This is a genomic window from Streptomyces cyaneofuscatus (assembly GCF_042718795.1).
Taxonomy (GTDB): domain Bacteria; phylum Actinomycetota; class Actinomycetes; order Streptomycetales; family Streptomycetaceae; genus Streptomyces; species Streptomyces cyaneofuscatus_A.
The window spans coordinates 1-113,090 of record NZ_JBHXOX010000026.1; the positions used below are offsets into that span (position 1 = coordinate 1).

The 113,090-nt window shown below is 70.3% G+C and carries 106 protein-coding genes and 3 pseudogenes (1 of these 109 running past the window's edge); 45 read left to right on the forward strand and 64 right to left on the reverse strand.

Going from position 1 to position 113,090, the window contains the following annotated elements; translation table 11 throughout:
* Positions 1-476 precede the first annotated feature (476 nt).
* Positions 477-872 (reverse strand): GNAT family N-acetyltransferase, encoded by a 396-nt coding sequence (locus tag ACFWRT_RS27150; protein WP_380952848.1) that lies wholly within the window; start codon positions 870-872, stop codon positions 477-479.
* 238 nt (positions 873-1,110) lie between these two features.
* Here ACFWRT_RS27150 and ACFWRT_RS27155 point away from each other — a divergent pair, with 238 nt between their 5' ends.
* Entirely contained in the window at positions 1,111-1,308 is a 198-nt protein-coding gene (locus ACFWRT_RS27155; protein ID WP_380952850.1) for a hypothetical protein, read from the forward strand.
* 343 nt (positions 1,309-1,651) lie between these two features.
* Here ACFWRT_RS27155 and ACFWRT_RS27160 read toward each other — a convergent pair whose 3' ends face one another.
* The 3 genes from ACFWRT_RS27160 to ACFWRT_RS27170 form a co-directional block, all read right to left on the reverse strand.
* Positions 1,652-2,248, reverse strand: coding sequence for a 4'-phosphopantetheinyl transferase family protein (locus tag ACFWRT_RS27160; RefSeq protein WP_380952852.1), 597 nt, complete (start codon positions 2,246-2,248; stop codon positions 1,652-1,654).
* Positions 2,249-2,321: 73 nt separating this feature from the next.
* Positions 2,322-2,573 carry an acyl carrier protein gene (locus ACFWRT_RS27165; RefSeq protein ID WP_380952854.1) on the reverse strand — a complete coding sequence of 84 codons (252 nt, stop codon included), beginning with the start codon at positions 2,571-2,573 and terminating at the stop codon, positions 2,322-2,324.
* 47 nt (positions 2,574-2,620) lie between these two features.
* Complete coding sequence (locus ACFWRT_RS27170; protein ID WP_380942499.1) at positions 2,621-3,478, reverse strand: class-II aminoacyl-tRNA synthetase family protein; 858 nt, start codon at positions 3,476-3,478, stop codon at positions 2,621-2,623.
* 416 nt (positions 3,479-3,894) lie between these two features.
* Between ACFWRT_RS27170 and ACFWRT_RS27175 the strand changes: the two genes are divergently transcribed.
* The 6 genes from ACFWRT_RS27175 (at position 3,895) to ACFWRT_RS27200 (ending at position 10,614) form a co-directional block, all read left to right on the forward strand.
* Complete coding sequence (locus ACFWRT_RS27175; protein ID WP_380952855.1) at positions 3,895-5,031, forward strand: phytanoyl-CoA dioxygenase family protein; 1,137 nt, start codon at positions 3,895-3,897, stop codon at positions 5,029-5,031.
* Positions 5,013-6,323, forward strand: coding sequence for a DUF6271 family protein (locus ACFWRT_RS27180; RefSeq protein WP_380952857.1), 1,311 nt, complete (start codon positions 5,013-5,015; stop codon positions 6,321-6,323). The genes ACFWRT_RS27175 and ACFWRT_RS27180 overlap by 19 nt, the downstream gene beginning before the upstream one ends.
* Positions 6,320-8,095 carry a condensation domain-containing protein gene (locus tag ACFWRT_RS27185; RefSeq protein ID WP_380952859.1) on the forward strand — a complete coding sequence of 592 codons (1,776 nt, stop codon included), beginning with the start codon at positions 6,320-6,322 and terminating at the stop codon, positions 8,093-8,095. The genes ACFWRT_RS27180 and ACFWRT_RS27185 overlap by 4 nt, the downstream gene beginning before the upstream one ends.
* The gene (locus ACFWRT_RS27190; protein ID WP_380952861.1) at positions 8,085-9,371 is read left to right on the forward strand and encodes an MFS transporter; all 1,287 of its coding nucleotides are present in this window, start codon (positions 8,085-8,087) and stop codon (positions 9,369-9,371) included. Before ACFWRT_RS27185 ends, ACFWRT_RS27190 begins: the two co-directional genes overlap by 11 nt.
* A 197-nt stretch (positions 9,372-9,568) precedes the next feature.
* Positions 9,569-10,144 (forward strand): P-loop nucleotide/nucleoside kinase family protein, encoded by a 576-nt coding sequence (locus ACFWRT_RS27195; protein ID WP_380952862.1) that lies wholly within the window; start codon positions 9,569-9,571, stop codon positions 10,142-10,144.
* A gap of 233 nt (positions 10,145-10,377) precedes the next feature.
* Positions 10,378-10,614, forward strand: a complete 237-nt coding sequence (locus ACFWRT_RS27200; protein WP_380952863.1) for an IS3 family transposase — start codon at positions 10,378-10,380, stop codon at positions 10,612-10,614.
* Here the strand turns inward: ACFWRT_RS27200 and ACFWRT_RS27205 are convergent.
* From ACFWRT_RS27205 to ACFWRT_RS27245, 9 genes and pseudogenes are all read right to left on the reverse strand, one after another.
* Complete coding sequence (locus ACFWRT_RS27205; RefSeq protein ID WP_380952941.1) at positions 10,598-10,816, reverse strand: hypothetical protein; 219 nt, start codon at positions 10,814-10,816, stop codon at positions 10,598-10,600. The genes ACFWRT_RS27200 and ACFWRT_RS27205 overlap by 17 nt on opposite strands.
* A 175-nt stretch (positions 10,817-10,991) precedes the next feature.
* Positions 10,992-11,117: pseudogene (locus ACFWRT_RS27210) on the reverse strand (ImmA/IrrE family metallo-endopeptidase); the annotation flags it as partial.
* A gap of 647 nt (positions 11,118-11,764) precedes the next feature.
* A complete protein-coding gene (locus tag ACFWRT_RS27215) occupies positions 11,765-12,631 on the reverse strand; it encodes an amino acid ABC transporter permease (protein ID WP_380952864.1) in 867 nt (288 codons plus the stop codon).
* Positions 12,628-13,272, reverse strand: a complete 645-nt coding sequence (locus tag ACFWRT_RS27220; RefSeq protein ID WP_380952865.1) for an amino acid ABC transporter permease — start codon at positions 13,270-13,272, stop codon at positions 12,628-12,630. The genes ACFWRT_RS27215 and ACFWRT_RS27220 overlap by 4 nt, the downstream gene beginning before the upstream one ends.
* Before the next feature lie 16 nt (positions 13,273-13,288).
* Entirely contained in the window at positions 13,289-14,218 is a 930-nt protein-coding gene (locus tag ACFWRT_RS27225) for a glutamate ABC transporter substrate-binding protein (protein WP_380952866.1), read from the reverse strand.
* A gap of 31 nt (positions 14,219-14,249) precedes the next feature.
* A complete protein-coding gene (locus tag ACFWRT_RS27230; RefSeq protein WP_380952867.1) occupies positions 14,250-14,993 on the reverse strand; it encodes an amino acid ABC transporter ATP-binding protein in 744 nt (247 codons plus the stop codon).
* Between the two features lie 151 nt (positions 14,994-15,144).
* Entirely contained in the window at positions 15,145-15,585 is a 441-nt protein-coding gene (locus ACFWRT_RS27235) for a DUF6278 family protein (protein WP_380952868.1), read from the reverse strand.
* Positions 15,586-15,733: 148 nt separating this feature from the next.
* Positions 15,734-16,489 (reverse strand): hypothetical protein, encoded by a 756-nt coding sequence (locus ACFWRT_RS27240; RefSeq protein WP_380952869.1) that lies wholly within the window; start codon positions 16,487-16,489, stop codon positions 15,734-15,736.
* Positions 16,490-16,841: 352 nt separating this feature from the next.
* Complete coding sequence (locus ACFWRT_RS27245) at positions 16,842-17,177, reverse strand: hypothetical protein (RefSeq protein WP_380952870.1); 336 nt, start codon at positions 17,175-17,177, stop codon at positions 16,842-16,844.
* A 43-nt stretch (positions 17,178-17,220) separates the two neighbouring features.
* Here ACFWRT_RS27245 and ACFWRT_RS27250 point away from each other — a divergent pair, with 43 nt between their 5' ends.
* Positions 17,221-18,000, forward strand: coding sequence for an SDR family NAD(P)-dependent oxidoreductase (locus ACFWRT_RS27250; protein ID WP_380952871.1), 780 nt, complete (start codon positions 17,221-17,223; stop codon positions 17,998-18,000).
* Between the two features lie 38 nt (positions 18,001-18,038).
* Here ACFWRT_RS27250 and ACFWRT_RS27255 read toward each other — a convergent pair whose 3' ends face one another.
* The 15 genes from ACFWRT_RS27255 to hxlB form a co-directional block, all read right to left on the reverse strand.
* Entirely contained in the window at positions 18,039-18,782 is a 744-nt protein-coding gene (locus ACFWRT_RS27255) for a Clp protease N-terminal domain-containing protein (RefSeq protein WP_380952872.1), read from the reverse strand.
* 89 nt (positions 18,783-18,871) lie between these two features.
* A complete protein-coding gene (locus ACFWRT_RS27260) occupies positions 18,872-19,651 on the reverse strand; it encodes an exodeoxyribonuclease III (protein ID WP_380952873.1) in 780 nt (259 codons plus the stop codon).
* 42 nt (positions 19,652-19,693) lie between these two features.
* A complete protein-coding gene (locus ACFWRT_RS27265) occupies positions 19,694-20,347 on the reverse strand; it encodes an MBL fold metallo-hydrolase (protein WP_380952874.1) in 654 nt (217 codons plus the stop codon).
* 12 nt (positions 20,348-20,359) lie between these two features.
* A complete protein-coding gene (pcaDC, locus tag ACFWRT_RS27270; RefSeq protein WP_380952938.1) occupies positions 20,360-21,622 on the reverse strand; it encodes a bifunctional 3-oxoadipate enol-lactonase/4-carboxymuconolactone decarboxylase PcaDC in 1,263 nt (420 codons plus the stop codon).
* Between the two features lie 196 nt (positions 21,623-21,818).
* Complete coding sequence (gene tal, locus ACFWRT_RS27275; protein ID WP_380952875.1) at positions 21,819-22,946, reverse strand: transaldolase; 1,128 nt, start codon at positions 22,944-22,946, stop codon at positions 21,819-21,821.
* A 188-nt stretch (positions 22,947-23,134) separates the two neighbouring features.
* Positions 23,135-23,872 carry a beta/alpha barrel domain-containing protein gene (locus ACFWRT_RS27280; RefSeq protein WP_380952876.1) on the reverse strand — a complete coding sequence of 246 codons (738 nt, stop codon included), beginning with the start codon at positions 23,870-23,872 and terminating at the stop codon, positions 23,135-23,137.
* A gap of 1 nt (position 23,873) precedes the next feature.
* The gene (locus ACFWRT_RS27285) at positions 23,874-24,434 is read right to left on the reverse strand and encodes a YciI family protein (RefSeq protein WP_380952877.1); all 561 of its coding nucleotides are present in this window, start codon (positions 24,432-24,434) and stop codon (positions 23,874-23,876) included.
* A gap of 70 nt (positions 24,435-24,504) precedes the next feature.
* Positions 24,505-25,497: a zinc-dependent alcohol dehydrogenase family protein gene (locus tag ACFWRT_RS27290; protein ID WP_380952878.1), complete on the reverse strand. Its 993-nt coding sequence runs from the start codon at positions 25,495-25,497 to the stop codon at positions 24,505-24,507.
* Positions 25,498-25,565: 68 nt separating this feature from the next.
* Positions 25,566-26,342 (reverse strand): triose-phosphate isomerase, encoded by a 777-nt coding sequence (locus ACFWRT_RS27295; protein ID WP_380952879.1) that lies wholly within the window; start codon positions 26,340-26,342, stop codon positions 25,566-25,568.
* 37 nt (positions 26,343-26,379) lie between these two features.
* Entirely contained in the window at positions 26,380-27,156 is a 777-nt protein-coding gene (locus ACFWRT_RS27300) for an HAD family hydrolase (RefSeq protein ID WP_380952880.1), read from the reverse strand.
* A 23-nt stretch (positions 27,157-27,179) separates the two neighbouring features.
* Positions 27,180-29,417, reverse strand: coding sequence for a glycoside hydrolase family 65 protein (locus tag ACFWRT_RS27305; protein WP_380952881.1), 2,238 nt, complete (start codon positions 29,415-29,417; stop codon positions 27,180-27,182).
* Positions 29,401-30,213, reverse strand: coding sequence for a triose-phosphate isomerase (locus ACFWRT_RS27310; protein WP_380952882.1), 813 nt, complete (start codon positions 30,211-30,213; stop codon positions 29,401-29,403). The genes ACFWRT_RS27305 and ACFWRT_RS27310 overlap by 17 nt, the downstream gene beginning before the upstream one ends.
* Positions 30,210-30,839, reverse strand: a complete 630-nt coding sequence (locus tag ACFWRT_RS27315; RefSeq protein ID WP_380952883.1) for an HAD-IA family hydrolase — start codon at positions 30,837-30,839, stop codon at positions 30,210-30,212. The genes ACFWRT_RS27310 and ACFWRT_RS27315 overlap by 4 nt, the downstream gene beginning before the upstream one ends.
* A 74-nt stretch (positions 30,840-30,913) precedes the next feature.
* Complete coding sequence (locus ACFWRT_RS27320) at positions 30,914-31,921, reverse strand: sugar phosphate isomerase/epimerase family protein (RefSeq protein ID WP_380952884.1); 1,008 nt, start codon at positions 31,919-31,921, stop codon at positions 30,914-30,916.
* 5 nt (positions 31,922-31,926) lie between these two features.
* Positions 31,927-32,550, reverse strand: coding sequence for a 6-phospho-3-hexuloisomerase (gene hxlB / locus ACFWRT_RS27325; protein ID WP_381121363.1), 624 nt, complete (start codon positions 32,548-32,550; stop codon positions 31,927-31,929).
* A 772-nt stretch (positions 32,551-33,322) separates the two neighbouring features.
* Between hxlB and ACFWRT_RS27330 the strand changes: the two genes are divergently transcribed.
* The 3 genes from ACFWRT_RS27330 to ACFWRT_RS27340 are packed head-to-tail and all read left to right on the forward strand — an operon-like array spanning position 33,323 to position 37,755.
* Positions 33,323-35,023 (forward strand): glycoside hydrolase family 13 protein, encoded by a 1,701-nt coding sequence (locus tag ACFWRT_RS27330; RefSeq protein WP_380952886.1) that lies wholly within the window; start codon positions 33,323-33,325, stop codon positions 35,021-35,023.
* 42 nt (positions 35,024-35,065) lie between these two features.
* Complete coding sequence (locus ACFWRT_RS27335) at positions 35,066-36,064, forward strand: TIGR03885 family FMN-dependent LLM class oxidoreductase (protein ID WP_380952887.1); 999 nt, start codon at positions 35,066-35,068, stop codon at positions 36,062-36,064.
* Positions 36,061-37,755 (forward strand): alpha-amylase family protein, encoded by a 1,695-nt coding sequence (locus tag ACFWRT_RS27340; RefSeq protein ID WP_380952888.1) that lies wholly within the window; start codon positions 36,061-36,063, stop codon positions 37,753-37,755. The genes ACFWRT_RS27335 and ACFWRT_RS27340 overlap by 4 nt, the downstream gene beginning before the upstream one ends.
* Positions 37,756-37,804: 49 nt before the next feature.
* On the opposite strand, the gene ACFWRT_RS27345 is transcribed toward ACFWRT_RS27340, so the two are convergent.
* The 7 genes from ACFWRT_RS27345 to ACFWRT_RS27375 form a co-directional block, all read right to left on the reverse strand.
* Complete coding sequence (locus tag ACFWRT_RS27345) at positions 37,805-38,581, reverse strand: uracil-DNA glycosylase (RefSeq protein WP_380952889.1); 777 nt, start codon at positions 38,579-38,581, stop codon at positions 37,805-37,807.
* 75 nt (positions 38,582-38,656) lie between these two features.
* A complete protein-coding gene (locus ACFWRT_RS27350) occupies positions 38,657-39,253 on the reverse strand; it encodes a hypothetical protein (protein WP_380952890.1) in 597 nt (198 codons plus the stop codon).
* Positions 39,254-39,411: 158 nt separating this feature from the next.
* A complete protein-coding gene (locus ACFWRT_RS27355) occupies positions 39,412-40,578 on the reverse strand; it encodes an ROK family glucokinase (RefSeq protein ID WP_018514736.1) in 1,167 nt (388 codons plus the stop codon).
* 133 nt (positions 40,579-40,711) lie between these two features.
* Positions 40,712-41,557 carry an ATP-binding cassette domain-containing protein gene (locus ACFWRT_RS27360; protein WP_380952891.1) on the reverse strand — a complete coding sequence of 282 codons (846 nt, stop codon included), beginning with the start codon at positions 41,555-41,557 and terminating at the stop codon, positions 40,712-40,714.
* Complete coding sequence (locus ACFWRT_RS27365) at positions 41,554-42,600, reverse strand: ABC transporter permease (RefSeq protein ID WP_380952893.1); 1,047 nt, start codon at positions 42,598-42,600, stop codon at positions 41,554-41,556. Before ACFWRT_RS27365 ends, ACFWRT_RS27360 begins: the two co-directional genes overlap by 4 nt.
* Positions 42,597-43,601, reverse strand: a complete 1,005-nt coding sequence (locus ACFWRT_RS27370; RefSeq protein ID WP_463288384.1) for a sugar ABC transporter substrate-binding protein — start codon at positions 43,599-43,601, stop codon at positions 42,597-42,599. The genes ACFWRT_RS27365 and ACFWRT_RS27370 overlap by 4 nt, the downstream gene beginning before the upstream one ends.
* Before the next feature lie 319 nt (positions 43,602-43,920).
* A complete protein-coding gene (locus tag ACFWRT_RS27375; RefSeq protein WP_380952895.1) occupies positions 43,921-44,682 on the reverse strand; it encodes a GntR family transcriptional regulator in 762 nt (253 codons plus the stop codon).
* A 98-nt stretch (positions 44,683-44,780) separates the two neighbouring features.
* Here ACFWRT_RS27375 and ACFWRT_RS27380 point away from each other — a divergent pair, with 98 nt between their 5' ends.
* Complete coding sequence (locus ACFWRT_RS27380) at positions 44,781-45,794, forward strand: Gfo/Idh/MocA family protein (RefSeq protein WP_380952896.1); 1,014 nt, start codon at positions 44,781-44,783, stop codon at positions 45,792-45,794.
* 56 nt (positions 45,795-45,850) lie between these two features.
* Here ACFWRT_RS27380 and ACFWRT_RS27385 read toward each other — a convergent pair whose 3' ends face one another.
* The 3 genes from ACFWRT_RS27385 to ACFWRT_RS27395 all read right to left on the reverse strand — a co-directional run bounded on the left by ACFWRT_RS27385 (position 45,851) and on the right by ACFWRT_RS27395 (position 49,168).
* Entirely contained in the window at positions 45,851-47,023 is a 1,173-nt protein-coding gene (locus ACFWRT_RS27385) for a cytochrome P450 family protein (RefSeq protein ID WP_380952897.1), read from the reverse strand.
* 128 nt (positions 47,024-47,151) lie between these two features.
* On the reverse strand, positions 47,152-47,883 hold the full coding sequence (locus tag ACFWRT_RS27390; RefSeq protein ID WP_380952898.1) for a response regulator transcription factor: 732 nt from the start codon (positions 47,881-47,883) through the stop codon (positions 47,152-47,154).
* A 46-nt stretch (positions 47,884-47,929) separates the two neighbouring features.
* A complete protein-coding gene (locus ACFWRT_RS27395) occupies positions 47,930-49,168 on the reverse strand; it encodes a sensor histidine kinase (RefSeq protein ID WP_380952899.1) in 1,239 nt (412 codons plus the stop codon).
* A 145-nt stretch (positions 49,169-49,313) separates the two neighbouring features.
* Between ACFWRT_RS27395 and ACFWRT_RS27400 the strand changes: the two genes are divergently transcribed.
* The gene (locus ACFWRT_RS27400; RefSeq protein ID WP_380952901.1) at positions 49,314-49,520 is read left to right on the forward strand and encodes a hypothetical protein; all 207 of its coding nucleotides are present in this window, start codon (positions 49,314-49,316) and stop codon (positions 49,518-49,520) included.
* On the opposite strand, the gene ACFWRT_RS27405 is transcribed toward ACFWRT_RS27400, so the two are convergent.
* Positions 49,486-50,457, reverse strand: a complete 972-nt coding sequence (locus ACFWRT_RS27405) for a DMT family transporter (protein ID WP_380952903.1) — start codon at positions 50,455-50,457, stop codon at positions 49,486-49,488. The two genes, ACFWRT_RS27400 and ACFWRT_RS27405, sit on opposite strands and share 35 nt — an antisense overlap.
* A 267-nt stretch (positions 50,458-50,724) precedes the next feature.
* Here ACFWRT_RS27405 and ACFWRT_RS27410 point away from each other — a divergent pair, with 267 nt between their 5' ends.
* Entirely contained in the window at positions 50,725-51,366 is a 642-nt protein-coding gene (locus ACFWRT_RS27410) for a TetR/AcrR family transcriptional regulator (protein WP_380952904.1), read from the forward strand.
* 141 nt (positions 51,367-51,507) lie between these two features.
* On the opposite strand, the gene ACFWRT_RS27415 is transcribed toward ACFWRT_RS27410, so the two are convergent.
* Positions 51,508-52,065: a flavoprotein gene (locus tag ACFWRT_RS27415; protein ID WP_380952905.1), complete on the reverse strand. Its 558-nt coding sequence runs from the start codon at positions 52,063-52,065 to the stop codon at positions 51,508-51,510.
* Positions 52,062-53,327, reverse strand: a complete 1,266-nt coding sequence (locus ACFWRT_RS27420; RefSeq protein WP_380952906.1) for a helix-turn-helix domain-containing protein — start codon at positions 53,325-53,327, stop codon at positions 52,062-52,064. Before ACFWRT_RS27420 ends, ACFWRT_RS27415 begins: the two co-directional genes overlap by 4 nt.
* A gap of 178 nt (positions 53,328-53,505) precedes the next feature.
* Between ACFWRT_RS27420 and ACFWRT_RS27425 the strand changes: the two genes are divergently transcribed.
* From ACFWRT_RS27425 to ACFWRT_RS27455, 7 genes are all read left to right on the forward strand, one after another.
* Positions 53,506-53,946, forward strand: a complete 441-nt coding sequence (locus ACFWRT_RS27425; protein WP_380952907.1) for an ATP-binding protein — start codon at positions 53,506-53,508, stop codon at positions 53,944-53,946.
* Positions 53,947-53,948: 2 nt separating this feature from the next.
* Positions 53,949-55,274 (forward strand): UDP-N-acetylglucosamine 1-carboxyvinyltransferase, encoded by a 1,326-nt coding sequence (locus ACFWRT_RS27430; protein ID WP_380952908.1) that lies wholly within the window; start codon positions 53,949-53,951, stop codon positions 55,272-55,274.
* Complete coding sequence (locus ACFWRT_RS27435) at positions 55,271-56,476, forward strand: metallophosphoesterase (protein ID WP_380952909.1); 1,206 nt, start codon at positions 55,271-55,273, stop codon at positions 56,474-56,476. The genes ACFWRT_RS27430 and ACFWRT_RS27435 overlap by 4 nt, the downstream gene beginning before the upstream one ends.
* A complete protein-coding gene (gene dcd / locus ACFWRT_RS27440; RefSeq protein WP_380952910.1) occupies positions 56,473-57,012 on the forward strand; it encodes a dCTP deaminase in 540 nt (179 codons plus the stop codon). Before ACFWRT_RS27435 ends, dcd begins: the two co-directional genes overlap by 4 nt.
* Complete coding sequence (locus ACFWRT_RS27445; RefSeq protein ID WP_380952911.1) at positions 57,009-57,545, forward strand: dCTP deaminase; 537 nt, start codon at positions 57,009-57,011, stop codon at positions 57,543-57,545. Before dcd ends, ACFWRT_RS27445 begins: the two co-directional genes overlap by 4 nt.
* A 5-nt stretch (positions 57,546-57,550) precedes the next feature.
* Positions 57,551-58,642, forward strand: a complete 1,092-nt coding sequence (locus ACFWRT_RS27450; protein WP_380952912.1) for a glycosyltransferase family 4 protein — start codon at positions 57,551-57,553, stop codon at positions 58,640-58,642.
* A 75-nt stretch (positions 58,643-58,717) separates the two neighbouring features.
* The gene (locus ACFWRT_RS27455) at positions 58,718-59,797 is read left to right on the forward strand and encodes a serine hydrolase domain-containing protein (RefSeq protein ID WP_380952913.1); all 1,080 of its coding nucleotides are present in this window, start codon (positions 58,718-58,720) and stop codon (positions 59,795-59,797) included.
* On the opposite strand, the pseudogene ACFWRT_RS27460 reads toward ACFWRT_RS27455, so the two are convergent.
* A pseudogene (locus tag ACFWRT_RS27460) lies at positions 59,754-59,921 on the reverse strand (IS481 family transposase); the annotation flags it as partial. The gene ACFWRT_RS27455 and the pseudogene ACFWRT_RS27460 sit on opposite strands and share 44 nt — an antisense overlap.
* Before the next feature lie 105 nt (positions 59,922-60,026).
* Positions 60,027-60,743, reverse strand: a complete 717-nt coding sequence (locus ACFWRT_RS27465; protein ID WP_380952914.1) for a hypothetical protein — start codon at positions 60,741-60,743, stop codon at positions 60,027-60,029.
* 866 nt (positions 60,744-61,609) lie between these two features.
* Between ACFWRT_RS27465 and ACFWRT_RS27470 the strand changes: the two genes are divergently transcribed.
* Positions 61,610-62,377 (forward strand): SDR family NAD(P)-dependent oxidoreductase, encoded by a 768-nt coding sequence (locus ACFWRT_RS27470; RefSeq protein ID WP_380952915.1) that lies wholly within the window; start codon positions 61,610-61,612, stop codon positions 62,375-62,377.
* A 141-nt stretch (positions 62,378-62,518) separates the two neighbouring features.
* Positions 62,519-63,349 (forward strand): aldo/keto reductase, encoded by an 831-nt coding sequence (locus tag ACFWRT_RS27475; RefSeq protein ID WP_380952916.1) that lies wholly within the window; start codon positions 62,519-62,521, stop codon positions 63,347-63,349.
* A 135-nt stretch (positions 63,350-63,484) separates the two neighbouring features.
* Here ACFWRT_RS27475 and alc read toward each other — a convergent pair whose 3' ends face one another.
* Both alc and allB read right to left on the reverse strand, forming a co-directional pair.
* Positions 63,485-64,606: an allantoicase gene (gene alc, locus ACFWRT_RS27480; RefSeq protein WP_380952917.1), complete on the reverse strand. Its 1,122-nt coding sequence runs from the start codon at positions 64,604-64,606 to the stop codon at positions 63,485-63,487.
* Between the two features lie 153 nt (positions 64,607-64,759).
* Complete coding sequence (allB, locus tag ACFWRT_RS27485) at positions 64,760-66,103, reverse strand: allantoinase AllB (RefSeq protein ID WP_380952918.1); 1,344 nt, start codon at positions 66,101-66,103, stop codon at positions 64,760-64,762.
* A gap of 393 nt (positions 66,104-66,496) precedes the next feature.
* On the opposite strand from allB, the gene ACFWRT_RS27490 reads away from it, so the two are divergent.
* The gene (locus ACFWRT_RS27490; RefSeq protein ID WP_317816619.1) at positions 66,497-67,297 is read left to right on the forward strand and encodes an IclR family transcriptional regulator; all 801 of its coding nucleotides are present in this window, start codon (positions 66,497-66,499) and stop codon (positions 67,295-67,297) included.
* Positions 67,298-67,362: 65 nt separating this feature from the next.
* On the opposite strand, the gene ACFWRT_RS27495 is transcribed toward ACFWRT_RS27490, so the two are convergent.
* Entirely contained in the window at positions 67,363-68,043 is a 681-nt protein-coding gene (locus ACFWRT_RS27495) for an ABC transporter ATP-binding protein (protein WP_380952919.1), read from the reverse strand.
* Positions 68,040-69,131 carry an ABC transporter permease gene (locus ACFWRT_RS27500; RefSeq protein WP_380952920.1) on the reverse strand — a complete coding sequence of 364 codons (1,092 nt, stop codon included), beginning with the start codon at positions 69,129-69,131 and terminating at the stop codon, positions 68,040-68,042. Before ACFWRT_RS27500 ends, ACFWRT_RS27495 begins: the two co-directional genes overlap by 4 nt.
* 110 nt (positions 69,132-69,241) lie before the next feature.
* Between ACFWRT_RS27500 and ACFWRT_RS27505 the strand changes: the two genes are divergently transcribed.
* Entirely contained in the window at positions 69,242-70,627 is a 1,386-nt protein-coding gene (locus tag ACFWRT_RS27505; RefSeq protein ID WP_380952921.1) for a sensor histidine kinase, read from the forward strand.
* Entirely contained in the window at positions 70,624-71,262 is a 639-nt protein-coding gene (locus tag ACFWRT_RS27510) for a response regulator (protein WP_380952922.1), read from the forward strand. Before ACFWRT_RS27505 ends, ACFWRT_RS27510 begins: the two co-directional genes overlap by 4 nt.
* Positions 71,263-71,284: 22 nt before the next feature.
* Here ACFWRT_RS27510 and ACFWRT_RS27515 read toward each other — a convergent pair whose 3' ends face one another.
* On the reverse strand, positions 71,285-71,587 hold the full coding sequence (locus ACFWRT_RS27515) for a DUF5955 family protein (protein WP_380952940.1): 303 nt from the start codon (positions 71,585-71,587) through the stop codon (positions 71,285-71,287).
* A 201-nt stretch (positions 71,588-71,788) separates the two neighbouring features.
* Here ACFWRT_RS27515 and ACFWRT_RS27520 point away from each other — a divergent pair, with 201 nt between their 5' ends.
* Together ACFWRT_RS27520 and aceB are read left to right on the forward strand one after the other, a co-directional pair.
* Positions 71,789-72,394, forward strand: a complete 606-nt coding sequence (locus ACFWRT_RS27520) for a nucleotidyltransferase family protein (protein WP_380952923.1) — start codon at positions 71,789-71,791, stop codon at positions 72,392-72,394.
* Between the two features lie 313 nt (positions 72,395-72,707).
* A complete protein-coding gene (aceB, locus tag ACFWRT_RS27525) occupies positions 72,708-74,327 on the forward strand; it encodes a malate synthase A (RefSeq protein ID WP_380952924.1) in 1,620 nt (539 codons plus the stop codon).
* Between the two features lie 238 nt (positions 74,328-74,565).
* On the opposite strand, the gene ACFWRT_RS27530 is transcribed toward aceB, so the two are convergent.
* A complete protein-coding gene (locus ACFWRT_RS27530) occupies positions 74,566-74,796 on the reverse strand; it encodes an SMI1/KNR4 family protein (RefSeq protein WP_380952925.1) in 231 nt (76 codons plus the stop codon).
* 160 nt (positions 74,797-74,956) lie between these two features.
* On the opposite strand from ACFWRT_RS27530, the gene ACFWRT_RS27535 reads away from it, so the two are divergent.
* Positions 74,957-79,870: a CHAT domain-containing protein gene (locus ACFWRT_RS27535; protein ID WP_380952926.1), complete on the forward strand. Its 4,914-nt coding sequence runs from the start codon at positions 74,957-74,959 to the stop codon at positions 79,868-79,870.
* A gap of 18 nt (positions 79,871-79,888) precedes the next feature.
* On the opposite strand, the gene ACFWRT_RS27540 is transcribed toward ACFWRT_RS27535, so the two are convergent.
* Positions 79,889-80,119, reverse strand: a complete 231-nt coding sequence (locus tag ACFWRT_RS27540) for a hypothetical protein (RefSeq protein WP_380952927.1) — start codon at positions 80,117-80,119, stop codon at positions 79,889-79,891.
* Positions 80,116-80,766, reverse strand: coding sequence for a DUF6338 family protein (locus tag ACFWRT_RS27545; protein ID WP_380952928.1), 651 nt, complete (start codon positions 80,764-80,766; stop codon positions 80,116-80,118). Before ACFWRT_RS27545 ends, ACFWRT_RS27540 begins: the two co-directional genes overlap by 4 nt.
* Before the next feature lie 388 nt (positions 80,767-81,154).
* Here ACFWRT_RS27545 and ACFWRT_RS27550 point away from each other — a divergent pair, with 388 nt between their 5' ends.
* From ACFWRT_RS27550 to ACFWRT_RS27560, 3 genes are all read left to right on the forward strand, one after another.
* Positions 81,155-81,283: a DUF6408 family protein gene (locus ACFWRT_RS27550; RefSeq protein ID WP_380952929.1), complete on the forward strand. Its 129-nt coding sequence runs from the start codon at positions 81,155-81,157 to the stop codon at positions 81,281-81,283.
* 251 nt (positions 81,284-81,534) lie between these two features.
* Positions 81,535-83,550 carry a DNA/RNA helicase domain-containing protein gene (locus ACFWRT_RS27555; protein ID WP_380952930.1) on the forward strand — a complete coding sequence of 672 codons (2,016 nt, stop codon included), beginning with the start codon at positions 81,535-81,537 and terminating at the stop codon, positions 83,548-83,550.
* 100 nt (positions 83,551-83,650) lie between these two features.
* The gene (locus ACFWRT_RS27560) at positions 83,651-85,534 is read left to right on the forward strand and encodes a DNA/RNA helicase domain-containing protein (protein WP_380952931.1); all 1,884 of its coding nucleotides are present in this window, start codon (positions 83,651-83,653) and stop codon (positions 85,532-85,534) included.
* Between the two features lie 75 nt (positions 85,535-85,609).
* Here ACFWRT_RS27560 and ACFWRT_RS27565 read toward each other — a convergent pair whose 3' ends face one another.
* Both ACFWRT_RS27565 and ACFWRT_RS27570 read right to left on the reverse strand, forming a co-directional pair.
* The gene (locus ACFWRT_RS27565) at positions 85,610-87,151 is read right to left on the reverse strand and encodes a YfcC family protein (protein ID WP_380952932.1); all 1,542 of its coding nucleotides are present in this window, start codon (positions 87,149-87,151) and stop codon (positions 85,610-85,612) included.
* Between the two features lie 106 nt (positions 87,152-87,257).
* On the reverse strand, positions 87,258-88,250 hold the full coding sequence (locus tag ACFWRT_RS27570) for a fibronectin type III domain-containing protein (RefSeq protein ID WP_380952933.1): 993 nt from the start codon (positions 88,248-88,250) through the stop codon (positions 87,258-87,260).
* Positions 88,251-88,414: 164 nt separating this feature from the next.
* Here ACFWRT_RS27570 and ACFWRT_RS27575 point away from each other — a divergent pair, with 164 nt between their 5' ends.
* Entirely contained in the window at positions 88,415-89,029 is a 615-nt protein-coding gene (locus ACFWRT_RS27575; protein WP_380952934.1) for a TIGR03086 family metal-binding protein, read from the forward strand.
* 134 nt (positions 89,030-89,163) lie between these two features.
* Positions 89,164-89,393, forward strand: a pseudogene (locus ACFWRT_RS27580) (VOC family protein); the annotation flags it as partial.
* 26 nt (positions 89,394-89,419) lie between these two features.
* Here the strand turns inward: ACFWRT_RS27580 and ACFWRT_RS27585 are convergent.
* The 11 genes from ACFWRT_RS27585 to ACFWRT_RS27635 form a co-directional block, all read right to left on the reverse strand.
* Positions 89,420-90,103 carry an alpha/beta fold hydrolase gene (locus ACFWRT_RS27585; protein WP_380952935.1) on the reverse strand — a complete coding sequence of 228 codons (684 nt, stop codon included), beginning with the start codon at positions 90,101-90,103 and terminating at the stop codon, positions 89,420-89,422.
* Positions 90,104-90,238: 135 nt separating this feature from the next.
* A complete protein-coding gene (locus tag ACFWRT_RS27590; RefSeq protein ID WP_380952936.1) occupies positions 90,239-91,711 on the reverse strand; it encodes a nucleobase:cation symporter-2 family protein in 1,473 nt (490 codons plus the stop codon).
* Between the two features lie 313 nt (positions 91,712-92,024).
* The gene (locus ACFWRT_RS27595; protein WP_380952414.1) at positions 92,025-93,413 is read right to left on the reverse strand and encodes an 8-oxoguanine deaminase; all 1,389 of its coding nucleotides are present in this window, start codon (positions 93,411-93,413) and stop codon (positions 92,025-92,027) included.
* 45 nt (positions 93,414-93,458) lie between these two features.
* On the reverse strand, positions 93,459-94,847 hold the full coding sequence (locus ACFWRT_RS27600) for a nucleobase:cation symporter-2 family protein (protein WP_380952413.1): 1,389 nt from the start codon (positions 94,845-94,847) through the stop codon (positions 93,459-93,461).
* Positions 94,848-94,915: 68 nt separating this feature from the next.
* Positions 94,916-95,839, reverse strand: coding sequence for a factor-independent urate hydroxylase (gene pucL, locus ACFWRT_RS27605; protein WP_161265174.1), 924 nt, complete (start codon positions 95,837-95,839; stop codon positions 94,916-94,918).
* A gap of 7 nt (positions 95,840-95,846) precedes the next feature.
* Positions 95,847-96,236: a hydroxyisourate hydrolase gene (gene uraH, locus ACFWRT_RS27610; RefSeq protein WP_109980177.1), complete on the reverse strand. Its 390-nt coding sequence runs from the start codon at positions 96,234-96,236 to the stop codon at positions 95,847-95,849.
* A gap of 20 nt (positions 96,237-96,256) precedes the next feature.
* Positions 96,257-96,793, reverse strand: a complete 537-nt coding sequence (uraD, locus tag ACFWRT_RS27615) for a 2-oxo-4-hydroxy-4-carboxy-5-ureidoimidazoline decarboxylase (protein ID WP_380952412.1) — start codon at positions 96,791-96,793, stop codon at positions 96,257-96,259.
* 164 nt (positions 96,794-96,957) lie between these two features.
* Positions 96,958-97,356 (reverse strand): helix-turn-helix domain-containing protein, encoded by a 399-nt coding sequence (locus tag ACFWRT_RS27620; RefSeq protein ID WP_356749416.1) that lies wholly within the window; start codon positions 97,354-97,356, stop codon positions 96,958-96,960.
* Positions 97,353-97,604: a YkoF family thiamine-binding protein gene (locus ACFWRT_RS27625; RefSeq protein ID WP_355870731.1), complete on the reverse strand. Its 252-nt coding sequence runs from the start codon at positions 97,602-97,604 to the stop codon at positions 97,353-97,355. The genes ACFWRT_RS27620 and ACFWRT_RS27625 overlap by 4 nt, the downstream gene beginning before the upstream one ends.
* Positions 97,605-97,733: 129 nt before the next feature.
* Positions 97,734-98,879 carry a lactonase family protein gene (locus ACFWRT_RS27630; RefSeq protein ID WP_380952411.1) on the reverse strand — a complete coding sequence of 382 codons (1,146 nt, stop codon included), beginning with the start codon at positions 98,877-98,879 and terminating at the stop codon, positions 97,734-97,736.
* Positions 98,880-99,003: 124 nt separating this feature from the next.
* Complete coding sequence (locus tag ACFWRT_RS27635) at positions 99,004-99,843, reverse strand: GntR family transcriptional regulator (RefSeq protein WP_380952410.1); 840 nt, start codon at positions 99,841-99,843, stop codon at positions 99,004-99,006.
* Positions 99,844-100,132: 289 nt separating this feature from the next.
* Here ACFWRT_RS27635 and ACFWRT_RS27640 point away from each other — a divergent pair, with 289 nt between their 5' ends.
* The 11 genes from ACFWRT_RS27640 to dapF form a co-directional block, all read left to right on the forward strand.
* Positions 100,133-101,395, forward strand: coding sequence for an extracellular solute-binding protein (locus ACFWRT_RS27640; RefSeq protein ID WP_380952409.1), 1,263 nt, complete (start codon positions 100,133-100,135; stop codon positions 101,393-101,395).
* A 43-nt stretch (positions 101,396-101,438) separates the two neighbouring features.
* On the forward strand, positions 101,439-102,419 hold the full coding sequence (locus ACFWRT_RS27645) for a carbohydrate ABC transporter permease (RefSeq protein ID WP_380952408.1): 981 nt from the start codon (positions 101,439-101,441) through the stop codon (positions 102,417-102,419).
* Positions 102,416-103,261, forward strand: a complete 846-nt coding sequence (locus ACFWRT_RS27650; protein ID WP_380952407.1) for a carbohydrate ABC transporter permease — start codon at positions 102,416-102,418, stop codon at positions 103,259-103,261. Before ACFWRT_RS27645 ends, ACFWRT_RS27650 begins: the two co-directional genes overlap by 4 nt.
* 139 nt (positions 103,262-103,400) lie before the next feature.
* Positions 103,401-105,011, forward strand: coding sequence for a beta-N-acetylhexosaminidase (locus ACFWRT_RS27655; protein ID WP_380952406.1), 1,611 nt, complete (start codon positions 103,401-103,403; stop codon positions 105,009-105,011).
* 37 nt (positions 105,012-105,048) lie between these two features.
* Positions 105,049-106,503: a cellulose binding domain-containing protein gene (locus ACFWRT_RS27660; protein ID WP_380952405.1), complete on the forward strand. Its 1,455-nt coding sequence runs from the start codon at positions 105,049-105,051 to the stop codon at positions 106,501-106,503.
* A 265-nt stretch (positions 106,504-106,768) separates the two neighbouring features.
* Positions 106,769-107,608, forward strand: a complete 840-nt coding sequence (locus ACFWRT_RS27665; protein WP_380952404.1) for a TIM barrel protein — start codon at positions 106,769-106,771, stop codon at positions 107,606-107,608.
* 68 nt (positions 107,609-107,676) lie between these two features.
* Complete coding sequence (locus ACFWRT_RS27670) at positions 107,677-108,570, forward strand: 2-hydroxy-3-oxopropionate reductase (protein WP_380952403.1); 894 nt, start codon at positions 107,677-107,679, stop codon at positions 108,568-108,570.
* A 231-nt stretch (positions 108,571-108,801) separates the two neighbouring features.
* Positions 108,802-110,259: a catalase gene (locus ACFWRT_RS27675; RefSeq protein WP_380952402.1), complete on the forward strand. Its 1,458-nt coding sequence runs from the start codon at positions 108,802-108,804 to the stop codon at positions 110,257-110,259.
* Between the two features lie 550 nt (positions 110,260-110,809).
* Entirely contained in the window at positions 110,810-111,856 is a 1,047-nt protein-coding gene (locus ACFWRT_RS27680; protein WP_380952401.1) for an iron-containing redox enzyme family protein, read from the forward strand.
* A 34-nt stretch (positions 111,857-111,890) separates the two neighbouring features.
* A complete protein-coding gene (locus tag ACFWRT_RS27685; protein WP_380952400.1) occupies positions 111,891-112,583 on the forward strand; it encodes a 2OG-Fe dioxygenase family protein in 693 nt (230 codons plus the stop codon).
* Between the two features lie 73 nt (positions 112,584-112,656).
* Positions 112,657-113,090 carry the beginning of a diaminopimelate epimerase gene (dapF, locus tag ACFWRT_RS27690; protein ID WP_380952399.1) on the forward strand. 469 nt of this gene lie beyond the right edge of the window, so 434 of the gene's 903 nt are visible here — the first part of the coding sequence; the start codon lies at positions 112,657-112,659; the stop codon falls past the right edge of the window.

Consider the following 113,090-nt stretch of genomic DNA (forward strand, 5'->3'; position numbering starts at 1 on the left):
CCCGGGGCGCACGGCTTGCCCGTTCGGACACGATCAACCGCATCGTCCGCACCGTGGTGGCCACCCACGATGACCTGGCTGCGTACGCCGACGTGCTGAGCGCCGACTTCGTGGCCGCGACCCCTCCCTCCGGACAGCGCCTCAAGGACATCAGCGAGAACGCACCGTAGACGGCACCAGCGGCTCAGGCCCGTAACAGTGAACGAGTTCCGCAAGGACGACAAGATCCGCGCCCCCGGACTTCGTCGATGCCGTCAAGGGGGCGGCAGCGCAGTTGGGGCGGAAAACGCCGACGTGTCCCGCCCCGAGCTCACCCCGGGGCCCCTTCATCGTCCGCGGACCGGAGGCCGGCGACCGGGAGACCGGACCCATGCCCCCGCACCGGCTGCCCCCACAACATCATGCTTCCCGCCGCCGGGCACGAGGACGAACCGACATGGGGTCAGACCCTCGCCTGGCTCTCCGTTCAGCTCAGCTCAGCGGCGCCGGATACTGCGGTGGTAGGCACGTCGGGCCAGGAAATTCGGTAGTACTTGAGCCGGTCGTCCTGCGCGACCAGGCGCATTGCCCACGGCATTCATCACGCGCTGGGACGCGGCGTTCTGGTGATCCGTATCGCCCTCCACACCTGTCACACCGTTGTCGCGGGCGAACCCCAGCAGTGCCCGGAGCGCTTCGGTGGCGTATCCCCCGCCCTGCGCCGAGGGGACCAGGCTGTAGCCGATCGTGACGATTCCCCTGTCGTCGGCAAGGCCGTGGAAGGCCACACCGCCAACGGCGAGCCCGTCCTGCCGGCGCCGGATCTCGCACGGGCCGAAGGGCTGTGGGTCACCCGTGCTCGCACAAGTACGCAGGAACCGCCTGGCGCCCACAACATCACCTTCGTCCAGGTATCCGGGTGCCCACGACTCACCGTGGGTCCCTTCGCTCGCCGCGCCCACCACCAGTTGTCGCGCTTCGGCGACGGTCAGGGGACACCGTCGTGCCCGGGCGCTCACCGGGAGGCGCCGAGGCCTACCAACTCGCAGCTCATTATCTGCCATTGGTTGGTGCTCCGACCATCGAAGACATCGGCGCCAAGGTCGATGATGACCTGTCATTCGGCCTGTCTTGGCCGCATCGATCCCCGACCCGAGTTCGGCTTCTGGAGGTCTCGGGGCGATAGCGAACTACCTCACCGACGCCTTCCAGCACGCCACCGCCCACGTGGTGGAGTTCCCCAACCCGCTGCGCGGCGGCACCTCGACCAACACCATCTACGTGGCCATAGCGGGTAACGCAGGCAGCACACCGGAACTGAAAGTCTGACCACTCTGCCTGGATGCGGAGGTCGACGCACACCGCAACGCTCCAGACTGCACTCTCCCGCCCCCTGCCCCGGTGCGCGCCTCGCCGGCGGAGACCCCACGGGATCTGCGGAATAGGGGCCGCGATTCGGTCTACGGCAGACACACGGGGCCTGGCTCCCTGCGCCGGTCACGTCCGGCGCCGCGCGCTGTCGTCCCGGCCGGTCTCCGGTGGAACCGACCGTCAGTCGCGATGACGGTGCCCGGTGTCGGCAGTGACCCGCACACGCAAATGGTGTCGTCTCCTATGAGCGCGGCCGGTCAGGCATTTACGTAGGTCTCGGCCGCATTGTGGGGATGAGGCTTCACAACCCAGGCGCCGTCCGCGTTCGCCACGCAGGGCCGCCCGCCAGGGCCACCACGGCTGCACGGCGGTGGTCCGTCCACCCGACCAGCCGGGCGTCGTCCCGCCCGGCCTTGAACAGCGCCTCCCGTCGCACCCACAACCGCAGCAGCGCGGGGCCGGGTTCCGGTTCGGCACCAGCGGCGTCCACCTCGGCCTCAGGCAGCAGCCGACGCAGTACGGTCAAGGGTCCCGGCTGACGTTCGAGGGGCTCCACGTCGATGCCGACCGGGCCCGGCCCTACCGCCGCGGCGGCAAGGCCGTCGGCGTGACTGAAGCTGACGCCCAGCCTTGGATGACCTGGCAGATACGGGCGGCCGTGCCCGTCCCGCCCGCATCCAGGGCAGCGCTGGGCCGGATACACCTCCCGCGGCGGCCGGCCGATGACCCGGGCGGCGCACAGCCGCAATAGAAGCCGGGCCGCCACCACGTCGTCGCGCCGGCCCGGCACCCGGATGCGCGCGAGCCGCCGCCGCTCCCACGGGGCGAGCATGCCCTCGTCCAGGTCCGGGTGCGCCAGCACCTCGGCGGTGGTGGCGACCAGCACGGAGGCGGCCACGCCCTTCTCGTGAGACGGCGGGAGACCGGGCTGCGAAAGATACGGCGGCGGGTGACGGGTCACCGGCCCGTGCTCAGCCGCCCGGCGCGTTCGCGAGATCGGCGGAGCCGAGGAAGCGCTCCTTGACGCGGGCGAGGGTGCGGAAGTCGTCGATGGTGACTTCCTGCAGATCGATGCCGTCACCCGAGACTTCCTCCAGAAGATCGATGAACTCCAGGAAGTCCATCGAGTCGATGAGGCGGGCCTCGATGAGATCCTCCTCGACGCCGATCGGGCCGTCGAGGCCGGGATTCTTCTCGTTGAGCCACGCTACGACACGTTGCATGGGGAAAACGCTCCTCTAACTTTTCCGATGACTGCCAGGAGTCGAGGTCAGGAACCGGCGGCGCGGAGCCGCTCCAGGGCCTGCTCGGCGGTGCCGTGGGCCAGGATCATCGCGTGCACCCAGCGCTCCATGCCGAAGGCGACGCAGGAGCTGTACGCGGGCCCGTGAGAGCCCGCCCGGATGCCGAGCCGCTCGCCGAAGAAGTTGCGGTGCCGGTTGACGGAGGCGATGGCCGTGCCGTCGGGGGCGCTGTACTCGAACTTCACCGGGTCCAGCGCCATGAGACGGGCCCGCGATCCCCCGTTGTCGTAGAACGGGTCGTCGGCCGCCGCCCGAGTCAGGGTGAGACCGAGCCGCCCGGCCACCTCTTGGACGAACTCCCCCCCACGTTCCTGGTGTTCGCTCGCTCCATCCTTGGTGCCGAGGTAGATCACCTCCCGCATGTGGAACCCCCACAGACGGCGAAGACCTTCGTAGTGGGTCTCGTTGCGGAAGCAGCGGCCGACCGCCGAGAGCCTGAGCCCTCTTTCGCCTACGTCCTCGCCCTCCAGGGAGAGCAGCAGCCCGTAACAGGTCGCGGACGGCAGCACATGGCCGGTCGGCTGCAGCGGGAGCTTCTGGGGCGAGCCGCCGGAGGCCAGGCCGTCGAGCGCCTCGGAGCCGAACCGCCCGACGGATACGCCGAGATGAGGAAAGTTGCGGAAGAAGTCGAGCCGCGCGAGTCCTTCGACGGACAGCAGGGGCGGCCCCACGACCTCCGGGGCGGCGAGCCGCGTGGCCAGGCCGGTCAGCAGCTCGTCCAGGCCCCGCAGCAGGGCGGTGCGGACCGGGTCCAGCGTGATCAGCCCGGCACCGGGACTCTTCAGCTCGATACCCGGCAGGGCCGTGATGCTGGATGTGTTCATGAAACCGCGTCTTTCTCGGTGTGGGCCGGCAATCGGGACACCCACCGGGTGTACGGACCACATCGCCGTGGCGGCGGTCCTGAACAGGGCCGTCAGCGGCCGGAACGCAGGCAGGAAGCCGGGTTGACAGCCCGTCACGAATTCCGACCGCGCTCTTGGACAGTAGGCCCGTTGCTCAGGTGTTGTCTAGACCAGAGAAACCGAACGGCAGGTATCAGTTCCGTGGCCGCCTGGCACAGGTAGGTATGCCATATCCCCATATGAGTAGCGCACTTGACAGCCCAGGCGGTCTGGACCAATCCTGCTGACCGACGTGGTCACGGCTCTTCCCACCACGGCACTGCCATCCGTCCCGCCGTGCGGCGACCCCGCTCCCCCGGGGTCGCCGCACGGCCGGCCGAGGAGAAGGACCTGCCATGAACCTCATGACGACACCCACCCCTCGCCGTCGGTCCCGCCTGCACCGCGCGGCGTCGGACCTCCCGTACTTCAGCGCGGACGGCGAGGCCTATCTCGCGCAGACCGCCCTGCGGGAGCTCGACAAGTCGCGCCCGCTGCGGGTGCTGTCCGAGGAGGACTTCGCCCACTGGCAGACCTACGGCTACGTCATCGTCCGGGAAGCGGTCCCGGCCCCGGTGGCGCGCCAGCTGCTCGACTTCACCTGGGACTTCCAGGGTCTCGACCCCGAACGGCCGGAAAGCTGGTACGAGGACCGACCGCTGCGCTCCGAGCTGGACCAGCAACTGCACATCTACGGTTTCGTGGAGGCATACCACCACCAACTCCTCTGGGACAACAGGCAGTCGCAGCGGGTCTACGACGCGTTCGTCGACGTCTGGGACTGCGAGGAGCTGTGGGTCACCCTGGACCGGCTCAACCTCAACCCGCCCAACCGGGGCAACCGTGACCGCGCCCTGATCGAGCCGACGGACCGGGGCTTCGACATCGAGCTCCACTGGGACATCGACACCACGCTCGCCGTCCCGCCGCAGCGGGTGCAGGGCATCATCGCGCTCAACGACACCCGGCCGGAGACGGGCGGTTTCCAGTGCTGCCCGGAGCTCTTCCGGCAGTTCGACGCCTGGAAGGTCGGCCAGCCCGGGGACCGGGATCCCCTGCGCCCCACCATCGACCGGGACGAGCTCCCGGTCGTACGACCGGATCTGCGCCCCGGCGACCTGCTCATCTGGAACGGTCTGCTGGCCCACGGCGTGGCGCGCAACCTTTCCCAGAGTGGAGTGCGGGCCGTGCAGTACCTGTCGATGATGCCCGCGCTGGAGGAGCACGAGCGGCTGCGCAAGTCCCGGGTGGAGTCCTGGCGTCATCTGCGCACCCCGCGCTGGAACCGCACCCTGGTCGGCGACCCGGTGCTGCCCGAGTCCAAGCGCTACCCCACGGCCGAACTGAACCCGCTGGGCGCCCGGCTGCTGGGGCTCGCCTCGTGGCAGGACCCGGTTGAGGACACCGCACCCGCCGCACAGGGCACCGGGGACACCGGGGTCACCGCACCCGCCGCACAGAGCGGGGAGCTTTCGTGCGACGCGTCTGTCTGACCCTGCCCACCCATCGGGCCTGCGTCGGCACCATCGCGGCGGTCGGCGAGGAAGCCGCTTACGGGGCAGAGAAGTTCGGCGTCGAGGTGCATCTGCTGGTGCTGGACTCCTCCCCCGCGCCGGTCCTCGCCGAGCACCGGGAGGCGGTGGCCGCGCTGCCCCCGTCCCCCGGTGTGACCGTCCACCATTTCGACGAGGACGCGCAGCGCGCCTTCCTGCGCGAGGTGATCGGTCGGTCCGGGGCGGCCCGGCCCGACCGGCTGCTGGACCTCATGCTGCCGAGCCGCGTCTCCTACGGGGCGTGCACCAACCGGGCCTTTCTCATCGCCCAGGCCCTCGGCTGCACGTCCGTCCACCGCCGGGACTCCGACAGCCGCTACCAGCAATTCGACGGCGAACCGGTCTTCCCTCTCCATCAGGAGCTCACCTACCTGGGTCAACAGGCATACGAGGTGCGGGAATCGGCGAACCGGAGCAAGCTTCCGCCGGGGTCCGAGGGCCGCCGGGTGGCGTTGGCGGGCGGCTCCTTCGTGGGCGAGATGTCGGTGGACGTCGCCGAGATCAGCGAGCTCGACCCGGACACGTACCGCGAACTGGTCGGCCTGTCGATACCGGAGGGAATGCCGGAGATCTGGCGGGAACATCTGATCAACGCGTCCTTCCGGGGCGCCGGGAAGACGTCGTTCGACGGCGACCGGACCATGCTGGCCCCCATCAGCCCGATGCGCGTGGACATGTGCAACATCGGTATCGACCACGAGGTCTACCGCAGGGTTCCGCTGCCGCCCGCCACGGACACCATCGGCAGCGACTACTTCCTGCTCCATCTCGCCCACAACGCACAACTGCCCGGCCTCCAGCACAACCGGCACATCGTCAACTTCCATACGGAGGAGCGGCGTACGGAGGCCGGTTTCCTCGCCTACCAGCTGCGGTTCGCGAAGTTCCTGCTGGCGATGGCGTATCTCAACGCCGTGCACGCGAGGACGTCGGCGGCCGCAGACGCGCTGCTCGACGCCGAGGGCCATGTCCGGGCATCCGTGGTCGCCGGTTTCGTCCGGGACAGCGTCGGTCTCGACCGTGCGGAGGTCGTCCACCGCCTCGACAGCGTCGAACGCGCCTACCGTCGGCTCGGCGGACGCCACACCACGGTCGCGGACGCACTCACGGAGAACCGCTCCCGCCTTCTGGACGAGGCCCGGGGCGACATGGCCGACTTCGCTCTCCTGATGGACCACTGGGAGGCGCTGGCCCGCGCGAGCGCCGAAGCGGGCCTGGTCGTGAACCGATGAACACCTCTGTCGGCAAGGACACCATGCATCTGAACCCCCCGCCTACCCCACACGCTCCGCGTACCGTCTCCGTCACCTACGCGGGTGGAGACGAGCGCCGCGGCCCCCTCACCATGGGCCAGGCCAATATGATCCGCTGCATTCTGCGGGACGACCCCGAGCACATCAACAACCACGATGTGTGGGCGATCCCCGCGGGCACCGCAGTGGACGCCGCGATCGACGCCCTGCGCATCCTGGCCCTGCGCCACGAAGGGCTGCGCACCACGTTCCCGCACGGCCCGGGAACCGCGCCCGTGGAGCAGGTGGTGGCGGCCGAGGGCACGTTCACGGTGACCGTCGTCGACCACACGGAGTTCCCCGAGGAGCCCGCCCGGTACGCCGAGTCGGTGGCGCGGGCGGCCCGCGCCGGCCGCTTCGCGCTGGACCGGGAATTCCCCCTGCGGATCTCGCTGCTCACCCTCGGGGGCGTACCCGTGCACGCCGCCCTGGCATCCAGTCACGCGGTAACGGACGCCAGCGCGCTGGCCGTGCTGCGGGAGGAGTTCCTCGCTCTGCTGGCAGGGGAGGAACTCCCCTCCCCTGCCTCCTTCGCCCCGCTCGACCTGGCCGCCCAGGAAGCCTCCCCCACCGGGAAGCAAAAGTCGGAGGCATCGCTGCGGTACTGGGAGAGGATCATCCGCACCGAGCCGCAGGAGATGTTCGCCGAGCCGCGGGCCGCGGGCGCAGACGGCCGGGCCCGGCAGCTCACGCTCCGGTCCGAGCGCGGCGCGCGGGCGCTCGCCGCAGCGGCGCAACGCATCGGGAACCCCGAATCCACGGTGCTGCTGGCGGCCTGGTGCGCATTGGTGGCCCACCGGTCGGGCCAGGACTCCTGCGTCACCGCCGTCCCGACCTCCAACCGGTTCCACCCCACAATCGCCCGCTCCGTGAACACCCTGTCCCAGGACGCCCTGCTCTGCCTGGACATCCGGGTTCCGTCCTTCGACACCCTGGTCCGCAAGACCTGGGGCGCCGCGCTCAACGCTTACCGGCACAGTCAGTTCGACTCCGTAAGACTGTGGGAGATGATCGACCGGGTCACCGGGGAACGGGGCAGCCACTTCGCGCGGGACGTGGTGTTCAACGACGTCAGCGTGCTTCCTGCCACCCTCCTGTCGACCTCACCGCAGGAGGACCGAGCGGCCGAACCCAGCCTGACCTGGGGGTCGTTCCAAGCGCTGCCAACACGCATGCTGGCTTTCACCTACGAAACGGCGCCCCAGCTCCACATCTCCCTGTGGGCCGATCCCGCGCTGTTCACCCCGGACGAGGCGGAGGGCTTCCTGACCGGCCTGGTACGGCTGCTGGAGGCTGCCGCCACCCGGGACGTACCGCTGGACTCGCTCACCGGGGTGACGGGCGTCCGGCCGGCCGTGCGCGGTCCCGACTGGACGCGCGTGAAGGGCTGTTGGGTCTCACCGTCCGCCGTACGGGACGCGCTGGGAGCGGCGGTGGGGGGCCTGCCGGTGCACATCGCAACGGACGCGGAGGGCTCCGACCTGGTCGCATACATCGCGCGCGGCAGTGACACGGCTCCGACCCCGACCGGGGTCCACAAGGCGCTGATGGCCGAGCTCCCCGCCCATGGCGGTACGGGGGTCATAGCCCCGGCCCGCTACGTGCTCGTCGAAAGCCCGCCTGCCGAGCGGGACCGGAGCGACGCCTGGCGTCGGCTGCACATCATCGAGGAAGGGACCGGCAGGAGCCGGCAGGTACGACATGAGCATTGACGAAACGAACCTCCCGCAGAAGCAGCACGAGGGGCCGCTGCCCAGCCCTTGGCGGTCGAACCGGTTCCGGCTCTTCTTCACAGCCCGCAGCGCCTCACTGCTGGCCGACGGCATGCTGATGGTGTCCCTCACCACGGCCGTGCTGGGCGCGGGCCACGGTGCGAGCGGCGTCGGTTACGCGCTGGCCGCGTGGATGACCCCGATCGTCCTGCTGGTGCTCTTCGGCGGAGTGCTGGCCGACCGGTTCACCCCCCAGTTGATGATGATCTGCGCCGACCTGGTGCGGATGCTGGCCATGATCACGCTCGGCGCGCTGCTCTTCTTCTCGGACAGCGTCCCGCTGTGGCAGATCATGGGGCTGATGGCACTCAGCGGTGCCGCGACGGCGATGTTCCAGCCCGGTATGGCGAGCATGGTCCCCCGGGTCGCCGAGGACATCCAGAAAGCCAACGCGCTGCTGCGGATCTCCGAGGCTCTGAGCACCCTGCTGGGCCCCGGTCTGGCGGGCATCCTGGTCGCCTACTGGCAGGTATCGGGCTCGTACCTGGTTATCGCGGCGGCGTACGCGCTGAGCGCCCTGGTGCTGCTGCCGCTACGGAAGCTGCACACGGAACGCGACGAGGGCGACGACCCGCTGTGGCGCAGGCTGGCGACCGGTTGGCAGGAGTTCCGGTCCCGCCAGTGGCTGTGGGGCGTGATCGCGGTCTGGTCGGTCTACGGCCTGTTCGTGTTCGGCCCCGCGCTGCCGCTGGGCGCGGCGCTGATGATCGAGCAGCACGGGGCGAGCGGCTACGGCTGGATCGCCTCGGCGGACGGCGCCGGCACGATCATCGGCGGCCTGATCGGCATGCGGGTCCGCCCGCGCCGCCCCCTGGTGGCCGGCGCCCTGGCGATGCTCTGCTTCGCGCTCAACCCCCTGGCCCCGGCCCTGGAATGGTCGTTCGCGGCGACGGCCGTGGCCCACGTCGTCGCAGGCTACGGCTTCGCGTTCTGGGGCGTGATGTGGGCGACGAGCGTCCAGTCTCACATCCCGCTGACGGTCCTGAGCCGCGTCTCCGCGTACGACGTCGCGGGCTCCATCATGGTCATCCCACTGGGTCGCGCGCTGGCGGGCCCGGCGGCGGACGCGTTCGGCGCGAACGAGGTGCTGATCTTCTCGTCGGTCATGTCGTTCGTGCTGCTGGCCGCGATGCTCGCCATCCCGGCGATCCGCGCGCTGCGGCGGGCGCCGGAGGGGATCACGCTGAAGTCCAGGGGCGAACAGCCCGCCGTGTGACCCCTCCGGTGCTCGAGCGCGTTCGGGGCGGAGGAAGAAGGGCGGGAGCGGAGGCGGCGGGACGCTGGTGGCGCGCACCCAGTAGCCGGTAAGCGCCCCGGCGGCGAAGCTTCCGGCCCGGGTCTCGCGCCTGGATCCGTTCGTCGAAGAACTTATCGGTGGATCCTCCATCGAGCAGACGGAGTAAGGTTGGGCCGATGTCGCACAATGGCGGATTCGTGAAACTGCCCACGCTGGCCGTTGTCAGCGGGCCGCCCGGTACCGGCAAGACAACGCTGGCCCAGAAGATCGCACAAGAGCTGGGATGCCCCGCGATCATTCGCGACGAGATCAAGCAGGGCATGGTTCTGACCACACCTCACTACCGCAGTGGTGGTGTCGACCCCCTCAATTATCGGACACTCGACGTCTTCTTCGAAGTGATGGCGACCCTCCTGAGAGCAAGGGTGACGGTGGTGGCCGAGGCGGCGTTCCAAGACGACTTGTGGAGGAGTGGTCTCGAACCTCTTTCCGAGATCGCCCGGATTCGCATCGTGCGCTGCACTACGTCATCAACCCTTGCCCAGGAGAGGATCGTTGAGCGCGCCAAGAACTCTGCTCATCGGTCCGCCCACGCGGACCAGGAGTTCCTTGATGCCATTTCCGATGGAAAGTTCTCCTATGACCGGTTCAAGCCCATCTCCCTTAGTGTGCCGACGCTGACGGTGGACACCTCGAACGGTTACCGGCCGAGCGTGCAGCACATCGGGGATTTCCTCAAGTACTCTGATTAGCTCTTGGTCGAATGCTCATCATCCGTTCTCGGTACATGCGAATGTGTGGACGAGGCACTTGTCTCCGTAGCGGCGTGACGGCAGAGGCATCACCACGGTGGCAATCGCAGCAGCCGCAGGGCAATTGGATGAGTTCGGTGGAGCGCGGTTGCATCATGCACACGGATCGCGGCAGCGAGTAGACCAGTGACGAATTGCGCGCCAGAACAGGCAAGTTGCACATGAGGCAGTCCATGGGACGGGTCGGCTCTTGTTACGATAATGCCGCCGCGGAAAGCTGGTTCGCCCTCCTGAAAGCGGAAGTCGGGACGACCTTCTGGGAGACCCGTGAGGCTGCCCGGGCCGACGTTTTCCGGTATGTCGAGGTCGAATACAACCGCAGCCGACTCCGCCGGCACCCCGACTACGGATACGTCACCCCGCTCGAAACGAGATCCCTGCTCAGGCAGAACCTCACCCCGGCAGCGTAAACAACCGCTGTCCAGTCCACGGCAGGAACTTCAGGACCCGCGTGAGAGTGGGTGCGGTTTTCTGTCCACCGCCGACGACGGTTGTGAGCGTGAGGCCGAACAGAAGCCTGTTCATCTCCTCGCTCGTCAGCCCCAGTTCCGCGGCTACGACAGAAGGCTTCACACCCTTTGTGCGCAGCGCCGCGAAAACCTTGGTCAGCACTTTCGATGTTTCCCGCTCCCGCATGCCCTCGGGTTCGGCGGAACGGCATCCCAACCGGCCCAATTCCGCGCAAGTCGACCTGCATTGCCAGTCCGTGAGCAAGCCCCAAATCGCGCAGGCGGTACGTCAGGGCCATGGCGGAGACCTTCCAGATTCGCTTGCCGCGGATGATCTGGTCGACGTGCGTACCCGACGGGATGCGGCCCAGGACGCTTGCCTTGGGCATGAGGAACGCGGACGCGAAGGCATTCGCTCGGCGCTCAGCTTCGGGACCCGAGCAGGCGTGCTCGCTGCCATGCATGACCAGGTTCCCGAGTTCGTGAGCGGCGTCGACGCGGCCTCATACGGCCGATTTCAGGGTGTTGAGGAGCACGAAGGGGGCGCCGTCACGCCAGACGGCGAACGCGTCGACCTCGGCGTGAGCGAGGTCAAGGGAGAACACTTCCGCGAACCTGTGCCCTCCCCCGCCGCGGCGGCACAGCGATTCACATGTGCCGAGATGCATCACGCGGCGTGAGAATGCTCATGAGCTGAGACGCCATCACACCCGGAGAATGTGTGGCCGGGGCTCATGGGACCCGGGACAGGGGAAGCGAGAGTACCCGCCAGCCGAGGAGGCGCCGCTCACCTGCCGCAGGCCGGGCACCCGGGGACAACCCGCCAAGCCCTCTCCGCCGCGCAGGCACGTAGGTCGATCGGCCGGCTGCGGACCGGCGGGGACGTCTCCGACCCCGCCGGTCCGCCCCTTGCCGCCATGGGAGACGGATGGGAAAAAAATGGGAAAACGATCTTGCCCACCGAGGCTAACGAGAGCTAAGTCAGGCCAACTCAGGCCAACCCGACCGGCGCGCAGCTGACCTTCTCCTCGCCCTCCACGGACCCGAGTCATCTCTCGGTCCCGCTGCGCGAGAAGTGATCACCGACTGCTGCCGGGCAGGTGGGACCCGGCTACTGCCCTCCCGGCAGCAGCTTCCCCGGCTCGGCCGGGGCCACCCCCACCGCCTCCGTCCTCGGATTGCGCCGCTGCCGTCGCGCCACCCAGGTGGCGAACCACGACAACAACATGCACAGACCGATGTAGATCGGAGAGATCACCATCACGACAGGGATGAAGGGAAGATCGTAGTCGAGATTCGACGCGATCAGCTTTCCGGCGTGGAGGAATTCCTCGTAGGTGATCAGGTAACCCAGTGAGGTGTCCTTGAGGGCGACCACCAGTTGACTGATGATGGTCGGCAGCATCGCGCGCACGGCCTGGGGGGCCAGGACGAACGTCGTGACCTGGGTCTTGCGCATCCCGAGGGCGTACGCGGCCTCCCGCTGGCCCCGGTCCACGGAGTTGATCCCGGTGCGGAAGACCTCCGCGAGGACCGAGCCGTTGTAGAGGGTCAGCCCGGCGACCAGGGCGGGCAGGGGCTGGACCTTCAGCGCCACGAAGATGAAGAAGATCATCACCAGCACCGGCATGGCCCGGAAGAACTCGACCAGCAGGGTGGCGATCCAGCGCACCGGGCGGTGCACGGAGAGCCGGCCGACCGCGAGGACCGCGCCGAGGGCGAGGGAGAGCACGGCGGCGTACGCGAACGCCTTGAGCGTGTTGCCGAGGCCCCGCAGGAGCAGTTCCTGGATGCCCTTGTACGCGAAGGGGCGCCACTTCTCGGCGGTGAACTGGTCGGTGTCGAAGAGTAGATAGACGATCCAGCCGACGAGGGCGAGGATCACGGCCGTCGAGGCGATTCCGTACAGGAGATGCCGTTTACGGGCCTGCGGCCCCGGGATGTCGTAGAGCGCGGTGGCCGAGGGGACATGGGTCATCGGGCGACTCCCCAGCGCTTCTCCATGACGGTGAAGAGCGCACTGATGGTGAGGGTGATGATCAGGTAGCCGACGGCGATCCAGATGAACGTCCAGATGATGCTGTAGCCCAGCTCGTTGAGCGTCCGGTAGGTGCCGAGGAGTTCGGTGACGCTGAACGCGCCGGCGATTGCGGAGTTCTTGGCCAGCGCGATCAGGGTGGAGCCGACGGGCGGGATCACCGAGCGGAAGGCCTGCGGCAGGACGATGGTGTTCAGGGTCTGGCCGAAGGTCATGCCGAGGCTGCGGGCGGCCTCGCCCTGGCCGGTGGGCACGGTGTTGATGCCGGAGCGCAGCACCTCGCAGATGAACGCGGAGGTGTAGCAGCCGAGCGCCAGGACGGCGAAGAGCTGGAAGGGCAGCACGAGGCCGAAGCGCGGCAGGCCGAGGAGGACCGCGAAGAACAGCAGCGTCAGCGGGGTGTTGCGCAGCACGGTCACCCAGACCGTGCCCAGCACGCGCAGCGAGCCGACGGGGGCGACGCGGAAGGAGGCCATGACGAAGCCGAGGGCGAGGGCGAGGGCCGAGGAGTAGACCGTCAGCTCGACGGTGCCGAGGAAGCCCTTGCCGTAGAGGGAGAAGTTGTCTGTCAGTACGTCCATGGGTGGCGCCGTCCCCTCAGTTCGCCGGGTAGCGGTCGATGGGCGGCGGGGTCGGCGCGGGCACTCCGGAGAGCCCCAGCGTCGCTTCGAACGCCTTCTTCCAGTTGCCGTTCTTCTCGTTCGCCTCCAGCGCGTCGTCGAGGGCGAACCGCAGCGCGTTGTCGGAGCGCTGCACCCCGATGCCGTACGGCTCCTCGGAGAAGGACTTGCCGACGACCTTCATCTCGTCGGGCGCCTTGGCGGCGAAGCCCAGCAGGATGGCGTCGTCGGTGGTGACGGCGTCGACCTGGTAGGTGAGCAGGTTGTCGACGCAGACCGAGTAGGTGTCGTAGGCGACGAGGACGGCCTTCGGGTAGTCCTCGGCGATGCGCTGGTAGGGGGTGGTGCCGGCCGCCGAGCAGACGGTCTTGCCGGCCAGGTCCTGGGGGCCCTTGATGTCGTTCTCGTCGGTGCGCACCAGGAGTCCCTGGCCCGCCATGTAGTAGGGACCGGCGAACCCGACGAGCTTCTTGCGCATGTCGTTGATCGTGTAGGTGCCGACGTAGTAGTCGATCTGGCCGTTCTGGAGGGCGGTCTCGCGGTTGGCGGAGGCGATCGTCCGGAAGCGGATCGTCTTCGGTTCGAAGCCGAGCGAGGCCGCCATCATCCGGGCGATCTCGATGTCGAAGCCGGAGTAGACACCGCTGGCCGGGTCCTTCTCCCCCAGATAGGGCTGGTCCTCCTTGGCGCCGACGATCAGATAGCCACGCCGCTCGGCCTTCCGCCAGGTGGCCGACTCGGGCAGTTCGAAGCCCTGGTCCACCTGGTAGACGGGCAGCGCCTCGGCCTTCGGGCCCTTGACGGGCGGGCTGCCGTCCTTGCCGCAGGCAGCGGCGAGGACGGTGAGCAGGAGACCGAGGGCGAGGGCGGCGGGACGGCGGCGACGGCGGTCACTGCTGGTGGGCAAGCTGTTGGTACGCAACACGATCGGCCCCCCGTCAGTGCTTGAGGATCTTGGACAGGAAGTCCTTGGCACGGTCGCTCTCCGGGGCGGTGAAGAAGTCCTCCGGAGTGCGGTCCTCGACCACGCGGCCGTCGGCCATGAAGACGACGCGGTTGGCGGCGGACCGGGCGAAGCCCATCTCGTGGGTGACCACGACCATGGTCATACCGTCCCGGGCGAGCTGCTGCATGACCTCCAGCACCTCGTTGATCATCTCCGGGTCGAGAGCCGAGGTGGGCTCGTCGAAGAGCAGCGCCTTGGGGTCCATGGCCAGGGCGCGGGCGATCGCCACGCGCTGCTGCTGGCCGCCGGAGAGCTGGGCGGGGAACTTGTCGGCCTGGGAGGCGAGGCCGACGCGCTCCAGCAACTCCCGGGAGCGCCGGTCGGCCTCCTCCTTCTTGCGCTTGCGGACCTTGAGCTGGGCCAAGGACACATTGGCCAGCACGGTCTTGTGGGCGAAGAGGTTGAACGACTGGAAGACCATGCCGACTTCGGCGCGGAGCTGGGCCAGGCCCTTGCCCTCCGCGGGGAGGGGCTTGCCGTCGATCAGGATGGAACCGGACTCGATCGTCTCCAGCCGGTTGACCGCCCGGCAGAGGGTCGATTTCCCGGAGCCGGAGGGGCCGATGACCACCACCACCTCCCCGCGGCCGACGGTGAGATTGATGTCCTGAAGTACGTGCAACTCTCCGAAGTGTTTGTTGACGTCCCTCAGTTCGATCAACGGATCGACGGCCATGCGCTGCCCTACCCACTTGTCGCTGTGTCGAGGTCAGCGCAAACTATGCAGTCCGGAAAGGGACTTCGCACCCGACACGCCCACATGGTACATAAGGCTGCTTATCTCTCTTGGTGATGAGTTCCTGGTGGTGAGCTCTCGGCCATGACGATCAGTTCTCGGCCGACTCCGCGTACACCTGCGAGAGCTCGGGGCTGCCGGTCATGGCCCAGTCCAGCCCGGCGGCGACGACGTCGATCTCCCGCCCGGACTCCAGCCGCACCACGGGCTGCCCGCTCGGCCAGATGTCCCACGCCGACCCCGGGACGGTGCGCACGATGACGGTGCCCAGGTAGAGACCGGCGTCGTTGCCCAGCCAGGGCAGCTCCTCCTGGTCGTCGCGCCAGCGCGGCGGGAGCTGGTCGAGTGCGGACAACGAGGCCGGGGTGTCGTCGAGTTCGAGTCCTTGCTGCCCCGCCCGGGCACGCAGCAGTTCGCATTCGGCGAGCAGCTCGGCCACGCCGTCGGGATCAGCTTCGACGGCGGCCGCGAGCGCGTGCCCCTGCGTACTGCCCTGACGCTTACGCCAGTTGTCCAAGAAAGGGATGTTCATACCACTAGGGTCCCACCCTTGCCAGGTTCCGCACCACAGGGCGCGCGGACCCCCGGCGGAAGCGGGTGCGGGCGCCCGGCCGTCAGCGCCTGCGTCCGGGCCTATCACCGAAGGCACGGTAGCGGCGAGCGGTCCCGAAGCGCGTCGATCAGCCGTGGTCCTCCCCTTGCTCCTGGCAGAACCGGGCCTCACTCACCAGGACGTCCCCGGCTCGGCCGGCCCGTACGAACATGTTGAGACCGTCGACCCCCAGATCGCCGCCACAGCCGATCACCAGGCCCAGGTCTTGCTCTTCGACGTGCTGGGTCAGGGCTGTATCAACGGCCGAAACGGCCCTGCCGATCAGCTGGATGCCCGCGAACTCGATCTGAGGGCCGGTCCGCCCGTGAACGGTGACGGCGCCGAGAGCGGGTGGCCGGCTGAAACCGCCGGCGTAGTGGGCGCTCACGCCCACGTGGTCGAAGCGGTCCTCTTCCAGCGTCCACTGCCCCAGGCCTTCCCACGGCGCTCCGAAGGGAACCGGCCGTGTCGGGTTGTCGGTTGCTCGCTCAAAGCGGCAGCGACCTAAGGTCTCGCGGCCGGGCGCGTCGAAGATTTGGACCTGGTCGGCGTCCTCGTACCGGCGGGCGCGGGAGGCTGCGACGACGAACCCGCCGTCGGGCAGGCGGTCCAGGTGCGGCCAGCGGGCCCGCAGGGCGCTCAGCTCGGTGAGCTCGACGTCGCCGCCCGGATGAACGGAGACGACCAGTGCGTCGAAGGGCAGGACGTCGACGCCGGGCTGCGGAGCGCGGTCGGCAAGCAGCCAGTGGGCGACGCCGAAGACGTCGACGGTACTGGTCAAAACGTGGCGGTCATGGTGCGTTCGGGGGAGGTGGGCGTAGGAAACGAGGGCGGTCTTCTGCACTGGCGGGGCTCTCCTGGGTGTGCGGTCACTGCGTGCGGGCGCTGGGATGAGCGGCGGCCGGCGGTGCGCGTGCGGTGGAGAGCGAAGCGGGGCGCCTAGAAGGCATGACCCTTTCTGGTCGTCATGAGGTGATCATCGTCGACGTCTCCCCGCCGTGACAAACCCTTTCCGGTCCAGCGCTCATGCGGTGTGACGCCAGCCGCTCGGGCTCGACGAGGGCCCTGAGGCAGTGGGGGCGTGTGCGGGGGAACATGTGCGGCAACCGCCACGAGCCCTGCCGGACCGACCCGCCCGGAAGACCGGCGATGTCTGTCAGGCAGGCGGGGCAATACCGGCTGAAGGCCGTGAAGACTCAACCGTCGTTGGCCATGTCGGATCTGGCTTTGGTGTCGTCCCGGGTGAACGGGGTGTGGAGGGGGATGGACGGCGGCCATGTGCGTCTCCGCCTGTTTGTCTCGATGACGGTGACAGCTTGCCGGATCCAGGCGGGCGCATACTGGTTGAGCCGCCGGTTCTGCCAGGCCTTGACGATCCATGTGGCCAGCAGGTGCTCCGTCTCCGACGGAGTCCGGGTCGCGTCGCCCTCCGGGTCGGCGCCGCGGTCGGCGACGTCGATGCCGTGGTAAGCCGCCTGCGCATCCGGCGGCGACGTCCGCGCGTCCTCACCGGATTGCTCGCGGAAGGTCAACGAGCCCGGAACCCGGACCCGGTCCGATCAATAGGGTTGGGGCATGAGTACGCAGACGTATGTTTCGGACCTGTTCTCACTGGCCGGCCGGGTCGCTGTCGTGACCGGGGGCAGTTCCGGGATCGGGCGGGCCGTCACCGGGGCGCTCGCGCGGGCCGGGGCACGGGTGGTCGTGGTGGCGCGTCGGGAGAGTGAACTGAAGGCGGTCGTCGACGAGTTGGAGGCCATCGGGTGCGAGGCCGCCTGGGTGAGCGCCGATCTGGGGACCGGTGAGGGGGTGCGGGCGGCCGCCGATGGGATGGTGGCCGCCTTTGGGGAGCCGGATATTCTTGTCAACTGCGCCGGCGTCAACTTGCGGCCGCCCATGGACGACCTCGGCGAGGACGTCTGGGACACCACCATGGCCGTGAACCTCAAGGCGCCGTTCCTGCTGGGGCAGCGGTTCGGGCCCGGGATGGCCGAGCGGGGGTACGGGCGGATCATCCATGTCAGCTCGCAGCAGGCCCACCGCGCCTTTGTGAGCAGCGGGGCGTACGGGGTGTCCAAGGGCGGCCTGGAGTCGCTCGCCCGGTCCCAGGCCGAGGCGTGGTCCCCGTACGGCGTCACCGTGAACACCCTGGTCCCGGGGTTCGTGCTGACCCCGCTGAACGCGCGCCTCCAGTCGGACCCGGAGAAGGTGGCGTCGCTGGCCGCCCGGACGATGGTCGGCCGCAACGGGCTCGCGGAGGACTTCGCCGGGGCCGCGGTGTTCCTGGCGGGGCGCTCGTCGGCGTACGTCACCGGGCAGTCGTTGTGCGTGGACGGCGGGTTCTCGGTGCACTGAGGCCGCCGTCCACGTGGTGCGGGGGCCGCTCGGGAGCCTCAGGGCTGCTGCCCGAGCGCCCCTGCCACCTCGCCCACCGCCCGCTCCACCGCTGCGGACACGGCCTCCTTGTCCAGGCCGAGGCCGGTCAGCACGCCGGAGCCGTCCTCGAACTCCAGCAGGGCCAGCAGGATGTGCTCGGTGCCCACGTAGTTGTGGCCGAGGCGCAGGGCCTCGCGGAAGGTCAGCGCCAGGACCTTCTTGGCGTCCGCGTCGTACGGGATCAGCTCCGGCGCCTCGTCCACCGGTGCGGGCAGCGCCGCGGTCGCCGCCGCCCGCACCGCGTCCGGCTCCACGCCCTGCCCCGCGAGGACGCGGGCGGCGATGGCCTCGGGCTCGGCCAGCAGGCCGAGGATCAGGTGGGCAGGGACGATCTCGGCGTGCCCGGCGGCCTGGGCCTCGTTGTGGGAGGCGACCACCACATTGCGGGCGCGCGGGGTGAAGCGGTTGAAGCCCTCGTTCGGGTCCAGGTCGGAGGAGCTCTCGCCCTTCTTCGGCACGAAGCGCTTCTGGGCGGCCTGGCGGGTGACCCCCATGCTGCGGCCGATGTCGGTCCAGGAGGCGCCGGAGCGGCGGGCCTGGTCGACGAAGTGGCCGATCAGGTGGTCGGCCACGTCGCCGAGGTGGTCGGCGGCGAGGACGGCGCCGGAGAGCTGTTCCAGGGCGTCGTCGTTGGTCTTCTTGATGGCCTCGATCAGATCGTCGAGGCGCACGGAAGGGGTGACAGGGAGAGGCTGCGTCATGTGACAACCGTAGGTTGACACCGTGAGAGTGTCAACCTTGGGTTGTCAGAGGGTTCGCGGCCTCTCCGCCCGCCCCGGCTCGTATCCGCTCAGAGGTCGAGGTCCACCACCACCGGCGCGTGGTCGGACGCTCCCTTGCCCTTGCGCTCCTCGCGGTCCACATAGCTGTCCTTGACCGCGGCGGTGAACGCGGGGTTGCCGAAGGTCAGGTCGATCCGCATGCCCTTGTTCTTGGGGAAGCGCAGCTCCCGGTAGTCCCAGAAGGTGTACGCGCGGTCGTACTTGAGCGGGCGGGGCAGCACCTCGCCCAGCCCCTCCCCCTCCAGGGCCGCGAGAGCCGCGCGCTCGGCGGGCGTCACATGCGTGGCACCCGCGAAGAGCGCCGGGTCCCAGACGTCCTCGTCGGTCGGGGCCACATTGAAGTCGCCCAGGACCGCGAACGGCACAGACCCCGCCGCGTCGGCCGCCACGGCCTTCCGCAAGGCCTCCAGCCAGGCCAGCTTGTACGTGTAGTGCTCGTGCTCGACCTCTCGGCCGTTGGGAACGTAGACCGACCAGAGGCGCAGCGGGCCGCAGGTCGCGGAGATCGCGCGGGGCTCCTGCACCCCCTCGTACTCCGGGCCGCCCGGCAGCCCGGAGACGACGTCGGTGAGGCCGACCCGGGAGAGCAGCGCGACCCCGTTCCACCGGCCGGTGGCGTTGACCGCGGATTCGTACCCCGCCTCGCGCAGGGCTTCGGCGGGGAACTGCTCGGCCGTGCACTTGGTCTCCTGGATGCACAGCACATCGGTGCCGCTGCTCTCCAGCCAGGCCAGGAGCCTCGGCAGCCGGGCGGTGATCGAATTGACGTTGTAGGTCGCGATGCGCATGGCAGCCAACCTAGCGGCTCCCACTGACAGCGGCCGCCGGGCTCACAGCTCGGTGGTGCCGCCCGGGGCCAGCCGGCCGTGGTCCGCGCCGCCGAGGGTGCCGATCTGGTGGTCGTAGATCGGCCGCGCGAGGTCGGTCAGCAGGGCGTCGTGGACGTCGATCGCGCGGCGCGGCTTGACCTCGCGTACGTAGTCGATGACCTCGGAGATCTTGCTCCAGGGGGCCATGACCGGCAGGAGCAGGGTGTCCACGGGGCGCTCGGGGACCGTGAGCGCGTCGCCGGGGTGGAAGACCGAACCGTCCACCAGGAAGCCGACGTTGGTGATCCTCGGGATGTCCGGATGGATCACCGCGTGCAGCTCCCCGTGCACGGTGACGTCGAACCCGGCCGCCGAGAACGCGTCACCGTGGCCGACCGTGTGCACGCGCCCCGGGAAGGCGGCCGAGAGCTGGTCGGCCACGCTGCGCAGGGTCCAGATCTCCGCCGCCGGATTCGCCTCCAGCCCCGCCCGGAGCCGGGCCTCGTCGAAGTGGTCCGGGTGCTCGTGCGTGACGAGCAGGACGTCGGCGCCGAGGGCCGCGTCGTCCTCGGAGAAGCCGCCCGGGTCGATGACCAGGACGCGCCCCTCCTTCTCGATCCGCACGCAGGAGTGGGTCTTCTTGGTGAGCGTGAGTGGCTGAGGCGATGCGTTCATGGCTCCATCCTGCTACGCGGGCGGGGTCGTTTCCTCCTGGATCACGGATTGCGCGATGGTGAAGGCCGCGCCTGCCGCCGCGATGCCGCAGTAGACGGCACTCTGGAGGAGAACCTCCTTGATCTCGGCGGGCGTCAGGCCGTTGCGCAGGGCGGCCCGGGTGTGCGCGGCCAGGCCCTCCAGGTGGCCGGAGGCGACGAGCGCGGTGAGCGCGACGCAGCTGCGCGTACGCCGGTCGAGCCCGTCCCGGCTCCAGGCCTCGCCCCACTCGTACCGGGTGACCAGCTCCTGGAAGTCCTCGGTGAACGGGTCGGTGGAGGCGTTCACGGCGTCGACGTGCGCATCCCCCAGCACCTCGCGGCGCACCTTCGTCCCGCGCTCGTGGCGGCTGACCCGCTGCGGACCCACGGCCTCGGGCGCGTCGGGTGCCGCCGCGATCTCGGCGAGCGGGGCGAACGGCGTGGCGGGCGTGGCAGGGCCGGGGACGAGCGGGATGGCGGGGGCCGTGGTGGGCGCGTCCTGCCAGGCGGTGGAGAAGTGCGTCAGGAGCAGGTCGCAGACGGCCGCGGGCTGCTCGACCGGGGCCAGGTGCGAGGCGCCGGGGACGAGCGCGAGGCGGGCGTCCGGTATCCCGGCGACCAGGGTGCGCGCCTCGGCGGGGCCGGTGACCTGGTCCTCCGCGCCGACGAGGACCAGCGTCGGGACGCCGATGCGGCCCAGGTGGTCGCGGATGTCGAACGCGGCCAGCGCCTCGCAGGCCGCGATGTAGCAGCCGGGGTCGGTGGTGCGGACCATCTGGACGGCCCACTCCACGATGGCGGGCTGCGCGGCGGCGAAGCCGGGGGTGAACCAGCGTTCCGGCGCGGTGCGGGCCATCGGCTCCAAACCGTTGGTGCGGACGATCACCCCGCGCTGCCGGAACTCGTCCGCCGTGCCGAACCGGGGCGAGGAGGCCACCAGCGCAAGCGAGGCCACCCGCTGCGGGTGGCGCAGGGCCAGGTCGGCCCCGACGGCCCCGCCGATCGAGCAGCCCGCGTACCCGAACCGCTGGACACCGAGCCCGTCGAGGGTGGCGGTCAGCCGGTCCGCGAGCTCGGCGACGGAGGGCGCGGCGTGGGCGGGGGCGCCGCCGTGACCCGGCAGGTCGTAGCGCAGGACCCTCCAGTGCTGGGTCAGCTCGGGTATCTGGCGGTCCCACATGAAGCTGGTGGTGCCGAGGCTGGGGCCGAGTACCAGCCATGGGGCGCCTTCAGGGCCATCTATCTGGTATTTCATCGTCGGCGTCTCTGTGCCACTCACGTCTCACACGCTCTCACATCGCCATTTCTCACGCGTCCCACCCTCCACCATGACCAGGCCACCCCACGTCCGAGCGCCCCACCAGGCCCCTTGACCGCCGGTACAGACCGCTGAGGGCCGATCTCCGGCCTGCCTGATCGGTCCCGCAACCGTACGGCTTCCGGCGTTCGGCTCAGTCGTCCTCCTCCCCGGTCGGCTGCATGCGGGTCCGCAGAACCTCCTGGATCTCCTGCCACGCGTCTTCGAAACCGGTCACGGCCTCCTCCTCCAGACGGTCCGCCACGTTCTCGAAGGAGATGCCGATCATGTCCAGGCCCCGTACGGCTGCCCGGGCGTCAGGTACTTCCGTACCGAGCGGTTCGCCCGGGACCGTGCCGTGATCGGCGACCGCTTGCAACGTCTTCTCCGGCATGGTGTTGATGGAGCCGCGCAGCGCGAGATCGGTGACGTAGCGTGTATCGGAGTACCGCTCGTCCTTGGTGGCGGTGGAGGCCCACAGCAGTCGCTGGGGACTGAGGCCGGGGTGTTCGCGAGCGAGCGCCTTCCACCTGCTGCCACTGTGCAGTTCGGTATGCGTTTCCTGGGCGAGGTGGGCGTGCGAGAGGGCGATGCGGCCACGCAGCGCGTCGGCCTCGGGCGTCCCCACCGTGTCCAGTTCCCCGTCGATGGCGTCGTCCAGCCGGGCGAGGTAGAAGGAGGCGACGGAGCGGATCGCCGTGAGGTCTCTTCCTTCCGCGGCGGCGCGTTCCAGTCCCGCCATATACGCCTCGGCGGCCTTGCGGTACCGGTCCAGGGAGAAGATGACGGTGACGTTCACGGGGATGCCGCGGGACACCAACTCGGTGACCGCGGGGAGCCCGGCGTCCGTGGCAGGGACCTTCATCATGACGTTCTGTCTGCCGACCATCCAGTGGAGCAGGCTCGCCTCCGCCACTGTCGCATCGGTGTCGTCGGCGTAGAAGGGGTTCACTTCGAGGGAGACCCAGCCGTCGTGGCCGCTCGTTGCCTGGTGGATGGGTGCCAGCAGGTCGGCGGCGTCCCGGACGTCCATGCAGGTGAGTACGCGCAGTGCGTCGGCGGTGGAGAAGCCCGAGCGCGCGAGCATGCGGAGGGTGTTGTCGTACCCCTCCCCGTCGTCCAGTGCCTTTTTGAAGATGGACGGGTTGGTGGTCACGCCGACGACATGCCGGTCTTCGATCAGCCGTCGTAGATCTCCGCTGTCGAGGCGGGAGCGGCTGATGTCGTCCAGGTAGAGGGAAACACCGCGTTCGCTCAGCTCTTTCAGTGCGTCGTACGTCATCGGTCCTCCTTCGTGGGTGTGCGGGCGTCGGGATCGTGGAGGGGTGTTGCCCCTCCGGGCGGCGCGGCCTCTCCGGTGCGGAGAGGCAACGACGGGAATGCGGTTTCCTTCGAGCCGGACGGGTCCACCGGATGCGGGTGGCGAGACTCCGCGGGGTGAGGCGTTGTATCGGTCGGCTTGTCCGGGGGTCAGGGTTGCGGTCGGGAGGCTTGCCAGGCCAGGTGCCCTGCGGAGACGGCGTCGGCGAGCGAGCGCGCGGCCGTCTCCTGGTCGTGGGCGGAGAAGATGACCTTGGCCGAGGCGACGCCGGCGCAGCCCATTTCGAGCGCCTGGCAGGCGTCGGCAGCGGTTCCGATGCCTGCGCCCGCGAGGACGGGCACGTCCACGCGGTCGAGGATGAGCCGGAACTTGAGGGGATTGGCGATGCCCTGGCCGGACCCTGCAGGTGATCCTTGGGGCATCAGACCGGCGCAGCCGAGCTGAGCCAGTTCCACCGCGAGTCCGGGGTCGTCGGAGATGAGCGGGAACACTTCGAAGCCCTCGCTCACGAGTTGTTCGGCCGCGCGCAGCAACTGGGCCGGGTTGGGCACGTTGTACTCGGGGTCCTGGGTGAGGATCAGTTTGACCCAGGCGCGGTCGACGAGGGCTGCGCCGTGGTGGGCCGCGCGGACGGCGTCCTCCGCGTCGGCGGCGTCGACGGTGTTCGGGAGAACGTGGACACCGTGCTCACGCAGGACTTCGTAGGTGTCCGAGGCCGCTGCTCCGAGGTCGGTGGAGATCTTGATCGTGGCCGACTCGATCGCGCCCGCCTCCAGGACCGCTCCGAGATGCTCCAGCGGCGCGTCCTCGGGTATGGCGAGCATGAGTCGGGAACTCAGCTCGGTGGAGCCGAGCTGCCAGGTGTCGTGGGTCTGGTTCTGTTCCATGTCAGCCTCCCGGGGTCAGAACGGCCAGCCGGACGCTGGTGCCCGCCACCAGTGGGGCGGCCCACTGTTCCTGCGGAAGGACCTCGCCGTCCACGGAGACGGAGACCGCGTCACGGTCGACACCGTGGTCCCGGCAGATCTCGGTGACCAGGAAGTCGAGCGTGGATGTTCCGACAAGATCGCGGTCGACATCGTTGACGACCACACGGACGGTGGCGGAGCTCTCGTCCTCGTCATCGGTACCACCGGGTACGGAAGTGGTGGCACCGAAGTCGTTCAGCACATCGGACAGCGGTTGATTCGCCGCAAGCTGCGACACCAGGCCGATGATCTCCCAGGTCACCAGACCTTCGGCGAACAGGGGTTCGTCCTCCAGGTACGTGCGTACTTCGTCCTCGTCGTCGCTTGCGGCGATGACGAAGCCGCCGGTGCGGGGTTCGCGCCTGCCGCCGAAGACGAAGTGGTTCTCGGAGAAGTGGTGTTCGACCCATCGGCGGTGTCGCGGGAGAGCTTCGTCGATGGCCTTGGTCGGCACGGTATAGGTGTTGAGCAGGAGAAACATGGTGTACCTCCGGATTCGGTGCGTCAGGGGGTGGCTGAAGCTCGGGTGCTCCGGTCTCCTCGACCGGTCTCTAGTGAGGGACGGTGATGACGATCTTTCCTATCTGGGAGTTGCCTTCCATGTACCGGTGGGCGTCGGCGATGTCGGCGAGATCGAAGGTCGTGTCGATGGTCGGAGTGACCGCACCGGTGGCGAGACCGGCGTTGACGAAGGCCACGCCTCTTGCGAGACGTGCGGGGTCGGTGGTGATTTCGAAGACGGCGTAGGTGCGCGTGCTCAGGGCCGGGAAGCTCTTGGCGTTCGGGAGGGGTGTGGGGCGGGGGTCGAGCGCCCCGTAGACCAGGAGCTGCCCGCCGGGGCTGACAGCTTTGGCCAGGGTGTCGACCTGCGGCCCCGCGACCGGGTCGAAGGCCAACTGCACTCCCCCGCCTTCGGTGATGTCCCTGATGCGGTCGTCGAGGTTCTCGTCGTCGGTGACGATGACGTGGGAGGCGCCGGCTTCGAGGAGGCGTTCCTTCTTGTCGGGGGTTCGGGTGGTGGCGATGGGAACGGCCCCGATGCGCTGGGCGGTCCGGATCGCGGCGAGCCCCACGCTGCCGGACGCGGCGGTGATCAGGACGTGGTCGCCGGGCCGGGTGCGGTCTTCCTCGACGAGGGCGCCGTAAGCGGTGAGGTGGGCCATCCACACGGCGGCGGCCTTCTCCGGGGCGAGGTCCGGGGGGCGGGCGACGACGGCGGCGGCTGGGACCAGGACATGGTCGCCGTAGGTCCCGTATTCGGTCTGCAGGAAGGTGGGGAGCACACTGACGGGGTCGCCGACGGCGAACCCGGACACATCGTCCCCGATGGCTTCGACCTGCCCTGCCGCCTCGTACCCGAGGCTGGAGGGAAGGAGGGGCGGGTAGAAGTAGGCACCCTCCCGGTACATGATCTCGGCCCGGTTGAGGCCGATGGCGTGCACCTCGATGAGCAGTTCACCCGGGCCGGGTGCGCCCACGTCGACCTCTCTCAGTTCCAGGACCTCGGGGCCGCCGGTCTTGTCGAATTGCACTACTTTCGCCATCCTCTTCTCCTTGGTCTCCCGGAGTTCGTCCGTGGATGCTCACGCGGCCCTGCGCGTGGCGCCGTCGGTCACCGGGGCGCCACGTCCCCCGAATGCCGGGCGGGCGCCTGGGTCAGGAGCTCGGCCGTGACTTCGTGCAGCATGTGGGGGTCCTGGGCGGCTCGGCCGACGGCGATTCCGTCCCACGGGGCTGCGTCGCGCAGGGTGGTGTAGGTGCCGGGAGTGACGGCGCCCCCGTACAGGAATCGGGTTGCGTGCCGGGGCAGGGCGGCGTGCAGGGCGTGGAGGACCGTGGCCGCGTGGCCGGGGTCGGCGCCGTGGTCATTCCCGATGGCCCAGGCGGGCTCGTAGAGCACGAGGGCAGGTCGGGCCGGGTCGAGTCGGGCGAGAGCCGTCTGCGCTTGCCCGGCGGCATGGGTAGCTGCGGTGTCGGCCGGGACGTGGCTGTCTTCGCCCACGCAGATCAACGGCGTCATGCCCGCTTCGGCGACCGCGGCGGCCTTTCGGGCGACGAGGGCGTCGTCCTCGTCGAAGAGCCGGCGGCGCTCGGCGTGGCCGAGCATGACGTGGCCGCAGCCGAGCTCTGCGAGCAGGCCGGCGGAGACCTCGCCCGTGGCGGCGCCGTCGCGGTACCAGCAGTTCTGGGCGCCCGCCGAGACGCCGCTGTCCTGCAGATACCGGAGGGTGCCGGGAATGAGGGGGTAGGGGACACAGGCAACGAACGACAGGCGGGCCAGTGCGGGTGCGTGGGGCAGGATGACGTCATCGAGCCATCGGGTGGTCTGGTCACGGCCCAGGTTCATCTTGGTGCTGGTGAGACTGATCGGGGCGGCGGTCGGGGTCATGGAGGATCTCCAGATGCTGCCGTGAATCCGTCGGGACTCAGGTAGGGGTCCGACGGTCGTGGGCGGTTGAGGGGCGGAGCAGTTCGGCCAGGTCGTCGACGACGAGATCAGGGCCGGGTTCGGTCAGGTCTTCGCGCCGGTCGCACCGGTCGATCGCCACGATCCATCCGAAGCCGCCGGTCACGGCCGCTTGGATACCGGTCGGCCCGTCCTCGAACACCGCAGCCTCGCCGGGTGCTACCCGCAGTTCGGACGCGGCCTCGGTGTAGGGGTCGGGGGCCGGTTTTCCGCGCAGACCGCGCTCCCGGACCGTGTGGCCGTCGATGCGCCTGTCGAAGAGGCCGTCGGCGCCGCATGCTTCGAGGACCTGTGCGCAATGGGAGCTCGCCGAGACGACGGCTGTCCTCATTCCGGCTCGGCGGACGGCATGGACGAAGCGGATGGTGCCGGGATAGACCTCGATGAGTTCGTCGTCGAGGCTGCGGGTGAGCAGTTCGTCCTTGCGGTTGGCGAGAGCGTGCTCGCTGCCCCGGCCGGGCGGGTCGTGGCTGTCGCCCGGCGGCAGAGGGATGTTGCGGGAGGCGAGCAGGTGGTGCACAGCCGCGTGGCGGGGCATCCCGTCCACATGGCGCACATAGTCGCCGAGGCTGAAGGGGCGTCCCGCCTCTCCCCCGTACCCGCCGAGGAACGGATCGAAGGTTCGTTTCCAGGCCTGCCGGTGCTGCACATCGGTTTTGGTGATCACACCGTCCAGGTCGAAAAGGCAGGCCCTGATGGAGCCGGGCAGGTGCGGGATCGGTGCGCTGTCGGGCATGGTCCGCGGACTCCGGACTGTGTTCATGCTGTCGGCCCGCCTTTCGTCGGGGCTGCGCGGCCATCCAGTGCGGCGGCCAGCGCGCCGAGGTGGATGCCGTAGCGGGGGTCCTGGTCGGGATGGACGTCCACGGCGCCCGCGAGCCTGTGGAAGTGCTGGGCTTCGGGGTGGCCGATCCGGCTGAGTACGCGAGCGTGGACCGGTGGGCTGAGGGTCGAGCCGTGGACCGTGCGCGGCAGGTAGTGGTCCACGGTGTCGCGCCAGTTGTCGGCCGTGAGCCGGTATCCCAGGTGAGCGAACCTGGTGCGGAGTTCCTCGGTGTCGAAGAAGTAGCCGAGCATCAGGACATCTGCTTGTTTGGCCACTTGGTACTTGTTGGGGTGGTCGTCCTCGTCGGCGAGGATGCGGTCCAGGCGTTGCAGGTTCCCGTAACGCTGCCGGTAGGCGTCCAAGTCGAGCGGTGCCAGGTCTTCCCATCCCGAGAACTGGCTGATGACACCCCGGTGGAAGGGCACGTGGAGGCGGCGGGAGATCTCGTCCCAGTGGGCCGGTTCGTCCGCCGACAGCCCCAGGAGCTCGGCGAGTTCCTCCCGACGGGTGGCCGACAGCCGCAGCCACAGGGTGTGGGCGTGGCTCAGGACCCAGGAGGCGGTGACATTGGTGTAAGCGTTGTCGCGCAGTCCTGGCCGGCCCGCCCCGGGGTAGCCGTCGTGGAATTCGTCGGGTCCCATGACGCCGTCGATGTGGTAGCGATGGCCGGCGGGGTCGAGGCGCGCGATGTCCGCCCAGAAGCGGGCGACCTGCAGGGTCATCTCCGCGCCCCGGCCGTGCGCGTAGGCGGTATCGCCGGACGCGCGGACATAGAGGTGGACGGACAGGACGACGGCGGACCCTATGTGACGTTGCAGCGCACTGTTGTCGGGCATCCAGCGGCTGTCCGCGGGGTTCATGACGAAGGGGACGGTTGTTTCGGTACCGTCCTTACCACTCTGCCACGGGTACATGGCTCCGCGCAGACCCTGTCCTGCGGCAGCCCGGCAGGCTGCGGGCAGGCGCCGGTGGCGGTAGTCGAGTGCCGCGCGCGCCGTGTGAGGGAAGTGGCGGGCCAGCCAGGGCATGACGAAGACCTCGTCCCAGAAGATCCTGCCCCGGTACTCCTCGCCGTGCAGTCCGCGGGAGGCGATGCCTGTGTCGAGGTGCCGGGTGTGGGGGGAGCAGCTTTGCAGGAGGTGAAACAGGTGCAGGCGGCGCAGAGCGCGGGAGGGTGGCCGCTGTACAGGGGGTGCCGGCGTGGTGGTGCGCGCGGGGGCTGTCGGTTCGTCCGTCTGCTTCCACAGGAGGTTCCAGGCGTGGCGGTGTTCGACGACGAGCCGGGCCGGCGGGGGCGCGTTGCGCAGGCTGCGCAGGGCGACGTGACGCAGGCCGTTCTGGGCGAGGCGGGCGGAGGTGTGCAGGGAGATGGTCTTGTCGGCGGTGAGGGTCTTCCCCGGTCCCAGGACGATGTCGTGCTGAACGGCGATGCGGCCCGGGGTTCTGACCAGGCGACCGGCGCTCGGGCGCCTCCGCCCGGGCGGGCGGAGGCGGGTGCTGGCCGCAAGGGCGACGGCGATGTTGCTTCCGGTGGTCTGGGTGGTCAGCCAGAGGGGGCCTGAGCGGCCGGCCTGGCCGGTCTCGGTGGCGGTGAGGTGTTGGCCGCTGAGGTGTCCGTACCGTTCGACCTGACAGTTGGCGACCGTGGCGTCGAGGGCTGTTTCGACCTGAAGGGTGCCGTGCCAGTTCTCGCTGCCGAACCGCAGCCGCAACAGCGCCAGGTGCGGACGGGTCATGTGTACCAGGCGAATTTCCTGCACCTGCGTCCGGCGGCCGTCGGCGTCGGTGAGACGCATGGTGCGGCGCAGGAGGCCGGAGCGCATCAGCAGCGTCTGGTGATAGTGCTCCACCGTCGCCGTGTCCGGGGAGAGCCAAGGACCGGGCGGTGCGTCCGAGGGCAGGATCCGGAACCGCAGGGGAAGCCAGTTGGGCAGGTTGACCCGCTCCTCGACACAGACGCGGCGGCCTTCCACGGTCTCTTCGATGTGGTCGAAACAGCCGGCCAGGTAGGTGCCCGGGTAGTGGGCGGAGGTGTCCGTACCGGCGGCCGCCGAGCAGGCGCCCCGCGTGCCGAAGACACCGTTGCCGAGAGTCAGGAGGGTTTCCCGTCGGCCCTCGTCCGCCGGGTCGTAATCGGCGTAGTTCCAGGTCCAGTCAGGAGAGGCGGGCATGTTCGGCCTCCCCCTGTACGGGCGGGTCTGCGAGTATCTCCTCGATCACGGTCCGGCGCGCGGTGGCGTCGATGCCGGCCTTTCCCAGGGCGAGGCCGTCGAGGCGGGTGCCCTGGCGCACGGTCTTCCACGTGCCGGGGGCGACCGCGCCTCCGTACAGGGTGCGGACGGGGCCGGGGCGGCCGGTGGTGAGGGCGGTGAGCATGCGTTGCACGACGGTGATGTGTTCCGCGTCCGCGGCCTGCTGTTCCCGGGACGCCCACAGCGGTTCGTAGAGAACGACCAGGGGCGCCGCGGCGGGCAGTTGTTCCAGGACGGGCCGGACTTGGGCGGTGACGGTGGAGGCGGCGTCCGTCGGGGTGAGGCGCTCGGTCTCACCGGCGCACAGCACGGGAGTGAGACCTGCCTCGGCGCCACGGGTGGCTTTTCGGGCCGCTGTTCGGTCGTTCTCCCCCAGTGACCGGCGGCGCTGGTGGTGGCCGATCATGACGTAGGTGCAGCCGAACTCGGTGAGATGGGACGCCGGCGTCTCCCCGGTGATGCCTTCGGGCTCGGCCGCGCAGTCCTGGCTTCCGTACGCGATGCCGGTCTCCCGGAGCGCGTCGCGGGTCATGGAGAGCATGAGGGTGGGCACCAGCGCGAAGAACCCGGCCGGGGCGAGGACATCGGCCTGGGCCCTGAGCCCGGCGAGCCAGCCGGGGAAGTCCTGGGGGGCGGTCACCGTTTTGGTGTTGGTTCCGGTGAGAGGTACGGGTGGGCGGGGCGCGAGATCGAGCGCGTCGGAGTTCACGGTCACGGGAGGAGTCCTCGAGGTTCGTCGTGGGGTCCGGTGAGGCCGGCGAGGAAAGTGTCGAGGCCGGCGGGGTCGGTGTAGGCGTGTGAGCGGATGCCCAGGGCTTCCGCCGCGTCGGTGTTCTCCGGCTTGTCGTCGATGAACGCTGTCTGTGCCGGCTCCAGTCCGAGCGTGCGCAGTGCGTGGGCGTAGAGGCCTTCGTCGGGTTTCAGGATCTGGATGTCGCAGCTGTAGATCTGCGCTTCGTAGTCGGCGAGAGCGGGTGCCTGCCGCAGGGCGGCTGCCAGGTCGGCGGGTGCGTTGGAGAGAATGGCGGTGCGGATGCCCCGGTTCTTGAGTGCCCGCGCCGCTGCGGTTGTCGTTGTGCGGGTGTGGAGCCAGTAGCCGATGTCATCGGCCCACAGTTGCTGGATGCGGTCCGGATCCCAGGTCGCGCCTGCCGAGCGGGCGACCCGCTGCCAGTAGGTGGGTGCGTCGAGGCCGTTGTCGTAAGCGCCGCGTTCGGACCAGTAGGCGGGCCAGAAATCGTCGGGCGGTATGTCGAGTTGTGCCTCCATCGCCGACCGGTCACCGCCGTCCGGCCCTGCGGCGACGACGCCGGCGAAGTCGAAGAGGACGCATCGCGTCACATCCGCGGTGATTGTCCCTTGATCAGACATGGGAGATTGACTCGCTTTCTGGGTCTTGAGTACGGCCGGGAGAGTCAGCTGTCACCGAAGTCGGCGTCGAAACGGCCTGACGATGTGATCGCGGTGAGTCGTCTTACCTCGGCCAGCGCTTCTGGAGCGGCCAGGAGTCGGTCGTAACCCGCGTCCTCCCACTCGACGGACACGGGGCCTTCGTATCCGATGGAATTGAGGACGCGCGCGCACACTTCGAAGTCGATGTCGCCATGGCCCACCGATACGAAATCCCATCCCCGGCGGGGATCGGCCCACGGCAGGTGGGAACCGAGCACGCCGTTGCGGCCGTCGGCGTGCAGCTTCGTGTCCTTGAAGTCGACGTGGTAGATGCGCTCGCGGAAGTCGTAGACAAAGCCGGCCAGGTCGATTCCCTGCCAGAGGAGGTGACTCGGGTCGAAGTTGAGGCCGAAAGCCGGCCGGTTGCCGACGGCTTCGAGAGCACGGCGGGCCGTCCAGTAGTCGTAGGCGATCTCCGTCGGATGCACCTCCAGCGCGAACCGCACGCCCACCTCGTCGAACACGTCGAGGATCGGGTGCCAGCGCCGGGCGAAGTCGTCGAAGCCGTCGGCCACGAAGTCCTCACCGACAGGGGGGAACATCGCCAGCGCGTGCCAGATGGATGACCCTGTGAAGCCCACGACGGTGTCGGCTCCCAGGACGGCGGCCGCCCGGGCCGTCGCCTCGACCTCCCGTGCCGCGCGGCGGCGTACTCCTTCAGGCTCGCCGTCCCCCCAGACCCGATCCGGGAGGATGCCACGGTGCCGCTCATCGATCGGGTCGCAGACCGCCTGGCCCACCAGGTGGGCGCCCAGCGTGAACACCCGCAGCCCGTACCGGTCGAGGGTGGCCTTCAGCTCAGGCAGGTAGTCCGGGTCACCGGTGGCTCGCCCGATGTCGAGGTGGCGGGGGCACGCGGCTATCTCCAGCCCGTCGTAGCCCCAGGTCGCCGCTTTCGCGCAGAGCTCTTCGAACGGTAGGTCAGCCCACTGCTGCGTGAACAGGGTGATGGGCCGGGCTGCTGTCGGCATCGTGGTCACTCCAGATTGGTGTGCCGGTCGAACATCGCTTCCTCGTCCACCCGGTCGGTGTGCTGAAGGGCGAGTACGACGCAGTCGAAGAACAGATAGGCGCCCTGCTCGAACAGTGTTCCGATGAACTGGGCGGAGCGGTCCTCCTCGTGGTCAGCGCTGTATTCACGCAGCGGCACGACCAGGTCGGCGAGGCGTGCCCCCTCGGATTCCGGGTGGGATGTGACGGTCACGATGCGCGCGCCCGCCTTCCGGGCACTCTCCGTCAGCTGGACGACCGTCGGCGTGCCGCCCGATCCGGAGCAGGTGATCACCAGGTCGTCCGAATCCACCGCCGGAGCTGTCACCTCGTCCGCGCAGTGCGCCTGGTAACCCAGGTGCATGAGGCGCATGGCGAAACTCTCGACGGACAGGCCGGAGCGGCCGGCACCCACGACATAGACGCGTGCCGCCCGGTGAATCTCCTCGGCGAGGCGTTCCACCAAGGCCTCGTCCACCGAGGCCAGTACGGCGTCGAGTTCCCGCAGCACGGTACGGCGTGCCCAGGCAAAGGCTCTCTTCACATCCGTGTCGTTCTCACCGCCGGGGCATGGAGCAGTCTTGTTGGGCATCGTTCCGGGCTTGACCATGGCCGTCTCGTCTCCAGACGCGAAGAAGGCAGCCTGTGCTGACCGTGTTTCTGATGGGGCGACAGTGCAGGGGCTGCGGCCTGCTGCGGCCGTCGGGCACGGCTTCAAGGCTGCCCCGTATTCACGAGTACGGCAAATGGAGACATATGGTTACTTTGGGTTGCATCTCACGTGTCGGATGGTGATTCGCGTATGCCAGGACTCAGGGCGGACTCAACCGCCCTAGTTACGCGCAAGATTGACGGACACTCACTCCTCGGCCTCAAGGAATCTCGATCCGCACCCCGCGATGTCCCGCGCACTCAGCCCAGGCACATCCGCATCCGGACGAGCGTGACCGCCGCAGCCGTTCACCGCCGGAATATTGGGCACAGGACGCAACCCGTCACTTACGTACACGAGATCGGTATCCGCGCAGCGGACAGCCACCGGTCCTCCACCTATACGCGCCCTCACCACATGCCTTGCCCACGACGAGGAGGATCCGAGTCGGTTAAAACAGGATTTCTCGGGTATCAGTACGACATTGTCCCTGTGCTCACCGAGAGACGTACGGGCCCACCCGACGGCACGCGACCGCGACCGCGACCGCCGGACGCTCGACCCTCTCCTTCCAGCGTTTCCCGCTGCGCCGGCCGGACCGGACGGCTCACGTCCGGCGGCGATCGCGTCATGTACCCGGGCATTCCCATGGCCGGCCGTCGCTACGAGCGCCGTGTCCGGGGAAGGGAATCCACGACGCGTGATTCCCGAGGCGAGAGAAGGATCTCCTATGGCGGGCGGTAGTGAAGCGCAGGACAGCGGTGCGTGGTGGCGGTCCTCGGTCGTCTACCAGGTCTATCCCCGCAGCTTCGCCGACTCGGACGGGGACGGCATCGGCGACCTGGCGGGCCTCACCGGCCGACTGGACCACCTCGCGGAGCTGGGCGTCGACGTGCTGTGGCTGTCCCCCGTCTACCCGTCGCCGCAGGACGACAACGGCTACGACATCAGCGACTACCAGGACATCGACCCCGTCTTCGGTGACCTGGCGGCCTTCGACCGGCTGCTCGCCGCCGTGCACGAGCGCGGGATGAAACTGGTCATGGACCTGGTCGTCAATCACACCTCCGACGAGCATCCCTGGTTCCAGGAGTCACGCGACCCGGACAGCCCGAAGCGTGACTGGTACTGGTGGCGTCCGCCGCGTGAGGGCGGTGAACCCAACAACTGGGGGTCGTTCTTCTCCGGCTCGGCCTGGGCCCACGACGCCGCGAGCGACGCGTACTACCTCCACCTGTTCTCGCCGAAACAGCCCGATCTCAACTGGGAGAACCCCGAGCTGCGGCAGGCCGTGTACGCCATGATGCGCTGGTGGCTGGAGCGCGGCATCGACGGCTTCCGGATGGACGTCATCAACCTCATCTCCAAGGATCCGGAGCTGCCCGACGGCGAACTGCTGCGCGACGGCCCGTACGGCGACGGCTCGCCCCACTACGTCTGCGGCCCGCGCATCCACGACTACCTCCAGGAGATGCACCGTGAGGTGTTCGCGCGATATCCCGGCCGGCTGCTCACCGTCGGCGAGATGCCCGGGGTGACCGTCGAGCAGGCCCGGCTGTTCACCGATCCGGCGCGGGCCGAACTGGACATGGTCTTCCAGTTCGAGCACGTCGGCCTCGACCACGGCAGCGGCAAGTTCGATCCCCGCCCGCTGCGCCTGACCGATCTGAAGGCGTCCCTGGGCCGCTGGCAGACGGGCCTCGCCGACGTCGGGTGGAACAGTCTGTACTGGAACAACCACGATCAGCCCCGCGTGGTCTCCCGGTTCGGCGACGACGGGCCCCGCCACCGGATACGGTCCGCGAAGATGCTGGCCACCGTCCTCCACCTGCACCGCGGCACACCGTACGTCTACCAGGGCGAAGAGCTGGGCATGGCCAACGCGCCCCTGCGTAGCATCGAGGATTTCCAGGACATCGAGTCACTGAACCACTACGCACAGGAGCTGCGTGCCGGAAGGGAGCCCGAGGACATCCTGCCCGGGCTCCGGGCGATGGGCCGGGACAACGCCCGTACCCCTATGCAGTGGGACGCTTCGCCGCAGGCCGGCTTCACCACAGGCACCCCCTGGCTGCCGGTCAACCCCGACCACACCGAGATCAACGCCGCTGCCGCCCGGACGGATTCCGACTCCGTCTACCACCACTACCGGCGGCTGATCGCCTTGCGGCACAGTGAACCGACCGTCGTCCACGGCGACTTCACCATGCTGCTGCCGGACGACGAGCGGATCTACGCCTTCACCCGCCGCCACGGTTCCACGACCCTGCTCGTCGCCGGGAACTTCACCGGCGAGACGGTCGACGTGGAGCTGCCCGACGGCTGGGAGGGAGCCGAACTCGTCCTGGGCAACGGCCCGTCCGTCCCCGCTCCAGCCGGCCGACTCGCACTCGCGCCATGGGAGGCGAGGGTGCACCGGCAGAAGCTCTGACCCCGTGCCGGTGTTCGCGGTGGCACCGGGTACCCGCATCCCATGACCGTCTACGGATTCCACGCCTCGCACGAACAGGTGCCTCCCGCCCAGCTGTTGGCGGCGGCCGTCCACGCGGAGAGCGCCGGCTTCACCGCCGCCATGTGCTCGGACCACTTCTCGCCCTGGAGCGTCCGGCAGGGCGAGTCCGGCTTCGCGTGGTCCTGGCTCGGCGCCGCGCTCCAGGCCACCGACCGCATCCCGTTCGGAGTCGTCAACGCACCGGGTCAGCGGTACCACCCGGCGATCATCGCGCAGGCCATCGGCAGCCTGGCCGCCATGTACCCGGGCCGCTTCTGGGCGGCGCTGGGCAGCGGGGAGGCGTCCAACGAGCACATCACGGGCGCGCGTTGGCCGCGCAAGGAGGTCCGCAACGCACGGCTGCGCGAGTGCGTCGACATCATCCGGGCGCTGCTGAACGGCGAGGAGGTGAGTCACGACGGCCTGGTGGTCGTGGACCGGGCCAGGCTGTGGACCCGCCCCGAGACCGTGCCACCGCTGGTGGGCGCCGCGTGCAGCGAGGCCACCGCCCGCTGGTGCGCGGAGTGGGCCGACGGGCTGATCACCGTCAACGCGCCGCACGAGAAGCTGCGCCGGATCGTGGACGCGTACCGCTCGGCCGGGGGCACCGGGCGGCTGCACCTCCAGGTCCACCTCAGCTGGGACCCCGACCTGGAGACCGCCCGCGCCGTCGCCCACGACCAGTGGCGCACCAACGTCCATGGCCCGCCGATCAGTTGGGACCTGGACTCGGCGGAGCTGTTCGACGGCGTCAGCGAGCACGTCACGCCCGAACAGGTCGGCGGCTCCGTCAACATCTCGGCGGACCTCGGCCGGCACGCGGCCTGGCTCCAGGAGTACGCCGACCTCGGCTTCGACGTGGTCATGCTGCACCACGTCGGTCGGGAACAGAGCCCCTTCATCGACGCGTTCGGCGCCGAGGTGCTGCCCCGGCTCGATGTGACCCGCCCTGAGCCCTACCTCGTGGAGAGTGCCCGATGAGGCTGACCCGGACCTCCGACCTGTGGTGGAAGAACGCCGTCGTGTACTGCCTGGACGTGGAGACGTACCAGGACGGCAACGGCGACGGGACCGGCGACTTCGCCGGGCTGACCCAGCGGATCGACCACCTGGTGCGCCTGGGCGTCACGTGTGTGTGGCTGATGCCCTTCTATCCGACCCGGGAGCGCGACGACGGCTACGACATCACCGATTTCTACGGTGTCGATCCGCGGCTCGGCACGCTCGGTGACTTCACCGAATTCGTGCGGACGGCCCGCGACCGGGGCATCCGGGTCATCGCGGACCTGGTGGTCAACCACACCTCCGACCACCACCCGTGGTTCCTGGACGCCCGGTCCAGCCGGACATCCGCCCACCGCGACTGGTACGTCTGGGTCGACTCGCCGCCGGAGGACGGCCCCGAGGGCGTGGTCTTCCCCGACTCCGAGGACAGTGTGTGGGAGCTGGACGAGACCACCGGCCAGTACTACCTGCACCGCTTCTTCAAGCAGCAGCCCGACCTCAACGTCGCCAACCCGGCGGTACGGGACGAGATAGCCCGCATCATGGGTTTCTGGACGCAGTTGGGGCTGTCCGGCTTTCGCGTCGACGCGGTTCCGTTCCTGCTGGAGACCGACGGCCAGGAGGACGCGTTCCGCCTGCCCGACCCGCACGAGTACCTCGCCGATCTGCGAGCCTTCCTCGGGCGCCGCAACGGTGAGGCCGTGCTGCTCGGCGAGGTCAATCTGCCCTACCCCGACACCGCCACGTTCTTCGGGGAGCCGGAGTCCGGCCGGGGGGACGAGCTGACCATGTGCTTCGACTTCATCGGCATGCAGCGGATGTACCTGTCGATGGCCCGGGGCGAGGCGGGACCGCTGGCCGCCGCCCTGCGGGAGCGCCCCGCCGCGCCCCGCGACGCGCACTGGGCGACCTTCGTCCGCAACCACGACGAGCTGACGCTCGACAAGCTCGACGACGACGAGCGCGCCGAGGTCTTCGCGGCCTTCGGCCCGGACGAGGACATGCAGCTCTACGGCCGTGGCCTGCGCCGCAGGCTGCCGCCGATGGTGGAGGGCGACCGGCGCAGGATCGAACTGGCCTACAGCCTGCTCTTCACCCTGCCGGGCACCCCCGTGCTCTTCTACGGCGAGGAGATCGGGATGGGTGAGAACCTCGCCGCCGGAGGCCGGCAGGCCGTACGTACCCCGATGCAGTGGACCGCCGACAAGGGGGCCGGCTTCTCCAGCGCGGACGCCCACGCCCTGCCCAACCCGGTCGTGGAGGGCGCGTTCGGACCGAAGCGGGTCAACGTGCAGGACCAGGCGCACGAGGCGGATTCGCTCCTCGGGCGGATGCGGACGCTGATCGAGCGGTACCGCGAGGCACCCGAACTGGCCTGGGGCACGTACGAAGTGCTCGACGCCGACGACCCCGGCGTACTGGCGCATATCAGCTCGATCCCGGAAGGGGCGGTGCTGGCGGTGCACAACTTCTCCGACCGGGCGGTCACGGCGGCCATGACCGTCCCCGGGCTGAAGGGCGGCCGCCTGCTCACCGACCTCCTCACGGGCGGCACGGTGAAGTCGGCGGCCGGGGGCGTCGTCCGCACCGAGCTTGAGCCGTACGGCTACCGCTGGCTGCGGGTGAACACCCCCCTGGACGACCCGGAGCGGGTGACCGACGTGTGAGGAGCCGCCGGGCTCCTGTGGCGGTACCGGCTCATATGGCGGAACGGGCTCATGTGGCGATCCGGGCGATGGCGGCGGCCTCGCGGAACACCTCGACCAGCATGGGCATGGTCAGGCGCCCGGTGAAGGTGTTGCGCTGGCTGGGATGGTAACTGCCGAGCAGGTGCAGCTCCTGCCGGCTCCCGGTCGCCGGCAGGACCACCCGGGCGCCGTGGCCGAAGGCGGGACGCGGACGGGGCAACTCCCATCCCGCTCGGGCGAGGACCGGCAGGAGCGCCTGCCAGCCGAAGCCGCCGAGGACGACGACCGAGCGCAGCCGCGGACTCAGCAGGTTCAGCTCGGCCTCGAGCCAGGGCCGGCAGGTGTCGCGTTCCCCGGGCGTCGGCCGGTTCTCCGGGGGCGCGCAGTGCACGGGCGAGGTCAGCCGCACGCCACGCAGCCGGAGCCCGTCCCCGGCGTGGCCGGAGGACGGCTGCGAAGCGAGGCCCAGCGCGTGCAGCGCGGCGAAGAGGAAATCGCCCGTCGCGTCCCCCGTGAACATCCGCCCGGTCCGGTTGCCGCCGTGAGCGGCGGGTGCCAGCCCCACCACGGCCAGCTTCGCGTCCGCCGGGCCGAAGCCGGGCACCGGTCGTGCCCAGTACTCCTCGTCTCGGAAGGCGGCGCGCCTGACCTCGCCGACCTCCTCCCGCCAGGTCACCAGCCGCGGACAGGCCCGGCAGTGCGTGACGAGAGCGTCGAGCTCGCCGAGCCCGGTGCAGGAGGCCGCGTGGTGGGCAGGGAACCCCGGGTCGTCGGCCGCCGGTGCCGGGTCCGCCGTATCGTCCATGCCGGGCACGCTACTGCCGCGGCCGTCGAGGCGTCGTGCGGCCGACGGAGCGGCTCGGACCGGAACGGAACGGGGTCACGGGGTCGCCGCGGAAACGACATAGACGACAGGACTGGCCGGGTCGGTCATGTTGACCGTGATGGTCTGGGTGGGGCGCGGCTTCTTGTTGGTGTGGGTGATGCCGGCCCAGTTCTCGTTCGGGCTGAAGTACCACCCGGTGATGGCGATGTCCCGGGAACTGATGTTGACCACCCCGGGCTCCAGGGCCGCGCGGCCGGTGCCGACGCCGTTCAGGAAGCGGTCGAGGCCGGCGGAGGTCGTCCGGAACTTCGCGTACATCCGGCTGGCTTTCCAGTTGTTCGTCTCGTAGTACTGGACGCCGATCCCGTTGCCGGGGATCGGGAGCTCGAAGATCCGGCGCTGCATCTTGGAGGGCCAGCCCTCGCGGAGGCCCACGGCGGCCGCCTCGGCCTCCTTGTCCTTGCCCGAGCGGCGGCTCTGGCCCGCGGAGACGAGGAGGTAGCCCGCCGGGATGCCGATCAGCAGGACGATGATCGTGGCGGTGATGAACCGCCGCCGGAAGACCCGCCGGGGGCTCTCGGGCGGCTTGCCCGCGCCGCCGCCCGGCGACTCGGACTGGGGCGGCGCCACAGGATGGTCGGCTGCGATCATGATCAGGAGGTCCCTCGTGCTGCGGAGCGGAGTACGTCAGGCGCGGAGGCCGGTCGGGTACGGGGGCTGGGTCGGAGTCGGGGTCGGAGTCGAGTACGGAATCGGGTGCGGGTCCGAAGGCGCGTACGGAGCTGAGACGCCGGGCGGGCCGTCGCGGTTCAGTCGACCGTACGGGTGGAGCGGGTGTTGCGGATGGTGCTCGCCGCCTGGTCGTAGATCTGCGCGTACCGCTCGTACCGCTCGACGCGGCGCCGGTTGGCCCGGCGGAAGCGGCGGGCCACCAGCCGGGCGAGGTCCGCGGCGCCGACCATACCGGCCTCGGGGCCGAGCTGTGCCTTGGCGATCTTGGCCTCGGGGCGGTAGCCGCGGCCGGTGAGGTGGCGCTTGAAGGCGTCCCGGGCCGGGTTGATCAGGAGGTCGTCGGCGGCGCTGACGCCGCCTCCGATGACGAAGCAGGAGGGGTCGAGCGCGGCGGCCAGGTTGGCGATGCCGACGCCGAGCCACTGGCCGATGTCCTGGAGGAGCTCGATGCACATGGCATCGCCCTCGCGGGCCAGTTCGGTGATGAGCGGGCCGGTGATGTCGGCGACGTTGCCCTTCACCCGGTCCAGCAGATAGTGGGCGACCGGCGAGTCGGCGGCGGCCAGCTCCTTGGCCTCCCGGACCAGGGCGTTGCCGGAGCTGTACTGCTCCCAGCAGCCCCGGTTGCCGCAGGGGCAGCGGTGGCCCGAGGGCACGACCTGCATGTGGCCGAACTCACCGGCCACGCCGTACTTGCCGCGCTTGACCTGGCCGTCCTCCAGGATCGCGCCGCCGATCCCCGTACCGAGCGTGATCATGACGAGGTGGTCCTCGCCGCGCCCCGCGCCGAAGCGCCACTCCGCCCAGGCGGCGGTGTTGGCGTCGTTGTCGACCATGACCGGGACGACGAGGCGGGAGGCGATCGCGTCGCGCAGGGGTTCGTCGCGCCAGGCTAGGTGCGGGGCGAACAGGACCTTCGAGCGGTCCGCGTCCACCCAGCCCGCAGCGCCGATGCCGACCGCGTGGACGTCGTGCCGGTCGGAGAGGTCCAGGACCAGCTCGACGATGGTGTCCTCGACGACCTTGGGGCTCTTGGACTTGTCCGGGGTCTCGGTGCGCAGCTGTTCCAGGATGTTGCCGTCGGCGTCGACGACGCCCGCCATCACCTTCGTACCGCCGATGTCGATCCCGACCGTGGGGACGCGGGGCGCGGTGAGGTGCGAGCGGCGTTCCTTGGTGCCGACGGTCTTGAGGACGGTGGCGCGGGCGGAGCCGCGGTCTGCGAAGTCGCGGTACGTGCTCATCGTCCCTGCGGGGTCTGGGGGGCCGGGCCGCTGTCACGGTCGGCGGCGGACGGCGCCCGCCGCGCCCGATTCTGCCACTGCCGGGCCCCCGGAGCGGTCGGCCGGGGTCGGCCGCGCCGGGGCGGGTCGCCGGTCAGGATCCTTCTTCGGTGGCGGCGGAGGTGCCCGGGAGCGTGGGGGTCGGAGTGCGTTCCAGCTCGTGGCTGAGCTCCTCCAGCTCGCTGCCGCCCGCCATCTGCCGGGTCAGCTCGTCGAGCGTGACGTCGTCCTTGGTGTGGCTGCCGGACATCGCCCCGCGCTTGAGGAGGATGAACCGGTCGCCGACGAGATGGGCGTGGTGGGGGTTGTGCGTGATGAGGACCACGCCGAGCCCGGCGTCGCGGGCGGCGGCGACGTACTTGAGGACCACCCCGGACTGCTTGACGCCGAGAGCGGCGGTCGGCTCGTCGAGGACGAGGACCTTGGCGCCGAAGTAGACCGCGCGGGCGATCGCCACGCACTGGCGCTCACCGCCGGAGAGCGTGCCGATGGGCTGGTCGACGTCGCGCAGGTCGATGCCCATGCGGAGGAGTTCCGTACGGGTCGTCTCGCGCATCTTCTTCACGTCGAGGCGCTTGAAGGGGCCGGCGCCGGTGGTCGGCTCGGAGCCGAGGAAGAAGTTCCGCCAGACCGGCATGAGGGGGACGACCGCGAGGTCCTGGTAGACGGTGGCGATGCCCCGGTCCAGGGCGTCGCGCGGGTTGGCGAGGGCGGTCTCCTCGCCGTCGATCAGGAAGCGGCCGGCGTCGTGCCGGTGCAGACCCGCGATGATCTTGATGAGGGTGGACTTGCCGGCGCCGTTGTCGCCGAGGACGCAGGTGATCTCGCCGGCGTGGACCTCCAGCGAGACGTGTTCCAGGGCCTTGATGTTGCCGTAGAACTTCGATACGTCGTCCAGCTCGACGAGGGGGCCGGCCGGCTTCTCGGTGGTGGCCGTCATGACGTCGCCTCCGCGCGCTTGCGCACCCACGCGTTGAGCAGGGTGGCCAGGAGCAGCATCGCTCCCAGGAAGAATTTGAACCAGTCCGGGTTCCACTCGGCGTACACGATGCCCTTGCTGGTCATGCCGAAGATGAAGGCACCGACCGCCGAGCCGATCGCGGAGCCGTAGCCGCCGGTGATCAGGCAGCCGCCGATGACGGCCGCGATGATGTACGTCAGCTCGTTGCCGACGCCCTCGCCGGACTGGACGACGTCGTAACTGAAGAGCAGGTGCTGGCCGGAGATCCAGGCGGCGAACGCGACGCCCAGGTAGAGCCCGATCTTCGTACGGATGACGGGGACGCCGACCGCGCGGGCGGCGTCGGCCTCGCCGCCGACGGCGAAGATCCAGTTGCCGAAACGGGTACGGAGGAGGATCCAGGTGGCGAGCGCGACGAGCCCGATCCACCAGAGGATCGTCACCTTGAACTCGATGCTGCCGAGGGTCAGCGTCGAGGCGAACAGGGCGCGGGCGGACTCGAAGCCCTCCATGTCGCCGATGGCCTTGGTGGAGACCGTGCCGCTGATCAGCTTGGTGAAGCCGAGGTTCAGACCGGTGAGCATCAGGAACGTACCGAGCGTGATGATGAAGCTGGGCAGTTTGGTGCGGGTCAGCATGAAGCCGTTGAACGCGCCGATGGCGAGCGTGACCAGCAGGGACACGAAGACGCCGACCCAGACGTTGGCCGTCATCTGGTAGCTGAACATCGAGGAGATCAGCGCGGAGCTGGTCACCAGGACACCGGCGGAGAGGTCGAACTCGCCGCCGATCATCAGCAGCGCGACCGGGGCGGCCATGATGCCGAGGACGGAGGCCGCGTACAGGACCGTGCCGAAGCTGGAGGCCTGGAGGAAGCTGTCGGCGACGATCGCGAAGAAGAGGAAGACCGCTGCCGCGCCCACGACCGAGCCGAGCTCGGGGCGGCCGAGCAGCTTGCGCAGCGGCGAGGTGCGGACGAGGCGCTCGTCGAGCTGGTCGGGCGCGGCGGTGGAGCCGCTCATCGGGTGCCCCGCTTGGTGTAGTCGGCCAGGGCGTCGGCGTCGTCCTTGGTGATGATCTGCGGGCCGGTCAGGACGGGCAGGCCGCCGCCGAGGACGTTGCGGTTGGAGCGGTAGAGCCAGAGCAGGTCCACGGCCTCGTACCCCTGGAGGTAGGGCTGCTGGTCCACGGCGAAGCCGAGCTTGTCGGTCTGGAGGCCGGTGACGACCTTGGCGTTGAGGTCGAAGGTGTCGACCTCGGCCTTGCTGCCCGCCGTCTGCTTGGCCTGGACGGCCGCGTCGGCGAAGGGGGCGCCGAGGGTGACGACCGCGTCGATGCCCTTGTCGGACTGGAGCTTGGCCTCGATGGACGCGGTGACGTCGGGCATGTTGGTGCCGTCGACGTACAGGTTCTGCATCGTGCCGTCGAAGGTCTTCTTCGCGCCGGCGCAGCGCTGCTCGTGGCCCACGTTGCCCTGCTCGTGCAGGACGCAGAGGGCCTTCTTGCGGCCGCGCTCGTTCAGCTCGTCGCCGACGGCCTCGCCGGCGATCGACTCGTCCTGACCGATGTGGGTCAGGGCGCCGAACTCCTTGGACTCGGCGGAGCCGGAGTTCACCGTGACGACCGGGATGCCCGCCTTGACGGCCTTGGCGACCACGGCCTTCATGGCGTCGGGCTTGGCCAGCGAGACGATCAGCCCGTCGACCTTCTTGTCGATCGCGGTCTGGACGAGCTGGGCCTGCTGGTTGGCCTCGTCGTTGTGCGAGTAGAGGAAGTTGATGTTGTCCTTGACGGCCGCCTGCTCGGCGCCCTTCTGGACGATGTCCCAGAAGGTGTCGCCGTCGCCCGAGTGGGTGACCATGGCGAAGGTCCAGCGGGGCGTGTTCACCGCGGCCCGGCCTTCGGCGGCCTCGGCCGCGCGCTCCTCCGCCCGCTTGCCGCCGGTGCTGCTGCATCCTGCGGCGGCCAGCACCACTGCCAGGACGGCGCCCAGCGCGCGTACCCCTGTCCGAACCCTTACCACGACGCGGTGCCCTTCTTCTTTTTCTTCCGCTGCTGCTCGCTGTGCGCTTGACCTGGCCGGGGCGTACGGTCCCGGGCCGGCTGCCCAGTATCCCCGAGGCCTGCGGACTGCCGCCCGGCAGGGGCGGTGCGCCTCTTTTCTGCCCGTCCGGGGCTCACCCCAGCCCGTCCGGGGTTCGCCCACCCCAGCCCGTCCGGCGTTTGAGGACGGAACCGTCGATGGGGGGATCGGTCGCCTTGGGGGAGCCGTGCCCCAGGAATCCTCTGCCTGCGGGCGCACCAGCGCAAGGGTTCCGTCCTCAAACGCCGGACGGGCTGAATTAGCGCGCCAGGAGCTGGAAAGTGAACGTGTAGCGCGACGCCCGGTAGACGTGGGACGCGAACTCCACCGCACGGCCCGTGTCGTCGTACGTCGTCCGCTCCATGGTCAGCAGCGGCGCCCCCGGCTCCTCGTCCAGGGCCCGGCCCTCCCCCGCCGTGGCGGCGCGGGCGCCGACGGACTGGCGGGCGCTGTGCAGCGTGATGCCCGAGGCCCGCATCATCCGGTAGAGCCCGGTGGCCTCCAGCTCCTGCGCCGTGAGGGCGAGCAGGCCCGTGGGGAGGTGGTTGCGCAGGAGGGCCATCGGCTCGTCGTGGGCGTAGCGCAGCCGCTCCACGAGATGGACCTCGGTGCCCTCGGCGACTCCGAGCGCGCCGGCGATCTCCGCGGTGGCCGGTTCCATGGCGGTGCGCAGGACCTTGGTGGCGGGGCGCTGGCCGGCCGCCTCCAGGTCCTCGTAGAGCGAGCTGAGCTCCAGCGGCCGGCGGACCTGGCTGTGCACCACCTGGGTGCCGACGCCCCGGCGGCGGACCATCAGCCCCTTGTCGACGAGCGACTGGATGGCCTGGCGGACAGTGGGCCGGGAGAGACCGAGACGCGCGGCGAGCTCGATCTCGTTGCCGAGCAGGGTGCCGGGGGCCAGCCGGCCCTGTTCGACGGCGGCCTCCAGTTGCTGCGCCAATTGGAAGTAGAGCGGCACCGGGCTGGTGCGGTCCACACTCAGCGGCAGCGGCTGCGGCTGATCGGCTCCTTGTGCGGTCACGGGGCGAGCCTAGTTCGATTGTCCGGACAAAGCCATGGCGATGTCATTTGTCAGGACAAACGCTTGACATGATGACCGGGCAACGCCACCTTGGGGCCATGCGCATCGGACTCATCGGAACGGGACGTATCGGCACTTTCCACGCGGAGGTGCTGAGCCGTCACCCTGCCGTGGACTCCCTGCTGGTGGCGGACGCGGACCCGGAGCGCGCCGCCGTGGCGGCCACCCGGACCGGAGCCTCGGCCGTCCCGGTGGACGCGATGTTCACCGGCGAGGGGCACGGCCTCCCCGACGCGCTGGTGATCTGCTCGGCGACCGCCGCCCACGCCCCGCTCATCGCCCGCGCCGCGCGGGCCGGGCTGCCCGCGTTCTGCGAGAAGCCGATCGCCCTGGACCTGCCCGGCACGCTCGGCGCCCTCGCGGAGGTGGAGGCGGCGGGCAGCATCCTCCAGTTGGGATTCATGCGGCGCTTCGACGCCGGGTACGCCGAGGCGCGGGCGGCGGTGCGGGAGGGCAGGCTCGGGCGGCTGCACACCGTACGGGCCGTCACCTCCGACCCCGCTCCCCCGCCCGCCGACTACCTCCCGCTCTCCGGCGGGCTGTACCGGGACTGCCTGGTCCACGACTTCGACATCCTGCGGTGGGTGACGGGCCGCGAGGTGAGCGAGGTGTACGCCACCGGGTCGGACACCGGTCCCGCGATGTTCCGCGCGGCGGGCGACGTGGACACGGCCGCCGCCCTGCTCACCCTGGACGACGGCACCCTCGCCACCGCCACGGCGACCCGCTGCAACGGTGCCGGGTACGACGTCCGCATGGAGCTGGCCGGCGAGGTGGACCAGATCGCCGTCGGCCTGGACGACCGTACGCCGCTCACCTCGGCCGAGCCGGAGGGCCCGGGCGCGCCGCCGAAGCCGTGGCCCGGGTTCCTGGAGCGGTTCGCCCCGGCGTACGAGGCGGAGCTGGACGCCTTCCTCCAGGTCGCCCGGGGCGAGCTGGCCAACCCGTGCGACGGGCGGGAGGCCCTGCACGCGCTGCGGATCGCCGAGGCCTGCGAGATCTCGCGCCGCGAGCACCGCCCGGTGGCAATGGGGGAGGTCCCGGGCGGCTGAGGCGGACGTCGTTCATCGGCGGCGGGCAGGAGAGCGCCTCGCCGGGACAGGCCGCCTCACCAGCGCACCGGCAGCCGTCGCACGCCGCGCATCAGCAGGCCGGGCAGCCAGTCCGGGTCACCGCCCGCCGGGTCGGGGGCGAGGTCCGGGCAGCGCTCCAGCAGGGCCCCGATCGCGATGCGCGCCTCCATGCGGGCGAGCGGGGCGCCCAGGCAGTAGTGCGCCCCGTGGCCGAAGGCCAGGTGCCCCTGGGGGGCGCGGCGGATGTCGAAGATGTCCGGGTCCTCGAACCGCTCGGGGTCGCGGTCGCCCGAGGCGAGGGCGACGAGCACCACCTCGCCGCGCGGGATCACGGTGGAGCCGACCGTGACGTCCTCCTGGGTGAAGCGGAAGGTGGCGGTCTCCACCGGGCCGTCGTACCGCAGCATCTCCTCCACCGCCCCGTCGAGCAACCCGGGATCGGCGCGCAGCAGGGCGAGTTGGTGCGGGTGGTCGAGAAGGGCCCGCACTCCGTTGGAGATGAGGTTGACGGTGGTCTCGTGCCCGGCGACGAGCAACAGGAAGGCCATGCCGACCAGTTCGTCGGCGGAGAGCCCGTCGCCGCCCTCGTCGCGGCTCCTGATCAACGCGCTCAGCAGGTCATCGCCGGGCGCACCGCGCTTGTCCTCGATCAGTTGGACGAGGTAGGTGCCCATCGCGCCGACGACGTCGGCCTCCCGCTGGGCCGGGGTGGGGGTGACGACGCCGTTGGAGAGCGTACGGAAGGTGTCCCGGTCGATGTCGGGGACGCCGAGCAGCTCGCAGATGACGGTCATCGGGAGCGGGAACGCCAGCGCGTCGACCAGGTCGGCGGAGCCGGCCGGGACCATCGCGTCGAGGAGCTCCGTGGTGATCTCGGTGACGCGGGGCCGCAGCGCCTCGATCCGGCGGGCGGTGAACTCACGGACGACGAGCCTGCGCAGCCGGGTGTGGTGCGGGGCGTCCAGTTCCAGCATGTTGGCGCTGATCGCGTTTGCTCCGGCGGACCAGCGCTCGGTGGTCCGCCAGTCCTTGCCGAACCGCTGGTCGGCTAGGACAGCGCGGGCCTCCTCGTAGCCGACGACCAGGTGGAGCCGCTCGATGTACTGGGTGCGCACCGTGTGCACCGGGCCCTCGGCGCGCAGCTTCGCGTAGTACGGGTAGGGGTTCGCCGTGAAATCCGGCAGATCCCGCAGATCGAGCACAGCCATCGTGGTCAGCCCCCTCTTCCGGTCCGGACCGCTCAGCGTAGGGCCGGCGGGATGCCCTCGGCGTAAGTCGGCCCGGTCATGCGTCGCAAACCGACCCGGTCCGCTGGACGTCAGCCGGTCCCGTCCACTCAGCGCAGGCCGTCGCTCTCCTCGTCGTCCGTGTCGAGCAGCCCCGCGTCGTGGACCAACAGGGCGATCTGGACCCGGTTGTTCAGGTCGAGTCTGGCGAGAATCCGTGAGACCTGGGTCTTGACGGTGGCGACGCTGAGGTAGAGCTCGCCCGCGATCTCGGCGTTGGAGTGTCCGCGTCCGACAGCCACCGCCACCTCTCTCTCCCGCTCCGCCAGCTCCGCGAACCGCCCGCGGGCCCGCTCGGTGCGGCTGGTGCGGTCGTCCGGCGCACCGCCGGCGGCCCGGACCATGAGCTGCCGGGTGACGGCGGGCGAGAGCACCGGGTCCCCGGCGGCGACCCGGCGGACGGAGTCCACGATCCGGGCGGGCGGGGTGTCTTTCAGGACGAACCCCGCGGCTCCGGCGCGGATGGCCCGCAGGACCTGTTCGTCGGCATGGAAGGTGGTGAGGACGACGACTTCGGGCGCGCCGGGGCGGCGGCGCAGCTCCTCGGTGGCGGTGAGCCCGTCCATGCCGGGCATCCGGATGTCCATCAGGACGACGTCGGGGCGCAGCCGTTCGACCAGGGCGGCGACCTCGCTGCCGTCCGCGCCCTCCCCCACGATGTCGATGTCGTCGGCCCCGCCGAGCATCAGGGTGAGTCCGGCGCGCACCAGCGGGTCGTCGTCGACGATGAGCAGCCGGACGGGTGGGGAGGCGGAAGGCGTCGGGGAGGCCGGGGTGTTCATGACAGCCACCGTAACCAGTCGTTCTCCCCCTGCAGCCACCCCCGCCTCACGCGGCGGGCCACGGCAGCCGGGCGCGGACCACGAAGCCGCCGTCCGGTGTGGGGCCGTGCTCCAGCCGGCCCCCGGCGAGCGTGGCGCGTTCGGTGAGGCCGATGAGGCCCTGGCCGGAGCCGGGTACCCGTTCGAAGGGTTCGGTGGGGGCCGGGTTGGCCACCTCGATGGTGAGCCCGTCCCCGGGGCCGCCGGTCACGGTGACGGTGACCTCCGTCCCGGGTGCGTGTTTACGGGCGTTGGTCAGGCACTCCTGGGCGATGCGGTACACCGTGCGGCCGGTGGCGGCGGGGGCGTCCGCCGGGGCGGCGACGCGCTGGTCGACGGTGACCTTCATGCCCGCCCGGCGGGACTCGTCGATCAGCCCGTCCAGGGTGGCGAGGGTGGGCTGGGGCCGCTCGCCCTCGCCGGTGTCCCCGGGGCCGCGCAGCACGCCGATGATCTCCCGTAGGTCCTGGAGGGCTTCGTGGGCGCTGTCCCGGATGACTCCGGCGGCCCGGGCGATCTCGGCGGTGGGGGCGTCGGGCCGGAATTCGAGGGCCCCGGCGTGGACGCTGAGCAGGGTGAGCCGGTGGGCGAGGACGTCGTGCATCTCGCGGGCGATGGCCTCGCGGGCCAGCCTCTGGGCCTGTTCGGCGCGGAGTTCCGCCTCGGCCTCGGCGCGGTGGGCCCGTTCACGGAGTGTGAGGACGAGCCGGCGCCGGGAACGTACGACCATCCCCCAGCTGAGCACCAGCAGGATCAGCAGGACCCCGAAGACGACCGAGGTGAGGTAGCCCGTCGCCGGGTCGGGGCGCAGCCAGGGCTGGAGGGGCGCCACGGTCAGCGCGCCCCCGCCGACGATCGCCACCGGCTTGAAGGGGCGGTGGACGGCCAGGCTGAACAGGGCGACCATCATCGCGCCGCCCGCGACGGGCTCCACGATGGACAGGACGGTCAGAGCGGCGGCGAGCGGGACGGGCCAGCGCCGCCGGACCCAGAGGGCGCAGCAGGCGGCGGCGCCGATCACCGAGTCGACGACGAGGACGGCGTCCGGGGTCGATCCCTCGTTCTCGATCGCGGCGAGGGCGATGAGGGCGATGGTCGCCGCGATGAGGAAGGCCGTGATGTCGACGACCCAGTCGCGTACGGTCCGCCGCGACCGGGACCGGGACCCGGCCCGGGCCCGGTCGCCGGGCAGCTCTGCATCGGCCATCGCCGAGGGGAGCAGCCAGGGGTACTCGGTGCGCGTCATATCGACAAAGTTACGCAGCCGGGCACCCGGGACGGGCCCTGTGCGGCGAGGGAGCGACCAAAGTCGCGGGATCCGCTACTTTCGGCGCGGCGGTCGGACCCGGTGGCCGACGCGGCGGGAACGGGTCGGCCACGAAGCTCGGCGTATGAAGAAATTCATCGAGGCGGTCGGGTTCGTCATCTTGCTGCAGGGCCTGGGAGGGCTGGTCTACGAGTGGACGGGGTGGCTGCGGCTGTGGACGCTGGCCCAGCACATCGACTACTTCGGTGACCGCGCGCTGTTCGTCAGCATCGTGCTGATCGTGACGGGCTTCGCGATCATGATCGCGCCGGACGCGGTCCGGAAGACGTAGGGTCCGCCTCCCGGGTCGCCCCGTCCGCGCTGCGGCGCCCCCACGCGGTGCCCGCCAGGACGAGGACGGCCCCGGCCACCCCCAGGGCGCCGAGCCGTTCGCCGCCGAGGCTGATCCCGACGGCGGCGGCCCACAGCGGTTCCGTACCGAGCAGCAGGCTGACCCGGGACGGCGAGGTACGGCGTACCGACCACATCTGCACGAAGAACGCGAACAGCGTGCAGAACACGGAGAGGAAGATCAGCCCCGCCCACTCCCGGGGACCGAAGTCCGCCGCCACGCCCCACGGCGAGGCACCCGATCCCGGGAGCGCGGCCATCACCACGAAGACGGCGACCGCGCTGCCGAGCTGAACAGTGGTCAGCGAGAGCGAGTCCGCCGACCGGACCGCCTTCATCCGGGCCATCGCCAGGACGTGGACCGTACGGGCGAGGGCGGCGAGCAGCATCAGCAGGTCACCGGCCGAGGGGCTGGTGAACCCGGCGCCCTGGGTCAGGAGGATCACTCCGGCGACGGAGAGCCCGGCGGCCGCGACGAAGGAGGCCGGGGGACGGACGCGGGTCACGGCGGCTTCGGCGAGCGGCGTGAAGACCATGGTGAGGCTGATGATCAGCCCGGCGTTGGTGGCCGAGGTGTGGACCACCCCGTACGTCTCCAGCAGGAAGACCGCGCTCAGCACCAGGCCCAGCAGTCCGGCCCCCCGCCACTGCGCGCCGGTCAGCGCCCGCAGCTTGCGCCACCCGGTGGCCACCAGGACGGGCAGCACGATCGCGAAACGCAGGACGAGGACGGCGATGACGGTGTGGGTGGTGGTGATGCCCTTGGCGGCGAGATAGCTGGCACCCCAGACGACGGCGACCGCCAGGACCGGAAGGTCGGTGAGCCAGGCTCTGCGGGGCGGTGCGAGGGCGGGTGCGGGCGCGACGGCAGCGGACACCTGGTGCTCCTGGTTCTCCACAAGGGACAGATGGTGGAGACCTCACCGGCTCACACGCGGAAACGATCACGCTACTCGCCGGGCGTGGCGGAAAGGAACACCTGTCTCACGGACCGGATCCCGCCCGGTTCATCCGCCGGTATCGCCCATGGTCAGGGCCGGACGCGCCGCTGAACGGGGTGGCGGACCGGCTGCCGGGTGGTCCGGCACCACCTCCGGCCGTCCCTAGAATGACGCCTCGATAACTCTGAGGTACGGAGTGGTCACATGGCGGCAGTACGGCTGGACGGGCGGATCGAGCGGGGCAACCAGACGCGGCAGCTGATCCTGGGCCGTGCGGTGCAGATCGCCTCGGTGAAGGGACTGGAAGGCCTCTCCCTGGGGCGGCTGGCGGCCGAGCTGAAGCTCAGCAAGAGCGGCGTGTTCGCCCTCTTCGGCTCGAAGGAGGAGCTGCAGCTCGCCACGGTGCGCGCCGCGGTCGCGGTCTACGTCGACCATGTGCTGCGCCCGGCCCGCTCGGTCCCGCCGGGGATCGGCCGCATCTGGCGGATGTGCGAGGCGTGGATCGCGTACTCCCGGGAGCGGGTCTTCCGGGGCGGCTGCTTCTTCTACGCGGCCACCGCCGAGTTCGACGCCCGCGGCGGCAAGGTGCACGACGCCCTGGCCGCCGCGCAGACCGGCTGGGTCACCTTCGTCGAGGAGACCATCGAGGAGGCACGGGCCCTGGGCGAACTGGCCGGGGAAACCGACGTACGGCAACTGGCCTTCGAGGTGATCGCCTTCCTGGAGCTGGCCAACGCGGAGTCGGTACTGCAGAACAACGCCCTCGGCTACGACAAGGCGGCGCGGGCGATCCTGGGACGGCTGCGGGGGGCGGCTACGGAAGGGGCGCGGCTGCCGGCGCCCTGATCCTTCCGACCTCGGAGCGCGAGTTCGATTCTCGTCACCAGCTCCACGACTAAGGCCCGGTCAGCGACCGGGGCCCTTCTTGTCGTCGGACCTGGTCAGGACCCATGCATCGCCTCTGCGCCAAAGTTCCGGCACAGGTGATCACGCCTCTGGGGACAGCCTGGGTGCCAGCAGATCCAGCGCTTCCTCCCAGTGGAAACGGTCCGCCCCACCGCCGGTCTTGGGGCGGTGGGGCTCGTAGGAACCGATCACGACGCCCATGCCCCGGAGCCTTCGAAGGCTTTCGGCGTACGCGGGGTGGGCCGCCTGCGCGGCGTTCACGTACGGCAGCACGGCGATGGGTACGCCAAGGCCGTATGACTCGCACAGGATGCCCAGCGCCAGCGTGTCCGAGATCCCGGCCGCCCACTTGTTGATCGTGTTGAACGTCGCCGGTACGACGGCGATGGCGTCCGGGGGCGGGAGAGGGCGCGGGTCGGCGGGGGATCGCCAGGCCGAGCGGATCGGGTAGCCGGTCTGCGATTCGATGGACGGCGCGTCGATGAAGCCCAGACCCTGAGGGGTGGCAACGACACCCACCTCCCAACCGGCCTTCTGAGCTGCCGAGATCAGTCGGTCGACATCACCGGCGATGCCCGCCGCGCACACGACGACGCACAGAAACGGCTTGCCGGTCTCATGCCCGGACTGATCGCTCACGCGGGGACTCCCAGTTGGCGGCTGAAGTGATGCGGTTCAGGCAGCGTACGACGACGGTCGCGGGCAGCCATGTCCGCAACCAACTCACGGATGGCAGGACGCCGGATGTCCTGCGCAGCGCAGCTCTCGGCGATACGCAGCGCTTGATATCCGTCTGCGAGTCGACCCTGCTGGCTGTAGGCACGCGCCGTTTCGACCCACAGCGCCGCCCGTCGTTCGGGAGCGGGGATGTGCCGACGCATGAGGGGACGCGCGGCCTCCAGAGCGAGCCCCGCGTCGCCGAAGGCCACAGTCGCGCTGACCTCGTGCAGGGAGACGTTCGTCGGACTGAAGTTGGCCCAGGCGTCGGCGCGGTCGAGTGCGACGTACCGAGCGACTTCCTTGGCCTCGGTGAGGAAGTCGTGGGTGGCCGCGCGGTCCCCGCCACTGCTCGCGGCGGTGACCCCGCGCAGCAGGAGCAGTCCGAGGGCAGCCAGGTAACGGGGGGAACGTTGGTCGTAGGCGCCCGTGAGCTGGTCGGCGGTGTGGCGGACGAGCGTGATGGCCTGCGATGTGTGCTGCTCCCGGGCCAGCAGGTGGGTGTGAACGCGCACACTGGAGGCCAGGACGACGGGGTCGCCACTGCGCTCCGCCTCCGCCATGGCACGTCCGACCGCCAGCCACGCGTTGCCGTGATCCCCCCGCTTCAGAAGCAGGCTGGCGGAGGTCTGGTAGGCAGTGGCCAGCAGCCCTGCGGCTTCGTCCGAGCGTGCTGCCGCGTTGCGGAGGTCGATGATCAGAGACGGAAGCGTGCCCTCAAGGCGGGTGTAGTCGCACGCGTAGAACAGTCGGCGAACCTCCGATACACGCTCACCGAGCTGGGGAAGGTTCTGGTCCTCATCCTGAGCGGGAGGGATAGGACCAGGGAGAAGTGCCTGGACAAGTGCTCCGCTGCCGGCGTGGGATGGGATGGCGGGTGCCGCCAAAGTGGCCAAGCTCGCGGCGAGGAAGTTGCGGCGATGCATGTCATCTGTCTCTGGTTCGAGGTTCCTGGCGTCCGGGACGTCGGCAAGGCCGACGGAGGCTAACGGGATGCCCAGTTCCCGAGCGACAGCGCGCAAGACCTGGGAGTCCTCGGTGCCTTTGCCCTGTTCGAGGCGGCTGACCTTCGACTGGTGGTAGCCGAGCGCGGTGGCGACGTCGGCCTGGGACCGCCTGGCCAGCACACGGGCGCGACGCAGCACTTCGCCGAGCCGTTTCGCCTCGTCATGCGCATCAGCCATCTGTGCCACGGCTCCTTCCGCCGTCGCCCGATTCTGCCTGCCCGAACGAGCTTAATCCGAAGCTCACTTGGCAGTCATGCAGCTTCTGCATAAGGCATGCCCACCACGCAACTGAGCTGGTCCGTCTACCACCCCGAGCGGTTCCTTGGTGGAGCCGAACTCAACCGGGAGGCACCCTGTGGAACCGCACCGCTTCAGTTTTCCCGTCCCCAGCACGGCATACGCCGTCAGCGACGCCAGACACCAGGTGGTCGCAGGCGTGCACGGCTGGGGGCTCCCTGCCGAAGGCGATATGGCGGAGACCCTGGCGCTGGTGGCCAGCGAGCTGCTGACCAACGCCGTGCAGCACGCAAACCAGGGCCCTATCACCGTGACCGTGCGATTGACCGACGCCAAGGTCCGGATCGAGGTCTGCGACGCCAGCTCCGTACGCCCGAAGGCCGGCCTGCCGGGCCCGGACGTTGAGCACGGCCGCGGCCTGTTCATCGTGGCCGCCCTAGCCCTGGGACACGGCGTCGAGACCACTGCGTCGGGGAAGCGGTGCTGGGCCGAGATCCCGGCTCACACCCATCCTCCGCGTCCTGATGCGGCAGTCCACGTACTGCTTCCGAGGAGATGACCATGCCCACCACACAGATCCCTCCCATGGCAGCAGAAGTGATCGCGGTCCGCCCTGGCCCGCCACTGGCCGGGACCGTGACCGTCGACGGCTCCAAGAACGCCGCTCTGCCGCTCCTCGCGGCGGCTGCGGCCCTCGGGCGCCCGGGGCAGATCAGCAATGTTCCGGGCAGCGCCGACGTGCAGGCCATGCTCACGCTATTGCAACAGGCCGGGCACCGGCTCGCCCGCTCGGTCGGTGACCCGGCCACGGTCCTTGTTCTGGGCGGTGACGTCGGACCCATCGCTCCGGAACTGTTCGAGACCGCTGGCCGCATCCGCGCCTCGTACTACCTGGTGCCAGCTCTGCTCGCCGCCCACGGGCGTGCCGCCCTGCCCTGGCCGGGCGGCTGCCAGATCGGAGAGCGCGGCATGGAGCAGCACTTCAGGGTGTACGACGCGTTCGGCGACCAGTACGCCGTGGAAAACCGCGGATACACCGTCGTGGCCGGGAGCGCTCGTGCCGACTCCGTATCGGTCATGTTGCCCTTCCGGTCTCGCGGCGCGACCGTCGCCGCCATCCTCCGAGCCGTGGTCGCGGGCCGCCCGCTGCGTCTGGGACACCCGAACCTGTCGCCCGAGGTCATCAGCGTCCTGGACGCGCTGAAGTCAGCGGGGTGGGGCACGCAAGCGACCGAGCGTCTGATCGCCCTCGCACCACCGGCAGCCTGTACCCCGGAGGGATCCGTCGCCTGGACCGTTCCCGGAGACAAGATCGAAACGGGAACGCTCGCCTGCGCACTCGCGGCCACGAAAGGCAACGGCCGCATCGAGGGCGTACGTGGCCGGGATGTCGCTCCACTCGTGGCAGCGCTGCGTTGGCTCGGGATTCCGGTGGCCGCGCAGGAGGACGCCCTCACGGTCCACGCCGAGAACACGCAGCCGACCAGCCATTCCTTGCGCGCCATTGCCTCCCTCTCCCCCGGCGGCCTCGACGCCGACTTCGAACCCGCGCTCATGGCTCTGACCTTGGGGCTGCCCGGCACGCACCTCTTCGCCGACACGATCAACCCCGGCCGCCACAGCAACCTGGTGCCTCAACTGGCCGTGCTGGGGGCGCGCATCGAGGAGATCTCGCCCACCCAGTGCCGTCTCACCGGCCCGCAGCACCTCATCGGCGCGGGCGTCGAATCCACCGACATCCGGACCGGCTCGGCCCTCCTCATCGCCGGCCTCACCGCTCGTGGCGTCACCACGCTCGGCGGACTGCAGCAACTGCGGCGAGGCCACGCGGACCTCCCCACCAAGCTCCGTGCGCTCGGCGCCGACATCTGCGAGGTCACGGCATGACGCGGACCGTACGGCGCATCCTGGCCACGACCGATGTCCACTCCGCCTTCGGTGACGCCGTGCACCTGCTGACCCACCTGCGCAGGTCTCGTGCCGAGGCCCTCATCGTCGACTGCGGCGACTTCTTCGAGGGCAGTGGCTACTACCGGCTCGGTGGTGGCCAGGTCGAGCGCCAGATCCTTACCAGCCTGTACGACGTGATCGCTCCGGGGAACCACGGCTGGTCCCACTACTTCGAACCGAATCTCCACCGGCTCGCCGTGTGCGCCAACGTCGTGGACGAGGTCAGTCGCGACCCCGCGTTCCGCCGTATCCACATGGCCCCCGTGGGCAGCCGGCGCGTGGCCGTGACAGCCGTGATGGGCATCGAGGCGTTCAACTCCATCCCGTACGCCGACCGCACCCAGCAACGCGTCACCAACCCGGTGCGTGCGCTACGGGAGCTGGTGTTGGCCCACCACCACGAGGTGGACGACTGGGTGCTGCTCAGCCACTCCGGATTCTCCGAGGACCTGAGAATCGCTGAAGCCTGTCCGTTCCTCGACGTGATCTTCGCCGGTCACTGCCACAGCAAGCAGTACGGCCCTCTTCGCGTAGGCGACACCCTGGTCCTTAAGGGGCGCGAGCTGGGCGTTGGATACGCGCTGGCGAAACCTGCGGACGACGGGTGGGAAGCCCAGACGAATCTCCTACCGCCGACGACTGGCGGCCCCTGCACCGATCTGGCACCGCTTCTCGCAGAGATCGAAATCCTGCGCCGCCGGATGGACTCGCCCCTCGGCACCATAGTTCCCGCGTACCGGCACCGACTGCCCGACCGCAGTGTGTTGCTTGCAGAGGTGGCTGGGCGCCTGCACACGGGGCTTGGGGCGGAGGCGGTTCTTCTCAACGAGACCGCGCTGCGGCCCGTCCCCTTGCACAGCACGCTCACCGTGGGCGACTTGCTCGCGACCGAGCCATTCGACAATCACCTCGTCAACGTGACGCTGTCGAACGATCAACAGCACATCTCACTGCTGGCCTCCCTGCCGGAACAGGCCGGACCATTCATTACCGCGCCCGATCCGTTGCCGCCCGGCATCCGCACCGTGCTCACCACTGCCTACCTGGCCGACGCGTACTTCGGCGGACAGCCCAGACACGCCGTCGTTGCTCTTGGCCAGGCCGTCCAGCACGTACTGGCTGAGGGAGGAAGGCCGTGATCCTGACCGGCCCCGAGATCACTGCGGCTGCGGCCGACGGTCGTTTGCGTATCGCGCCCTTCCACCAGGACCAGGTCAACCCGAACAGTTACAACGTCCGGCTCGGTCCGACCCTGCTGACCTACACGACGCCAGTCATCGACAGCCATCGCCCGAACCCCACGGTGGATGTACGCATGGACGAGGGCGGATTCGTCCTGCAACCGGGCGAGCTCTACCTCGGCCACACCCTCGAAGAAGTCGGCTCCGATTCCTTCGTGCCCCTGCTCTTCGGCAGGTCCTCGGTGGGGCGACTGGGCCTGTTCGTCGAGATCACCGCCCCGATCGGGGACATCGGCTTCCATGGTCAGTGGACGCTGATGCTGTCAGCGATCCATCCCTTGCGGGTATACCCCGGCATGAAGATCGGCCAGATCATGTTCTTCGTCGCCGTCGGAGCCGTCGATCTGTACGCCGGCAAATACCAGGCAGCCACAGGACCGCAGCCCTCCGCGTACTGGCGCGACAACCCCGTCTCCGGATCGGCGGTCTCATGATCCTCACCGGACCGGCCATCGCTGCGGCGCGTGCTGCCGGCGCCGTCACCATCGATCCTTACGACCCTGACCGTCTCTCGCCCAACGCATACGACTGGCGGCTCGGCGAGACTCTCCGCGTGTGCGACGGCGAACTCGACGCAGCAGCCCGCACTCAGAGCCGGACGGTCACCATCCCTCCTGAGGGATACGTCCTGCTGCCGGAACGCCTGTACCTGGGCATCACCTACGAGAGGACCGGATCGGAGGCGTACGCCCAACTCCTGAACGGCAGCCGAAGTGTCGGCGCCCTCGGAATCTGGGTCCATGTCTCCGCCCCGCTCGGCCACCAGGGCCATGCCATCCGGTGGACCCTGGAGATACGGGCAGCCCGTCCCGTACGCGTCTACCCGCTCATGGTGTTCGGGAAAGTCACCTTCCACCAGACCTTCGGCGCTCCGGCGAGCTACCAGCAGCACGGCCGCAAATACCGGACCAGCAAGGGCATCGAGACTTCCCGCCTCTACGAGGAGATGCGGGGAGACCGACTGTGAACCCCATGGTTGCCACGGCCCTGGACCTTCCTGCCGGCAGCCCGGGAGGAAGCGTTGAACTCTTCCTGGACCTCTACACCGGCAACCGCCCCGGCATCCCGGCCCAAGCGTTCATGCTCGCCACCGAGGAGTCGGATGCGCGCCCCAGGGCCGGCCTCAAGCTCCTGCGGGTTCGAGGTAAGTGCCTGGAGGGCCCCGCGTTCGGCAGGTACGTAACCGAACTGCGTGAGGCCCTACGGAGGGCCATCGACCCGTCCGAGATCGATGTCCTTCATCTCCAGCACCTTGCCTTCGGCGCGACCCCGGCCCTGATACGGGCTATGCCGACGCCACCTAGAATCGCCTTGGTACACGGCACCGACCTGCTCTTCGCCGAAAGCCACCGTGACCAGAACCGGGTCCTGCGTGAGACAGCACGGTCGGCGGACGCCATCGTGGTGCCCACGGGCGCGATGGCCGATCGCCTCCTCAAGCTGGCCCCGAGCACGGACCGCCGGAAGATCGCCCGAATTCCATGGGGCGTCCCCAACCACCTGCTCAGCAGCCCGCCGCCCCGACGCATGATGCCACCAGCGAGCCACCTCCGCCTGCTGTACGCCGGCCGACTCACGGCTGAGAAGGGAGGCGAGGCTCTGATCAAGAGCCTCGCGCCGGCCCGCAGAATCGAGCTGGGCATCGCCGCGCCGCGAGACGAGTTCCACGCGATGGCAGCGTTGCTACGGCGAGCAGGCATCCAGGCCCGCTACCTCGGCTGGCTCCACCGTCCCCGACTCTGGAAGACCTTCGCGGACCACGACCTTCTGGTGATGCCGTCCACCACGCTGGAGGCCATGGGGCTGGTGGCTCTTGAGGCACAGGCATGTGGACTGCCCGTCCTCTATCAACCGGTGCCGGGCCTGAACGAGGTGCTCGGCGACTCCGCAGCGCCCGTCGACTTCACCCGGCCTGGTGCCGTAGCCCGAGAGTTGCAGCGGATGCGGGACTCCAGAGAGGTGCTCCCCGCACTCCGAGAAGCAGGGCTCGCCAACGCCCGGCGCTACCCGCTCTCCTCCACCCAACGCGCTCTACACGCTCTTGGACACCAGGTGCTGAGGTAGGCCGCGCCGAACCGCGAGTCGCCGCGTTCCGTCACTACGCTGAGCGGTGGAGACCCCAGGAAGCAAAGGGAGACCATGATCGACCGTATTGAAGCCCTGTTGGACGAAGGTGTCCGAGACAAGGTCTACCCCGGTGCGGTCTGGGCCGTGGGAGATTCCACCGGCACCAAGGCCAGCGGCTGCACGGGGGTGCTCGATCCGGACGAACCAGAACACCGAATGCGGCTGGACACCGTCTTCGACGCCGCCAGCCTCACCAAGATCCTCGCCGTCTGGTCCTCGATCGGGGCGCTCTGGGAGGACGGTCGCCTCGACCTGGACGACCAGCTTGCCGTCTACTGGCCGGAGGTCACCGGCTACGAGCTGGGCCAGGTCACAGCGCGACAGTTGCTGACCCACACGGCCGGCGTCCCTCTCCGGGCCCAGCTGAAGAACCAGTACGGAACGAACCACGACGACATCCGCAAAGGCGTACTGCGCGGACCACTGCACCGGCCGCCGGGCGAGGCAGTCGAGTACACCGACCGCGCCGCCCTGATCCTCGGATTCCTCGCCGAGCACCTCTCAGGAATGCCCCTGAACCAGCTCGCCACCGAGCGAACCTGGCAGCCATTCGGGATGGGAACCACCCGCTTCGGCCCGCTGCCCGCCGAGCTCGCGGTTCGCTGCGCCCCCACCGAGCTGGATCAGGAGACGGGCACCCATCTCAAGGGCGTCGCCCACGACTTCTCGGCCCGCCTGCTCGGCGGGGTCTGCGGCATCGCCGGCGCCTTCACGGTCCTCGACGACCTGGCGAACTTCCTGCGCGCTATGTTGGCTCCCTCGATGGTCGGGCCCAGTGTCGGTTTCGGGCCCACCTGGATCGCAGAGTCACTCGCCATCCAGACCAGCGGCCTCGAACCGGCCCGCGGCCTGTTCTGGCACCCGGCGCCCGGGACGAGGGCCACGGATGACGTCTGGGTGCACTACGGGTTCACCGGGACCGCCATGTGGATCTCGCCGACTGACAACCGCTGGGCCGCTCTTCTCACCAACAAGCTCTTCTACACCCGCGACCGGCAGCCCTTGATCGAAGTTCGCGACGCGTTCCGCGAAGTAGCATTCACGACGATCAGCCTCTCAAGGACTGGGTGCATCGCCCCGGAGCATTGTTGACGCGGTGGATGGGTGGGTGTCCGTTGAGTGCAGTGTGGCGGCCATGGTAGTCGTACCTGTGTAGGAAGTCTGCCAGGGCTTCGATTCACTCGGTGTTGGTGGTGCAGGGTCGCAGGTAGGACCAAACCGAGTTGCGGGATGGAGACGCGGGTCATCTGGTGTGCCAGTCATGGCCGTGACGCGGCCTCGGAGCCCTGACAGTGGAGCACTCCTAGCGCCTAACGCTCCTCTATAAGTCGCTCTCGTCTAGCCCGGCTTGCGGAACTGGACGCACCATCGCGTCGCGCCGCCTCGCCCCTTCTTCACGCCGGATTGCTACAGCTTCGCGGATGGCTGGCAAGTTTGCGGCCTCGTAGTTGTCTCCGAAGGTCTTCAGGAAGGACCGTACCTTTTGCACTTCATCCTCAAGCTTCTTGGAGGGGCGCTCCAGCATAGTGTTCGCGCCAAGGACGTTCAGGTCTACCAGGTATCGAGTGGTCTCCATCGGGCCGTAGGGCCCCGTTGACTCGACGGTGAACTCAAAAACCATGGGGAGGTCTGATTCCCAGCGGTTGTTCGTGTCGAAGAAGTAGGCCAGGCGTCTGCCAGGCGGCATGAACGGGATGGTCCTAGCCAGCGCTTGGCGAAGCTCTGAAGTCTCGTCGGCCCCAAGGGAAGACTCGATTTCAGGCGTCGCAGTGATGCGAACGTTGCGGGCCACAGTCGGACCAACTTTCTCAACCAGGACGACGAAGATGAATGACCAAGGCTCTCGTGGCTGAACGTCGACGATGACGTAGGGCTCGTTGGCTTCGCGGTGTACACGTTCCGCGAGTGCCAACTGGCCAGTTGCTGAGGTGCGGGCAATCCGGGCCTGCCAGGCACTGATGACCGCTGCTGCTATGGCGACAAGAACGGCTCCGAAGGAGATCCAGTCGCCAGTCTCGAGGAATCGTAGGTGGTTCATATCCAGACGCTAGCCCCTAGATCTGACATCGTGCCTCGGAGCCAGGGTTATCCCTGAAGCAGGGCCACCTGGAAACCCAGCCGCTGCGGGACCGTTCATCATCGGTCATCATCGCCGGAGGGGCTGACAGTGGTCGGCTGCCGCTCCTGAATCCCCGCAGAAGCGCCGACGCCATCGCGGCTAGCGGGTCTCGATCCAGAGGCCGTCGTGCTGGTTGCAGAGATTGGCCGGGCAGCGCCACATGGCGAGCACGTCTGGATCGACCGACGCAGCGGGTTCCGGCACTTCATTGAACTGGGGCCGACTGGCCTTGCGGCAATCAGGGCAAGGGTGGGGGTGCTGTTGCCTCGCCACGGATCTCGGGTACCGCCATGGTTTTACGGTCGCACAGGTTCAGCTGGACACTCCCCCTGCCCTACGTCGCCGCTGCTCACGCCGCTTCGTATTGGTGTGCCCGCCCGCCGCACCATTCGACCCAGCCAGCTTGGTCGAGGAGGTCGGCGGCGTCGGGGAGCCCATCTAGGCGGAGACATGCGATGACGTCCCCGTCATCGTGGGCGAACCCAGCGCTCTGCCCGCCGATGGTGAATCGCCGACCGTGCGCCGTTTCAGCAGGTCGGAGCCTCGTGAGTCCGAGATGCGACACTCGGATCCGGGAAGCGTCAAACGTTCCTGCAGGTTAAATGGCTTGCTGACGCCTCGGCTCCGGATGATCGATGCTTTGAGCTGCCGGTTTCCCGAGGGGCTGACAGGGGCGGGCCGTCGTCACACCCCGTCCGATTCCCGCCGGTCTCTGGGGCTCTCGGCGACTTTGCTGGTTGCTGTCGCCGGATCGGCGGCGCTCCCTGAAGGCAAGGAACCCCACCATGTCCAGCTCCAGCACCATCTCCGCCGTCACCGGCTCCGCGCCCCGGGCCGCCCTCGTCACCGGAGGTAGCCGCGGGATCGGTGCGGCCATCGCTCTGCGGCTCGCCGAGGCGGGGGCGGACGTTGCCATCACCTACGTACGGGACGAGGAGGCGGCCCGCGCGGTCGTGGCGAAGGTCGAGGGGGTGGGGCGGCGTGCGGTCGCTCTGCGCTGCGACGCGGCCGACGCCGGGGGCGCCGGCGAGGCGGTGCACCGTGCGGCGGACGCGCTCGGGCGGCTCGACGTGCTGGTCAACAACGCGGGCATCGGTGTCCTCGGGCCGATCGCGGGGCTGTCGGACGCCGAGGTCGAGCGGGTCCTGGCGGTGAACGTGCGGGCGGTCTTCCTCGCCTGCCGGGCGGCGGTGGACCGGCTGGCCGACGGTGGGCGCGTCATCTCGGTCGGCACCGCGCTGAGCCGGTACGCGGGCGGGCCCGGATCGACGCTGTACGGGATGAGCAAGGCCGCCCTCGTCGGGCTGACCAAGCCGCTCGCCCGGGAGCTGGGGCCGCGCGGGATCACCGTGAACCTGGTCCAGCCCGGGCCGGTGGACACCGACCTCAACCCGGCCGGCGGGCCGTTCGCCGAGGGCCAGCGGGCGGCGACGGCACTGGGTCGGTTCGGTACGGCGGACGAGGTGGCGTCCCTGGTGGCGTACCTCGCGAGCGCGGATGCGGGCTTCATCACCGGTACGGAGGTCGTCGTGGACGGGGGCCACGCGGCCTGACGCACGGACCCGGCTCCGGTTTCCGGAAGCCCAGGTTCTGTCGAGCTGCCCCGTCCCCGCCGCCCGCCTACGCTGGCCGGGGCGGGGCAGGACGTGACATGACGTGACGCGACAAGGGCTACGGAAAGGTCAGGACGGACTATGGGCGACGTACCCGTTCATACGCTCAACGACTCCACCACCCTCCCGGCGGTGGGCCTCGGCACCTATCCGCTGGACGACGCGGAGGCGGAAGAGGCCGTCGCGGGAGCCCTGGGACTCGGGTACCGGCTCATCGACACCGCCCTGAACTACGGCAACGAGACCGGCACCGGCCGGGGCATCGCCCGCAGCGGCGTCCCGCGCGAGGAGATCCGCCTGACGACGAAGGTGCCGGGGAGGCATCAGGGGTACGAGCAGACGCTGGCCTCGTTCGAGGAGTCGCGGGCCCGGCTGGGCGTCGAGTACGTCGATCTGTATCTGATCCACTGGCCGCTGCCGCATGTCGACAAGTACGTCGAGACGTGGAAGGCGATGATCCGGCTCCGCGAGGACGGTCTCGTCCGCTCCATCGGCGTCTCCAACTTCACCGCCGCCCATCTGGAACGGCTGGAGCGGGAGACGGGGGTGCTGCCGTCGATGAACCAGATCGAGATGCACCCGCTGCTCCCGCAGGAGGAGTTGCGGGCGGTGCATGCGGCGAAGGGCATCGTGACGGAGAGCTGGAGTCCGCTGGCCCGGGGCCGTGAGGTGCTGGAGGACCCCTCCACCGTGGCGATCGCCGAGGACCACGGGGTGACCCCGGGGCAGGTGGTGCTGCGGTGGCACACGCAGGTCGGGGCGGTGCCCATCCCGAAGTCGGCCGATCCGGGGCGGCAGCGGGAGAACCTGGACCTGTTCGGGTTCGAGCTGACGGCCCAGGAGCTGACCACGATCGCCTCGGGGCGGCAGCGGCGCTTCGGCGGGGACCCGGACACCCACGAGGAGTTCTGAGGGGAGGAGTCCTGAGGGGGGCGGAGTTCCGAGGGGCGGAGTTCCGAGGGGGATGAGACTTCTGAGGGGCGGTGAGCAGGCCGGTGTGCCCACCGCGATCCCCCTGCGATCGCGGTGGGCGCAACCGGCCTGAAGTCAGCCGCCCAGCTCCCGGTGGCGGGCCGCCAGTGCCGTGGCGCCCTCGTCCGTGAGGGATCCGTACAGCCTCAGCCGGGAGATTCCGCCGTCCGGGAAGATGTCGATCCGTACGTGGGTGGCGCGCACCGGGCCGTCCAGGACGAAGCGGTGGTTGGTGTCGGGCTGGAGCCGGGTCCGGGGCAGGACCTCCGACCAGTCGCCGTCCTCGCCGTCCCGGACCGAAAGGGCGGCCCAGCCGGCCGAGTTGCCCTTGAGGTAGGCGGTGTCGATCTCTACGGCCCGGATCTCGGACTGCGCGGCGAGGCGGTAGCGGATCCAGTCGTTGCCCCGGTCACGGCGGCGGCGGGTCTCCCAGCCGTCGTCCATCTTGCGCGAGCGGCCGGGCTGGATGGTGTTGGTGGCCGGGGAGTAGAAGCGGTCGGAGGCGTCCTCGACCTGGCCGCCGTTCTCCAGGGCAGCGAGGTCGAATGTACCCAGCGCGGTGAGCCAGGCGGGGTCGGGGGCGACCTCCCCGTACACGCGCAGCCGGGCGATCCCGCCGTCCGGGTGCTGGTTGATCCGCAGGTGGGTGAAGCGCTGCTCGGCGTCGACGGCGAAGCCGTTGGCCGCGTGGCCGCCGACCGCGGTGCGCGGGACGAGGGTCGTCCACTTCACGTCGGCGGCGAGGAGGTCCTCGGGCGACGGGGAGCCGGGGAGGGATGCGCCCTCGACGGAGACAGCCTGGGGGTAGTTGCCCCGGAAGTGGGCGGTGTCCAGGACGATGCCCCGGATGACGCCGGGGGCGCCGAGGCGGACGAGGGCCCAGTCGTGGTCGTCGGGGGTGGGGTGCGGTTCGGCGGCGCTGACCCCGCGTCGGCGGCGGGTCTCCCAGCCGTCCATGATCTTGCCCTTGTGGCCGAAGTGCTCCGGGTCGAAGACGGCGGGCCCGGGCTTCAGCAGGTTCTCGCGCTCGGCGAAGAACTCGTCGTTGGCGGCGATGACCCCGGCGCCGAGGCGGCGGTCGGCCAGGTCGACGAGATGGGTGAAGGGGAAGTCGGCGGTGCGGTGGTCGGCGTACGGGTCGCCGCCCGCGTAGGGGCTCGCGTCGCCGGTGAAGCGGGGTATGGCGGCGTCCGTCATGGTCGGGAGGTCCTTTCGGGGCACAGTCGGTGGTCGCGTACGGGGGCGGGCGGCCCGGAGGGAGTGCGGTCGGTGGTCGCGTACGAGGGCAGGCGGCCCGGAGGGAGTGCGGTCGGTGGTCGCGTACGAGGGCAGGCGGCCCGGAGGACGCGGTCAGTGGTCGCGTTCGAGGAGGCGGCCGGTGGGTTCGGCGAGGACGCCGTCGGCGGCGATGCGGACGCCGCGCAGCCAACTGGAGCGGACCACGCCGTGCAGGGTCTTCCCGGCGTAGGCGGTGACCTGGTTGCGGTGGAACAGCTCGGCCGGGTCGACGGTGAAGGTCGCCTCGGGGGCGAGGACCGCGAAGTCGGCGTCGCGCCCGGCCTCGATCGCGCCCTTGCGGCGCAGCCCGGCCAGCTCGGCCGGGGCGGCGGACATCCAGCGGGCGACGTCGTCCAGGGAGTGGCCGCGCCTGCGGGCCTCGGTCCAGATGGCGGGCAGGCCGAGCTGGAGGGAGGAGATACCGCCCCAGGCGGAGGCGAAGTCCGGGGTCTTCAGGTCGGTGGTGCACGGGGAGTGGTCGCTGACGATGCAGTCGATCGTGCCGTCGGCGAGCCCGGCCCACAGCGCGTCCTGGTTGGCGGCCTCGCGGATCGGCGGGCAGCACTTGAACTCCGTCGCCCCGTCCGGGACTTCCTCGGCCGTGAGGGTGAGGAAGTGCGGACACGACTCGACGGTGACGCGGACACCCTCGCGCTTGGCGGCGGCGATCAGCGGCAGGGCGTCGCTGGAGGAGAGGTGCAGCACGTGGATTCGGGCGTTCAACCGCTTGGCGTGGGCGATGAGCCCCTCGATCGCGGTGTTCTCGGCGTCGCGCGGGCGGGAGGCGAGGAAGTCGGCGTAGGCGGGGCCGGGGCGCTGGGGGGCCTCGGCAAGGTGGTGCGGGTCCTCGGCGTGGACGATGAGCAGCCCGCCGAATCCGGCGATCTCCGCCAGGGAGCGGGCCAGCTGCTCCTGGTCCAGCTCGGGGAACTCCTCCACCCCGGAGGGCGACAGGAAGCACTTGAAGCCGAAGACCCCGGCCTCGTACAGCGGGCGCAGGTCCTTCACGTTGGAGGGGAGCGCGCCGCCCCAGAAACCCGTGTCGACGTGCGCCTTGGGGGCCGCGACCTGCTGCTTGACCCGCAGGTTCGCCACGGTGGTGGTCGGTGGGAGGGAGTTGAGCGGCATGTCCAGGAGCGTGGTGATGCCGCCGGCCGCCGCGGCGCGGGTCGCGGTCCAGAAGCCCTCCCACTCGGTGCGGCCGGGGTCGTTCACATGGACGTGCGTGTCGACCAGGCCGGGGAGCAGGACGTCGTCGCCGAAGTCCTCCAGGCGGGCGCCCGCGGGCACCTCGGTGTCGTACGGCAGGACCGCGTCGATGGTGCCGCCCGCGACGGCGACCGTCGCCGGGCGGGTGCCCTCGGGGGTGACGACGCGCGTCGAGCGCAGTACCAGGTTCACGTCCGGACCGGACACCCGTGCCTCCTTCACTCCAGTCGCTCCAGGAATCACTCCAGAGGACTCACTCCAGGAATTCAACGAACTGTTGAAACTTCTGAAGGAGTCTTCACTCGGGAACCACCCTCGTCAAGACCCACTTTCCGCTGCGGGGGTCCGGCGGGCCACCCCCGCCGCCCGACTGGAGGTTTCCACAAAGTAAAAGTCTTATTTCGGAGTGCGGAACGTAGCATGGGCCAGGAGAGGCGGCGCCGAGCCGCCGCAACGACCGCAGCCACACCGCCGCCACGCCGTCGGCACCGGGACAAAACCGCCCCTGACCGGCACGGACGCCCGTCGGACAGCTGTGGGCCGATCGGGCAGCGCCCGGTAGGCTGCTGCCTTGCCTTCCGCTTCGAAAGGACCGTTGACGTGCCGCCGTCCCACGCCAGCACAGCCGACTCCAAGCCCTCCGGTGCCAGCGGTGGGGTGCAGTCGCTCGAGCGCGCCTTCGACCTGCTGGAGCGGATGGCCGACGCCGGGGGCGAGGTCGGGCTGAGCGAGCTGTCCGCGAGCAGCGGTCTGCCGCTGCCGACCATCCACCGGCTGATGCGCACGCTCGTCGTCTGCGGTTACGTACGCCAGCAGCCCAATCGCCGCTACGCGCTGGGCCCCCGCCTGATCCGCCTGGGCGAGTCCGCCTCCCGGCTGCTCGGCACCTGGGCCCGCCCGTACCTCCAGCGGCTGGTGGAGGAGACCGGCGAGACGGCGAACATGGCGCTGTTGGACGGCGACGAGATCGTGTACGTCGCCCAGGTCCCGTCCAAGCACTCCATGCGGATGTTCACCGAGGTGGGCCGCCGGGTCCTCCCGCACTCCACCGGGGTGGGCAAGGCGCTCCTCGCCGACACCCCGGCCGACGAGGTCCGTGCGCTGCTCGCCCGTACCGGCATGCCGGCCGCGACCGAGAAGACGATCACCACGCCCGAGGGCTTCCTCGACGCGCTGGAGCAGGTGCGCCGGGCCGGGTACGCGGTCGACGACAACGAGCAGGAGATCGGGGTCCGCTGCCTGGCCGTCTCCGTACCCAACTCCCCCACCTCGGCCGCCATCTCCATCTCGGGCCCGGCGGGGCGGGTGACGGAGAGCGCGACGGAGCGGATCGTGCCGATTCTCCAGCAGGTCGCGGGAGAGCTGTCGGACGCGCTGGCGAGCAACGGGACGGCCGGCTGAGCTCGGCAAAGCCGGCCCCGGGGTTCCCGGAGTTTCCCGTGGTCCCCTGGGGTCCCCTCGGGGGTTCAGACCCGCGCCGGTACGGTGAGCCGCCCGTCGTCCATCGTCACCGTGCGGTCCATCCGGTCCAGGTGCGCCCGGTCGTGCGTGACCAGCACCGTCGCGGTGGCGCGTTCCCGGGTCAGGGTGGCCAGCAGGTCCAGTACGGCCGCTCCGCGCTCGTGGTCGAGGGCGCTGGTCGGCTCGTCGACGAGGAGCACCTCGGGCTCGTTCATCAGGGCGCGGGCGATGTTGATCCGCTGGCGCTGACCGCCCGAGAGCTGGTGCGGCCGCCGGTCCGCCTTCTCCGCCAGGCCCACCGCGTCCAGCAGCTCCAGCGCCCGGCGGCGGGCTTCCCGGGTCCGGCCGCCCGACAGATGGGCCATCACCTGGAGCTGCTCGGCGGCGGTGAGTGAGGGCAGCAGGTTGGGCTGCTGGAACACGATGCCTATGTGCTCCCGGCGCAGGGCCGCCCGCGCCGCCGGGATGAGCGGGCCCGTCCTCGTACCGGCCACGACGACCTCGCCGGAGTCCGGGGTGACCAGGGTCGCGGCGGCGGCCAGCAGGCTGGACTTGCCGGAGCCCGACGGCCCGACGACGGCGGTGAGCGTGCCCGCCGGGACGTCCAGCGAGACCCGGTCCAGGGCGGTGAGCCGGCCCTCGCCGTCCGGGTAGGTGAGGGTCACGTCGGTGAGGGTGAGCGTCATCGGGCACTCCCGAGTGCGGTGAGGGGGTCGACGGCGGTGATCCGCCGGATGGAGAGGCCGGCCCCGAGGGCGCCGAGGGCGATCATGATGGCGGCGGGGACCAGGACGGTCGCCGCGTCCAGCACGAACGGCACCGGTCCCCCGCCGATCAGGACCCCGGCCCCGGCGGCGAGCGCGGTCCCGAGCCCCGTACCGATGACGAGCATCACGACCGCCTGCCCGAGCGCGTCGCGCAGGAGGTACGGGGTGGAGGCGCCGAGCGCCTTCAGTACGGCGACGTCGCCGCTGCGCTGGATGGTCCAGACGGTGAAGAAGGCGCCGATGACGAGGGCGGAGATGGCGAAGAGGAAGCCCCGCATCAGTTGCAGCGAGCCGTTCTCGGCCTGGTAGGAGCCGATCGCGGTGAGGGAGTCGTCGAGGGAGAGCGTACGGGTCTTGGCCGCCTCGTCCCCGGCCGCCAGATCGGCGCCGGGCGCGGTGGTCAGAGCGATGACGGTGGCCTGTTCGGCGGGCCCGGCGCCGTCGTGGCCGATCTGCTGCCAGTCGTCGAGCGTCGTCCAGACGACGGGCGTGTGGCTGTACGAGGCGTCGCCCGCGACAGCGGCGACCTCGCGCTCCGCCCGGCCGAGCGCGATCCTGTCGCCGGTGGCGGCGCCCAGCTCCTCGGCGGCCTTCTCGGAGAGCACGACACGCCCCGGACCGATGCCTTCCGGCCCCTCGGGTGCGAGCGTCCCGTCCGGTTCGACGCCGAAGGCCGAGACCGGGGCCGTACGGTCACCGGGGGCGGTGGCGTTCAGGGTCCGGATGCCCAGCGGCTGGGCGGCCTCGACGCCGGGGCGCTCCGCCCAGGCCCGCCAGTCGTCCTCGCGGACGGTCGAGTTGGTGAAGGACACCGACTGGTCCCCGCGCGGGGCGGCGAACGCGAGGTGGTCGGCGTCCAGACCGGTGACGGCCGAGACGTTCTCCCGGGCCAGGCCGGCCGTCAGACCGGACAGCAGGCCCACGAGCAGCGTGATCAGGACCACGACCGACCCCATGAGGGCGAACCGGCCCTTGGCGAACCGGAGGTCTCTCCATGCGACGAACATGGGTCCATCGTCGACTGTCCGGGGTGGGGAAACATCGCGCGGGGGGCGGTTCACAGATCAACCTTTCGATTGACCGGCCGCGCGAGGGCCGCCGCTACGCTGGACGGACCATGGATTCGCGTTCGCACACCCCCGTCACCGCTGCCCTGCGGCTCTGTCTGCACGCGCTGCTGACCGGCCTGCTGGCGCTGGTGGCGGTGCGCGCGGTGGGTGAGGGCGCGCCGCACGCGGGGGCGGTCGTGGCGCTGACGGTGGTGATGGCGGGGGTGTACGGGGTGGGGGCGCTGGCGGGGTCGCCGGTGCCACCCGCAGAAGCGGGGGCAGGAGCACGCGCGGGAACGGAGGCGCAGGCCGGAACGGAGGCGCACACCGGAACGGAGGCGCACACCGGAACGGGGACGCACACCGGAACGGGGGCCCGCGCCGCCTCCGTACGGAAGGGGGCCCGCGCCGCCTCCGTACGGAAGGGGGCGTCCGTGCGCCCCGGCACCACGGCCGCCGCCACCTGGCTGGCCGCGCTCTGCGCCCTCTGGCTCGCGCTGCTCGTCCTCTCCCCCGACGCCCTGTGGGTCGCCTTCCCGCTCTACTTCCTCCAACTGCACCTGCTGCCCGTCCGCTGGGGCGTGCCCGCCGTCGTCGTCACCGCGGCGGCCGCGATCACCAGCTTCGTCGGGCACCGGCAGGAGATCGCCCCGGGCGCGTTCATCGGCCCGCTGCTCGGTGCGGCCGTCGCCGTCGCCACGGTCCTCGGGTACGACGCGTTGTTCCGCGAGAGCGAGCGGCGGCGCGAGCTGATCGTGGAGCTGGTCGCCACCCGGGCGGAGCTGGCCGAGGCGGAACGCATGGCGGGCACCCTCGCCGAGCGCGAGCGCCTCGCCCGGGAGATCCACGACACGCTCGCCCAGGGCCTGTCCAGCATCCAGCTCCTGCTGCGCGCGGCCGAGCGCACGCTGCCCGGGGACGCCCCGGCCACCGCGCATGTCCGCGCCGCCCGGGAGGCCGCGCAGGCCAACCTGGCCGAGGCGCGTTCCTTCGTACGGGCGCTGACGCCGCCGGATCTGGAGCACGGTTCGCTGGCGGCCGCGCTGGAACGGCTCTCCGCGCGGACGACCGGGCCGGACCTCACCGTACGGTTCGCGGTCAGCGGTACGCCGGTGGCGCTGCCGACGCCGTACGAGGTGGCGCTGCTGCGGACCGCTCAGTCGGCGCTGGCCAACACGGTGCGCCATGCGCGGGCGGGCCGGGCGGAGATCACGCTGAGCTTCATGGACACCTCCGTGGCGCTGGACGTGGTGGACGACGGGCGTGGGTTCGAGCCGTCGGGCGCGCCGGTCGCCGAGCGCGGTGACGGCGGTTTCGGGCTGCCCGCGATGCGGTCGCGGGCGGCGACGCTGGGCGGCACGCTGAGCGTGGAGTCGGCGCCGGGCCAGGGCACGGCGCTGGCGGTCACGCTGCCGCTGGCAGGTCCGCGGCGGAGTCAGGAGCGTGCCGCGTGAACGACGTCATCCGGCTGCTGCTCGCCGACGACCACCCCGTCGTCCGGGCGGGGCTGCGCGCGGTCCTGGACACCGAGCCGGACTTCCGGGTCGCGGGCGAGGCGTCCACCGCCGAGGAGGCCGTGGCGCTGGCGGCGGCGGGCGGGTTCGACGTCGTGCTCATGGACCTCCAGTTCGGCCCGGGTCCCGGAATGCACGGCTCCGAAGCCACGGCGGCCATCACGGGCGCGGAGGGCGGCCCCCGTGTCCTGGTCCTCACCACGTACGACTCCGACGCCGACATCCTGGCGGCCGTCGAGGCGGGCGCGAGCGGCTATCTCCTGAAGGACGCGCCCCCGCAGGAGCTGGCGGCCGCGGTGCGCACGGCGGCGGCCGGCCGCTCCGCGCTCGCCCCGTCGGTGGCCCACCGGCTGATGGACCGGATGCGGACGCCCGCCGAGGCGCTGACGCGGCGGGAGCTGGAGGTGCTGCACCTGGTCGGGGAGGGCCTGTCCAACCTCCAGATCAGCAAGAAGCTGTTCCTGAGCCAGGCCACGGTCAAGTCCCACCTGGTGCACATCTACGCGAAGCTGGGCGTCGACTCCCGTACGGCGGCGGTCGCGGCGGCGACGGCCCGCAGGCTGATCCGCCGCTGAGTCAACGGGACGACGCCCCGCCTCACCCGCGCGGCGGCTCCCCGAAGAGGTCCACCGCGTTGCGTACGTCGCGCAGTGCGGCGGCGAGGGCGCTGACCGAGCCGATGGAACCGGCGATCAGCAGCAGCGAGCTGCGCATGCGCGGGATCTCCGGGACGCCGCCGACCGCCATGGCGTCGAGTGCGGCGAGCTCCTCCTCGGCGATGGGGCGGTCGGAGAAGTCGTAGGAGAGCGCGGCCAGTTCCCGGCGGAGCCGGGAGACGGCTATGCGCAGCTCGGCCACCCTCGGGTCCTCGCCGCTGCCGGTGACCCGCTTCTGCCCCACGCTTCGCAACACAGCACTCCCCCTCGCACATCCGTGTGCCGGTGTGACCCGAACCCCGGGGCGGTGGCCAAGTACCGGGGTCCGCCCGCAAGTTAACGCCATGACAGGCTGTGCGCGCCAGCCCACGGAAAGAAATCAGGGTTACCCCTGAGAGTGACATGCGTGTCGCGTGTGCGAACGGCTCGGTGGTATCCAGGGCCCATGGCTTCTCATGCGAAGAATCCCAAGGTGGCGGGGGTGCTGCTCGCCGCGGGCGGCGGCCGGCGGCTCGGCGGCCGCCCCAAGGCCCTGCTGGAGCACCGCGGCCGCCCCTTGGTGGAGCACGCCCTGCGGGCCCTGCGCAACGGCGGCTGCGGCCCGCTTCATGTGGTGCTGGGCGCGGCGGCCGACGAGGTGCGGGCCCGGGCCGATCTGACGGGTTCGGCGGTGACCGTGAACCCGGGGTGGGAGGAGGGCATGGGCCCCTCGCTCCGGCTGGGCCTGGCGGCCCTGAGCGGTACGGGGGCGGACGCCGCGCTCGTCCTGCTGGTGGACCAGCCGGGGATCGGCGCGGAGGCGGTGGCGCGGGTGCGGGGCGCGTACCGGTCGCGGACGAGCCTGGCGGCCGCCGCGTACGACGGGGAGCGCGGCCATCCGGTGCTGTTCGGGGCGGACCGGTGGGCGGACATCGCGGCGGGGGCGGTGGGTGACCAGGGGGCGCGGGCGTATCTGCGGGAGCACCGCGATGCGATCACGCTGGTGGAGTGTTCGGATGTGGCGGAGGCGTACGACATCGACACGGCGGAGGACCTGGGCCATCTGGAGTGATGTGGACCAACTTTGAGAACCAATTTGAGAACCAACTTTGAGAACCAACCCTGAGAACCAACCGTGAGGACCAACCCTCCGTATCCGCCCTGGCACGCTGCGCCGCCGGCCCCCCGTTTCTGTCGACCCGGAGAATCTCGACATCAACAAACCATTGAACTTCCACCATGAGGAAACTACTATCCACTGGTCAGAAGCCCTCTGAACCTCAGACGGCACCCACGGCCGTATCTCGGAGCCCATGGCACGCCGTGCCGTATCAGGCGACCCGGCGGCCATGAGACGCCGCCGCCCGCTGAAGGAGTGACAGCTCATGTCCGCACCAGCGCCGTCCACGCTGGCCATCGTCGATGCCGAGCCCCTGCCCCGGCAGGATGAGGTCCTGACCAACGCGGCCCTCGCGTTCGTGGCCGAGCTGCACCGGCAGTTCACGCCGCGCCGCAATGAGCTGCTCGCCCGGCGCACCGAGCGCCGCGCCGAGATCGCCCGCACCTCCACGCTGGACTTCCTGCCCGAGACGGCGGCGGTCCGCGCGGACGACTCCTGGAAGGTCGCGCCGGCCCCGGCCGCGCTGAACGACCGCCGGGTGGAGATCACCGGTCCGACCGACCGCAAGATGACGATCAACGCGCTCAACTCGGGCGCGAAGATCTGGCTCGCCGACTTCGAGGACGCCTCCGCTCCCACCTGGGAGAACGTGATCCTCGGCCAGCTCAACCTGACCGACGCCTACGAGCGCCGCATCGACTTCACCGACCCGAAGTCGGGCAAGTCGTACGCGCTGAAGCCCGCCGACGAGCTCGCCACCGTCGTCACCCGCCCGCGCGGCTGGCACCTGGACGAGCGCCACCTCCAGCTCGACGGCACCCCGGTGCCCGGCGCGCTGGTCGACTTCGGCCTGTACTTCTTCCACAACGCCCAGCGCCTGATCGACCTCGGCAAGGGCCCGTACTTCTACCTCCCGAAGACGGAGTCGCACCTGGAGGCCCGCCTCTGGAACGACATCTTCGTCTTCGCCCAGGACTACGTCGGCATCCCGCAGGGCACCGTCCGCGCGACGGTCCTGATCGAGACGATCACCGCCGCGTACGAGATGGAGGAGATCCTCTACGAGCTGCGCGACCACGCCTCCGGGCTGAACGCCGGCCGCTGGGACTACCTCTTCTCCATCGTCAAGAACTTCCGTGACGGCGGCGCCAAGTTCGTCCTGCCGGACCGCAACGCGGTGACGATGACCGCCCCGTTCATGCGGGCGTACACCGAACTCCTGGTCCGCACCTGCCACAAGCGCGGCGCGCACGCGATCGGCGGCATGGCGGCCTTCATCCCCTCGCGCCGCGACGCCGAGGTGAACAAGGTGGCCTTCGAGAAGGTCAAGGCCGACAAGGACCGCGAGGCGAACGACGGCTTCGACGGCTCCTGGGTCGCCCACCCCGACCTGGTCCCGATCGCCCTGGCCTCCTTCGACGCGGTCCTCGGCGAGAAGCCGAACCAGAAGGACCGCCTCCGCGAGGACGTCTCGGTGGCGGCGGGCGACCTGATCGCCATCGACACGCTCGACGCCAAGCCCACGTACGAGGGCCTGCGCAACGCCGTCGCGGTCGGCATCCGCTACATCGAGGCCTGGCTGCGGGGCCTGGGCGCGGTCGCCATCTTCAACCTGATGGAGGACGCGGCCACCGCCGAGATCTCCCGCTCCCAGATCTGGCAGTGGATCAACGCGGACGTGGTCTTCGAGAACGGCGAGCACGCGACGGCGGACCTGGCCCGCAAGGTCGCCGCCGAGGAACTGGCCGCGATCCGCGAGGAGATCGGCGAGGAGACCTTCACCGCGGGCAAGTGGCAGCAGGCCCACGACCTGCTGCTCCAGGTCTCCCTGGACCAGGACTACGCGGACTTCCTGACGCTGCCCGCGTACGAGCAGCTCCGCTGACGCCTTGACCCCGTACGAGCTCCGCACCGCACCGCACCGCACCGCCCCCCGGTACCGCACAGCACCGGGGGGCGGGGCGGTCTTCATGTCGGCTGCCCCGGGCGTCGGCGCCCGATCCGCCCCGCTCCCTCACCCGAATCCGTAGCGCCGGTTCAGCTCCCGCATGTCCCACGCCATGACGGTGTCCGCAGGCTCCGCGCCTGATCCGCTCGCCGGTACGCGCGGTACTCCGTCACGATCAGGCGGGTGCCGTGGAGCCGGTGAAGGGGCGGAAGAACGAACCCGCCCGACCCGTCGTGCCGCGCCACGCCGGCGAGGCCGTCAGCCCGTCCGGGAACGCGCAGCCGATCGCGTCCTGCGCCGCCCGGATCCCGTCGGCGCCGGCCGGAGGCGGGAGTTCCGCGTGGGTGGCGGGGGCGTTGGCGCGGAGCCAGTCCTCGATGTGGTCCCATGCCTCGTCGACGGTCATGGGCGACAGCCTCGCGGAGGTGTACCGGGTCCACAAGGACATTCGGCCATAACTGAAGTGACGGACCGCCAGATGCATGCGGCATCAGCATCAGTAGGGTGATCGCGGTACCGGCGTCCGCCCCGCCGGGACCGTGGCAGGCCGACACGACGGGGGAGCGATGACGCCGATGAGGGCCGAGGACGCCGCCCGCCGCATCCTGCGACAGGCCGAGCGCGTGGACGCCGAGCCCGGCGTCCTGGAGTGGTTCGCCGGGCCGGAGGCCGCGCGGGCGGCCGAGGAGGTGCTCGGCTCCCTCACCCTCCCCGACGGGAGCGCATGGGCCCTCGGCGTCCTGGCGCTCGGATACGCCGACCTGTTCCGGTACGCCGCCCGGGGCGCGGCCGACCGAGGGGCGCTCGCCACCGCGCTGCTCCGGTTCGGCGTGGTCCACGAACAGGAACCCGAGCGGGTGCCGCTCGGGCTGCGCCCGCTGTTCGCCACGCTGTCCGGCGAGCCGGACGGGGCCGCGACCCACCCCGGCCTGGCGTACGAGGCCGGGGTCGGGATGATGACGGTCTTCCAGCAGGGCCGCGACCCCGGGGTCCTGCGTATGGCCGAGATCCTGCTGCGGCACGCCGCCACCGTGTCCGGACAGGGCAGCGTCGAGCAGGGCATCTGCCTGTCGGACCTGGGGCTCGTCCTCTTCTACGGATTCCAGGACGGCGCCGGCCGCCAGGCGCTCATCGACGCCGTCGGCACGGGCCGCGCCGCCGTGGCCTGCGCCCCCGGGGACCGGGACGAACAGGCCCGCAGACACGGCAACTTCGGGCACACGCTCCGCCACCTGGCCGACGTGACCGGGGACATGGACGCGATGCGTGAGTCGGTCGCCGAACTGCGGAAGGCGGTGGAGCTCTGCACGGAGGACAGTCCGCACCGCGCACAGCACCGCGCCACCCTCGGTTCCGCGCTGTGCCTCGCCGCCGACCACCTGGACGATCCCGCGCTGCGCTCCGAGGGCGTCGACCTGCTGCGCACGGCCCTCGCGGAGCCGGACACCGTCGTGGCCAACCGCGCCGCGCTCCTCTCCGACCTGGGCGTGGCCCTCTTCGCGGAGGCCGTCGCGAGCGGTGGCGGCGACGCACGCCGCGAGGAGGACGAACTCCACGGGGAGAACGAACTCCACGAGGAGGTCGCGCTCCACGAGGACGAACTCCACGAGGAGGACGCGCTCCACGAGGAGGGTCTCACCGCCTGCCGCGAGGCCGCGGCCACCGCCCCGAACGCCTTCGAGCGCGCCACCTACCTCATCAACCTCGGGCTGATGCTGGTCGGAGCGGCCGCCCGCACCAACCGCCCAGGGCTCCTCGACGAGGCGTACGACACGGCCCGCGAGGCCCTCGACGCCACCCCGCCCGGGCACCCGGTGCGCGCCCGGGCGCACTACACCCTCTCCCAGGTGCTGGACGCGAGGTACACGGCGACGGGCTCCATGGACGACCTGGACGAAGCCGTCGCCCAGGCCCGCCGGGCGACCCGGTGCGCGCCGGACGACGACGCGGACCGGCAGGTGCTCCACGCCACCGGGCTCGCGGAGCTGCTGTGGAAGCGGACCGTCCGGCATCTCATGGCCACCGGGGAGCCCGGCGACCCCGGGGAACTCGACGCCCCGGTCACGCTGCTCCGGACCCTTGCCGCACAGGTCCCGGCCCGCTCCGCCGAGCGGGCCCGCATCCTGCTGGCGCTGGGGCGCTGCCTGGAGATCCCCGGCGGCGCCGACGGCCTCGACGAGGCCGTCGACTGCTACCACAAGTGCCTCGCCCTGCCTCCTCCCAGCGCCGGCTTCCGGGCCACCACCCGGTTCGCCCTCGGGGCGGCGCTGGCCCGGCGCGCCGGGGCGGACGACGACGCGGCCTGGCGGAGCGGGCGCGAGGAGATGCTCCGGGGCCTCGGGATGCTCCGGGCCCACGGCCCGGAGTACTGGGACCGCCATGCGGAGTACACCCACGCCCTCATGGACCGGGCCGACGAGACGAACGACGCGGCCCTGTACGAGGAAGGGGTGCGGTTGCTGCGCAAGGAGGTGCGGCACGCTCCGCTCCCCCGCGCCGAGAGCGCCGTACGCCGGTCGAACATCGGCTTCGGCCTGCTGAGCATCGCCACGTGTTCCGGTCGCACCGAGCTCCTGCCCGAGGCGGTGGCCGCCCAGCGGGAGGCCGTCGCGCTGTCGTCGGCGCAGGACCCCTTCTCCGTACATCTCCTCCTGGGCCTCGGTGAGGCCCTGCTGGCTCTCGCCGAGTTCCGCTCGGACGCCGAGGCGCTGGAGGAGGGCGTCGCGGTGCTGCGCAGGGCGGTGGCCGCCTCCGACGCGTCCACGTACAGCGGGGCGGACTGCCGCTCGGCCCTCGGGGACGCCCTGCGCAACCTCGCCCGGCTCACCGCCGACGACGCTGCGCTGGAGGATTCCGTACGGTGTCACCGGGAGGCCGTCGCCATGGCGGCGGGACCGCCCTCGCCCCAGGCCCTGCTCGGCCTCGCCAACAGCCTGGGGGCCCTCTACCGCCGCTCCGGTGACGTGCGGTGGAGCGACGAGGCCGTGCGGCACTACGAGGCCGCCCTCGCCGCCCGGCGACCGGTGGCATCGAGTCTGCGGGGCACCCTCCTCACCGGCCTCGGCTACGTCCGGTGGAGCCGGGCCGTCGACAGCGGCGACGAGAGGCTCATGGACCTGGCCGTCGCCACGCTGCGCGAGGCCGTGACGCAGGTGCTCACGATGCGCCGCGGCATGGCGCTCACCAACCTGGGCAGCGCCCTCATGAACCGCGGCCTGGCCACCGGCAACCGCGTCTGGCTCGCCGAGGCCGTGACGGTGCTGCGCCGCGCGGTGCGGGAGAGCCCGGCTACGGGGGTGGAGCGGTCCCTGCACCTGAACAACCTCGCCGAGGCGCTGCGCTGCTGGTACGAGACCGTCGGCGACCCGTCCGCCGCCGACGAGGCGGCCGGGCTCCTGCGCGAGGCCATGGCCGTCGAACACGGCGACCGCGCGGGCGCCGAGATGGCCGGCATCAACCTGGGGGTCCTGCTGACCAACAGGGCCCACCACGACGAGGATCCGCGCACCGCCGACGAGGCCCGGCGGGTCCTCGAAGAGGTGGTCGCCGGGCTGGCGGAGCAGCACCCCGCGCGCCCGTACGCCCTGCAGAAGCTCGCGAGCGCCTGCACCATCCTCGCCACCCTGGCGCGGGAGCACGACGAGCAGGTCGCCCGGCAGGCGCTGCACCGGGCGGAGGCCGCCGCCCGGGAGGCCCTCGCGGGCACGACCGCGGACCATGCGCAGCACGGCCCCTCCCAGACGCTGCTGGCCTGGGTGCGGTTGGCCCGCACGGCGCTGGGAGACCGGGTCGACCTGCTGGAGGTGGCCCGGGGCGCCCGCGACGGCGCACACAGTCCGGTCGCCCCTCTCGGGGCCAGGATCCGGGCCGCCCACGCCTGGGGGCGGGCCGCGGCGAAGGCGGGGCACGACGCGGAGGCCTTGGAGGGGTACGCGTACGCCGTCGGCCTGTTGCCCGGCATCGCCCCGCGCAGCCTCGCCCGGGCCGACCAGGAGGCGCGGCTGCTGGTCAGCGAGGGCCTGGCGAGCGACGCCGCCGCGCTGGCGATCGACCAGGGTGCGCCGGGCCGGGCCCTCGCCCTCCTCGAACAGGGCCGGGGGGTGCTGCTGGCCCAGGGGCTGGAGGACCGGGCCGATGTGTCGCGGCTGCACACCCTCGCTCCGGGCCTCGCGGCCGAGTTCGAGCGGATACGCGACCGGCTGAGCGAGCCGGCCCGGCCCTCCCCGGCGCCGGCCCCCGGGGTCGGCGGCCCGGCGGCCCCGTTCCACGGGGCCCAGGAGGCGGGCGTGATCGCCGAGGCCCGGCACGCCCTGGCCCGGCGCTGGGAGCAGCTCATCGCGGAGATAAGGGAGTTGCCGGGGCTCGATGACTTCCTGAGGCCGCCCTCCGCGGCGGAGCTGGTGGCCGCCGCCGCCGAGGGGCCGGTGGTGGTCGTCAATGTCAGCACCTACCGCTGCGACGCCCTCGTGGTGACCGCCGACGCCGGGATCGACGTGGTCCCCCTGCCCGGCCTCACGCTGGAGGCCACCGTCGCGCGGTCGGCGGAGTTCATCGGGGGCGTGGACACGGCGTACGGGGAGAAGGGTGTCGACGAGGCCGTCGCCATGATGCGTACGCTCTCCGGCACACTGGGCTGGCTCTGGGACGCCGTGGCCGCACCCGTACTCGAACACCTCGGCCTGGACTCCGTACCGGGTGACGACGGTCCCTGGCCCCGCCTGTGGTGGTGCCCCACCGGCCGGCTGTCCTTCCTGCCGCTGCACGCCGCCGGTCGCGGTGCGGCGGACTCCGGCACCTGGGTTCTCGACCGTGCCGTCTCCTCGTACACCCCGACCCTCCGGGCCCTGGTCCGGGCCCGCGCCGGTCGTGCCTCCGGCGGGTCCGGGCGCCCCTCGCCGCTGGTCGTCGCCCTCGCCGAGACGCCGGGGGCCGCGCCGCTGCCGGGGGTGTCGCGGGAGGTGGAGCTGCTCATGGAGCTGTTCCCGGCGGGGCGGCTGCTGGCCGGGCCCGATGCCACGGTGGAGGCGGTCGGCCGGGCGCTGGAGGCCCACCCGTGGGTCCACTTCAGCTGCCACGGGGTCAGCGAACTGCTCAACCCGTCACGGAGCGGGCTGATCCTGTACGACGGACGGCTCGCCGCGTCCGACGCGGCGGCCCAGCGCCCGGGGAACCCCGAGCTCGCCGTGCTGTCCGCCTGCTCCGCGGCCCAGGGCGGCATCACGCTGTCGGACGAGTCGGTGCACCTGGCCTCCTCCTTCCAACTGGCCGGATACCCGCATGTGATCGGCACCCTGTGGCCCGTCGCCGACAAACTGGCGACGCACCTCACCGAGGAGTTCTACGCCGCGCTCGCCGAGGACCTCGCCCGGGGCCGCCCCATCGATCCGGCCACGGCCCTGCACCGCCCGGTCAGGGCCCTGCGCGACCGCTACACACAGGCACCGCACCTGTGGGCGGCACACATCCACACGGGCCCCTGAGCCGACGTCGACGGGTGCTCAGGGCGCTTCGGGCTCCGGGGCCGTCTGAGCGGTGGGCGCGACCTCCCCCATCGCCGTGCCCGAGGGCCCGTGCGGCACCTCGTCCGGCTCGGCCAGCTCATCGGTGGGCCGATAGGTCTTGCGGAAGGAGAACTCCGCGACCAGCGCCGCCAACTCGGCGTCGTCTCCCGCCGCTTGCTTCCCGCCGCCGTCTGCCCCGCCGTCGCCCGTCCCGTGTTTCCTCGTCACCGGTCACTCCCTCCGTCCGCTCCCGCCGACGGCGGCAGCAGTACCTCCAGCACTTCCACATCGGCCGCTCGCACATACACGCCCGCCGTACCCGGCATCCTCCCGAGGAAGCTGCCGTCGGGCCCCATCCGGTACTGCGCCTGCAGATAGAGGTCGCCCGGCTGTGGATACGCCGAGACGGCCGACCGCGAACCGAGCCAACCCCCCACCCACAGACCGCTCCTGAGCCGCACCCGGACGAAGCAGGACCCGCGGCCGGTGAAGAGGGCGTCCCAGGCCGTCGGCGTCGGCTCGTACCGGGCCACCGCACGCCGCCTCCCCCAGGCAGCCTCCGCCCAGGCCAGCGCGGACGGCACGACGACGATCAGCAGCAGCGCGGCGAGCCCCGCCTGACGGGGCTGCCGCAGCACACCCGCGACGGGCCCCTCCCCTCCCCCGGCCAGCAGCCGCACCAGCCAGGGCCCCGCGACCACCGCGTACAGGGTGTCGAGAAGGGCGCTCGCGGCGATGGCCCGTACGAGCCGGTTCTGCGGCTCCTGCTCACTGGCGAGCGCGCCGCGCAGCCGCTCCCGTACCGCCTGGTAGAAGACGCCGGGCAGCACGAGCACCAGCAGGATGGCCAACTGCCCCACCGTTCCCGGAACCATCGTGGTGCCGCACCCCCGTGCTCATCGCCTCGGCCGCGTTGCCGCCGCCCCAGGATGACGCATGATCCCCGGACCGCCCAAGCGGGAGAAAAAACCCACCTGGTCAGAAGTGCCATGATTCCAGGCAGCAGCCCCGAGAGTCCGCCGCGCGAATCGGCGCCTGGCGGACCGTTCCTCCTGCCGCCCTTTCCTGCCAAGCCTTCAAATCTTCCGCCGGAGGCGTGAGATAGCGTAGTCGTGCGCTGCATCCTCCCCGGAGGGTGTGCCGGTTTCGGTCATGTGTCAGGACGGATTCTCGGTGGTGGGGCGGTCTCACATCGGTGAGTGCGGAAAGTTCCCGGTAGGGAGCCTTCCCTGCCGCTCGACTCTCCGAAGGAGCTGCTCCCACATGACTCACTCCAAGCACACGCCTGCACGTCGCCAGTGGGTCCGCGACCTCCTCATGGGAGTCGCTGTGAGTTTCGGCTCGGACCTGGTATGGACCGCCGTCCAGGCGGCAGCGCACCTTCTCGGCTAGCCGAGGGGCGGTGGGTCCGGGGACCTCCGCCTTCCGGCCGTCGCGCATGAGTCGATCCAGCGCGCGGCGCGGCCGACTCGCGCCGAGGAAACGCAGAACCACCGCCGCGAGGGCGTCCCGGACAGTCAACTGTTTTTCAAGGGCGCCGGAGTCCGGTTAGGGTACCTCGAAAGTCATTGCGGCCCGCCGGGCTTCCGTTCAGGAAACGCCCCCACCCGCACGAGAATCTGTCGTGCCTGTGGGGAATACCTGTGCTGCTCAGGAAGTCAGCCGCTGAACTGAAATCGCTCATCAACCCCGTAGGGCGCGAGCACCTTCCTCTCACCGAGAGGCTGATCAACGAGTACGTTCAGTCCCACCCCAACAAAAAACCACCGAACAAGGGCCTGATCGCTTCTTGGGATCACAGTCTGCCGGAGGTCATCCACGCACTCGTCGCCCTCGGCCTCGAGTCGGTCGAGGTCCTCATCGAGTACTCGACGCCGGGCATGGCCGGGGATGCCGATGTCATCCTGGCCGGGCAGCATCCGGTGACCGAGGACCTGTCGTACGTCGTCATCGAGCTCAAGCAGTGGCACAAGGCGGTGGTCTCGCCGACGAACCCGATCGCGGTTGACGCCGGGTACGACAAACCCAAACTTCATCCCGTACGCCAGGTGCAGCGCTACTGCGAGTACCTCGTCCACCACCTCGCACCACTGCGCGCCGAACGCCGGCGGATCGCCGGCGTCGCGCTGCTCCACAACGCCAGCCACGAGGTCGGCTCGCTCTTCGATCTGCCCCAGAGCGACCATGGGCGCCTGTACACGAGGGACCGCCTCAACGAGTTCAAGGCGTTCATCGCGTCGCGGCTCGACCCCGGCTTCCCCGGCTCCCACGCGGCGGATGTGTTGTGCCAGGCTCAGCAGTACGAAGCCCCCTCCTCGAGCGAAGCGTTCAGCCGGGTCGGCAGCCCCCACCCGGTGTTCGCACTCCAGAAGGAGCAGGAGATCGCCTTCCAGGAGGTACGACAGAAGGTACGGGCCGGCGGCGCCCAGGGCAGTCGCAAGAAGGTCGTCATCATCCAGGGCGGCCCCGGCAGCGGGAAGACCGCTGTAGCAGTGGAACTCCTGCGTTCGCTGAAGCAGGAAGGGCACCACGTCGTCCACGCCAGCGGCTCCCGGTCCTTCACCAACAACTTGCGCAAGGCGGCTGAGGACTCCGCCCCGTACGGCAAGCGGGGGGCCGCTGCCAAGCAGGCACGAAAGGACTACCGGTACTTCCAGCAGTTCGGCGAATTGGACGAGAACTCGGTAGAAGTGCTCATCTGTGACGAGGCCCACAGGGTGAGGGAGAAATCGGACGGCAGGGACGTCAAGAAGTGGGTCAAGGAACGTGGTCTGCCACAGGCCGACGAACTCATCCGCGCCGCCGAGATGCCGGTCTTCCTGCTCGACGACTGGCAGTCCCTCCGCCCGGACGAGGTCGGCACCGTCGACTATCTGGTCGAGCGCGCCCAGGCCTGCGGCTGCGACTGGGAGGTCATCGAACTGCCCGGGATGTTTCGTGCCGAGGGCAGCATCGCGTTCCGCGAGTGGGTGACGAAACTGCTCAGCCTCCGAGCGACGACCGCCCCCGCTTGGGTACCGGACGGTCGCATCGATGTACGGCTCGCCGAGACCCCTGAGGACATGGAGTCCTTCCTCGCGCAGCGTATGGCAGAGGATGGATCTCAAGCACGCATGACCGCCGGGTTCTGCTGGGAATGGAAGAATCCCCCGGGCGACGAATTGCTCGTCGAAGTCCGAATCGGAGATTGGCACAGACCGTGGAACGCCAAGGACGGTGTCCGCCTGGACGACATCCCGGTGTCGAGCCAATGGGCGACCGACCCCCGAGGCTTCGGACAGATCGGATGTATCTACACAGCCCAGAACTTCGAGTTCGACTGGACCGGTGTCATCATCGGGCCGGATCTCGTCTGGAAGGACGGTCGGTTTGTCGTAAACCGGGACAGGAACCACGACAGCAAGCTGAAGCGGAAGTCGGTCAGTGACGAGAAGGTGGACCGGCTTGTTCGGCACGCCTATCACGTTCTGCTGACGCGAGCCCGAAGCGGCATCGTCCTCTACTCCGAGGACACGGACACCCGAAACGCCCTGCGCAGACTGATCGCCGGGACAGTCGCCGATTCGCCCTTGGCGAAGCCCAAGAAGCGCAAGCTCCCGCAGGTGGCCACGGCAGCCGAACGTACTGTCGCCGAACAGCTCACGATAGAGTTCGAATAATCGTCATCGCGGCCCGCCGGGCTTCCGCTTCGCTCCGGCGGAGTTTCGAAGGACACGCCCCCACCCGCACGAGTTCCTTCGTGCTGCCTGGGAGCATCTCTTGCTTTTCCGCGAGTCCGCCGCCGCAGTCGCCGCCGAGTGCCTGTCCGGCTCCCTCTTCCTCCGGCTGGCCGAACAGTTCGTCCATCTGCACGGCCACAAGCCCAGTCCGTCCGAGGCGCGGTCCTGGGAGCGCAGCATCCCGGCACTGGCCAACGCACTCGTCGAAGCGGGTCTCGACCATGTCGAAGTGCTGCTGGAGTACGGACTGCCGCTGAACAGCAAGCGGGCCGACGCGGTACTGGCGGGCGTGCACCCCGCGACGGGCGAACCGTCGTATGTGGTCGTGGAACTCAAGCAGTGGAGCAGCGCCGAACCGGACGACGAGGACCCTGCGCTGTGCCGCATCGACAGGCACAGCAGGCCCCTGCTTCACCCCATCGACCAGGTGCGCGCCTACTGCGCGTATCTGGTCGCCTTCAACGGAGCGCTCGCCGAGCACCCGCACCGGATCAACGGGGCCGCATATCTGCACAATGCGACCGAATTCGGCGTGGCAGGACTGTTCGAGACGGAGCAGGACGCGTATGGGCAACTGTTCATCGGCGCGCGGCGTGCTGAGTTCATCACCTACTTGCGGACGAAGTTGGGGCCGGCCTCCGGAGCTGACGCCGCCGACCAGTTGTTGGCCGGAAGGGTCGGTCCGTCCAAGCAGTTGATGGCTGTGGCAGCCCAGGAGGTACGCGAACGGGAGCAGTTCGTCCTGTTGGACGAGCAGCGGGTGGCCTACCGGACGGTACTCAACGCGGTTCGGCGGGCGAAGCGGGCCGATCAGAAGGAAGTAGTCGTCATCACCGGCGGCCCGGGAACGGGGAAGAGCGTCATCGCGCTCTCCTTGCTCGGCGAGTTGTACCGGCAGGGAACCACAGCTCTGCACGCCACCGGGTCCCAGTCGTTCACCACGACCATGCGCAAAGTGGCGGGCGCGCGCAAGCGTGAGGTCCAGGATCTCTTCAAGTACTTCAACAGCTTCATGACCGCCGAGCGAAACGGCCTCGACGTGCTGATCTGCGACGAGGCCCACCGTATGCGGGAGACCTCGGCGAACCGGTACACACCGGCGGGCAACCGCACTGGGAAGGCTCAGGTCGAGGAGCTCATCGACGCGGCACGTGTGCCGGTCTTCCTCCTCGACGAGCACCAGGTGGTGCGGCCGGGAGAGATGGGAACCGTCACGGAGATCAGGGCGGCCGCTGCCTCGAAGGGGCTGGACTGCCACGTAGTACCGCTGGACAGCCAGTTCAGATGCGGAGGCAGTGACGCCTACCTGAATTGGACCGTCCGCCTGCTGGGCCTGGAAGCCGGCGGCCCCGTTCCGTGGGAGCCGGACGACAAGATGCAGCTCTTCGTGGCTGAGAGCCCCGAAGAGATGGAAGAGTTCCTCAACGACCGTCGCGCACAGGGGTTCGGGGCACGCATGTCGGCCGGGTACTGCTGGAAGTGGACCAAGAAGGTTCCGCCCGGCCAGGCTCTTCCCGCCGATGTTGTCATCGGGTCCTGGGAGCGGCCCTGGAACGTCTTCGGCGAGAGGTCGGTCGCGGGCGCGCCTCCGGCCGCGCTGTGGGCCACAGACCCGGCGGGGTTCGGACAAGTCGGCTGCGTGTACACCGCGCAGGGTTTCGAGTACGACTGGAGCGGAGTGATCCTGGGCCCTGACCTGCTGTGGCGCGGTGACGGCTGGGTCACCGACCGGACGGCTTCAAAGGATCCCGCCTTCAAGAAGTCCACGTCTGACGCCGATGTCGGCCGCTTGATCAGGAACACGTACAAGGTGCTGATGACGCGCGGCATGGTCGGAACCGTGCTGTATTCGACCGACGCGGCCACACGAGCGAAATTGCGCCAGTTGGTGGGACCGGCGCTGAAGAGCAGGGCCTCGCTCTGACACGCACGGTCGGCCTCACGCCGGCGTTCCGGGGCCGGCGGCCTCGAACACGACCCGGCCGGAGCTGGCGCCCCTTCACGTCCAGACCGCCCCCAGTGCCACGAACCCGCAGATCAGCACGGCCAGGATCGCCAGCAGGGGCCAGACGAACCGCAGGTACTTGTCGTAGCCGACCTTCGCCAGCGCGACCCCGCCGATGGTGACGGCGGTCGTCGGGACCCAGAGGTTCATCCAGCCGCTCGCCGACTGCCAGGCCGTGACGACCACCGCGCGGGATACGCCGGCGAAGTCGGCCAGCGGCGCCAGGATCGGCATCGCGAGGGTGGCGTGGCCGGAGGTGGAGGGGATGAGGAAGGCCAGCGGGAGGTTGACGAAGAAGACGATGACCGCGAAGAGCGCCGACGACGTTCCCGAGACCACGCCCTCGATGGAGTGCAGCACGGTGTCCGTGATCTGCGCGTTGTTCATGATGACCGTGACGCCGCGCGCGAGCACGATGACCAGGGCCGGTGAGATGAAGTCGGCGGCGCCCTGGGTGATCGTGGCGCTGAGCCGCTGCTCGCCGAAGCGGGCGACGATGCCGACCAGGACCGCCGCGACCAGGAAGAGGGCGGCCAACTGCGGGAAGGACCAGCCGAGCTCGAAGCCGTACGGGGTGGCGTCGGCGTCGCCCGTGAGGGCGCCGGCCCAGGGGACGACCGAGAAGATCATGAAGGCGAAGACCAGGGTGACCAGGATGAGGACGGTCTGGTGGAGCCGGGTCAGCTCCGGGGGTTCCGCCGCCTGCGCCGCGCGGTGTTCGCGGTCGCCGGGGAGGAAGCCGGAGAGCGAGCGGTCGGGGTTCCGGCGGACCCGGTTCGCGTAGCGGATGACGTAGGTGATCGTCACCGCCGTGAGGACCACCCACATGATCCCGCGCAGCACGATGCCGTCGCCGAGCGAGATGTCGGCCGCGGAGGAGGCGACTCCGGTGGCGAAGGGGTTGACCGTGGAGCAGAGCACCCCGATGCCCGCGCCGAGGATGATCGTGCCGGTGGCCACCATCCGGTCGTAGCCGAGGGCCAGCATCAGCGGGATGATCAGGCCGTAGAAGCCGAGCGTCTCCTCCGCGAAGCCCTCGACCGTACCGAGGAGGGAGAAGACCAGCATCACGCCCGCGATGAGCAGCGCGCCGCGGTCGCGCAGGCGGTGGGCCAGGCGGCCGATGCCCCGGTCCAAGGCTCCGGTGGCGAACACCACCGTGATGAACGCGCCGATGGCGAGGACGAAGAGGAACACGCCCGCGCTGCCGTACAGTTCGCCGGCCAGATCCGGGCCGACCTCGCCCGTCTCCGCGTCCTGGACGCCGTAGAGGCCGTTGACCGGGGAGAGGAAGAGGTCGTTCAGGCGGTCGGTGAAGCTCTGGTCGGCGTCGACCCGGTGGTACGTGCCCTGGACCGGGGCGCCGTCCCCGTCACGGTCGTAGGCGCCGGGCGGAACGAGGAAGGCCAGCGCCCAGACGGCCAGGGTGACGGCCGCGAGGATGGTGAGAGCGCTGGGGAAGGTGAACTTCCTCCCGTCCGGGGGCCGCTCCTCCGCGTCGGCGCGTGTGCTGCTCAGGTCGTCTCCCGGATCCATGGTGCAGCCCTTTCGGTCCCCTCGGCCCCCTCGGTCCATTTCGGGATCAATGGATCATAAGGGGCCAGGGGCCGCACGACGGGGAAGGCTGGTGGAGCAGGACGCGTCAGTCCGTCAGGACGATCGTGGGCTGGGCCGAGAAGTCACCCCACTTGCCGTCCGGGAGCTTGGCCCGGAGCTTGACCGAGTAGCGGGTGCCGGGCGGGTCGGCGAGGTTCAGCCGGTAGGCGGCCCGGCCCTTCGGGGGCGTACCGCCCCAGACGATCGTGGTGGTCAGCTTGCCGTTCAGGTAGAGCTGGTAGGCGGGGATCACCCCGCCGGTGTCGGGCTGGTCCCAGGAGAGGTCGACGGTGAACTCCGCGCCCGCCTTGCCGATCTCGGTGCGCAGCCCGGTGGGGGCGGTGCTCGCGGGGGCACCGGGGGCGGAGGCGGTGGTGAGGTCGAGCGCCTTGCTGTCCGGCGAGGACTTGTCGGAGGCGTCCCGGGCCTTGACGGTGAAGGTGTAGACGGTCCCGGGGCGCAGGCCCGTGAGCTTCGCCTTCGTCTCGGAGGCCGGGACGCTGTGGATCCGGGAGCCCTCCTGGTAGATGTCGTACGAGGTGACGCCGACGTCGTCCTTGGACGCGCCCCAGGTGAGGGTGGCGGCCCGGCTTCCCTCGGCGCTGCCGGTCAGCTTCGACGGGGCGGTGGGGGGCTCGTCGTCCTTGGGCGGGGTGGCCTGAGTGGTGACCGGGATGGCCTTGCTGGGTGAGGAGAGGTTCCCGGCGGCGTCCTTGGACCGGACGGTGAAGGTGTAGTCCGTGGAGGCCGTCAGCCCGTTGACGTCGATCATGGTCTTGGTCGCCGGGACGCTCTTGACCTTGGCCTTCCCGCGGTAGACCTCGTAACCCGCGACCCTCTTGTTGTCGGAGGCGGGCTCCCACATGACGTGCACCGAGGTCGAGCTGCTGGCCTGTGCGGTCACCCCGGCGGGGACGGCGGGCGGCTGCGTGTCGGCTTCGGCGCTGCCGCCACAGGCAGCGAGGAGGGGGGTGAGAAGCAGGGCGGAACAGGCCAACGTGGCAGAGATGTGGGGGCGTTGCACGGTGGTGCCTTCCATCCGGACAGCAATGGTCCAGACCTGTATGACACGGCACGGGGGTCGCCGACAAGGGGACGGCGAGGAACCTTCCGCTATGTGACGGTGTGCGCCACGCCCGGGCCGGGCGGAGCTGCTGTCGCGTCCGGCCGATGAGTTCTCGGCCGTCGGACGGTCTGCCCTGTATGAACGACGACACCAGGACCGACACCGCTGTCCCCGCCCTCGACCTCGGCCCGGCCGCCCGGCGCGTCGTCGGCCTGCTCGACGCGATCGACGACGACCGGCTGGGCGGCCCCACCCCCTGCCCGGACTACTCCGTACGGGAGCTGCTGGCCCACCTGAGCGGGCTGGCCGCCGCCTTCCGTGACGCGGCCCGCAAGGATCTCGGGGCGAGCACGGCCGTCGCACCGGACTCCGCCCTGCCCGTGCTCGACGCCGAGTGGCGCGAGGTGCTCCCCCGGCGGCTGGAGCAGGTGGCGGCGGCCTGGCGCTCCCCCGCCGCCTGGACGGGCATGACCCGGGCCGGCGGGGTGGAGCTGCCCGGCGAGGTGGCGGGGGCCGTCGCGCTGGACGAACTCCTCGTGCACGGCTGGGACCTGGCCCGGGCGACGGGGCAGCCGTACGCGGCCGAGGAGGCCGAACTGCGCGCCTGCGCGGCCCTGCTCGCCCCGGTCGACGACGACCCGGACCGCGGGGGCATCTTCGGCCCGCCGGTCCCGGTGCCGGACGACGCCCCGCTGCTGGACCGGGTGATCGGCCTCAGCGGCCGCCGGCCGGACTGGCGGCCGGGGGGCTGAGAACACCCCGGCGCGCGCCGTACGGTTCAGTTCCGGTGCCTCGCGCACCGAAAAGTGCGTTCTTCCACGTCAGAGCCTGCTCACCTACGGTCTGCGGTACATCCGCACGCGCCCACGGGCGCGCAGCCACGACCATCGCGGGACCGGCCGAGGAACGCGCGCGGTACGCACACGCCTCGGCCACCGTCGTCGTCGACGACCTCGACGTCCTTGAGACCACGCTGGCGTCCGCCGGTGCCGCCGTCACCACCCCCGCGACCGGCGGCCCGACGGGACGGTTCCGCTACGCCCGCCACGCGGACGGGGGGAGGTCGAGTACGTCGAGTGGGCGCCCGAACCGGTGCGCGGGATCCTCCGTGTCTGACCGCCGCGCGCGACCGGGGGCGCCCCTCAGCTGGTGAAGAACTCCGTGATGTGCGCGGCCACCTGGTCGGCCCGGGTCTCGTGCATGCGGTGGCCGCCCGGGACCGTGATCAGCCGGCAGTCCGGGATCAGGGAGGCCATGTCGGCCTGGCGCTCCTGCGGCATCCGGCTCTCCGGGCCGCCGGTGATGATCAGCGTGGGGGCGACGATCTCGCCGAGCCCCTCGGGCGCTTCCGGTCCGGGGTCGGCGAGCTGGTCCCGTACGGCGGGCACCGCGTTCTCGTCGTAGTCCACCGGTCCCTCGGGCCGCCCGGCCGGGCCCGGGTCGCCGGGGAACGGGGCCGGGGTCTCGATCAGCACCAGCCGCTCCACCCGGTCGGAGTGCTCGTGGGCCACCAGTCGGGCGACCGCGCCGCCCATGCCGTGGCCGGCCAGGCCGACCCGGTCCAGCTCCAGCTCGTCGAGGAAGCCGACGACGTCCTCGGCCATCAGCTCCAGGTCGTACTCGTCGGGCCAGTCGCTCTCGCCGTGGCCGCGCAGGTCCAGGGCGAAGACCCGCCACTCCTGGCCCAGCAGGGGGCCGGCCGCCTCCCAGTCCGCGGCGGAACCGCCGAGTCCGTGCAGCAGCACGACGGGCGAGCCGAACGGATCGCCCCAGGTCCGGTACGCGAGACGCACATCGCCGACATCCACCACTGACTGATCTTCCATACCCCTGACGCTACAGCCGCCGGGCGGCCGTCCGCGCCACGGCCCTGGTCCCGCCCCCTGTCCCGGCCCCGCCACAGACGGCCGAAGCCCCGTGCGGGCGCACGGGGCTTCACCGGGCTGCGTACGGCGGATGCGTCAGTGGACGCCCACCCCGGCGGCCGCCGGGACCACGTGCTCGCCGTTCTCGGCCTCCTCGTCCACCCCGTCAGGCTTGCGGCCGAAGTGGTTGAAGGCGAGGTTCAGCACGATGGCCACCACACAGCCGGTCGAGATACCCGAGTCCAGGACGACGAGCAGGCTCTCCGGGAAGGCGTGGTAGAACTGCGGCGCCGCGATCGGGATCAGCCCGATACCGAGGGCCGCCGCCACGATCAGCGCGTTCTCGCCCTTCTCCATGGCGGCGGTGGCCAGGGTCTGGATGCCGCTGGCCGCGACCGTACCGAAGAGGACGATGCCCGCGCCGCCGAGCACCGGCAGCGGTACGAGGGCGATGACGGAGGCCGCGACGGGGACCAGGCCGAGCACGATGAGGATGCCGCCGCCCGCCGCGACGACGAAGCGGCTGCGGATCTTCGTCATGGCGACCAGGCCGACGTTCTGGGCGAAGGCGCTGCACATGAAGCCGTTGAAGATCGGGCTGATGGCGCTGCCCAGGGTGTCGGCGCGCAGACCGCCCTCGATGATCTTCTCGTCCGCCGGCCTGCCGACGATCTTTCCGAGGGCCAGCATGTCCGCCGTGGACTCGGTCATGCAGACCAGCATCACGATGCACATGGAGACGATGGCGGCGATCTCGAACTGCGGGCCGCCGAAGGCGAACGGCGTCGGGAAGCCGACCACGTCGGCGTTCTTGATGGCGCTGAAGTCGGTGATACCGGCCGGGATGGCGATCAGGGTGCCGATGACCAGGCCGAGCAGGATCGCGATCTGCTGGAGGAAGCCCCGCAGCAGCTTGCGCAGGGCGAGCACGATCACCAGGGTCACGGCGGCCATGGTGATGTTGGTCATCGAACCGTAGTCGTCCGCCGTCGCGTTGCCGCCCTGGGACCAGTTGAAGGCGACCGGCAGGAGCGAGACACCGATCAGGGTGATGACGGTGCCGGTGACGACCGGTGGGAAGAAGCGGACCAGTTTGCAGAAGTACGGAGCCAGGAGAAAGCCCAGCACGCTCGCGACGATGATCGCGCCGAAGATCACGGCGATTCCGTCGTGCCCCCGGTCCTTGCCTATCGCGATCATCGGGGCCACACCGGCGAACGAGACGCCGTTGACGAAGGGCAGTCGGGCGCCGACCTTCCAGAAGCCGATGGTCTGGAGCAGGGTGGCGATGCCCGCGGTGAAGAGGCTCGCCCCCATCAGGAAGGCGGTCTCCTTGGCGGTGAGGCCGACGGCCGGCCCCACGATCAGGGGTGGTGCCACCACCCCGGCGTACATGGCGGCCACGTGCTGTAGGCCGCTGGTGAACATCTTCAGCGGGGGGAGGGTCTCGTCGACCGGATGTTTCCGGCCGTTCGCTGCGTTTCCTTCTGCTGTTTCCGTGACGGCAGCGTCCGTCACGTCGGGGGCGGCGGCATCTGCGTCTTTGCGAAACCTGGGCTCAGCGGCCACGGCGGTTCCTCCGGTCGGTTACACGTCGTCGGCGACGTGGGGTTCAGGGAGGTGGTGCGTCGAGTGGTGCGGCAGTGCGTGCGGCTCTCTCAGGTGGTGCAGGTCGTGCAGAGGGGGGTACGGAGCGTTGCGTGCGGGCAGCGTTGATCACCGGTCCGGCGGGGCGCACCATCGGGTGCGCGTCCGCCGGACCGGCTGCCGTGGACCCCGCTCGGGTCCACGGCGGCCGGTCTCGGGCCGTCCCCCTCGACCGGCCGGTCGGGGATACCGCGGAAGTCGGTGACTGTCCGGCGGTTCGGGGGTGCCGCCGGGGTCAGGCTCCGGCGGCGATCTGCGCGAGGCGGCGGGCCTCGTCGCGGGTGGAGCGGGCGATGGCGTCCTCGTCCACCGTGGTGAGGTGGTTGCCCTCGACGACCGGCTTGCCGTCGACGAGGGAGAGGGTCACCGGGGCGGCCGCGCCGAAGATGAGCGCGGTCACCGGGTCGGCGATCGAGGAGTGGGCCAGGGTGTCGAGCTTCCAGAGGACGAGGTCGGCGAGCTTGCCGGCCTCCAGGGAGCCGATCTGGTCGGCGCGGCCCAGTACCTGGGCTCCGCCGAAGGTCCCGAGGCGCAGGGCCTGGCGGGCGTTGAGGGCGGCCTCGCGGTGGGCGCCGAGGCGGTTGATGAGGAGCGCGTTGCGCAGCTCGGTGTGGAGTTCGCCGGACTCGTTGGAGGCGGTGCCGTCCACGCCGAGGCCGACGGGTACGCCGGCGGCGAGCATGTCGGGGACCCGGGCGATCCCGGCGGCGAGGCGGGCGTTGGAGGACGGGCAGTGGGCGACGCCGGTTCCCGTACGGGCGAAGGCGGCGATGTCGGAGTCGTTCATGTGGACGCAGTGCGCCATCCACACGTCGCTGCCGAGCCAGCCGGTCGACTCGAAGTAGTCGGTCGGGCCCATCCCGAACAGCTCCTTGCAGAACTGCTCCTCCTCGACGGTCTCCGAGCCGTGCGTGTGCAGCCGCACGTTCTTGCGGCGGGCCAGCTCGGCGCCCTGGCGCATCAGTTCGGTGGAGACCGAGAACGGCGAGCAGGGGGCGACGGCGACCTGGGTCATCGCGTCGAAGGAGGCGTCGTGGTGGGCGTCGATGGTGGCCTCGGTGGCGGCGAGCGCGCCCTCCAGGGTCTCGACGGCGAAGTCCGGCGGCAGCCCGCCGTCCTTCTCGCTGCGGTCCATGGAGCCCCGGGCGAGGGTGAACCGTACGCCCATCTCACGGGCGGCCCCGATGATGGCGCCGGACAGGTCGCCGGAGCCCTTCGGGAAGACGTAGTGGTGGTCCATGGCGGTGGTGACGCCGCCCCGGGCCATCATGGCGAGTGAGCCCTGCGCGGCGGCGCGGGCCATCGGCTCGTCGATGCGCGCCCAGGTCGGGTAGAGGGCGACCAGCCAGTTGAAGAGGTTGTGGTCGGTGGCCAGGCCGCGGGTGATCCACTGGTAGAAGTGGTGGTGGGTGTTGACCAGGCCGGGGGTGGCGAGGTGCCCGGTGGCGTCGATGCGCCGGACGACTCCCGTGAGCCCCTCGGGCGCCTTGCCGGCGCCGACGGACTCGATGCGGTTGTCCACCACGACGATGTACCCGGAGGCGTACTCCGTGTCGCGGGCGTCGACGGTGGCGATCGAACAGTTCTCGATGACGATGCGCTGAGGGTCTGCCGAAGCTGCCATGGCGCTTCCTTCTTCTCTCTGTGGCGAGGTGGGCACGGCAGGACCCTAGGAGGATTTGAGTGCCACAGCGGTGCGGCTGTGGGTGCCGAGATGGTGGAAGAACAGGTTGAGCACGACCGCGACCAGTGCTCCCGCACTGATCCCGGAGCCGAGGACGGTCTGCGCCCAGGCCGGGAATCCGGCGTAGAAGGTGGGCGCGGCGAGCGGGATGATGCCCGCGCCGAGCGCCACCGCCACCAGGATGATGTTGGAGCTGTCGTCCAGTCCGGCCTCGGAGAGCGTACGGATGCCGCTCACCGCGATGGAGCCGAAGAGGACGATGCCGGCGCCGCCGAGGACGGGCATCGGGACGAGCGAGACGACCGCGCCGAGCACCGGGAAGGCGCCGAGGACCAGCAGGGCGCCGCCCGCCGCCGCGACGACGTACCGGCTGCGCACCCGGGTCAGCGAGACGACGCCGACGTTCTGCGCGAAGGCACTGGTGGGGAAGGCCCCGAAGACCGGGCCGACGAGGGTGGCGATGCCGTCCGTACGGAGACCTCGGGTGATCGTACGGCCGTCGGTGCGGCGGTCGCAGATCTCGCCCAGGGCCAGCATGCCGGCCGAGGACTCGGTCATCAGGACGAGCATGACGATGCAGAGGGAGAGGATCGCGGCGGGGTGGAACTCCGGTGCGCCGAAGGCGAAGGGGGTCGGCAGGGCGGCGAGCGGCGCGGACTTCAGGGCGGAGAAGTCGGCGAGCCCGAACGGGATCGCGGCCAGCGTGCCGACGAACATGCCGACCAGCAGGGCCACTTGCTTGAGGAAGCCGCGGCCGAAGCGCTGGATGAGCAGGATGACGACGAGGGTGAAGGCGGCCAGCGCCAGGTACTTCATCGCGCCGAAGTCGGCGGCGGTGGCGTCGCCGCCCTGCGCCCAGGCGACCGGCACGGGCATGAGGGTGACGCCGATGAGGGTGATGACCACACCGGTGACGAGCGGCGGGAAGAAGCGCAGCAGTCTGCCGAAGAACGGCCCGACCGTCAGGCAGAAGACTCCGGCGACGAGCACTGCCCCGTAGATCGCGGGGAGTTGGTGTCCGGGCGCGCTGGTCTCGGCGATGGCGAGCATCGGCGCGATACCGGCGGAGGAGGCCGCGTTGACGAACGGCAGCCGGTTGCCGGCGAACGTGCCGATGCCGATCGTCTGCACGATGGTGGCGAGTCCGGCGATCAGGAGGCTCGCGGCGATGAGCCGGGTCATGCCGGCGGTGTCCAGGCCGACGGCCTGGCCGATGATCAGCGGAGGGGTGACGACGCCCGCGTACATGGCGGCGATGTGCTGGAGCGCGGCGGGAACGAGCCGGGCGGGAGGGAGCTTCTCGTCGCACGGGTGAACTGCCGTGCCGATCAGGGGTTTCGGGCCTTCGGCCGACCCCGTTGCAGGCTGTGCCATGGGTGTTTCCTCCGGGATGACCGGCCCCCGCCCGACTGCGGGCGGGCGGAGACCGGTTCAGTGCCGCGTCAGAGGTTGGTCATGTCGACCGGGATCTTCGGCTCGACGCCGTCCCGGAGCACGGTGGCCTCGATCAGACCGTAGGGACGGTCCGCCGCGAAGTAGACCTCGTTGTCGTTCTTGAGGCCGAACGGTTCGAGGTCCACCAGGAAGTGGTGGTTGTTCGGCAGCGAGAAGCGGATCTCGTCGATCTCGCTGCGGCTGTTGATGATCCGCGAACCCATCTGGTACAGGGTCTGCTGGAGCGAGAGGGAGTAGGTCTCGGCGAAGGCCTGGAGCATGTGCTTGCGCGCCTGCTCGTAGGACTTCTCCCAGTTCGGCATGCGCTGCTCGTCGCTGGTCCAGTTGTACCGCCAGCGCGCGGAGACGTCGGTCGCCAGGATGCGGTCGTACGCCTCCTTCAGCGTCGTGTACTTGTCCTTGACGTAGCCCCAGAACTCGGAGTTGGTCGAGTTCATCACGGTGAGGTCCTTGAGGCCCGAGATGACCTCCCAGTTCTCACCGTCGTAGGTGATCTGGGAGACGCGGGTCTCCATGCCCTTGCGGGCGAAGGAGTGCCTGACCTCGTCGGCGCCGATGAACTTGGAGTTGCCGTCGGAGGTCGCGATGCGCTCCCAGGCGTACTCCTCGATCCGGATCCGGGCCCGGTGGATCGGCTCCTGCGAGGAGACGAAGTGGCGGGCGAGGTGGATGCCGAACTGCTCGGCGGACTCGATCCCGTGCTCCTTGGCGAACGCGAACACCGTGTTCTTGGTGGTGTCGGTCGGCAGGACGTTGGCGTTGGAGCCGGAGTAGTGCACGTCGTCCATGTCGCCGGAGAGGGCGACCGAGACGTTCAGGTCCTTGATGTGGTGGGTGTCGCCGTCCCGCGTGATCTTTACGACGCGGTTCTCTGCTTTGCCGTACTGGTTCTGGCCGAGAATCGTGGGCATGTCGGTGCTAGCTCCCTCGGTAAACGGAGTAGCCGAACGGGTTGAGCAGCAGCGGTACGTGATAGTGCTCGCCCGGCACGACCGCGAAGGCGATCGTCACTTCCGGGAAGAACGCGCCGCTGTCCCTTACGCGGGGGGCGTCCTGCTGCGCCTCGGCTTGCTTCTTGGAAAAGTACGTCTCGGTGTCGAAGTCGAGACGCACGTGGGTGGTTCCCTCCGGCAGCGCCGGCAGGTCCTTGCAGCGCCCGTCCGCATCGGTCGCGGAGGCTCCGAGCGTCACGTACGGCGAGCCGCTGCCGCTGCGGGCGGCGAGCGAGACGGCGACGGACGCGGCGGGGCGGCCGATGCTGGTGTCCAGGATGTGCGTGGACACCGATGCGGTCGTGTCGGTACTCAAGACCGTCACTCTCCTTGATCTCAAGAGTCCTGTGCGGGAGCTTCCTCTGCGAGGGTCTCCGTCACGAGACGGGTCAGCCGGATGCGGTTGATCTTGCCCAGTTCGGTGCGCACGATCTCCCGCTCCTGCTCGGGCGAGTTCCCGGTCCGGGACTTCACCGCGTCGCGCATCTGCTCACCGGTGGCGCCGGTGGCACAGATCAGGAAGACATGTCCGAACCGCTCCTGGTAGGCCAGGTTCAGTTCGAGCATCTCGGTCTTGAGCTCCTCGGACGCGCCGGCCATCCCCCGCTGCTCGCGGGAGGAGGTCGGGTCGCCGGGGATCGGACGCCCGATCGGCGGGTGGCCCGCCATCGCCTCGGCCAGGTCCTCCGCGGTCAGCTCGGCCATGGCGGCGTCGCTCGCGGAGAGCAGGGCTTCCTCGGTGGCGTACGGACGGCCGGCGAGAACGGTCTCTCCCCAGGCCGCACTGGCACAGACCTCGTGCAGTGCGGGGGTGGCCTCGCCGTCCGCCAGGGTGTTGAACCGGGTGAGGCCCGGTGTGGAGCTCGAAGTCACGGGAGCCTCCGTGGCTGTTTTTCGCTGTGCGTTGTTCGGGCTGCGGATAGCTAACGCCCTCCGCAACACGACGTCAACACTTTGTTGAAATCTCGCGAACGGAGAAAGCCGCCGTCCCGGCATGCGGACAGCGGCTTTCCTGTGCGTTCGGCGGGTTCGGCCAACTACTCACCCTTGGCCGAATGTTCCCGGTTCAGGTAGTTGTACACGGTGAACCGGGATACGCCCAGGGCGCCGGCCACGGTCTCCACCCCGTGTCGTACGGAGAAGGCACCGCGTGCCTCCAGGGTCCGGACGACGGACTGCTTGGCCTTACGGTCCAGGTCGGCGAGCGGCATCCCGTGCCGTCGCTCCATCGCGGCGAGGATGTGGTCCAGCGAGTCGGAGAGCTGGGGCAGCCGTACGGCTATGACGTCCTGGCCCTCCCACGCGAGCACCACGTCGTCCGGCTGGGCCTGCTCGGGACCGAGCAGCTCGGCGCCCATCGCGTCGACGAGCGGCTTGACGGCCGATACGAAGGGGTGGTCGACGGTGACCGGAACGTGATCGGCGGATTCGGTCACCGGCCCTCCTCCCCGATCACGTTGACCTGGAGCGAGACCCGGGTGGCACCCGAGGCCAGGGTCCGGCGCAGGAGGGAATCCACGGCGGTGAGCACCTCGTCCGCGCCCCCTTCCGCCGTGTTGCCGAACGGCCCGACGTCCACGGCGTCGAGTTCGGCGCTCTGGATGACCTCACGGGCCACCACCGCGTGAGCGGGCGCCTCGTCGAGATCGAACGGCTCGGTGGTGAATTCCACCCTCAAGCGCACTGTGCCTCCCTGATGTCCTCGCCGCGGGTGCGGGCGCGCGGCTCGGCCACGACTGTAACCGCTGGAACCGGCCACGCTCCGGGCGTCACGGCAACGGCAGGACGGCGTCACAGCAGCGGCAGGACGGCGTCACGGCAACGGCAGGACACAGACCGCGACCGGTGCCGGGAGCGGGTCGCCCGCCGGGGTCAGGGAGCCGTCGGGGCCGATCCGGAAGGCGGTGACGGTGGAGGAGCGCTGGTGGGCGGCGAAGAGCAGCGAGCCGTCCGGGGAGAGGGCGAGCTGGCGCGGCCAGACTCCGCCGGTGGGCACGGTGCCGAGGAGGCTCAGGGTCGCGCCGCCGTCCTCCACGGCGTACCTGGTGAGAGTGTCGGGGCCCCGGTTGGCGAGGTACGCGTACGAGCCGTCGCCGGTGACGACGAGCTGGGCGGGGTAGCCGGTCTCCGAGCCGGTGGACTGCCCGGCGCCCGGGGTGAGGGTGCCGGATTCGGGGTCGTACGCGCAGACGACCGTGGTGTTGTCCAGCTCGCAGGCCAGGTAGGCGGAGCGCCCGCCGGGGTGGAAGGTGAGGTGGCGGGGGCCGGAGCCGGGGGCCAGGGCGGCCCGCGAGACCTCGGTGAGTGTTCCGGCGGAGGTGTCGAGGCGGTACGTGTACACCGTGTCGGTGCCGAGGTCGACGGCGAGGACGTGGCCGCCGTCGGGGGCCGTGACGATCTGGTGGGCGTGCGGGCCGCTCCGGCCGGGGCCGGGCGGCGGGGAGCTGTGGGTGACCAGGTCGGTGCGCTCGCCGAGCGATCCGTCCGGCGCGATGGGGTGTACGGCGACGCTGCCGGAGGTGTAGTTCGCGCTGAGCAGCCAGCGCCCGGTCGGGTGGACGGAGAGGTGGGTGGGGCCGGAGCCGCCGGTGGGGCGGGTGCCGAGCACGTCGTACGTCCCGTCCGGCGCGAGCGCCACGGCGGTGACGGCGCCCGCGTCCTGTTCGGCGACGGCGTAGAGCGTGGCGCCGGAGGGGTGGAGGGCCAGGTAGGAGGGATTCTCGACGCCGGGGATCACGGGGCCGGGAGTCATCGCTCCGGTGGCGGTGTCGTAGGTGGCGGTACCGATGCCGGTGCCGCCGCCCTCGGCGGAGGTGTAGGTGCCGAGCAGGAGGGGGCGGGTGGCGGTGGGGGCGGCGAATGCGGGGGCGGCCCATGCGGCGGGAGCCGCCACCAGGGCGACCGCCAGCAGGCTCCGACGGCTCAAACGCCCCAGGGCAGGGCTGGGTACGGCGTTCATACGAGACACCTCGTGGGGGGAGTTCGGCTGCTTCGGATGTGCCGCCACCCTGGCCCGCCGGGCCCCGAACGGCAAGAGGCGCAACCGGAGTTGCATCTTGCGCAACGCCCGTCGGGGCGGCGGCTCAGGCCCCCGCCTGGATGTCCCCCCTGGTCGACGACGTGATCGCGTCGCCGTGCGCGAAGTCGCCCGGCGGGATGCCCGGGTGGTGGCCCTCCCGGTCCGGGCCGACCTCGGCGGCCGGGCCGAGGGCGAGGCGGGAGACGATGCGGTAGCGGTCGCCCCGGTAGAGCGAGTGGACGTACTCCACCGGGTGGCCGGACCCGTCGGAGGTCAGCCGCTCGAAGAGCAGGGCCGGGGAGAGCTCGGGCACGTCGAGCAGCTTCGCCTCGGCGCGGGTGACGACGGTGGGCTCGATCGCCTGGACCGCCTCGTGGACGTGCACGCCGTGCGTGGCGCGCAGGTGCTCGTACAGGTCGCCGCTCTCCAGCTCCTGCGCGCTGAGCCCCGGCACCAGCTCGGCCCGGATGTGCAGGTGCTCGATGGCCATCGGCGCCCCGTCGACCAGCCGCAGCCGGGCCACGTAGACGATCTCGGCGGCAGGTGACATCCGCAGTTTGCGGCCGACCCGGGCCCCCGCCTGGAGGGTGGTGAACTCCAGCAGCCGGCTCGACCAGGCGCCCGCCGCCTGCGGCACGGTCAGCGACCGGTCCCCCGCCACCAGCTCCTGGGTGATCTTGGCGGGCGCGACGAACATGCCCCGGCCGTGCTCCCGCACCAGGAGCCCGGCGGCGACCAGCTCGTCCACGGCGGCGCGCACGGTGGGCCGCGACACGCCGAGCAGGGAGCACAGGGCCCGCTCCGAGGGGATCGCGTCGCCGGGACTGCGCGACTCGATCAGCTCCAGTACGGCATCGCGCGTCCGCTCCCGTTTGAGCACCGTTCCCGGCACATCCGCGTCCATGCGATCTCCTTCCCGACGGGTATGCATCTCTTACCAGTTGACCGGGCCATGTACCCAACTGGCCTGCTGGTCAGGCGAAGTGTAGCGCTTACCTCGGACGGCCAGGGTGCACGTGTTACGCACAGATCACCAAATCGCCTTTGTACGCAGGGGGTTGACGGCCTCATTGGTCTATGCCACCTTCAACCCCCATCGAGAGGTGAGCTGTCCAGTGGACTTCACTGGTCAGGTGGTCAGGTGGCCGGGCCGGAATCGGGCCGGACTCAGTTCTGCTTTTCCGAGGTGAACCGTGAAGTACCGCTTGCTTGCCGGTGGGTCCGTGCTCGTCCTGGCCGCCGCGCTCAGTGCCTGTAGTTCCCCGTCCGACTCCGCGAGCGGGGACGGACGGACGACGGTGGACGTGTGGCTGATGCGCGACAGCGTCTCGGACACGTTCCAGAAGGAGTTCACGGCGGACTTCGAGAAGCGCCACCCGAAGATCGACGTGAAGATCCAGATCCAGGAGTGGGACGGCATCGGCCAGAAGATCACCGCCGCCCTGGCCAGCAACGACGCCCCGGACGTCATCGAGGCGGGCAACACGCAGGTGGCGCAGTTCGCCGAGAGCGGCGGGCTGCTCGACCTCAGCGACCGCAAGGACGAGCTGAACGGCGCGGACTGGCTGAGCGGTCTCGCGGAGCCGGGGGCGTACGAGGGGAAGCAGTACGGCATCCCGTACTACGCGGCCAACCGGGTGGTCATCTACCGCACCGACCTCTTCGAGAAGGCCGGCATCGACGCGAAGGAGATCAAGACCCGCGACCGGTGGATCGATGCCACCACCCAGCTCGACAAGGGCGGTACGCAGGGCATCTACCTGCCCGGCCAGATGTGGTACGCGCTCGCCGGCTTCATCTGGGACGAGGGCGGCGACCTCGCCACCGAGTCCGGGGGGAAGTGGTCCGGCGCGCTGGACACCCCCGAGGCGCTGCGCGGGATGGCGTTCTACGAGAAGCTCCAGGCGCTCGGCAAGGGGCCCAAGGACTCCGACGAGGACGACCCGCCGCAGGCCGAGCTGATGGCGCAGGGGAAGGTGGCACAGCTCATCTCCACCCCGGGCGGGGCCAACGTGATCGTGGAGAAGAACCCCGAACTCAAGGGCAAGCTCGCCTTCTTCCCCATCCCGGGCAAGACCGCGGACACGCCCGGTTCCGTCTTCACCGGCGGCTCCGACCTCGTCGTGCCGGCCGCCGCGGCCCATCCCGAGGAGGCGGTCACCTTCATCAAGGAGCTCACCGGCGACGCGTGGCAGAAGAAGCTCGCCGTCGCCATGAGCTACGTACCCAACCGCACTTCGCTCGCCTCCGCCGTGGCCGGTGACCCGGGAGCCGCCGCGATGGCGGTCGGCGCCGCCGAGGGCCATGCCACGCCCAACACCCCGGGGTGGGCGGCGGTCGAGGCGGAGAACCCGATCAAGGACTACATGACGGCCGTGCTCACCGGAGGTGATCCGGCCAAGGAGGCGGCGAAGGCCTCGCAGGACATCACCCGGGCCATGAACGCCGGTTCCTGACCCCGGACCCACCCGACCACCAGCCACCGGAAGGAGGCGTGCCGTGCCGGTCGCCGTCGAACCGACCTCAGCACCCCGCACACCCCGGCAGCGACCGGCCCCGCGCCCCGCCGCACCCAGGAAGCCGGCGGGCCGGGCGCACGGCCTCTGGCCGTACGCACTCATCGCCCCCGCCGTCGGCGGCATGCTCTATCTGCTGGTCTACCCACTGGTGCGGGCCGTCCTGATCTCCTTCCAGGACTTCCGGCTCCGCCAACTGATCAGCGGGAACGCCGAGTTCGTCGGGCTGCGGAACTACCGCACGCTGCTGGCGGACCCGCGGTTCTGGGAGGTGGTCCGCCGCACCTTCCTGTTCATGGCGATCAACGTCGTCCTGATCATGGTGATCGCCACGCTGGTCGCCCTGATGGTGGAGCGGCTGCGGCGGGTCGGGCGGACCGTGGTGCTCTGCTCGCTGGTGCTGGCGTGGGCGATGCCGGTGGTGGCGGCGACCACGGTGTTCCAGTGGCTGTTCCACTCGGAGTTCGGCATCGTCAACTGGGCGCTGACCTCGATCGGCCTCGACTCCTTCGAGCGCTACCCGTGGTTCGCAGGCGGGACGGCGGCCTTCGCCATCCTGGTGACGCTGATCGTCTGGCAGTCGGTGCCGTTCGCCGCGATCACCCTGTACTCCGCCCTGACCACCGTGCCGCTGGAGCTGTACGAGTCGGCGCGGCTGGACGGGGCGGGGGCGGGGCGGATCTTCCGCTCGGTCACCCTCCCGATGCTCCGGCCGATCTTCCTGCTGGTCTTCTCGCTGGAGGTGATCTGGACGTTCAAGACGTTCGTCCAGATCTGGGTGATGACCCGGGGCGGGCCGGGCGACGCCACCACGATCCTGCCGGTCTACGCGGTGCAGAGCGCCCTCTCCAGCCAGCGGTACGACCTGGGCTCGGCCGCCTCGGTGATCACCGTGGTCCTGATGTCCGGGGTGCTCGTCCTCTACTTCCGCCAGATGTTCCGCCAGGAGGACGAGACCCGATGAACGCCCGTACCGTACGCCCCCGGCTGCGGCGCCTGCCGCTGAACATCGCCGCCGCCGTGACCGTCGTGGTCTGCCTCTTCCCCGTGTACTGGATGATCTCCACGGCCTTCAAGCCGTCCAAGGACATCCAGTCCGCCGACCCGCAGCTCTTCCCGCACACCTGGACGCTCACCCACTTCCAACGGGCCGTGGACGCCGACGGGTTCGCACTGTTCTGGCGCAACAGCATCCTCGTCACGCTGGGCGCGGTGCTCCTCGCGCTGCTGGTGGCGCTGGGCGCGGCGTTCGCCGTGGCGCGGATGAGGTGGAAGGGCCGGCGGCAGTTCATGCTGATGGTCTTCATCGCGCAGATGGCGCCCTGGGAGTCGCTGATCATCCCGGTCTACATCATCTCCCGGGACACCGGCATGCTGGACCGGCTGCCGACGCTCACGCTGATCTACTTCATGATCACGCTGCCGTTCACCATCGTGGTGCTGCGCGGCTTCATCGGGACGATCCCGCCGGAGCTGGAGGAGGCGGCCCAGGTCGACGGCTGCACGCGGACCATGGCGTTCTGGCGGGTGGCGATGCCGCTGCTGGCGCCGGGGCTGATGGCGACCTCACTGTTCGGCTTCATCACGGCCTGGAACGAGTTCGCCTACGCCAACTTCCTGATCATCAAGCAGCAGGACAACCGGACCCTGCCGGTCTGGCTGTCCTCCTTCCAGAACACCTTCGGCACCGACTGGGGCGCCACGATGGCCGCCTCGACGCTCTTCGCGCTGCCCGCCCTGGTGATCTTCCTACTGCTCCAGCGCCATGTCACCTCCGGCTTCGCCGCCGGTGCCGTCAAGGGCTGAGAGGCCGGGGCCACCGGCGCCCGTCCGCGTACACCCGTCCGCGCACACCCGTCCCCGCACACCCGTCCCCGTACGCCGCCGCGTACCCCTGTCCCCGTACGCCGTCCTCGTACGCCCGCGAACCGAACCCGGAGACCCCGTGCCCGCATCGCGCCCCGACCTCGCCCTCCTCCCCCGGCCCACCAAGGTCTCCCCGCTGGGCGGCCGGCTGGTCCTCGACCGTGACACCACCGTCCGTGCCCTCCCGGGCGCCGAACCGGCGGCCGACCTGCTGCGCTCTCTGGTCGGCCCGGCCGCCGGGCTGCCGCTCGCCCCGTCGACGGAGGGGCGGATCGTCCTCGCGCTGGACGAGCAGCTCGGCGGCCTCGGCGAGGAGGGGTACGGCCTGACCGTCGGCCCGCAGGCGCTCCTGCTGCGCGCCGCCCACCCGACCGGGCTGCTCCGAGGCGTCCAGACGGTACGCCAACTCCTGCCCGCCGAGGCCCTGTCCGGTGGGGCACGGGGCTCCGGCTCCTGGGAGCTGCCGTGCGTCGAGATCACCGACATACCGGAGCTGCCGTGGCGCGGTTCGCTGCTGGACGTGGCACGGCACTTCCGGCCGATGGACTATCTGCTCCGGTACGTGGACCTGCTGGCGCTGCACAAGCTGAACGTCCTGCACCTCCACCTGACCGACGACCAGGGCTGGCGGATGCCGGTCGACGCCTACCCCAGGCTGACGACGGTCGGGGCCCGGCGGGCCCGGTCGCAGCGAGGGCCCGACGGTCCGGGCAGGACACAGTTCGACGCGACGCCGCACGAAGGGGCCTACACCAAGGCCGAGTTGCGCCGACTCGTGCGGTACGCGGCGGAGCGCGGCATCACCGTCGTGCCGGAGATCGAGATGCCCGGCCATGTGCGAGCGGCACTCGCGGCCTATCCGGAGCTGGGCAACCATCCGGAGCGCCGGCTGGAGGTGTGGGACCGCTGGGGCGTCTGCGAGACGATCCTCGGAGTGCACGAGGAGGTGTTCACCTTCTGCCGGGCGGTGCTGGAGGAGGTCATGGACGTCTTCCCGTCCCCGTACATCCACATCGGCGGCGAGGAGTGCCCGACCTCCGAATGGGAGAGCAGCCCGGCCGCCCGGGAGCGGGCGGCGGCCGAGGGGCTGGCGGACCCGGCGGCGCTGCACGGCTGGTTCATGGGCCGGATCGGCGCGTTCCTCGTGGAGCACGGGCGGACGCCGGTCGGCTGGGCGGTGTCCGGAACCGAACTCCCCCTGGACTTCACGGTGATGGCCTGGCGCGACGCCTCACACGCCCGGGCCGCCGCACGGCGCGGGCACCGGGTGGTCGCCGCCTACCACCGGACGACCTACCTCGACTACGTCCAGTCCGAAGACTCCTTCGAGCCCGTGGCCCAGCCGGGAGATCCCGTCACTCTCCGCACGGTCCACGACTACGAGCCCGCCCCCGCGGAGTGGTCGCGGGAGGAGCGGGACCGGGTGCTCGGGACGCAGGCCCAGCTGTGGACCGAGTACGTCCGCACGCCCGAGGAGATCGAGTACCTCAGCTACCCGCGGCTCTGCGCGCTGGCCGACCGTTCCTGGTCCGGCGGGCGCGGCGACTGGCCGGGGTTCGTCGAGCGGCTGCGCCACCACACCGCCCGGCTGGACGCCTTGGACGTCCCCTACCGCCCCCTGGACGCACGGTCGCTCGCGGCGGCCACGTACGCGTCCCCGTCTCCAGGAACAGCGCGACCCCACTCGTAATCACTCCCCCACCACCGTTCCGGAGAGGAACACACCCGTGAACACATCACGCAGCAATCCGCGCGGCAGCAGGTCCAGGCTGCGCACCGCCGCCGCCTCGGCCGCCGCCGTGGCCCTGGCCGCCACCGGGCTCGCCGCGCTGCCGTCCTCGGCGAGCGCCGCGGCGGACGGGATCGTCGTCCAGTACCGGACGAGCGCGTCCGGCGCGAGCGCCGACCAGAGCGAGCCGTGGCTGAAGGTGCGGAACGCCGGCTCCACCTCCGTACCGCTGAGCAGTGTCAAGGTGCGGTACTACTTCAAGGCCGACTCGGCCTCCGCCGCCTACCGGTTCGCCTGTTCCTGGGCGGTGAAGGGGTGCGCGAACATCACCGGCACCTTCGGGACGCTCGCCAACCCGACGGCCACCGCGGACCGTTACCTGGAGATCGGCTTCACCCCGGGTGCGGGCTCGCTGGCCCCGGGGGCGGACACCGGGGACATGCAGCTCCGCTTCCACCAGGCGTCCTGGGCCCGGCTGATCCAGTCCGACGACTACTCCTTCGGCCCGGACCGGACCACGTACGGCGACTGGTCCAAGGTGACGGCCCAGGTGAACGGCTCACTCGTCTGGGGCCAGGCGCCCGCCGGCAACGGGCCCACCGACCCGCCGGACCCGACCGACCCGCCGACCGACCCCCCTGGTGACGGGGCGCGGCTGTTCGACGACTTCAACTACAGCTCGCACACGGACCCGAAGATCGGCGCGAACGGCTGGTCCGTACGGTCCAACTCCGGCGGTCCGGGCGTGCCGGGCGCGACCTGGGCGGCCGAGAACGTCACCTTCGCCTCGCAGAGCGGGAACTCGGTGATGAACCTGGAGACCTCGACGGCCGGTACGGGCGCCTCGACCAAGCACACCGAGATCCTGACGAAGTCGATGAAGTTCAAGAACGGGACGTACGCGTCCCGGGTGAAGTTCAGCGACGCGCCGCGCTCGGGGCCTGACGGCGACCGGATCGTGCAGACGTTCTTCACGATCAACGACCTCAAGGCGCCGATGGCGGACGACTACGCGGAGTACGACTTCGAGTACCTCCCCAACGGCGGGTGGGGCGAGCCGGCCAACATCCTGTACGCCACCTCGTGGGAGACCTACCGGCCCGACCCGTGGGAGGCGGTCAACGCGCACAGCGAGGTCCGGCAGTCGTACGCGGGCTGGCACGACCTGGTGCTGACCATCGACAACAACCAGATCACGTACTACGTCGACGGCCAGCACTTCGGGACGCACGGCGCGGCCTTCCTGCCGGAGCGGCCGATGTCGATCAACTTCAACCAGTGGCTGATCGACCTCCAGGGGCAGCCGAGCACCACGCCGCGCTCCTACGACCAGCAGGTGGACTACGTCCTGCATGTGAAGGACCAGGTGCTCACCCCGGCCCAGGTGAACGCGATGGTCGGGTCGTACCGCAGTGCGGGGAAGACCTTCGAGGACACGGTTCCGGGCAGCTAGGCCGCTCCCGGCCGGGAGCGGTACGTACGGCGTGAGAGACGGGCGGGGCGGGGGTCGATGGCGGCCCCCGCCCCGCTTTCGTATGCCCGGGAGGGGTTGCCGGGAGGGGTCCGAAGGGGTTCGAAGGCGCCTCCGCCACCGATTCCGTACGCCGCCGACCGGGGCGAATTTCGCCGTACCCCCTTGACAGCCCCGCCACCCCCCAGGCAATCTTCCGTTAAGCAGAAACTAACTTCCGCAATACGGAAGGAGCGCCGACATCCTCATGGGATACCCGGACCAGCGCTTCGATGTGAACCTTTCGATCCTCTTCACGGAACTCCCGCTCCTGGAGCGTCCCGCGGCAGCCGCCGCGGCGGGCTTCACGGCGGTCGAGCTGTGGTGGCCCTGGATCGAGACCCCGACCCCCATCCGGGCTGAGCTCGACGCCCTCAAGAAGGCGCTCGACGACGCCGGCACCCAGTTGGTGGGGCTGAACTTCTACGCCGGACAGCTCCCCGGCCCCGACCGCGGCGCGCTCTCCGTGCCCGGCTCGGAGTCGGACCGCTTCCGGGAGAACATCGAGGTGGCGGCCGACTTCGCCGCCTCGGTGGGCTGCACGGCGCTCAACGCGCTGTACGGCAACCGCGTCGAGGGCGTGGACCCGCAGGTGCAGGACGCGCTCGCCCTGGAGAACCTGGTGCTGGCCGCCCGCGCGGCGGACCGCGTCGGGGCGATCCTCCTGGTCGAGACCCTCAACCAGCCGGAGTCGCCGCTCTACCCGCTGGTCAGCGCACCGGCCGCGATCGAGGTCGTCGACAAGGTCAACGCGGCGACGGGCCTCGGGAACGCCAAGTTCCTGCTCGACCTGTACCACCTGTCGATGAACGGCGAGGACCTGAGCCAGGTCATCAAGGCGTACGCCGCGAAGACCGGCCACGTCCAGATCGCCGACAACCCGGGCCGTGGCGCGCCGGGCACCGGCACCCTCCCGCTGGAGCGGCTCCTCGACGAGCTGAAGGACGCGGGTTACGCGGGCTGGGTCGGCCTGGAGTACAAGCCGGGCGACCGGCCGAGCGCGGAGGCCTTCGACTGGCTCCCGGCGTCGGCCCGAGCGGCCGGCTGATCGGCCAGGCCCACCACGGGGTGAGCCCAACCCCCTCACGTACACACGTTTTTCAGGAAGGCACCCTCATGAGCAACAACCTCCCCAAGGTCGCCTGGATCGGTCTCGGCATCATGGGCTCCCCCATGTCGGAGAACCTGATCAAGGCCGGTTACGCCGTCACCGGGTACACCCTGGAGCAGGACAAGATCGACCGGCTGGTCGCGGCCGGCGGCACCGGCGCGTCCTCGATCGCGGACGCGGTCAAGGACGCGGATGTCGTCATCACGATGGTGCCCGCGTCCCCGCAGGTCGAGGCCATCGCCTACGGCCCCGAGGGCATCCTGGAGAACGCGAAGCGCGGCGCGCTGCTGGTGGACATGTCCTCCATCACCCCGCAGACCTCGGTGGACCTCGCGAAGAACGCGGCCGAGAAGGGCATCCGGGTCCTGGACGCGCCGGTCTCCGGTGGCGAGGCCGGCGCCATCGAGGCGGTGCTCTCCATCATGGTCGGCGGTGAGCAGGCGGACTTCGACGCCGCGAAGCCGCTCCTGGAGGCGCTCGGCAAGACCATCGTGCTCTGCGGCCCGCATGGCTCCGGCCAGACGGTGAAGGCGGCCAACCAGCTCATCGTCGCGGTCAACATCCAGGCGTGCGCCGAGGCCGTGGTCTTCCTGGAGAAGTCCGGGGTGGACCTGGCGGCCGCACTGGACGTCCTGGGCGGCGGTCTGGCCGGCTCGACCGTGCTGACCCGCAAGAAGGACAACTTCCTGAAGCGGGACTTCGCCCCCGGCTTCCGGATCGACCTGCACCACAAGGACATGGGCATCGTGACCGACGCCGCCCGCAACGTCGGCGCCGCTCTGCCGGTCGGCGGTGTGGTCGCCCAGCTGGTCGCCTCGCTGCGCGCCCAGGGCGACGGCGGCCTGGACCACTCGGCGCTGCTGCGCTCGGTCGAGCGGCTCTCCGGCTCCCAGGTCTGACCCCTCCCCCGGCCCCGCAAGGAGCCCCCGGCCTCGTACGGGGCCACGGCCCGGATGACGGGCCCCCTGATCTCCGGGCCGCGGTGGCGCTGACACCTGTCCTGTCGCGCCCAGGCGCTGCCGCGGCCCGGAACCACACACTTCGTTTTCAACAAACTGTTGACGTTCTCTCTGCGGCGAACCTACGCTCCTCAAGCCGTCAGCAGCTCGTACGAAAGGTCATCCCGCCACATGGCTAAGCGTGTGCTCACGACCGAGTCAGGCGCCCCGGTCGCCGACAACCAGAACTCCGCCACCGCCGGTGTCGGTGGACCGATCCTCCTCCAGGACCAGCACCTCCTGGAGAAGCTCGCCCGCTTCAACCGTGAGCGCATTCCGGAGCGCGTGGTCCACGCCCGTGGCTCCGGCGCGTACGGCTACTTCGAGGTGACCGACGACGTCACCGGCTTCACCCGCGCCGACTTCCTCTCCCAGGTCGGCAAACGCACCGAGACCTTCATCCGCTTCTCCACCGTCGCCGACTCCCTCGGCGGCGCGGACGCGGTCCGTGACCCGCGCGGGTTCGCCCTCAAGTTCTACACGAACGAGGGCAATTACGACCTGGTCGGCAACAACACCCCGGTGTTCTTCATCAAGGACCCGATCAAGTTCCCCGACTTCATCCACTCGCAGAAGCGCGACCCGTTCACGGGCAAGCAGGAGCCGGACAACGTCTGGGACTTCTGGGGCCACTCCCCCGAGGCCACCCACCAGGTCACCTGGCTGATGGGCGACCGCGGCATCCCCGCCTCGTACCGCCACATGAACGGCTTCGGCTCGCACACCTACCAGTGGACGAACGCCGAGGGCGAGGCCTTCTTCGTCAAGTACCACTTCAAGACCAACCAGGGTGTGCGCTGCCTCTCCGCCGAGCAGGCCGCCGAGCTCGTCGGCAAGGACGCCAACTCGCACCAGACGGACCTGCTCCAGGCCATCGAGCGCGGCGTCAACCCGTCCTGGACGCTGCACGTCCAGGTGATGCCGGCCGCCGACGCCGCCGACTACCGGTTCAACCCGTTCGACCTCACCAAGGTGTGGCCGCACGCCGACTACCCGCTCCAGCGGGTCGGCCGGCTGGTGCTGGACCGGAACCCGGACAACGTCTTCGCCGAGGTCGAGCAGGCCGCGTTCTCGCCGAACAACTTCGTGCCCGGCATCGGCCCGTCCCCGGACAAGATGCTCCAGGGCCGGCTCTTCGCCTACGCGGACGCGCACCGCTACCGTCTGGGCGTCAACCACACCCAGTTGCCGGTGAACGCCCCCAAGGCGGCCGAGGCCGACAACTACGGCCGCGACGGGCTGCACGCCACCCGCTACGGCTCGCGCCACGACAAGAACTACGAGCCCAACTCGTACGCCGGTCCGGCCCAGACCGACGCGGCGCTCGCCGCCCCGCTGGCGATCCACGGCTGGACGGGCACCTACGAGACGGCCGCCCACGCCAAGGACGACCACTTCTTCCAGGCGGGCGAACTCTTCCGGCTCATGTCGGAGGAGGAGAAGGGCCGCCTGGTCGCCAACATCGCCGGAGGCCTCTCGCAGGTCACCCGCGACGATGTGATCGAGAAGAACCTCGCCCACTTCCACGCCGCCGACACCGACTACGGCAAGCGCGTCGAGGAGGCCGTCCGCGCCCTGCGCGAGGACTGAGCCCACCACCAGGGCTCCCCACAGACCCTGCCCGCACCGCGCACCCGGATGAGGGGTGCCGCGCGGCGCGGGCAGGACGACGAGGCCGCGGCGGCTGTGCGATGCCAGTGCGGTGGTGAAGGATCCGGGGACCGTCTTCTGACCTGAAGAAGACGCCCTCACCCGGCTCCGATCGCCGCCGCCGCGGTCCCTGTCATACCCAGCACCACACCTGCATCACCCCTGAACGAGGGCGCGCAGTACGGATACGGTCCCGTACTGCGCGCCCTCTTTGCCATGCCTTGACCAGGGCGTCGGACGCCTCCCCGCGCACCCCGCCCCGTGGCTCGAATCCGTATAGACCGCGTACAGAGTCTGCCCAGAGACCTCCGTGCAGTATGGGCGGCGCATTGACCGCGTCTGCCGTTCTGGCGCACACCCCGCCCGACCTCTCCCAGGCCGTGCGTGGTGCGCCCCTTTCCCTCCTCCCGCCCTCCTCAGCGCGACAGACGGCTACCCGCACGGCACATACGGCACGTCACAGTCATCAGGTGAATACAAGGGGAAGCAGATGCTCGAAGTTGGTACCTCCCGGGTCGAGACCGAGCCCGCCACCGGCTTTCTGACCACCGTCGACGAGGTCACGACGATCCTCGCGACGGCGGCCGACAAGGTCGACTCGCAGTTCGCGGGCGACGCACGCACCGCCCTGCTCGGCCGGGTGACCGCGATCAACAAAGCCGCGGCCGCCGGCGACCAGCAGGCCCTGTACGCGCAGCAGTTCCTGCTCGACCGGGTCTACCGGCTGCACACCAAACTCACCGACCAGGAGACCGCCGAGGGCTCGGTCGTCGTGCACGAGATCGGCCGGCAACTGGAGGCCGCGACCTCCGAGGCGCAGGACCGGCTGATCGAGCCGGGGCTGCTGGAGGAGGCGCCCACCGAACCGCGGGCCTACCTCTCCTGGCTGAAGAAGACCGCGCGTGAGCACCGGGTGTACAAGCACCCCTACTACCACGAGTTCATCCGCAACCAGGCCACCGAGGCCGACCTGCGCAACTACGTGATGCAGGAGTCCGTGGTCGACGGCCGCTTCGACGACCTGCTGGCGATGATGCAGGTCGGTACGGCGGGTGCGGCGAAGATGGAGATCGCCGCCAACTTCTGGGACGAGATGGGCAACGGGGACCACGCCCAGGTCCACACCACCCTCTTCAACAAGATCTTCGAGGTCTTCGAGATCCCGGACGAGGAGCTGGAGCGCTCGCTCACCGCCAACTCGCTCCTCAACGGCAACCTGGCCGTCCTGCTGTGCCGCTACCGCGCCCTGTACCCGGAGGCCGTGGGCTACCTCGGTATGACCGAGTGGATGGCGCCGGACCGGTTCGTCCAGGTCGTGCACGCCTGGGAGCGGCTCGGGCTGCCCGAGGTCGGCATCGTCTACCACCGGCTGCACATCACCATCGACTCCCAGCACGCCCAGGGCTGGTTCCACAACGTGGTGCTGCCCGCCGCCGAGTCCCCCCGGATGCGCCGGGCCATCGCCCGCGGCATCCTGTGGCGCCTCAACTCCTCGGCGACGTACCTGGACGAGCGCATGCCGTCGATCACCGCCTGACATTCCGCCACCACCCACCAGGAGGGGAGAGCACATGCCGCTCGGCGCCGAAGGATTCACCGTCATCGACCTGCCCGAGGTCGCGTCCGACATCCTGCCCAGCTACGACAACTGCCCGGTCGACGACTACATGGGCAACGGGACCCGTTTCAAGCGGTTCTCGCAGTACAAGCTCACGCCCGCCGAGGGCGAGAACTGGTCGTTCAAGCGGCTTCCGCACCGCGACTACACCACGTACAAGAAGTTCAACTCGGTCGGCGGCGGCATCCGCCGCGTCTACGAGCCGATCGAGGTGGACTTCACCCCGCTGATCTCCGAGGGCATCCGCGAGCTGGGCCTGGACCGGTCCGAGCCGTGGCAGATCAACGTCCACCAGAACCGGACCCGTGCCGAGGGCGGCAGGCCCGGCCCGCTCACCCCGGAGGGCGTGCACCACGACGGGCACGAGTTCGTCATGATCGCCATCCTGAACAAGGTGAACGTGGCGGGCGGCACCACCCGGCTGTGGAAGCCGGGAGCGGACGCGCCCTTCTGGTCGGGCACGCTCGACGCCGGCCAGGCGGTCCTGCTGGACGACCGGGGGCTCGCCCATGACGTCACCGACGTCCTCTCCGGCGACGGCGGCCCCGGCCACCGCGACATCGTGATCATCGCCTTCTCCCGCTGGGCGGAGAAGTGGTACGGCGAGGAGCACGACGCGGCGGCGCTGGAGGAGCAGGACGCCTGATGTACGGGGCCGCTCCCGGCCCGAGCGCGCGCCGGGAGCGGCCCCGTCCCCCGCCACCTACCTGAGACGAGTCATGACCGACTTCTTCAAGTATCAGGCACTGGGCAACGACTACGTGGTGATCGACCCCCGTTCCACCGACGTCCCCGTCACGCCGGAGTCCGTACGGCTCGTCTGCGACCGGCACTTCGGGATCGGCGCGGACGGGGTGCTGTACGGCCCGCTGGAGGAGCCCCGCCCCGGGGCCCCGGTCCCGCTGGCCCTCTTCAACTCGGACGGCTCGGTCTGCGAGCGCAGCGGCAACGGGCTGCGGATGTTCGCCCTGCACCTGGCCGAGCGGGAGCCGGGGACGTGGGCGGGCGGTGAGCCGTTCACGCTCCGGACGGCCGCGGGCGACAGCCCCGTACAGATCCTGGACCGGGCCGCCGGGCTCGTCCAGGTCGGCCTGGGAACACCGGTGTTCGACGCCGCCGCCCTGCCGCTGCTGGACGAGGACGGCACCCCCGC

Excerpts from the sequence above, each read along its gene's own strand:
- ACFWRT_RS27165 (WP_380952854.1), bottom strand. The coding sequence starts at position 2,573 with ATGCAACGTGTCGTAGCGTGGCTCAACGAGAAGAATCCCGGCCTCGAC.
- ACFWRT_RS27170 (WP_380942499.1), bottom strand. The coding sequence starts at position 3,478 with ATGAACACATCCAGCATCACGGCCCTGCCGGGTATCGAGCTGAAGAGT.
- ACFWRT_RS27175 (WP_380952855.1), top strand. The coding sequence starts at position 3,895 with ATGAACCTCATGACGACACCCACCCCTCGCCGTCGGTCCCGCCTGCAC.
- ACFWRT_RS27185 (WP_380952859.1), top strand. The coding sequence starts at position 6,320 with ATGAACACCTCTGTCGGCAAGGACACCATGCATCTGAACCCCCCGCCT.
- ACFWRT_RS27190 (WP_380952861.1), top strand. The coding sequence starts at position 8,085 with ATGAGCATTGACGAAACGAACCTCCCGCAGAAGCAGCACGAGGGGCCG.
- ACFWRT_RS27195 (WP_380952862.1), top strand. The coding sequence starts at position 9,569 with ATGTCGCACAATGGCGGATTCGTGAAACTGCCCACGCTGGCCGTTGTC.
- ACFWRT_RS27200 (WP_380952863.1), top strand. The coding sequence starts at position 10,378 with ATGGGACGGGTCGGCTCTTGTTACGATAATGCCGCCGCGGAAAGCTGG.
- ACFWRT_RS27215 (WP_380952864.1), bottom strand. The coding sequence starts at position 12,631 with ATGACCCATGTCCCCTCGGCCACCGCGCTCTACGACATCCCGGGGCCG.
- ACFWRT_RS27220 (WP_380952865.1), bottom strand. The coding sequence starts at position 13,272 with ATGGACGTACTGACAGACAACTTCTCCCTCTACGGCAAGGGCTTCCTC.
- ACFWRT_RS27230 (WP_380952867.1), bottom strand. The coding sequence starts at position 14,993 with ATGGCCGTCGATCCGTTGATCGAACTGAGGGACGTCAACAAACACTTC.
- ACFWRT_RS27235 (WP_380952868.1), bottom strand. The coding sequence starts at position 15,585 with ATGAACATCCCTTTCTTGGACAACTGGCGTAAGCGTCAGGGCAGTACG.
- ACFWRT_RS27250 (WP_380952871.1), top strand. The coding sequence starts at position 17,221 with ATGAGTACGCAGACGTATGTTTCGGACCTGTTCTCACTGGCCGGCCGG.
- ACFWRT_RS27255 (WP_380952872.1), bottom strand. The coding sequence starts at position 18,782 with ATGACGCAGCCTCTCCCTGTCACCCCTTCCGTGCGCCTCGACGATCTG.
- ACFWRT_RS27260 (WP_380952873.1), bottom strand. The coding sequence starts at position 19,651 with ATGCGCATCGCGACCTACAACGTCAATTCGATCACCGCCCGGCTGCCG.
- ACFWRT_RS27265 (WP_380952874.1), bottom strand. The coding sequence starts at position 20,347 with ATGAACGCATCGCCTCAGCCACTCACGCTCACCAAGAAGACCCACTCC.
- pcaDC (WP_380952938.1), bottom strand. The coding sequence starts at position 21,622 with ATGAAATACCAGATAGATGGCCCTGAAGGCGCCCCATGGCTGGTACTC.
- tal (WP_380952875.1), bottom strand. The coding sequence starts at position 22,946 with ATGACGTACGACGCACTGAAAGAGCTGAGCGAACGCGGTGTTTCCCTC.
- ACFWRT_RS27280 (WP_380952876.1), bottom strand. The coding sequence starts at position 23,872 with ATGGAACAGAACCAGACCCACGACACCTGGCAGCTCGGCTCCACCGAG.
- ACFWRT_RS27285 (WP_380952877.1), bottom strand. The coding sequence starts at position 24,434 with ATGTTTCTCCTGCTCAACACCTATACCGTGCCGACCAAGGCCATCGAC.
- ACFWRT_RS27290 (WP_380952878.1), bottom strand. The coding sequence starts at position 25,497 with ATGGCGAAAGTAGTGCAATTCGACAAGACCGGCGGCCCCGAGGTCCTG.
- ACFWRT_RS27295 (WP_380952879.1), bottom strand. The coding sequence starts at position 26,342 with ATGACCCCGACCGCCGCCCCGATCAGTCTCACCAGCACCAAGATGAAC.
- ACFWRT_RS27300 (WP_380952880.1), bottom strand. The coding sequence starts at position 27,156 with ATGCCCGACAGCGCACCGATCCCGCACCTGCCCGGCTCCATCAGGGCC.
- ACFWRT_RS27305 (WP_380952881.1), bottom strand. The coding sequence starts at position 29,417 with ATGCCCGCCTCTCCTGACTGGACCTGGAACTACGCCGATTACGACCCG.
- ACFWRT_RS27320 (WP_380952884.1), bottom strand. The coding sequence starts at position 31,921 with ATGCCGACAGCAGCCCGGCCCATCACCCTGTTCACGCAGCAGTGGGCT.
- hxlB (WP_381121363.1), bottom strand. The coding sequence starts at position 32,550 with ATGGTCAAGCCCGGAACGATGCCCAACAAGACTGCTCCATGCCCCGGC.
- ACFWRT_RS27330 (WP_380952886.1), top strand. The coding sequence starts at position 33,323 with ATGGCGGGCGGTAGTGAAGCGCAGGACAGCGGTGCGTGGTGGCGGTCC.
- ACFWRT_RS27335 (WP_380952887.1), top strand. The coding sequence starts at position 35,066 with ATGACCGTCTACGGATTCCACGCCTCGCACGAACAGGTGCCTCCCGCC.
- ACFWRT_RS27340 (WP_380952888.1), top strand. The coding sequence starts at position 36,061 with ATGAGGCTGACCCGGACCTCCGACCTGTGGTGGAAGAACGCCGTCGTG.
- ACFWRT_RS27345 (WP_380952889.1), bottom strand. The coding sequence starts at position 38,581 with ATGGACGATACGGCGGACCCGGCACCGGCGGCCGACGACCCGGGGTTC.
- ACFWRT_RS27350 (WP_380952890.1), bottom strand. The coding sequence starts at position 39,253 with ATGATCGCAGCCGACCATCCTGTGGCGCCGCCCCAGTCCGAGTCGCCG.
- ACFWRT_RS27355 (WP_018514736.1), bottom strand. The coding sequence starts at position 40,578 with ATGAGCACGTACCGCGACTTCGCAGACCGCGGCTCCGCCCGCGCCACC.
- ACFWRT_RS27360 (WP_380952891.1), bottom strand. The coding sequence starts at position 41,557 with ATGACGGCCACCACCGAGAAGCCGGCCGGCCCCCTCGTCGAGCTGGAC.
- ACFWRT_RS27365 (WP_380952893.1), bottom strand. The coding sequence starts at position 42,600 with ATGAGCGGCTCCACCGCCGCGCCCGACCAGCTCGACGAGCGCCTCGTC.
- ACFWRT_RS27380 (WP_380952896.1), top strand. The coding sequence starts at position 44,781 with ATGCGCATCGGACTCATCGGAACGGGACGTATCGGCACTTTCCACGCG.
- ACFWRT_RS27385 (WP_380952897.1), bottom strand. The coding sequence starts at position 47,023 with ATGGCTGTGCTCGATCTGCGGGATCTGCCGGATTTCACGGCGAACCCC.
- ACFWRT_RS27390 (WP_380952898.1), bottom strand. The coding sequence starts at position 47,883 with ATGAACACCCCGGCCTCCCCGACGCCTTCCGCCTCCCCACCCGTCCGG.
- ACFWRT_RS27395 (WP_380952899.1), bottom strand. The coding sequence starts at position 49,168 with ATGACGCGCACCGAGTACCCCTGGCTGCTCCCCTCGGCGATGGCCGAT.
- ACFWRT_RS27400 (WP_380952901.1), top strand. The coding sequence starts at position 49,314 with ATGAAGAAATTCATCGAGGCGGTCGGGTTCGTCATCTTGCTGCAGGGC.
- ACFWRT_RS27410 (WP_380952904.1), top strand. The coding sequence starts at position 50,725 with ATGGCGGCAGTACGGCTGGACGGGCGGATCGAGCGGGGCAACCAGACG.
- ACFWRT_RS27420 (WP_380952906.1), bottom strand. The coding sequence starts at position 53,327 with ATGGCTGATGCGCATGACGAGGCGAAACGGCTCGGCGAAGTGCTGCGT.
- ACFWRT_RS27430 (WP_380952908.1), top strand. The coding sequence starts at position 53,949 with ATGCCCACCACACAGATCCCTCCCATGGCAGCAGAAGTGATCGCGGTC.
- ACFWRT_RS27435 (WP_380952909.1), top strand. The coding sequence starts at position 55,271 with ATGACGCGGACCGTACGGCGCATCCTGGCCACGACCGATGTCCACTCC.
- ACFWRT_RS27445 (WP_380952911.1), top strand. The coding sequence starts at position 57,009 with ATGATCCTCACCGGACCGGCCATCGCTGCGGCGCGTGCTGCCGGCGCC.
- ACFWRT_RS27450 (WP_380952912.1), top strand. The coding sequence starts at position 57,551 with ATGGTTGCCACGGCCCTGGACCTTCCTGCCGGCAGCCCGGGAGGAAGC.
- ACFWRT_RS27455 (WP_380952913.1), top strand. The coding sequence starts at position 58,718 with ATGATCGACCGTATTGAAGCCCTGTTGGACGAAGGTGTCCGAGACAAG.
- ACFWRT_RS27465 (WP_380952914.1), bottom strand. The coding sequence starts at position 60,743 with ATGAACCACCTACGATTCCTCGAGACTGGCGACTGGATCTCCTTCGGA.
- ACFWRT_RS27470 (WP_380952915.1), top strand. The coding sequence starts at position 61,610 with ATGTCCAGCTCCAGCACCATCTCCGCCGTCACCGGCTCCGCGCCCCGG.
- ACFWRT_RS27475 (WP_380952916.1), top strand. The coding sequence starts at position 62,519 with ATGGGCGACGTACCCGTTCATACGCTCAACGACTCCACCACCCTCCCG.
- alc (WP_380952917.1), bottom strand. The coding sequence starts at position 64,606 with ATGACGGACGCCGCCATACCCCGCTTCACCGGCGACGCGAGCCCCTAC.
- ACFWRT_RS27495 (WP_380952919.1), bottom strand. The coding sequence starts at position 68,043 with ATGACGCTCACCCTCACCGACGTGACCCTCACCTACCCGGACGGCGAG.
- ACFWRT_RS27500 (WP_380952920.1), bottom strand. The coding sequence starts at position 69,131 with ATGTTCGTCGCATGGAGAGACCTCCGGTTCGCCAAGGGCCGGTTCGCC.
- ACFWRT_RS27505 (WP_380952921.1), top strand. The coding sequence starts at position 69,242 with ATGGATTCGCGTTCGCACACCCCCGTCACCGCTGCCCTGCGGCTCTGT.
- ACFWRT_RS27520 (WP_380952923.1), top strand. The coding sequence starts at position 71,789 with ATGGCTTCTCATGCGAAGAATCCCAAGGTGGCGGGGGTGCTGCTCGCC.
- aceB (WP_380952924.1), top strand. The coding sequence starts at position 72,708 with ATGTCCGCACCAGCGCCGTCCACGCTGGCCATCGTCGATGCCGAGCCC.
- ACFWRT_RS27530 (WP_380952925.1), bottom strand. The coding sequence starts at position 74,796 with ATGACCGTCGACGAGGCATGGGACCACATCGAGGACTGGCTCCGCGCC.
- ACFWRT_RS27535 (WP_380952926.1), top strand. The coding sequence starts at position 74,957 with ATGACGCCGATGAGGGCCGAGGACGCCGCCCGCCGCATCCTGCGACAG.
- ACFWRT_RS27545 (WP_380952928.1), bottom strand. The coding sequence starts at position 80,766 with ATGGTTCCGGGAACGGTGGGGCAGTTGGCCATCCTGCTGGTGCTCGTG.
- ACFWRT_RS27550 (WP_380952929.1), top strand. The coding sequence starts at position 81,155 with ATGACTCACTCCAAGCACACGCCTGCACGTCGCCAGTGGGTCCGCGAC.
- ACFWRT_RS27565 (WP_380952932.1), bottom strand. The coding sequence starts at position 87,151 with ATGGATCCGGGAGACGACCTGAGCAGCACACGCGCCGACGCGGAGGAG.
- ACFWRT_RS27570 (WP_380952933.1), bottom strand. The coding sequence starts at position 88,250 with ATGGAAGGCACCACCGTGCAACGCCCCCACATCTCTGCCACGTTGGCC.
- ACFWRT_RS27575 (WP_380952934.1), top strand. The coding sequence starts at position 88,415 with ATGAACGACGACACCAGGACCGACACCGCTGTCCCCGCCCTCGACCTC.
- ACFWRT_RS27585 (WP_380952935.1), bottom strand. The coding sequence starts at position 90,103 with ATGGAAGATCAGTCAGTGGTGGATGTCGGCGATGTGCGTCTCGCGTAC.
- ACFWRT_RS27595 (WP_380952414.1), bottom strand. The coding sequence starts at position 93,413 with ATGGCAGCTTCGGCAGACCCTCAGCGCATCGTCATCGAGAACTGTTCG.
- ACFWRT_RS27600 (WP_380952413.1), bottom strand. The coding sequence starts at position 94,847 with ATGGCACAGCCTGCAACGGGGTCGGCCGAAGGCCCGAAACCCCTGATC.
- pucL (WP_161265174.1), bottom strand. The coding sequence starts at position 95,839 with ATGCCCACGATTCTCGGCCAGAACCAGTACGGCAAAGCAGAGAACCGC.
- ACFWRT_RS27630 (WP_380952411.1), bottom strand. The coding sequence starts at position 98,879 with ATGAACGCCGTACCCAGCCCTGCCCTGGGGCGTTTGAGCCGTCGGAGC.
- ACFWRT_RS27635 (WP_380952410.1), bottom strand. The coding sequence starts at position 99,843 with ATGGACGCGGATGTGCCGGGAACGGTGCTCAAACGGGAGCGGACGCGC.
- ACFWRT_RS27650 (WP_380952407.1), top strand. The coding sequence starts at position 102,416 with ATGAACGCCCGTACCGTACGCCCCCGGCTGCGGCGCCTGCCGCTGAAC.
- ACFWRT_RS27665 (WP_380952404.1), top strand. The coding sequence starts at position 106,769 with ATGGGATACCCGGACCAGCGCTTCGATGTGAACCTTTCGATCCTCTTC.
- ACFWRT_RS27670 (WP_380952403.1), top strand. The coding sequence starts at position 107,677 with ATGAGCAACAACCTCCCCAAGGTCGCCTGGATCGGTCTCGGCATCATG.
- ACFWRT_RS27675 (WP_380952402.1), top strand. The coding sequence starts at position 108,802 with ATGGCTAAGCGTGTGCTCACGACCGAGTCAGGCGCCCCGGTCGCCGAC.
- ACFWRT_RS27680 (WP_380952401.1), top strand. The coding sequence starts at position 110,810 with ATGCTCGAAGTTGGTACCTCCCGGGTCGAGACCGAGCCCGCCACCGGC.
- ACFWRT_RS27685 (WP_380952400.1), top strand. The coding sequence starts at position 111,891 with ATGCCGCTCGGCGCCGAAGGATTCACCGTCATCGACCTGCCCGAGGTC.